At 48.6% G+C, this 115,343-nt stretch carries 93 protein-coding genes and 2 tRNA genes (1 of these 95 only partly in view); 61 read left to right on the top strand and 34 right to left on the bottom strand.

Translation table 11 applies throughout. The annotated features are described in order from the left end of the window. A protein-coding gene (gene dnaK, locus CLC93_RS02695) for a molecular chaperone DnaK (RefSeq protein WP_095504387.1) crosses the window boundary here: on the top strand, window positions 1-1,643 show its 3' portion. The gene continues 283 nt to the left of window position 1, outside the view; 1,643 of the gene's 1,926 nt are visible here — the last part of the coding sequence; the start codon falls outside the window, past its left edge; its stop codon occupies window positions 1,641-1,643. A 214-nt stretch (window positions 1,644-1,857) separates the two neighbouring features. After that, window positions 1,858-2,979 carry a molecular chaperone DnaJ gene (dnaJ, locus tag CLC93_RS02690; protein ID WP_095504386.1) on the top strand — a complete coding sequence of 374 codons (1,122 nt, stop codon included), beginning with the start codon at window positions 1,858-1,860 and terminating at the stop codon, window positions 2,977-2,979. Between the two features lie 132 nt (window positions 2,980-3,111). On the opposite strand, the gene CLC93_RS02685 is transcribed toward dnaJ, so the two are convergent. Then, a complete protein-coding gene (locus tag CLC93_RS02685) occupies window positions 3,112-3,291 on the bottom strand; it encodes a hypothetical protein (RefSeq protein WP_095504385.1) in 180 nt (59 codons plus the stop codon). A 276-nt stretch (window positions 3,292-3,567) separates the two neighbouring features. Here CLC93_RS02685 and pepT point away from each other — a divergent pair, with 276 nt between their 5' ends. The 8 genes from pepT to CLC93_RS02645 all read left to right on the top strand — a co-directional run bounded on the left by pepT (window position 3,568) and on the right by CLC93_RS02645 (window position 14,265). Further along, window positions 3,568-4,791: a peptidase T gene (pepT, locus tag CLC93_RS02680; RefSeq protein WP_095504384.1), complete on the top strand. Its 1,224-nt coding sequence runs from the start codon at window positions 3,568-3,570 to the stop codon at window positions 4,789-4,791. 188 nt (window positions 4,792-4,979) lie between these two features. After that, a complete protein-coding gene (locus CLC93_RS02675) occupies window positions 4,980-5,780 on the top strand; it encodes a M48 family metallopeptidase (RefSeq protein WP_095504383.1) in 801 nt (266 codons plus the stop codon). Window positions 5,781-5,891: 111 nt separating this feature from the next. Then, window positions 5,892-6,509 carry a BamJ family beta-barrel-assembly machinery protein gene (gene bamJ / locus CLC93_RS02670; protein WP_095504382.1) on the top strand — a complete coding sequence of 206 codons (618 nt, stop codon included), beginning with the start codon at window positions 5,892-5,894 and terminating at the stop codon, window positions 6,507-6,509. A gap of 75 nt (window positions 6,510-6,584) precedes the next feature. Beyond that, a complete protein-coding gene (gene dapB, locus CLC93_RS02665) occupies window positions 6,585-7,406 on the top strand; it encodes a 4-hydroxy-tetrahydrodipicolinate reductase (RefSeq protein ID WP_095504381.1) in 822 nt (273 codons plus the stop codon). Window positions 7,407-7,592: 186 nt separating this feature from the next. Next, entirely contained in the window at window positions 7,593-8,738 is a 1,146-nt protein-coding gene (carA, locus tag CLC93_RS02660; protein ID WP_095504380.1) for a glutamine-hydrolyzing carbamoyl-phosphate synthase small subunit, read from the top strand. 19 nt (window positions 8,739-8,757) lie between these two features. Continuing rightward, a complete protein-coding gene (gene carB, locus CLC93_RS02655) occupies window positions 8,758-11,970 on the top strand; it encodes a carbamoyl-phosphate synthase large subunit (protein WP_095504379.1) in 3,213 nt (1,070 codons plus the stop codon). A gap of 705 nt (window positions 11,971-12,675) precedes the next feature. Next, window positions 12,676-13,155, top strand: a complete 480-nt coding sequence (gene greA, locus CLC93_RS02650) for a transcription elongation factor GreA (protein ID WP_281254650.1) — start codon at window positions 12,676-12,678, stop codon at window positions 13,153-13,155. A gap of 84 nt (window positions 13,156-13,239) precedes the next feature. Next, window positions 13,240-14,265, top strand: a complete 1,026-nt coding sequence (locus CLC93_RS02645; RefSeq protein ID WP_095504377.1) for a TRM11 family SAM-dependent methyltransferase — start codon at window positions 13,240-13,242, stop codon at window positions 14,263-14,265. Between the two features lie 121 nt (window positions 14,266-14,386). Here CLC93_RS02645 and yhbY read toward each other — a convergent pair whose 3' ends face one another. Next, on the bottom strand, window positions 14,387-14,683 hold the full coding sequence (yhbY, locus tag CLC93_RS02640; RefSeq protein ID WP_095504376.1) for a ribosome assembly RNA-binding protein YhbY: 297 nt from the start codon (window positions 14,681-14,683) through the stop codon (window positions 14,387-14,389). A 92-nt stretch (window positions 14,684-14,775) separates the two neighbouring features. Between yhbY and rlmE the strand changes: the two genes are divergently transcribed. Together rlmE and ftsH are read left to right on the top strand one after the other, a co-directional pair. Then, the gene (gene rlmE / locus CLC93_RS02635) at window positions 14,776-15,408 is read left to right on the top strand and encodes a 23S rRNA (uridine(2552)-2'-O)-methyltransferase RlmE (RefSeq protein WP_095504375.1); all 633 of its coding nucleotides are present in this window, start codon (window positions 14,776-14,778) and stop codon (window positions 15,406-15,408) included. 48 nt (window positions 15,409-15,456) lie between these two features. After that, on the top strand, window positions 15,457-17,427 hold the full coding sequence (gene ftsH, locus CLC93_RS02630; protein WP_095504374.1) for an ATP-dependent zinc metalloprotease FtsH: 1,971 nt from the start codon (window positions 15,457-15,459) through the stop codon (window positions 17,425-17,427). Window positions 17,428-17,606: 179 nt separating this feature from the next. On the opposite strand, the gene CLC93_RS02625 is transcribed toward ftsH, so the two are convergent. Further along, a complete protein-coding gene (locus CLC93_RS02625; protein ID WP_095504373.1) occupies window positions 17,607-17,912 on the bottom strand; it encodes a DUF1330 domain-containing protein in 306 nt (101 codons plus the stop codon). Window positions 17,913-18,115: 203 nt separating this feature from the next. On the opposite strand from CLC93_RS02625, the gene CLC93_RS02620 reads away from it, so the two are divergent. Further along, entirely contained in the window at window positions 18,116-19,102 is a 987-nt protein-coding gene (locus CLC93_RS02620) for a lipid A deacylase LpxR family protein (RefSeq protein WP_095504372.1), read from the top strand. On the opposite strand, the gene CLC93_RS02615 is transcribed toward CLC93_RS02620, so the two are convergent. Further along, window positions 19,099-19,503, bottom strand: a complete 405-nt coding sequence (locus CLC93_RS02615; protein WP_095504371.1) for a DUF6515 family protein — start codon at window positions 19,501-19,503, stop codon at window positions 19,099-19,101. The two genes, CLC93_RS02620 and CLC93_RS02615, sit on opposite strands and share 4 nt — an antisense overlap. Window positions 19,504-19,688: 185 nt before the next feature. Here CLC93_RS02615 and folP point away from each other — a divergent pair, with 185 nt between their 5' ends. The 5 genes from folP to CLC93_RS02590 all read left to right on the top strand — a co-directional run bounded on the left by folP (window position 19,689) and on the right by CLC93_RS02590 (window position 23,221). After that, window positions 19,689-20,540 (top strand): dihydropteroate synthase, encoded by an 852-nt coding sequence (folP, locus tag CLC93_RS02610; protein ID WP_095504539.1) that lies wholly within the window; start codon window positions 19,689-19,691, stop codon window positions 20,538-20,540. Between the two features lie 19 nt (window positions 20,541-20,559). After that, entirely contained in the window at window positions 20,560-21,897 is a 1,338-nt protein-coding gene (gene glmM / locus CLC93_RS02605) for a phosphoglucosamine mutase (protein ID WP_095504370.1), read from the top strand. Window positions 21,898-22,000: 103 nt separating this feature from the next. Next, a complete protein-coding gene (tpiA, locus tag CLC93_RS02600; protein WP_095504369.1) occupies window positions 22,001-22,786 on the top strand; it encodes a triose-phosphate isomerase in 786 nt (261 codons plus the stop codon). A gap of 1 nt (window position 22,787) precedes the next feature. After that, window positions 22,788-23,120 (top strand): preprotein translocase subunit SecG, encoded by a 333-nt coding sequence (gene secG / locus CLC93_RS02595; RefSeq protein WP_095504368.1) that lies wholly within the window; start codon window positions 22,788-22,790, stop codon window positions 23,118-23,120. A gap of 15 nt (window positions 23,121-23,135) precedes the next feature. Further along, a tRNA-Leu gene (locus tag CLC93_RS02590) sits at window positions 23,136-23,221 on the top strand. Between the two features lie 99 nt (window positions 23,222-23,320). On the opposite strand, the gene CLC93_RS02585 is transcribed toward CLC93_RS02590, so the two are convergent. Then, entirely contained in the window at window positions 23,321-24,532 is a 1,212-nt protein-coding gene (locus tag CLC93_RS02585) for an alginate export family protein (RefSeq protein ID WP_095504367.1), read from the bottom strand. A 312-nt stretch (window positions 24,533-24,844) separates the two neighbouring features. Between CLC93_RS02585 and CLC93_RS02580 the strand changes: the two genes are divergently transcribed. The 7 genes from CLC93_RS02580 to CLC93_RS02550 all read left to right on the top strand — a co-directional run bounded on the left by CLC93_RS02580 (window position 24,845) and on the right by CLC93_RS02550 (window position 32,777). Further along, complete coding sequence (locus tag CLC93_RS02580; RefSeq protein ID WP_095504366.1) at window positions 24,845-25,207, top strand: group I truncated hemoglobin; 363 nt, start codon at window positions 24,845-24,847, stop codon at window positions 25,205-25,207. Between the two features lie 25 nt (window positions 25,208-25,232). After that, on the top strand, window positions 25,233-25,892 hold the full coding sequence (locus CLC93_RS02575; RefSeq protein ID WP_095504365.1) for a TorD/DmsD family molecular chaperone: 660 nt from the start codon (window positions 25,233-25,235) through the stop codon (window positions 25,890-25,892). 33 nt (window positions 25,893-25,925) lie between these two features. Beyond that, window positions 25,926-26,384, top strand: a complete 459-nt coding sequence (locus CLC93_RS02570) for a hypothetical protein (RefSeq protein WP_095504364.1) — start codon at window positions 25,926-25,928, stop codon at window positions 26,382-26,384. Between the two features lie 228 nt (window positions 26,385-26,612). Continuing rightward, window positions 26,613-27,557 (top strand): DmsE family decaheme c-type cytochrome, encoded by a 945-nt coding sequence (locus CLC93_RS02565; protein WP_425439833.1) that lies wholly within the window; start codon window positions 26,613-26,615, stop codon window positions 27,555-27,557. Between the two features lie 14 nt (window positions 27,558-27,571). Further along, the gene (locus CLC93_RS02560) at window positions 27,572-29,569 is read left to right on the top strand and encodes an MtrB/PioB family decaheme-associated outer membrane protein (protein ID WP_095504363.1); all 1,998 of its coding nucleotides are present in this window, start codon (window positions 27,572-27,574) and stop codon (window positions 29,567-29,569) included. A gap of 41 nt (window positions 29,570-29,610) precedes the next feature. Continuing rightward, window positions 29,611-32,130, top strand: coding sequence for a DMSO/selenate family reductase complex A subunit (locus tag CLC93_RS02555; protein WP_095504362.1), 2,520 nt, complete (start codon window positions 29,611-29,613; stop codon window positions 32,128-32,130). Between the two features lie 14 nt (window positions 32,131-32,144). Beyond that, on the top strand, window positions 32,145-32,777 hold the full coding sequence (locus CLC93_RS02550) for a DMSO/selenate family reductase complex B subunit (RefSeq protein ID WP_095504361.1): 633 nt from the start codon (window positions 32,145-32,147) through the stop codon (window positions 32,775-32,777). A gap of 87 nt (window positions 32,778-32,864) precedes the next feature. Here the strand turns inward: CLC93_RS02550 and CLC93_RS02545 are convergent, their stop codons facing one another. Then, on the bottom strand, window positions 32,865-33,251 hold the full coding sequence (locus CLC93_RS02545; protein WP_095504360.1) for a hypothetical protein: 387 nt from the start codon (window positions 33,249-33,251) through the stop codon (window positions 32,865-32,867). Between the two features lie 241 nt (window positions 33,252-33,492). Beyond that, window positions 33,493-34,086: a response regulator transcription factor gene (locus CLC93_RS02540; protein WP_095504537.1), complete on the bottom strand. Its 594-nt coding sequence runs from the start codon at window positions 34,084-34,086 to the stop codon at window positions 33,493-33,495. A 91-nt stretch (window positions 34,087-34,177) separates the two neighbouring features. On the opposite strand from CLC93_RS02540, the gene CLC93_RS02535 reads away from it, so the two are divergent. The 5 genes from CLC93_RS02535 to nrfD all read left to right on the top strand — a co-directional run bounded on the left by CLC93_RS02535 (window position 34,178) and on the right by nrfD (window position 39,907). Then, the gene (locus CLC93_RS02535; protein WP_169902769.1) at window positions 34,178-35,458 is read left to right on the top strand and encodes a phosphate/phosphite/phosphonate ABC transporter substrate-binding protein; all 1,281 of its coding nucleotides are present in this window, start codon (window positions 34,178-34,180) and stop codon (window positions 35,456-35,458) included. Further along, window positions 35,459-35,971: a sensor histidine kinase gene (locus tag CLC93_RS02530; protein ID WP_095504358.1), complete on the top strand. Its 513-nt coding sequence runs from the start codon at window positions 35,459-35,461 to the stop codon at window positions 35,969-35,971. A gap of 135 nt (window positions 35,972-36,106) precedes the next feature. Next, window positions 36,107-38,383 carry a thiosulfate reductase PhsA gene (phsA, locus tag CLC93_RS02525; protein ID WP_095504357.1) on the top strand — a complete coding sequence of 759 codons (2,277 nt, stop codon included), beginning with the start codon at window positions 36,107-36,109 and terminating at the stop codon, window positions 38,381-38,383. A gap of 10 nt (window positions 38,384-38,393) precedes the next feature. After that, window positions 38,394-38,966 (top strand): 4Fe-4S dicluster domain-containing protein, encoded by a 573-nt coding sequence (locus tag CLC93_RS02520; RefSeq protein WP_095504356.1) that lies wholly within the window; start codon window positions 38,394-38,396, stop codon window positions 38,964-38,966. Continuing rightward, the gene (nrfD, locus tag CLC93_RS02515) at window positions 38,963-39,907 is read left to right on the top strand and encodes an NrfD/PsrC family molybdoenzyme membrane anchor subunit (protein ID WP_095504355.1); all 945 of its coding nucleotides are present in this window, start codon (window positions 38,963-38,965) and stop codon (window positions 39,905-39,907) included. Before CLC93_RS02520 ends, nrfD begins: the two co-directional genes overlap by 4 nt. A 94-nt stretch (window positions 39,908-40,001) precedes the next feature. Here nrfD and CLC93_RS02510 read toward each other — a convergent pair whose 3' ends face one another. Further along, window positions 40,002-40,373, bottom strand: coding sequence for an ArsR/SmtB family transcription factor (locus tag CLC93_RS02510; protein ID WP_211286785.1), 372 nt, complete (start codon window positions 40,371-40,373; stop codon window positions 40,002-40,004). A 94-nt stretch (window positions 40,374-40,467) separates the two neighbouring features. After that, window positions 40,468-42,132: an FAD-dependent oxidoreductase gene (locus CLC93_RS02505; protein ID WP_095504354.1), complete on the bottom strand. Its 1,665-nt coding sequence runs from the start codon at window positions 42,130-42,132 to the stop codon at window positions 40,468-40,470. A gap of 434 nt (window positions 42,133-42,566) precedes the next feature. On the opposite strand from CLC93_RS02505, the gene CLC93_RS02500 reads away from it, so the two are divergent. The 6 genes from CLC93_RS02500 (at window position 42,567) to CLC93_RS02475 (ending at window position 47,630) form a co-directional block, all read left to right on the top strand. Then, window positions 42,567-43,553 carry a C-GCAxxG-C-C family (seleno)protein gene (locus CLC93_RS02500; RefSeq protein ID WP_095504353.1) on the top strand — a complete coding sequence of 329 codons (987 nt, stop codon included), beginning with the start codon at window positions 42,567-42,569 and terminating at the stop codon, window positions 43,551-43,553. Between the two features lie 15 nt (window positions 43,554-43,568). After that, entirely contained in the window at window positions 43,569-44,021 is a 453-nt protein-coding gene (locus tag CLC93_RS02495) for a hypothetical protein (RefSeq protein WP_095504352.1), read from the top strand. Between the two features lie 141 nt (window positions 44,022-44,162). Continuing rightward, window positions 44,163-44,930 carry a winged helix-turn-helix domain-containing protein gene (locus tag CLC93_RS02490; RefSeq protein WP_095504351.1) on the top strand — a complete coding sequence of 256 codons (768 nt, stop codon included), beginning with the start codon at window positions 44,163-44,165 and terminating at the stop codon, window positions 44,928-44,930. Between the two features lie 160 nt (window positions 44,931-45,090). Beyond that, window positions 45,091-45,438, top strand: coding sequence for a hypothetical protein (locus CLC93_RS02485; RefSeq protein ID WP_141237334.1), 348 nt, complete (start codon window positions 45,091-45,093; stop codon window positions 45,436-45,438). A gap of 152 nt (window positions 45,439-45,590) precedes the next feature. Beyond that, a complete protein-coding gene (locus CLC93_RS02480) occupies window positions 45,591-46,106 on the top strand; it encodes a hypothetical protein (protein ID WP_095504349.1) in 516 nt (171 codons plus the stop codon). A gap of 159 nt (window positions 46,107-46,265) precedes the next feature. Then, entirely contained in the window at window positions 46,266-47,630 is a 1,365-nt protein-coding gene (locus tag CLC93_RS02475) for a leucyl aminopeptidase family protein (protein WP_095504348.1), read from the top strand. 71 nt (window positions 47,631-47,701) lie between these two features. Here the strand turns inward: CLC93_RS02475 and CLC93_RS02470 are convergent, their stop codons facing one another. Continuing rightward, the gene (locus CLC93_RS02470; protein WP_095504347.1) at window positions 47,702-48,079 is read right to left on the bottom strand and encodes a hypothetical protein; all 378 of its coding nucleotides are present in this window, start codon (window positions 48,077-48,079) and stop codon (window positions 47,702-47,704) included. Window positions 48,080-49,591: 1,512 nt separating this feature from the next. Between CLC93_RS02470 and CLC93_RS02465 the strand changes: the two genes are divergently transcribed. Both CLC93_RS02465 and CLC93_RS02460 read left to right on the top strand, forming a co-directional pair. Further along, window positions 49,592-52,282 carry a PKD domain-containing protein gene (locus tag CLC93_RS02465; RefSeq protein ID WP_095504346.1) on the top strand — a complete coding sequence of 897 codons (2,691 nt, stop codon included), beginning with the start codon at window positions 49,592-49,594 and terminating at the stop codon, window positions 52,280-52,282. A 333-nt stretch (window positions 52,283-52,615) separates the two neighbouring features. Further along, window positions 52,616-53,035 (top strand): Sbal_3080 family lipoprotein, encoded by a 420-nt coding sequence (locus tag CLC93_RS02460; protein ID WP_095504345.1) that lies wholly within the window; start codon window positions 52,616-52,618, stop codon window positions 53,033-53,035. Window positions 53,036-53,097: 62 nt separating this feature from the next. Here CLC93_RS02460 and CLC93_RS02455 read toward each other — a convergent pair whose 3' ends face one another. Genes CLC93_RS02455 through CLC93_RS02375 form a run of 17 tightly spaced genes read right to left on the bottom strand, consistent with a single transcriptional unit; the run spans window position 53,098 to window position 68,033 of the window. Then, on the bottom strand, window positions 53,098-54,324 hold the full coding sequence (locus CLC93_RS02455; RefSeq protein ID WP_095504344.1) for a beta-ketoacyl-ACP synthase: 1,227 nt from the start codon (window positions 54,322-54,324) through the stop codon (window positions 53,098-53,100). After that, window positions 54,324-55,061 carry a 3-oxoacyl-ACP reductase FabG gene (fabG, locus tag CLC93_RS02450; RefSeq protein WP_095504535.1) on the bottom strand — a complete coding sequence of 246 codons (738 nt, stop codon included), beginning with the start codon at window positions 55,059-55,061 and terminating at the stop codon, window positions 54,324-54,326. Before fabG ends, CLC93_RS02455 begins: the two co-directional genes overlap by 1 nt. 5 nt (window positions 55,062-55,066) lie before the next feature. After that, the gene (locus tag CLC93_RS17575; protein ID WP_141237332.1) at window positions 55,067-55,525 is read right to left on the bottom strand and encodes a hotdog family protein; all 459 of its coding nucleotides are present in this window, start codon (window positions 55,523-55,525) and stop codon (window positions 55,067-55,069) included. Then, a complete protein-coding gene (locus CLC93_RS02440) occupies window positions 55,509-56,702 on the bottom strand; it encodes a beta-ketoacyl-ACP synthase (protein ID WP_095504342.1) in 1,194 nt (397 codons plus the stop codon). The genes CLC93_RS17575 and CLC93_RS02440 overlap by 17 nt, the downstream gene beginning before the upstream one ends. After that, on the bottom strand, window positions 56,699-57,265 hold the full coding sequence (locus CLC93_RS02435; RefSeq protein ID WP_095504341.1) for a DUF3261 domain-containing protein: 567 nt from the start codon (window positions 57,263-57,265) through the stop codon (window positions 56,699-56,701). Before CLC93_RS02435 ends, CLC93_RS02440 begins: the two co-directional genes overlap by 4 nt. Next, window positions 57,250-59,517, bottom strand: coding sequence for an MMPL family transporter (locus tag CLC93_RS02430; protein ID WP_169902767.1), 2,268 nt, complete (start codon window positions 59,515-59,517; stop codon window positions 57,250-57,252). Before CLC93_RS02430 ends, CLC93_RS02435 begins: the two co-directional genes overlap by 16 nt. Window positions 59,518-59,554: 37 nt before the next feature. After that, window positions 59,555-60,169: a LolA family protein gene (locus CLC93_RS02425; protein WP_095504339.1), complete on the bottom strand. Its 615-nt coding sequence runs from the start codon at window positions 60,167-60,169 to the stop codon at window positions 59,555-59,557. After that, window positions 60,166-60,582 (bottom strand): acyl-CoA thioesterase, encoded by a 417-nt coding sequence (locus CLC93_RS02420; protein WP_095504338.1) that lies wholly within the window; start codon window positions 60,580-60,582, stop codon window positions 60,166-60,168. Before CLC93_RS02420 ends, CLC93_RS02425 begins: the two co-directional genes overlap by 4 nt. Beyond that, entirely contained in the window at window positions 60,582-62,123 is a 1,542-nt protein-coding gene (locus tag CLC93_RS02415; RefSeq protein WP_211286783.1) for an HAL/PAL/TAL family ammonia-lyase, read from the bottom strand. The genes CLC93_RS02420 and CLC93_RS02415 overlap by 1 nt, the downstream gene beginning before the upstream one ends. Beyond that, window positions 62,113-63,777 carry a glycosyltransferase family 2 protein gene (locus CLC93_RS02410; protein WP_095504336.1) on the bottom strand — a complete coding sequence of 555 codons (1,665 nt, stop codon included), beginning with the start codon at window positions 63,775-63,777 and terminating at the stop codon, window positions 62,113-62,115. Before CLC93_RS02410 ends, CLC93_RS02415 begins: the two co-directional genes overlap by 11 nt. Beyond that, complete coding sequence (locus CLC93_RS02405) at window positions 63,774-64,151, bottom strand: ApeI family dehydratase (protein WP_095504335.1); 378 nt, start codon at window positions 64,149-64,151, stop codon at window positions 63,774-63,776. The genes CLC93_RS02410 and CLC93_RS02405 overlap by 4 nt, the downstream gene beginning before the upstream one ends. After that, window positions 64,148-65,488, bottom strand: a complete 1,341-nt coding sequence (locus tag CLC93_RS02400) for an AMP-binding protein (RefSeq protein WP_095504334.1) — start codon at window positions 65,486-65,488, stop codon at window positions 64,148-64,150. Before CLC93_RS02400 ends, CLC93_RS02405 begins: the two co-directional genes overlap by 4 nt. After that, complete coding sequence (locus tag CLC93_RS02395; protein ID WP_095504333.1) at window positions 65,485-66,033, bottom strand: COG4648 family protein; 549 nt, start codon at window positions 66,031-66,033, stop codon at window positions 65,485-65,487. Before CLC93_RS02395 ends, CLC93_RS02400 begins: the two co-directional genes overlap by 4 nt. Further along, window positions 66,030-66,278, bottom strand: coding sequence for an acyl carrier protein (locus tag CLC93_RS02390; protein WP_211286781.1), 249 nt, complete (start codon window positions 66,276-66,278; stop codon window positions 66,030-66,032). Before CLC93_RS02390 ends, CLC93_RS02395 begins: the two co-directional genes overlap by 4 nt. Window positions 66,279-66,293: 15 nt before the next feature. Then, window positions 66,294-66,554, bottom strand: coding sequence for a phosphopantetheine-binding protein (locus CLC93_RS02385; protein ID WP_245837051.1), 261 nt, complete (start codon window positions 66,552-66,554; stop codon window positions 66,294-66,296). Beyond that, window positions 66,529-67,344, bottom strand: coding sequence for a lysophospholipid acyltransferase family protein (locus CLC93_RS02380; RefSeq protein ID WP_095504330.1), 816 nt, complete (start codon window positions 67,342-67,344; stop codon window positions 66,529-66,531). The genes CLC93_RS02385 and CLC93_RS02380 overlap by 26 nt, the downstream gene beginning before the upstream one ends. Further along, entirely contained in the window at window positions 67,329-68,033 is a 705-nt protein-coding gene (locus CLC93_RS02375; RefSeq protein ID WP_095504329.1) for a beta-ketoacyl synthase chain length factor, read from the bottom strand. Before CLC93_RS02375 ends, CLC93_RS02380 begins: the two co-directional genes overlap by 16 nt. A 483-nt stretch (window positions 68,034-68,516) precedes the next feature. Here CLC93_RS02375 and CLC93_RS02370 point away from each other — a divergent pair, with 483 nt between their 5' ends. The 23 genes from CLC93_RS02370 (at window position 68,517) to CLC93_RS02260 (ending at window position 97,099) form a co-directional block, all read left to right on the top strand. Beyond that, window positions 68,517-69,581, top strand: a complete 1,065-nt coding sequence (locus CLC93_RS02370; protein ID WP_095504534.1) for a class I SAM-dependent methyltransferase — start codon at window positions 68,517-68,519, stop codon at window positions 69,579-69,581. Further along, the gene (locus CLC93_RS02365) at window positions 69,538-70,104 is read left to right on the top strand and encodes a 4'-phosphopantetheinyl transferase superfamily protein (protein ID WP_141237331.1); all 567 of its coding nucleotides are present in this window, start codon (window positions 69,538-69,540) and stop codon (window positions 70,102-70,104) included. The genes CLC93_RS02370 and CLC93_RS02365 overlap by 44 nt, the downstream gene beginning before the upstream one ends. Window positions 70,105-70,119: 15 nt before the next feature. Next, the gene (locus tag CLC93_RS02360) at window positions 70,120-70,668 is read left to right on the top strand and encodes an acyloxyacyl hydrolase (protein WP_095504327.1); all 549 of its coding nucleotides are present in this window, start codon (window positions 70,120-70,122) and stop codon (window positions 70,666-70,668) included. A gap of 171 nt (window positions 70,669-70,839) precedes the next feature. Next, a complete protein-coding gene (locus CLC93_RS02355) occupies window positions 70,840-71,244 on the top strand; it encodes a hypothetical protein (RefSeq protein ID WP_095504326.1) in 405 nt (134 codons plus the stop codon). Window positions 71,245-71,508: 264 nt separating this feature from the next. Then, window positions 71,509-72,885 carry a DUF1800 domain-containing protein gene (locus tag CLC93_RS02350; RefSeq protein WP_245837049.1) on the top strand — a complete coding sequence of 459 codons (1,377 nt, stop codon included), beginning with the start codon at window positions 71,509-71,511 and terminating at the stop codon, window positions 72,883-72,885. Window positions 72,886-72,887: 2 nt separating this feature from the next. Then, entirely contained in the window at window positions 72,888-74,069 is a 1,182-nt protein-coding gene (locus tag CLC93_RS02345; RefSeq protein WP_095504325.1) for a DUF1501 domain-containing protein, read from the top strand. Window positions 74,070-74,216: 147 nt separating this feature from the next. Beyond that, window positions 74,217-74,293 (top strand) — tRNA-Met (locus CLC93_RS02340). A 316-nt stretch (window positions 74,294-74,609) separates the two neighbouring features. Then, on the top strand, window positions 74,610-75,065 hold the full coding sequence (rimP, locus tag CLC93_RS02335) for a ribosome maturation factor RimP (protein WP_095504324.1): 456 nt from the start codon (window positions 74,610-74,612) through the stop codon (window positions 75,063-75,065). Window positions 75,066-75,091: 26 nt separating this feature from the next. After that, entirely contained in the window at window positions 75,092-76,591 is a 1,500-nt protein-coding gene (gene nusA / locus CLC93_RS02330; protein ID WP_095504323.1) for a transcription termination factor NusA, read from the top strand. A gap of 22 nt (window positions 76,592-76,613) precedes the next feature. Then, window positions 76,614-79,289 (top strand): translation initiation factor IF-2, encoded by a 2,676-nt coding sequence (gene infB / locus CLC93_RS02325; protein WP_095504322.1) that lies wholly within the window; start codon window positions 76,614-76,616, stop codon window positions 79,287-79,289. A 197-nt stretch (window positions 79,290-79,486) separates the two neighbouring features. Next, a complete protein-coding gene (rbfA, locus tag CLC93_RS02320) occupies window positions 79,487-79,915 on the top strand; it encodes a 30S ribosome-binding factor RbfA (protein WP_095504321.1) in 429 nt (142 codons plus the stop codon). Window positions 79,916-79,917: 2 nt separating this feature from the next. After that, window positions 79,918-80,871 (top strand): tRNA pseudouridine(55) synthase TruB, encoded by a 954-nt coding sequence (truB, locus tag CLC93_RS02315; protein WP_095504320.1) that lies wholly within the window; start codon window positions 79,918-79,920, stop codon window positions 80,869-80,871. A 275-nt stretch (window positions 80,872-81,146) separates the two neighbouring features. After that, the gene (rpsO, locus tag CLC93_RS02310) at window positions 81,147-81,416 is read left to right on the top strand and encodes a 30S ribosomal protein S15 (RefSeq protein WP_095504319.1); all 270 of its coding nucleotides are present in this window, start codon (window positions 81,147-81,149) and stop codon (window positions 81,414-81,416) included. Window positions 81,417-81,575: 159 nt separating this feature from the next. Beyond that, a complete protein-coding gene (locus tag CLC93_RS02305) occupies window positions 81,576-83,816 on the top strand; it encodes an Ig-like domain-containing domain (protein ID WP_095504318.1) in 2,241 nt (746 codons plus the stop codon). 367 nt (window positions 83,817-84,183) lie between these two features. Continuing rightward, complete coding sequence (locus tag CLC93_RS02300) at window positions 84,184-84,543, top strand: DUF6249 domain-containing protein (protein ID WP_095504317.1); 360 nt, start codon at window positions 84,184-84,186, stop codon at window positions 84,541-84,543. Window positions 84,544-84,552: 9 nt separating this feature from the next. After that, the gene (locus CLC93_RS02295) at window positions 84,553-85,134 is read left to right on the top strand and encodes an RNA polymerase sigma factor (protein ID WP_095504316.1); all 582 of its coding nucleotides are present in this window, start codon (window positions 84,553-84,555) and stop codon (window positions 85,132-85,134) included. A 242-nt stretch (window positions 85,135-85,376) separates the two neighbouring features. Further along, window positions 85,377-85,754, top strand: a complete 378-nt coding sequence (locus CLC93_RS02290; RefSeq protein ID WP_095504315.1) for a hypothetical protein — start codon at window positions 85,377-85,379, stop codon at window positions 85,752-85,754. A 145-nt stretch (window positions 85,755-85,899) separates the two neighbouring features. Continuing rightward, complete coding sequence (pnp, locus tag CLC93_RS02285) at window positions 85,900-87,990, top strand: polyribonucleotide nucleotidyltransferase (RefSeq protein ID WP_095504314.1); 2,091 nt, start codon at window positions 85,900-85,902, stop codon at window positions 87,988-87,990. Window positions 87,991-88,115: 125 nt separating this feature from the next. Beyond that, window positions 88,116-89,036 carry a lipoprotein NlpI gene (nlpI, locus tag CLC93_RS02280; RefSeq protein WP_095504313.1) on the top strand — a complete coding sequence of 307 codons (921 nt, stop codon included), beginning with the start codon at window positions 88,116-88,118 and terminating at the stop codon, window positions 89,034-89,036. Window positions 89,037-89,305: 269 nt separating this feature from the next. Further along, a complete protein-coding gene (locus tag CLC93_RS02275) occupies window positions 89,306-91,492 on the top strand; it encodes a S46 family peptidase (protein WP_095504312.1) in 2,187 nt (728 codons plus the stop codon). 447 nt (window positions 91,493-91,939) lie between these two features. Then, complete coding sequence (locus CLC93_RS02270) at window positions 91,940-92,887, top strand: DUF4007 family protein (protein WP_169902765.1); 948 nt, start codon at window positions 91,940-91,942, stop codon at window positions 92,885-92,887. 5 nt (window positions 92,888-92,892) lie between these two features. Then, the gene (locus CLC93_RS02265) at window positions 92,893-96,162 is read left to right on the top strand and encodes a hypothetical protein (RefSeq protein ID WP_141237330.1); all 3,270 of its coding nucleotides are present in this window, start codon (window positions 92,893-92,895) and stop codon (window positions 96,160-96,162) included. Continuing rightward, window positions 96,152-97,099: a phosphoadenosine phosphosulfate reductase domain-containing protein gene (locus tag CLC93_RS02260; protein WP_095504309.1), complete on the top strand. Its 948-nt coding sequence runs from the start codon at window positions 96,152-96,154 to the stop codon at window positions 97,097-97,099. The genes CLC93_RS02265 and CLC93_RS02260 overlap by 11 nt, the downstream gene beginning before the upstream one ends. Before the next feature lie 118 nt (window positions 97,100-97,217). Here CLC93_RS02260 and CLC93_RS02255 read toward each other — a convergent pair whose 3' ends face one another. The 7 genes from CLC93_RS02255 to CLC93_RS02225 form a co-directional block, all read right to left on the bottom strand. Next, complete coding sequence (locus CLC93_RS02255) at window positions 97,218-101,690, bottom strand: hypothetical protein (protein ID WP_095504308.1); 4,473 nt, start codon at window positions 101,688-101,690, stop codon at window positions 97,218-97,220. A 9-nt stretch (window positions 101,691-101,699) separates the two neighbouring features. Further along, window positions 101,700-102,584: a hypothetical protein gene (locus CLC93_RS02250; protein ID WP_095504307.1), complete on the bottom strand. Its 885-nt coding sequence runs from the start codon at window positions 102,582-102,584 to the stop codon at window positions 101,700-101,702. A 12-nt stretch (window positions 102,585-102,596) separates the two neighbouring features. Then, window positions 102,597-108,149, bottom strand: coding sequence for a type IV secretion system DNA-binding domain-containing protein (locus tag CLC93_RS02245; RefSeq protein WP_211286778.1), 5,553 nt, complete (start codon window positions 108,147-108,149; stop codon window positions 102,597-102,599). 1 nt (window position 108,150) lies between these two features. Continuing rightward, window positions 108,151-109,746 carry a hypothetical protein gene (locus CLC93_RS02240; protein ID WP_095504306.1) on the bottom strand — a complete coding sequence of 532 codons (1,596 nt, stop codon included), beginning with the start codon at window positions 109,744-109,746 and terminating at the stop codon, window positions 108,151-108,153. Next, window positions 109,743-111,548 carry a hypothetical protein gene (locus CLC93_RS02235; RefSeq protein WP_095504305.1) on the bottom strand — a complete coding sequence of 602 codons (1,806 nt, stop codon included), beginning with the start codon at window positions 111,546-111,548 and terminating at the stop codon, window positions 109,743-109,745. The genes CLC93_RS02240 and CLC93_RS02235 overlap by 4 nt, the downstream gene beginning before the upstream one ends. Before the next feature lie 349 nt (window positions 111,549-111,897). Beyond that, window positions 111,898-113,013 carry a cysteine desulfurase family protein gene (locus CLC93_RS02230; protein ID WP_095504304.1) on the bottom strand — a complete coding sequence of 372 codons (1,116 nt, stop codon included), beginning with the start codon at window positions 113,011-113,013 and terminating at the stop codon, window positions 111,898-111,900. A gap of 57 nt (window positions 113,014-113,070) precedes the next feature. Further along, window positions 113,071-115,104, bottom strand: a complete 2,034-nt coding sequence (locus CLC93_RS02225; protein ID WP_095504303.1) for a DNA phosphorothioation-associated putative methyltransferase — start codon at window positions 115,102-115,104, stop codon at window positions 113,071-113,073. Window positions 115,105-115,343 lie beyond the last annotated feature (239 nt).

Raw genomic sequence — 115,343 nt, 5'->3', positions numbered from 1 at the left:
CTGACAACGGCGACGCTTGGGTAGAAGCCCAAGGCAAGAAAATGGCGCCACCGCAAATTTCTGCCGAAATTCTGAAAAAGATGAAGAAAACCGCCGAAGACTACTTGGGCGAAGAAGTATCAGCAGCAGTTATTACTGTTCCTGCGTACTTTAACGATTCACAGCGTCAAGCAACCAAAGACGCTGGCCGCATCGCCGGTCTAGAAGTTAAGCGTATCATCAACGAGCCAACGGCTGCGGCACTGGCCTACGGTCTGGACAAGAAGACTGGTGAGAACATCGTTGCGGTATACGACCTAGGTGGTGGTACTTTCGATATCTCTATCATCGAGATGGACAACGTAGACGGCGAGCAAACTTTTGAAGTTCTAGCGACCAACGGCGACACTCACTTGGGTGGTGAAGACTTTGACAACCGTCTGATTAACTACCTGGTAGACGAGTTCAAGAAAGACCAAAGCATCGACCTGCGCAACGACCCGTTGGCTATGCAGCGTCTGAAAGAAGCGGCTGAGAAAGCGAAAATTGAACTGTCTTCAGCAGTTCAAACCGAAGTTAACCTGCCGTACATCACTGCAGACGCTACTGGTCCTAAGCACTTGGTAGTTAAAGTGACTCGCGCCAAGCTGGAATCTTTGGTTGAAGATTTGATTGTTCGCTCTCTAGAGCCGTTGAAAGTGGCTCTGGCCGACGCAGACCTGTCTGTATCTGACATCAACGACGTAATCTTGGTGGGCGGTCAAACCCGTATGCCTAAGGTTCAAGAAGCGGTTTCTGGCTTCTTTGGTAAAGAGCCTCGTAAAGACGTTAACCCTGACGAAGCAGTTGCCATGGGTGCTGCGGTTCAAGGTGGCGTACTGTCGGGTGATGTGAAAGACGTACTTCTACTGGACGTGACTCCTCTGTCTCTGGGTATTGAGACCATGGGTGGCGTGATGACCAAGGTTGTAGAGAAGAACACCACTATCCCAACTAAGGGTAGCCAAATCTTCTCAACTGCAGAAGACAACCAAAACGCAGTAACCATTCACGTACTGCAAGGTGAGCGTAAGCGCGCTGGCGAGAACAAGTCTCTAGGTCAATTCAACCTAGAAGGCATTCAGCCTGCACCACGCGGCATGCCACAAATCGAAGTGAGCTTCGACCTAGATGCCGACGGTATTCTGCACGTGTCTGCTAAAGACAAGAACACTGGTAAAGAGCAGAAGATCACCATTAAAGCGAACTCTGGTCTGTCGGACGAAGAGATCGAAGCAATGGTACGCGACGCCGAAGCCAACGCTGAGGAAGATGCCAAGTTTGAAGAGCTAGTACAGGCTCGCAACCAAGCTGACGGTCTGGTTCACGCCACTGCCAAGCAGGTTGAAGAAGCGGGTGACGAGCTACCAGCAGAAGACAAGGCTAAGATCGAAGAAGCTTCTAAAGCTGTTGAAGAAGCGGTTAAAGGCGACGACAAAGAAGCGATTGAAGCGGCTAGCCAGAAGCTAATCGAAGCCAGCGCCAAGCTGATGGAAATTGCTCAGGCGAAAGCACAACAAGCTCAAGGTGGTGCCGAAGGCCAGCCTCAGGGCGGTGCCCAGCAACAGCCTGCTGACGACGTTGTCGACGCTGAGTTCGAAGAAGTGAAAGACGACAAAAAATAATCGTAACTAACTGATTATTTTAGAAGGCGGGCGTATGAGGAAACTCATATGCCCGTTTGTACTCCTACCGTCATTCCCGCGAAAGCGGGAATCTAGCGAATTGCCGGTAGCGAAAGGGTAGATCCCCAGTCGAGCTGAGGATGACGCCTTGGGAATTAGCTGAGGATGACGCCTTGGGGATGACCCAAGGACGACAACTAAACAAGCGAAGAATATGTCGAAACGAGATTATTACGAAGTCCTAGGTGTTGGCCGCGATGCCAGCGAAAGGGAAATCAAGAAAGCCTACAAAAAGTTGGCGATGAAGTTTCACCCGGACCGCAATCCAGGTGACGAGTCTGCGGCTACCTCATTTAAGGAAGCCAAAGAAGCTTACGAGATCCTAACCGACGCTGATAAGAAAGCAGCGTACGACCAGTTTGGTCACGCCGGTGTAGATCCCAACCGCGGCCCAGGCGGCGGTGCTGGCGACTTTGGCGACATCTTTGGCGACGTGTTTGGCGATATCTTTGGCGGCGGTCGTCGCGGCGGTGGCCGTCAGGCACAGCGCGGTGCGGATCTTCGCTACAACCTTGAGTTAAGCCTTGAGCAAGCGGTTGCCGGTGTTACGCGCGAAATTCGCATTCCGACCCTGACCGAGTGTGAAGTGTGTGATGGTACTGGTGCCAAGAAAGGTACCGACGTCGAGACCTGTGGCACCTGTCATGGTAGCGGTCAGGTGCAGATGCGCCAGGGCTTCTTTGCGGTCCAGCAAACCTGTCCTACCTGTAACGGTCGCGGCAAGATCATCAAAGACCCATGCTCTAAGTGTCATGGCCATGGTCGCTACGAAAAATCTAAGACTCTGTCTGTGAAGATCCCAGCCGGTGTTGATACTGGCGATCGCGTTCGTCTATCTGGCGAAGGTGAAGCGGGTGAGTACGGAGCGCCAGCGGGCGACTTGTACGTACAAGTGCACGTGCAAGAGCATCCAATCTTTGAGCGTGACGGTAACAACTTGTACTGCGAAGTGCCAATTAGCTTCACCAACGCCGCCCTTGGCGGTGAGATTGAAGTACCGACTTTGGACGGCAAGGTTAAGCTTAAGATCCCAACCGAAACTCAGACCGGTCGTATGTTCCGCATGCGCGGTAAAGGGGTTAAGTCGGTTCGCAGCCACGCCGTGGGTGACTTGATCTGTAAGGTACTGATCGAGACTCCGGTGAAACTGACCGACAAGCAAAAAGAACTGCTCGAAGAGTTTGAAGCTAGCTTGAATGGCGGTAAGCACACCCATCGTCCAAAAGCTGAAGGCTTTTTCGATGGTGTGAAGAAGTTCTTTGAGGACTTGAAGTAGTCCTGCCGCTCGTGATTCCCACGAAAGTGGGAATCCAGCCAACAGCAAAAAGGCGCTCCCATTTTTGGTAAGCGCCTTTTTTGTGTCTGGAAATTAGGTCTACTGAGTATATGTGTCGGTTGCGACTAGCCATCACCAAGTATCAAACGGTGTCTTTTGATCAAACTTGCGCATTCGCATCGGGCACGCGCGACCTTCTCGTTGAGCTTTTTCGATCAAGCTCGCCTTGTAGTCAATCCATACAGCTATGCCAAAGCTGGCCGCAATAAAGATGCCGCCGATAGCCAATATGTAGTGCCATGGATGTTCCATTAGTTACCTCTAAAGTAATAGCTGGCCATAATGCGCGAAATTCACCCAAAAATCCAGAATTATTATTCCTTTCTAGTATCGTCATCCTCAGCTCGACTGGGGATCCACCTATTTCCACTAGCGATTAGTTGATTTCCAGTTACCCGTTTCCAACGGGATGACCGAGTTGTGCCACCAAGCTCCGACCAGCACACACCAAAGCTTTGATCTATCACCCAGTAAAGCCAACCTCAGTTCGCCATAATGCCCAGCACAAGCAATTAACCAAGGGCTAGCATGCGCCAACAACTATTAGAACGCTTACTTCGCTACGTATCTTTTGACACCCAAGCCGATGCCGCTATCGACACTTGTCCATCAACACCGGGCCAACTGGTTTTGGCCAAGCAGCTTAAACAAGAACTGATTGAACTGGGTTTGAGTGATGTATCCCTTGATGACAATGGCTATTTGATGGCCCGCTTACCGAGCAATGTCAGCCACACAGTGCCGGCGATTGGTTTCATCGCTCACATGGATACCGCCATGGATGCTTCCGGCGCCAACGTTAAACCGCAACTGGTTGAAGACTACGACGGCGGCGATATCGCACTTGGCGACAGCGGCGAGGTGTTGACCCCAAGCCAGTATCCAGAGCTAAGCCGCTTAATTGGCAACACGCTTATCACCACTGACGGCACCACACTGCTAGGTGCTGACAACAAAGCCGGTATTGCTGAGATCCTAACCGCTGTGGCCGAGCTGGTGGCTAACCCTGACATCCCACACGGTGACATTTGCATTGGCTTTACCCCTGATGAAGAGATTGGACGCGGTGCACACAAATTTGATGTGGATAAGTTTGGTGCTCAGTGGGCCTACACCATTGACGGCGGGCAACTTGGTGAACTTGAGTACGAGAACTTTAATGCATCCAGTGCTGTGGTGACTTGTCACGGTGTGTCGGTTCACCCCGGCACTGCGAAGAACAAACTGGTGAATTCGATGAACTTGGCGGCGCGCCTGCAAGCCATGATGCCAACCACAGAAACCCCAGAAACCACCGAAGGCTATGAAGGCTTTTATCACTTGGCGAGTATGAAACCGTCGATTGCCAAGACCGAGATGCACTACATTTTGCGCGACTTTGACTCGGATGGCATGGCCCGTCGCAAAGCCTTTATGAAAGAAAAGGTCGCTCAGCTTAATCAGCAATTGAGCGGCGGTTCGGTGTCGCTGGAGATCACCGACTCCTACTTCAACATGAAAGCCATGGTGGAACCGCATCAGCAGATCATCGACATCGCCAAGCGAGCCATGCAAAACCTAAACATTGAGCCGTTAATCAAGCCTATTCGCGGCGGTACCGATGGCGCTCAGCTGTCGTTCAAAGGTTTACCGTGCCCAAATATTTTCACCGGTGGTTACAACTTCCACGGTATTCACGAGTACGCCAGTTTGGACCAGATGGAGTTGGCGGCGAAGACAATTGTGGAGATTTGTCGTTTGACGGCGGAGTAGGGATAGCGGGCTTCTGTCATTCCCACACTTCTTCAGTCATTCCCACGAAAGTGGGAATCTAGCCAAGTGCTATTAGCCAGTGGTTAGATTCCCGTTTCCACGGGAATGACAAGCGCCACGCTTGAATTGCATCAGCCACAGTGCCAAAATTTGACTAGATGTAAACATTTAGTAAAAGGATTTTTGGCATGCGAATTAAGCTGTTAGCGCTAGCACTGGGAGCCAGCATGGCTCTGAGTAGTTGTGCCACTCACACATCGCCTACCGGGCGTGGTCAGATGTTGCTTTTTTCTGAGGCACAAATGAACCAAATGGGCGAGCAGTCCTTTGAGCAAATCAAGAAGCAAGAAAAAGTCAGTACCGACCCCAAAGCCACCGCTTACGTTAACTGTATCGCCAACGCCATCATTAAAGAGCTGCCGACTCAGCAGCAGTGGGAAACTGTCACTTTCGACTCAGAGCAGTTAAATGCCTTTGCGCTGCCAGGCGGCCATATTGGTGTTTACACCGGCTTGATGAAAGCGGCCACTAATCAACATCAGCTAGCGGCGGTTATTGGTCACGAGATTGGCCATGTACTGGCGCGCCACGGCAATGAGCAAGTCTCCCGCGGCCAACTGTCTAGTGCGGGCCTGCAAATCGCTAATATCGCCCTGCAAGGCCAAACACCGGTTGAGCGCGAAATGGCAATGACGGCCTTAGGCGCCGGTTTACAACTGGGCCTAATGCTGCCATTTAGCCGCGCCCAAGAAACCGAGTCCGATGAAATCGGTGCCGAGCTAATGGCGCGCGCGGGCTTTAACCCAGCAGAAGCCATTACTCTGTGGGAGAACATGGGCAAGCTAAGTGGCGGTGCGCCACCAGAACTGTTATCGACTCACCCATCGAGCTCGACCCGCATTCAAGACCTTCGTAATCTGCAAGCAAAAGTGCAGCCCATTTACGAAAGTGCGCGAGCCGCGGGTAAGCGTCCAAACTGCAAAATCTAGCTGAGCAAAAATCAATTCAGCAATGTGCAAATTAGTGTGTTCAAGGGGCAGATATTGGCCCCTTTTTCATGCTACAATCCGTCGGATTTTTCTAATAACTGAGTGACTCAAATGTCCGACACTTTCAACACTGTAGAAAAGCAGGCCAGCTACGGCATCGGTTTGCAACTAGGCGAGCAACTGGCCGCTAACTCTTTCGAAGGCATCTCTATCAGCGCAGTTCAGCAAGGTCTTGCTGACGCATTCCGCGGCGACGAAATGCAAGTAAGCGAAGACGACCTTCGCCAAGCATTCACCGTAATCGGCGAGCGCATCCAAAAAGTTAAAGCTGAAGAAGCTAAGCTAGCCGCTGCTGAAGGCGAAGCTTTCCTAGCCGAAAACGCAAAAGCTGAAGGCGTTGTGACTCTTGAGTCTGGTCTGCAGTACCAAATCATCACCGAAGGTACTGGCGACAAGCCAACCGTAGATTCAACCGTTAGCTGTCACTACCACGGCTCACTGACCAGCGGCGAAGTATTCGATTCTTCGGTACAGCGCGGCCAACCAGCTGAGTTCCCAGTAGGCGGCGTTATCGCTGGCTGGACTGAAGCTCTGCAGCTGATGTCAGTAGGTTCTAAGTGGAAGCTGTTTATTCCACACAACTTGGCATACGGCGAGCGCGGCGCGGGCGGTGCGATTCCTCCATATGCGGCGTTGGTATTCGAAGTCGAATTGCTAGACATCGTTTAAATAATTAAGGCGGGACACCCCGCCTTTTTGTTGCGCACAATAAAATAAACAAGACACAGGAACCGAAAAACAAAGATGACCCAGACAAACAGCATTAAGCTTGCAATCGCCGGTGCAACCGGTCGCATGGGCAAAGTGCTTATTGAAGCGGCCCATAACCACCCACAAATTCAGCTAATTGCTGCCAGCGTTCGTCCGGGCTCAAGCCTAACTGGCGCCGATGCCGGAGAGCTTGCTGGAATTGGAAAACTGGGTGTGACGCTGGTCGATGATTTGTCTCAGTCGGATTTCGATGTTCTCGTGGATTTCACCAGCCCAGAGTCTTGCTTAGAGCTGCTGAGTTGGTGTGCGGCGCACAACAAAGCCATGGTGATTGGCACCACGGGCTTTAGTGATGAGCAGCTGCAAGCACTTGAGCAACATGCACAAAATACCAAGGTGGTATTCGCGCCAAATATGTCGGTTGGGGTTAATCTAATGTGGAAACTGCTGGAGGTGGCCAGCGAGGTCATTGGCGAGCAGTGCGACATTGAAATTCAAGAAACCCATCACCGCTTCAAAAAGGACGCACCAAGCGGGACTGCGCTTAAAATGGGCGAAGTAATCGCTGCTAAACTTGGTCGTAATTTGGCGGACGTGGCGATATACGGCCGCGAAGGTATGACCGGCGAGCGCGACCCGAACACCATTGGGTTTGCGACCACTCGCGCGGGTGACGTCATTGGCGATCACACCGCATTATTTGCAGATATTGGCGAGCGACTGGAGATCACTCACAAGTCGTCGAGCCGAATGACCTATGCCAACGGCGCGATGCGCGCCTCTGTTTGGCTGGTCAATCAACCCAACGGCCTGTACGACATGCAGCAGGTATTGGGGTTAAACACAGAAAAATAGCCGTTTGAAAGTATTTTGTTGACCAAAGCCTAAATTTGGTTAGACAAGGTGACATTATACGGCTAGAATGCGCGGAATTTGCCTATGAAACGGGCACTGCTAACGCTTTGCAATAAAGCAAGTGCTTTGCAAATTGCGCGCAGATAATACGAAAAAATTTGGTGGCTTAATAATTCGGAGGTTGCGTTGAGTAACTCAGCAATTCTGGTCTTAGAAGACGGCACAGTATTTAAGGGCGTTTCCATTGGCGCTAACGGTACTGCAGTTGGTGAAGTGGTTTTCAATACATCCATGACTGGATACCAAGAAATCCTCACTGATCCTTCCTATTCTCGTCAAATGGTCACATTGACCTATCCCCACATTGGTAACACCGGCACCAACGCCGAAGACACCGAATCTGCTGATATTCATGCTTGTGGCCTAATCATTCGCGATTTACCACTTTTAGCCAGCAACTTCCGCAACCAACAATCCCTTGACCAGTACTTGTCTAGCAACGGCGTAGTTGGCATTGCCGACATCGATACCCGTAAGCTAACTCGCATTCTGCGCGAGAAGGGCGCCCAAGCCGGTTGCATCATCGCAGGTGTAGAACCTGACGCTGAACAGGCGCTAGAGCAAGCCAAAGCCTTCCCGGGCCTGAAGGGCATGGACTTGGCCAAAGAAGTCACCACCAAACAAACTCACCCATGGCGCCAAGGCAGCTGGGAACTCGTTGGCGGGCTGCCAGGCGATAAAGCTGAAGACGAGCTGAAGTTCAAAGTGGTTGCTTATGACTACGGCGTTAAACGCAACATTTTGCGCATGCTAGTTGACCGCGGTTGCGATGTGACAGTGGTTCCAGCGCAAACCCCAGCTAGCGAAGTGCTGGCGATGAACCCAGATGGCATCTTCCTATCAAACGGCCCAGGTGACCCAGAGCCGTGTGACTACGCCATCAAGGCCATCCAAGAAATTCTACAAACCGAAATTCCTGTATTCGGCATTTGCCTAGGCCACCAGTTACTGGCACTGGCCTCAGGCGCGCAAACCGAAAAAATGAAGTTCGGCCACCACGGTGCTAACCACCCAGTGTCTGACATGGACAAGGGTACCGTGATGATCACCAGCCAAAACCACGGTTTTGCAGTGAAAGAAGACAGCTTGCCAAGCACGCTGCGCGCCACCCACAAGTCACTGTTCGACGGTTCGCTACAAGGCATCCATCGCACTGACAAGCCGGCCTTTAGCTTCCAGGGGCACCCTGAAGCCAGCCCAGGTCCGCACGACGCCGCGCCGCTGTTCGATCATTTCATCGAACTGATTCAAGAATACAAAGCCGCTCAATAAGCTAGGAGAAGAAGCGACAATGCCAAAACGTAATGACATTAACACCATTCTTATCCTAGGCGCCGGTCCAATTGTGATTGGTCAGGCGTGTGAGTTTGACTACTCAGGTGCACAAGCGTGTAAAGCCCTTCGCGAAGAAGGCTACCGCGTGGTATTGGTGAACTCTAACCCAGCCACCATTATGACCGACCCAGAAATGGCCGATGCCACATACATCGAGCCAATCCACTGGGAAGTAGTGCGCAAGATCATCGAAAAAGAACGCCCAGATGCGATTCTGCCTACCATGGGTGGCCAAACCGCGCTGAACTGTGCGTTAGAGCTTGAGCAAAAAGGCGTACTAGAAGAGTTCAACGTTGAGATGATTGGTGCGACTGCTGACGCCATCGACAAAGCCGAAGACCGCGCCCGTTTTGACGTGGCCATGAAGAAAATCGGCCTTGAGTGTCCTCGCGCAGGCATCGCTCACTCAATGGAAGAAGCTTACGGCGTACTCGACCAAGTGGGCTTCCCATGTATCATCCGTCCTTCGTTCACCATGGGTGGCTCAGGCGGTGGTATCGCTTACAACAAAGAAGAATTTGAAGAGATTTGTTCTCGCGGTTTGGACTTATCACCAACCAACGAGCTATTGATTGACGAATCTCTAATTGGTTGGAAAGAGTACGAAATGGAAGTGGTTCGCGACCGTGCGGACAACTGCATCATAGTTTGTGCGATTGAGAACTTCGACCCTATGGGCGTTCACACCGGTGACTCTATCACAGTGGCTCCAGCACAAACCCTGACCGACAAAGAATACCAGCTGATGCGTAACGCCTCGATGGCGGTACTGCGCGAAATCGGCGTAGAAACTGGCGGTTCTAACGTACAGTTTGGTGTGAATCCGAAAGATGGCCGCATGGTTATCATCGAGATGAACCCACGTGTATCTCGCTCTTCAGCATTGGCCTCTAAAGCGACGGGTTTCCCAATCGCGAAAATCGCTGCCAAGCTCGCGGTAGGCTTTACCCTAGACGAGCTGATGAACGACATCACTGGCGGTCGCACTCCAGCGAGCTTCGAGCCCGCCATCGACTATGTAGTGACTAAGATCCCTCGCTTCAACTTTGAGAAGTTCGCCGGCTCTAACGACCGTCTGACCACTCAAATGAAGTCTGTAGGTGAGGTAATGGCCATTGGTCGTACCCTGCAAGAGTCTCTACAAAAAGCACTGCGCGGCCTAGAAGTAGGCATCGACGGTTTCGACCCAATTGTCGACCTTGAAGACGACGCTTCAATGGCGCGCATTCGCCACGAGCTAAAAGAGCCAGGTGCTGACCGTATCCTTTACATTGCTGATGCGTTCCGCTCAGGCATGTCAATGGAAGGCATCTTCAAGCTGACCAACATCGACCCTTGGTTCTTGGTGCAAATCGAAGACATCATTAAGAGCGAAGAAAACCTGAAAGAAGAAGGTTTTGCCGGTCTTAATGAAGATCTGCTGTACCGCTTGAAGCGCAAAGGCTTCTCTGACGCACGCATCTCAAAAGTACTGGGCACCTCAGAAGCCGAAGTACGCAAGTTACGTCAACGCTACGACATCTTCCCTGTGTACAAGCGCGTGGATACCTGTGCGGCCGAGTTCGCCACCGACACCGCCTACATGTACTCAACCTATGAAGAAGAGTGCGAAGCCAACCCATCAGACAAAGACAAGATCATTGTTCTAGGTGGCGGCCCGAACCGTATCGGCCAAGGCATCGAGTTCGATTACTGCTGCGTGCACGCCGCCCTTGCGCTACGCGAAGACGGTTACGAGACCATCATGGTTAACTGTAACCCAGAGACAGTATCCACCGACTACGATACTTCTGACCGCTTGTACTTCGAGCCAGTAACCCTAGAAGACGTGCTAGAGATTGTTCGCGTAGAACAGCCAAAAGGCGTGATTGTTCACTACGGTGGCCAAACCCCGCTGAAACTGGCGCGCGAACTAGAGCAAGCTGGCGTACCAATTATCGGTACCAGCCCTGACGCCATCGACCGTGCCGAAGACCGCGAGCGCTTCCAGCACGCCGTTGACCGCTTAGGCCTGAAACAGCCACAAAACGATACAGTAACCACCGCCGAAGGCGCGGTACTGTCTGCCGAGCGCATCGGTTACCCACTGGTGGTACGTCCTTCGTACGTACTCGGTGGTCGTGCAATGGAAATCGTATACGACGAGAAAGACCTGCGCCGTTACTTCAACGAAGCCGTGTCTGTATCTAACGAAGCGCCAGTATTGTTAGACCGTTTCCTAGATGACGCGATTGAAGTTGATATCGACGCCATCTGCGACGGTGAAGATGTGGTCATCGGCGGTATCATGGAGCACATCGAGCAAGCCGGTGTTCACTCAGGTGACTCAGGTTGTTCACTACCTCCGTACTCTCTGTCGGCTGACGTTCAAGACCGCATGCGCGAGCAAGTACGCAAGCTAGCCCTTGAACTAGGTGTACGCGGCCTAATGAACACTCAGTTCGCGATTAAGGACGACGAGATTTACTTGATTGAGGTTAACCCTCGCGCTGCTCGTACCGTGCCTTTCGTATCGAAAGCCACAGGTATGCCAGTTGCCAAGGTTGCCGCTCGTGTCATGGCTGGCCAAACACTAGCAGAGCAAGGATTCCAAAAGGAAATTATCCCTAGCTACTACTCAGTGAAAGAAGTGGTACTACCGTTTAACAAGTTCCCTGGTGTTGACCCACTGCTTGGGCCAGAAATGCGCTCAACCGGTGAAGTGATGGGGGTTGGCGATACTTTTGCTGAAGCCTACGCCAAAGCCCAGCTGGGTGCGATTAAGGACGTGCCAAAGAACGGCCGTGCCCTAATCTCTGTGCGTAACTCAGACAAGAAGCGCGTTGCCGCCCTTGCCGAACAGCTAATCAAGCTAGGCTACGAAATCGATGCCACCCACGGCACCGCAGTCGTACTTGGCGAAGCTGGCATCAACCCACGCCTAGTGAACAAGGTACACGAAGGTCGTCCTCACATTCTTGACCGCATCAAGAACGACGAGTACAGCTACATCGTAAACACCACCGAAGGCCGTCAAGCCATCGAAGATTCACGCCAACTGCGTCGCGGCGCCCTGCGTTACAAGGTGAACTACACCACCACCATGAACGCCGCCTTCGCCACCTGTTTGGCCCACGCCGAAGACGACCGCGCAGTGGTCACTTCGGTACAAGAGCTGCACCAACGCTAATCGGCAGTAGCTCGTCGTTCCCGCTGTCGCGGGAACATCCTCTAAGGCGCCCTGCGGGCGCCTTTTTTGCATCTGGCGGTTGGGCGAATCCGAGAAGGGGGTGGCCGTCCACGTCGGGACACTTAAAACATCCCTGTGCGTTCGACGTTTGTTCCCTACAAACGACGCCCTCCTTTGGACGGCCACCCCCTTCTCGTCACCCAACCGCCAGATGCAAATAAGCCTAAAACCCGCAGGTAGCAGCCAAAGCAATGGAACCGGATGGTAAGTGGAGAGGGTGTAGGTTCATTCGAAGGAGGGCTTCAGGTCGTCGGGAACGACCTGAGAGCGCACATGGATGTCTAGAGCGTCCCGACGTGAATGAAGCTGCGCCCTCTACGCACTATCCGGTTCCGAGCTGCCAGTTGCTACCTGCGGGTTGCCAACCGCGCTCTGCCAACAGCTAACTGCGCTCTGTTCCCAGCGGGTTGCTAGCCCCTAATGGCGAGTGGCCAACCGCTATTTTCAGGTTGCTGGCAGCCAGTTGCGAGTTCCTTGACCTACTTCCGATCTCTATGGTCTACACTGAATTCTGGTGGAGTTTCTAGTGGCTGGGTGTTAATCTGTTCCTCAGCTTTAGCATCGATTTATCCAACCCAAATTTTTCGTTTCCGCTTTACTTCTGGTCAGGCGGCGGAATCGTATTCTGTATGGAGAAAAGAAAGAGTGAATAACCAAGTCCCTATGACAGCTCGTGGCGCCGAGATTTTGCGTGAAGAGCTAGAAGTGCTTAAACATGAGCGTCGTCCGGCGATCTCTAATGCGATTGCAGAAGCTCGCGAGCTTGGCGATTTGAAAGAGAATGCGGAATATCACGCTGCTCGTGAAGAGCAGGGTCTTTGTGAAGCGCGCATTCGCGATATCGAAGGTAAACTGTCGAACGCTCAGATCATTGATGTAACCAAGATGCCGAACACGGGTCGTGTGATTTTTGGTACTACTGTGACCATTTTGAACTTGGACAGCGACGAAGAAGTGACTTATCGCATCGTGGGTGACGACGAGGCGGATATCAAAGCTAACCTGATTTCGGTTAACTCGCCTATCGCTCGTGGTTTGATTGGTAAGAATTTGGATGACGAAGTGACCATCAACACCCCTGGTGGTGAGACTGACTTTGAAATCACCGCGGTTGAGTATCTGTAACTCGGCGCTTGTGGGGAGCGGCTAGCTCCCCAGCAATTCTTCTGTTAACTCGTAATCAACCTAATTCGCATCGAATAATCGCTTATGCCTCGTTACGTTATGTTGGCCAACCCGGGCCACAATCGCATCTACTTTGAATCTTCCCAACTGATTGCTCAATCTGAGCTAAAAGCTTTGGCTCATGCTCACAGCGTTGAGTTGGAGTTTGAAGAAGACACTGTCGATGGTCTGCCACCGCATTTGTGCTTCATGGCAACTCAGCCATTAAGTGATGAACAAGCACAGGCCTTGGCGGCATCGTCGATGTTTTACGCTTTGTTCGAAGTAAAACAGGGCGACTTGTTGGCGCCTATGGCGGTGCAACCTGGGTTTACTTTCCCTGAGTCTATGGTGCAGATCCTGCGCTACACGGGTAAAACTAACGAGCAGTTCACTCGCATGATGGTCAATCTGGCGATTGCCGCGAGCAATACTGGCAGCGAGCGTCCGACTCTGCTGGACCCTATGTGCGGCAAAGGCACTAGCTTGTACGAAGGCCTGATTCGCGGCTTTAACGTCAACGGCGTTGAGATTAACAGTAAGTGGGTCGAAGAGACTCGCGCTTATCTGCTTAATTTCATGAAGAAAGGGCGCTACAAGCACAAGGGCCACAAAGAGCGTCGCAATATTAGCGGCAGCAAAAAAGCCGCTAGCGTATTTGTGCTCGATTGCGCCCACAGCAAAGAGGCGTTTAAGCAGCCGCAAAAACTGCAGCTGTTTGACGGTGACACCCGCTTATCCATGCACATGGTCAAAAAGCGCTCCTGCGACATGCTGGTCACGGACTTGCCCTATGGCGTGCAGCACGGTGCTAAGCAAGCGGCAGACACCAAGCTCGAGCGCAGCCCAGAGCGCTTGTTAGCCGACTCGCTACCGGCTTGGAAGCAATTGCTAAAAAGCGGTGCCTCCCTGGTTATCTCGTTTAACGAGTTCACTCTAAAGTGGCAAACGGCGGCTGAATGTTTGAAAGCTGAGGGCTTTGAGGTACTCGAAGAGCCGCCGTTTGTGGGTTATTCCCACCGAGTGGACCAGTCGATTAAGCGAGATTTAATTGTTGCTCGTAAGCCTTAAGCCATACTTAACTTCTAACCGTTAAAGAAGGGACCATCAGGTCCCTTCTTTAACGGTCGCTTCGGCTGTTGCTGTGCTTGAGGCTTTTGCTGCGCTAACGACAAAAACCAGTGCAAACAGCTTAAGCGCGAGGCAATTCGATCTTAGCGTCTTCGCTTTGACGGTACAGTACCAAAATATGGCCTATGGTCTGTACTTTAACTGCTGAAGTTTCGCGAACAATGGCATCGATTACCATTGCCTTCATTTCGCGGTCTTCGCTGGCGACTTTCACCTTGATTAGCTCGTGGTGGTCCAGTGCCAGATTGATTTCGGCCAATACGCCTTCGGTTAGGCCGTTGGCGCCTAGCAGTACGACAGGCTTAAGGCTGTGAGCCAAACCTTTTAGGTGCTGCTTTTGTTTATTGGATAGATTCATAATGTCCAACTTTAGCGGATTGGGGGTTGAAAGGGCGATAGTTTACCCCCATATCCTTTCCGGTAGAACTGTTATTTATAAAGTAGGGACCCATGTCGGGCAATAAAAACCGCAGCGTAAGCTCAAAACGTTGGCTCAAAGAGCATTTTGACGACAAATACGTGAAAGAAGCGCAAAAACAAGGGCTACGTTCTCGCGCGGTATTCAAGCTAGATGAAATTCAAGCCAAAGATAAGCTGATCCGAGACGGCATGACCGTCGTTGATCTAGGAGCGGCACCTGGTGGTTGGTCGCAACTGGCAACTAAGCTGGTTGGCGAGAGCGGTCAGGTCATCGCCTGTGACATTTTGCCAATGGACCCGATTGCCGGAGTGGATTTTCTGCAAGGGGACTTTCGCGAAGAGTCGGTGCTTAACGCACTGCTTGAGCGGGTTGGCGATGACAAGGTTGATGTGGTGCTGAGCGATATGGCGCCAAACATGAGTGGTAACGGCGCTGTGGATCAGCCGCGAGCCATGTATTTGGTGGAGTTGGCACTGGACATGTGTCACAGCGTACTGGCACCAAATGGAAGTTTTGCGGTCAAAGTATTTCAGGGAGAAGGCTTTGATCAGTACATGAAGGACATCCGTAAGGCTTTTAAAGTGGTGAAAACCCGCAAGCCCGACAGCTCAAGAGCGCGTTCACGCGAAGTGTTCGTAGTAGCTACCGGATATAAGTTGTAGTAACCTTTTAGGTTAGAGCCTTAAGGACTAAATAGAGGTCTGTAAATTTTGAGCGATATGGCGAAAAATCTCATTTTATGGGTAGTGATTGCGGTCGTGTTAATGTCTGTGTTTAACGGATATTCTCCAAACAACACGACAGGAACAAAGATGGATTACACCCAGTTCCTAGCCGCGGTTGAATCGGGTCAGGTGACTAGTGTGGTGGTCGAAGAAGATCAACGCACCATCACGGGTACCCGTCGCAGTGGTGAAAACTTCACCACAGTCATGCCTATTCCGGATCTGGACTTAATCAATGACCTCAAGCGCGCCAACGTGGCGGTGACAGGTAAAGTGCCAGAAGAGTCGGGTTTCCTAACTCAAATCTTCATCTCATGGTTCCCCATGCTGTTGCTTATCGGCGTGTGGATCTTCTTCATGCGTCAGATGCAAGGCGGTGGCGGCAAAGGCGCCATGTCCTTTGGTAAGTCCAAAGCGCGCCTGATGGGTGAAGACCAAATCAAAACTACGTTCGCTGACGTGGCTGGCTGTGATGAAGCCAAAGAAGAAGTTGGCGAACTGGTGGACTACCTGCGCGACCCCACCAAGTTCCAGAAACTGGGCGGACGCATTCCAACCGGTGTGTTGATGGTAGGTCCTCCGGGTACGGGTAAAACTTTGCTGGCAAAAGCGATTGCCGGTGAAGCCAAAGTACCTTTCTTTACCATTTCAGGTTCTGACTTTGTTGAAATGTTCGTGGGTGTGGGTGCATCGCGTGTGCGTGATATGTTCGAGCAAGCCAAAAAGTCAGCCCCTTGTATTATCTTCATCGATGAAATCGATGCGGTAGGTCGTCAGCGTGGTGCTGGTCTTGGCGGTGGTCACGACGAGCGCGAGCAAACCTTGAACCAAATGCTGGTTGAAATGGACGGCTTTGACGGCAACGAAGGTATCATCGTAATTGCGGCAACTAACCGTCCAGACGTACTCGACCCAGCGCTTCTGCGTCCTGGTCGTTTCGACCGTCAGGTTGTGGTTGGCTTGCCAGACGTTCGCGGTCGCGAGCAAATTCTTAAAGTACACATGCGCAAAGTGCCAATCGCTGATGATGTGAAGGCCAGCCTGATTGCTCGTGGTACTCCTGGTTTCTCTGGTGCTGACTTGGCCAACTTGGTCAACGAAGCTGCCTTGTTTGCCGCGCGTAACTCTAAGCGCCTAGTCGGCATGGAAGAGTTTGAGAAAGCCAAAGATAAAATCATGATGGGTGCTGAGCGCCGCTCTATGGTGATGAGCGAGTCCGAGAAAGAAATGACCGCCTATCACGAGGCGGGCCACGCGATCGTTGGTCGCATGGTGCCTGAGCACGACCCTGTCTACAAAGTGTCTATCATTCCACGTGGGCGCGCCTTGGGTGTGACCATGTACTTGCCAGAGCAAGACCGTGTTAGCCACTCTAAGCAGCACCTAGAGAGCATGATTTCTAGCTTGTTTGGTGGGCGTATCGCCGAAGAGATTATCTTTGGTCGCGAGAAAGTTACCACGGGTGCTTCTAACGACATTGAACGCGCAACTGATATTGCCCGAAAGATGGTAACCCAATGGGGTCTGTCTGAGAAACTAGGGCCTATGTTGTACGCCGAAGAAGACGGTGAAGTCTTCTTGGGTCGCTCTATGGCCAAAGCCTCGCACATGTCCGATGACACCGCGCGTTTGATTGACCAAGAAATCAAGCAGCTTATCGATGCCAACTACGATCGCGCCGAGCAGATCCTGAAAGACAACATGGACATTCTGCATTCGATGAAAGACGCGCTGATGAAGTACGAAACCATCGATGCCGCTCAGATTGACGACTTGATGGCCCGTAAAGAGCCGCGTCCGCCAGCAGATTGGACCGACGCCGATGACAGCAACGACAAGAACTCAGGCCAGCCAGAAGTGGTTGAAGAGGAAGTCAAAGCGGATATCAGCGCCGAAGGGCAAGCGGCGTCTAAGGGCGATGAGCCTGGCGAGCCGGACCAAGCGCCGGTGAAGTAGGCGCTCCGAAAGCTCTGTCATTCCCGCGGAGGCGGGAATCTAGCCACTAGCAAAAGCCTCGCATTAGCGAGGCTTTCTGGTATTTGCGGCTCGATGGATTCCCTTTTTCAAGGGAATGACAAGCGCGGGTGCTTGGGAATGACAAGCGTGGAAGGGGTGATTGACAAGCGGGCGAGCCCTTACGCATCCGCCTCTACACGCAACGGCATCATGTGCACACGACAAGTCGAGCCAGCGATACGAGCGGCTTTGTACGGCGAGTACTCTTGGCCGTTGTAGAAAGCGTAGGCTTGCTCTTTGCTTTCAAACTCAACAATCACGTAGGAATGAGGGGCTTCACCTTCGCCTTCCATAATTTCTGAGTGAGCTGTGCTTACCAAGTAGCGACCACCAAACTCTTCAAGCATGCCTGGCACATTTTCTAGGTAGGCTTCAATCCAGCCGGTGTCATGGGCTGTGGTTTCAACGGTCATCATGTATTTCATAGTCGTACTCTCTAAATCAGTCGGGGAACTGCGAGCATTATACTTCCGCTGCGCTGGACACAATCTGACCACCACTGCCAAAAGATAAGCAAAATCTAAATTAAGCTCACATTGACAAAAATCAAATGTAACCAAGTTGTTAAGTTTTGTCTGAGTCGTTATGGCGCTACCTTGGAGTTAATATCCGAGTAAAGAGGTAGGTTATGTCAGCAGACTTGAGAGGCATCGGATGGGCATTACTAGTTTGGTCAGTGTCGTTTGCTAATAATGCCAACGAGGCATCTACCTGGTATTTGAATACAGAAAACGACATCGTTTTTGGCGGCGATGGCGATTACACCTCCGGTATCAGCCTCGGCTGGACCAGCGCCGAGCAAACCGACCGCGCACAGCTGAGTAAAGCCAACGCTTGGCAAACCCACTTTTTAGTCCCTACCCAAGACTCAAACAACTGGCAAACCGGCTGGCGCTTGCACCAACTTATCTGGACTCCACCGGTTATCGAATACTCACGCCCACAACCCTATGCTCGACCTTATGCGGGCTGGCTAGGCATCGAATCTCATGCCGCTAACTATTCAGAACACTGGGTTCATAAGAATTGGGTAAGCGTAGGGGTTACTGGACCTATGTCTCAAGCCGACTCAGTGCAAAAGAAAGTACACAAGTGGACCGGCTCGGATACACCATTGGGTTGGCATCACCAAATCAAAAACCAAGGCACCTTACAGTTGGCCTACGAAGTGGATGGCCTGATAAAACGCGCTCCTATCGGTGGGCTTGAATGGGAGGCCTCAGGCTTTGGTTACCTGCAAGCGGGAACGCTTAGAAGCGAGTTACTCGGTGGGCTTAGCTTGCGTCTCGGTGAGCAACTGGCTACCAGCTTTGGCCGTCAGTCTCGCCATTACGGCCAGCACTCACGCATTGCACCTGCGCCAGAGTTTCGCTGGCATGCTTATCTTCGCTTGGACGGTGGTTATCGCTTCAATGACTTGAGCATTGAGGGCGAGGTAGACCATGACAATCGCACCTATGTGGAACACTGGCGCGCCCATGGCGTATTAGGGGTTCGCTTACAGTGGGGCGCGTGGAGTCTAGATACCGGAGTACACGGCTATCGACGCGACTACACGCCGGACAAGAAGCCGTTTCGTGGCTATGGCTCGCTGGTTATCAGTTACCGTGGCTAAACACCTACGATACCCTTGGGACGCGCAATCACCTTATAAGCGCCTTTGCGCGGCATGTAGCGATAAAAGTTACCGTTAGCCGAATAGTAGGTCTTACCGCGCACATTCCATTGAGTGTAGCCAATAGGCAAGGCGCGAATAGTCGCACCAATGGGCGCTTTTACTTCTTTGTAGCCAAAGGCGTCAGAATGATAAAAGATGCCATGGTGAATCCAGTAGTGATGGCCGCCATACATGTAGTGATAGTGGCCGTGGGGCAGATGAGAGACATAGCCCTTATAGGCGTGAAAGCTGCCGCTAATGCCAGCGGCTTTCACCGGTGCGGCCATTGAGCCCACCACTAAGGCTAGCGCCAACCACAAGCTCGTCATCCAAAGCCAACTTTTCTGTACTGCTGTCATACTACTCACTCCTTCGATTGACTTAAGGCCAGTGTATCAGGGCAAATGTAAACTTAAGTCAAGCCGAGTAAATCTCGAGTAAACCAAACTCAAAGGGCAATTTTGTCCACCTAGTTTACAATATAGAACATTGGCAGTAAGGTGCCGAGTCGGCACGCTAACCCTCTGAAAATGAGTCTGAAATGATGAAAACAAGCCTTGATTGCGACCGCGGAAGTCTGGATCTCACCCAAGTTCAGGTGATGGGTATTCTCAACACTACCCCTGATTCCTTCTCCGACGGCGGCCAGTTCAATCATCTGCAAAACGCGGTGGAACAAGCATTAGCCATGGTAGAGCAGGGTGCCAGCATTATCGATATCGGCGGTGAGTCGACTCGACCTGGCGCGGCTGAGGTCAGCGTGAAAGACGAGCTAGAGCGAGTGGTACCGGTCATCAGTGCCATACGCCAATACGACACCTCCACCCTAATTTCGGTGGATACCTCCAAGCCTGAGGTAATGACTGCCGCCATTGAAGCCGGTGGCGATATCATTAACGATGTGTACGCCTTGCGCCGTGAAGGCGCGCTTCGAGCGGCAGCTGCCACTGGAGCGCCTGTGTGCCTGATGCACATGCAAGGTCAGCCACGCACCATGCAAAGCGCACCGCATTACACCGACCTAATTGGCGATATTTCCGACTTTTTTGAAAAGCGGATCATCGCCTGTCTGGAAGCTGGGATCCCTAAAGAAAAGTTGGTTTTAGACCCAGGTTTTGGCTTTGGAAAAACGTTAGCGCACAATTATCAGTTGATGGCAGAATTGCAAAAATTGAGCAAATTTGGGCTGCCACTCTTGGTCGGTGCCTCGCGCAAGAGTATGATAGGCAACTTATTAGACCGGCCTGTCAGTCAACGTTTGGCCGGCAGTCTGGCAGCGGCACTGTTCGCCCTAGAGCGGGGCGCCAGCATACTTAGGGTTCACGATGTGCAAGCCACCGTGGACGCCGTCAAAGTCTGGCAAGCCTGCCGCCACCCTGAATCATTGCAAGATTAAATCTGGAAACGAGTACACAGTGACACAACGTAAATTTTTTGGAACCGATGGCATTCGCGGCAAGGTTGGCGAAGGTAAGCTGACCCCAGAATTGGTGTTAAAGCTAGGTTGGGCCGCCGGTCGCGTATTGGCGCGTCGAGGCACCAACAAGGTCATCGTCGGGAAGGACACCCGCATCTCTGGTTACTTGTTTGAAAGCGCCCTAGAAGCCGGCCTTTCAGCGGCAGGCCTAAACGTACGCCTGCTCGGTCCTATGCCAACCCCAGCGGTGGCCTATTTGACCCGTACCTTCCGCGCTGAAGCCGGTATTGTTATCAGTGCCTCGCACAACCCTTACTACGACAACGGTATTAAGTTCTTCTCAAGCGATGGCTCTAAACTGGGCGACGAAATAGAGCGGGCCATTGAAGCCGAGCTTGAAAAGCCGCTGCGCTGCGTTGAGTCAGCCAAGCTAGGTAAAGTAAAGCGTATCGACGATGCCGCTGGTCGCTACATCGAGCACTGCAAGAGCCACTTCCCGCTGAACATGACTCTAGACGGTCTAAAAATCGTGGTGGATTGTGCTCATGGCGCCACCTACCACATTGCCCCGCGCGTATTTAAAGAGCTGGGTGCCGAAGTGATTGCGATTGGTGCTGAGCCTGATGGCATCAACATCAACAATGGTTACGGCGCGACGAGCATGAAAAACATTTGCGAAGCCGTGGTGCGCGAGCAAGCCGACCTAGGTATCGCCCTAGATGGTGACGGCGATCGTCTAATGATGGTGGACCACTTTGGCAACGTCATCGATGGCGACCAAATCCTGTACATGCTGGCCAAAGACGGCCAAACCCACGGTACCCTGCGCGGTGGTGTTGTCGGTACTCAAATGAGTAACTTGGGACTTGAGTTGGCCTTTGAAGACATGGGGATTCCGTTTGAGCGAGCCAAAGTCGGCGATCGCTACGTGATGGAAAAGCTCAAAGCCAATGACTGGCACATCGGCGGTGAAAATTCCGGTCACATTCTTGACCTAGACCACGCTACTACCGGTGATGCAACGGTAGCCGCCGCCCTGGTACTCGCAGCAATACAGCGTAACAACACCTCGCTGCACGAATACGCCAAAGGCATGAAGATGCTGCCGCAGGTGCTGATCAACGTTCGCTACCAAGAGGGCGACGATCCACTGAAGAATCCGGCAGTGACTAAAGAGGCCGAATCGGTCGATGCAGAGCTTGGTAAGCGTGGTCGCGTATTATTGCGCAAATCCGGTACTGAGCCGCTGATCCGCGTAATGGTTGAAGGTGATGATCGCAGTCAGGTGCAAACCTGTGCCGAGCGCATCGCAGCCGCGGTTAACGAAGTTAGCTAAGCCCGTTTAAAAAAACGCCAGACTCCAACCCTTTACCTCCTGAACGCTTGTATCTGGCGTTCAGGTTGGTTATGATTCCCGCCGCTTAAATAGGAGAGGCCTTATGACGTCAAGACGTCCTGTTGTTGCCGGTAACTGGAAGATGAATGGCCATCTTGAGTTAGCCGATCAATTGGTTGAAAAATTTGCAACCGAACTGAACAGCGATGCAGTCGAAGTGGTGCTTTGCCCACCGGCCGTCTTCTTAAGTGACCTAAGCAAAAAGCTTGAGCAAAACCGCGAGCGATTGAGCGCTGTTGAGCTGGGCATTGGTGGTCAAAACGCCAGCGCACTTGAGAAAGGCGCGCACACCGGCGAGATTGCCGCTAGCATGCTAAAAGCCGCAGGCTGTGAGTATGTGATTTTGGGTCACTCTGAGCGTCGCGCTATGTATGGCGATACCCCTGAGCTAGTGGCTGAAAAGTTCGCTCAGGCAAAAGCCAACGGCCTGACTCCAATCCTGTGTACAGGTGAGTCAGAAGACGAGCGCGAAGCTGGTAAAACTTTCGAAGTCATTGCACAAGATCTGGAAAAAGTGATCGAATGCAATGGGAAGCAGGCGTTTGATAATGCTATCATCGCCTACGAGCCTTTGTGGGCTATCGGAACAGGTAAGAGTGCCACTCCGGAGCAAGCGCAAGAAGTGCACGCCTTTATTCGCGGCCATCTGGCCAAGATCGGCGACGTCGACGCCGATACCGTGCGAATTTTGTATGGCGGCAGCGTGACTCCAGACAACGCAGACGAGCTATTTGCTCAAGCGGATGTCGACGGTGGCCTAATTGGCGGCGCCAGCTTGGTAGCCGACAAGTTTATTAAATTATGCCAATTGGCAGTGAGTGCTAAATAAAATGTATGAAGTCCTGATTGTTTGTTATTTGTTGGTCGCCTTGGCTCTGATTGGCCTGGTTTTGATCCAGCAAGGTAAAGGCGCCGACATGGGCGCTTCTTTCGGCGCCGGCGCGTCGGGCACCCTATTTGGTTCAAGTGGTTCGGGTAACTTTTTGACCCGTGCAACTTCTATTATGGCGATTACCTTTTTCGTATTGAGCTTGCTGATTGGCCGCATGAGCGCCAACACCAAGTCTGACGACGAAGCTTGGCAAGACCTTAGCCAGCCTGGCACCGCAGTAGAAGAGCCAGTTGAGCCTGCTAAGCCTGCGGAAGAGACAATCCCAGAGTAAGCCTCGAACAAATTTGCGATTGTGGTGGAATTGGTAGACACGCCATCTTGAGGGGGTGGTGGCCTATGGCCGTGAGGGTTCAAGTCCCTCCAATCGCACCAATTAGAAAACGCAGCTCATTGAGCTGCGTTTTTTTTGTGCCTGTTTATTTTAAGCCTGCATCACTAGGGCTAGCGATATTTGACGCTGCAATTCAGGGGCTAGAAAGACACGCTGGTCCACACCCAAACCTTGTTGGTATTGACCTTGCCAGCGGCCGCGTCACCGGCGCGGTAGGCTGCGAACTTAATCCCTCCAGAGAAGATGTCGTTGAACTGTCGGGTGAGCTGTAAGTCGATCTCGTTACCTAGGTTCTTAACACCATCCGTGCTCTTGTCGGCGCTGAAGTTGTGATAAATCGCGGCCCAATTCAAGCCCACTATGTTGCCGCCTAAGCCGGCGTAAATATCGCGAAGGCCTTGCTTTGGAGTGGTCAAGAATTGGTCGGCCCAGCCGTTGAATTTGTGCAAAGTGGCGAGTGGGGTCGAGAATCCATATTCGCCTTTATCCGAGCCAAGCGATTCAAAACCCACATGAACAGCCACAGGTTTAAAGCTCACTTTCAACTCGGCCAGCATGTAGTTGGCGTTGAAGGTAGCAGTAGGGCTTACCGAGCGCTGGCGTGCATATTCAAGCTGGTAGCCCAGACCCACAGCGTTTACGTCGCGATTGCCGTCTAAGCGGATACCGTAGGAATCCAAACTGTTCTTAGTTCGGTTATCCACTTCCAACAGGTATCCATAACCAGAGATCTTACCGATAGGGCTGTTGTAGCCAAGGTTGAACAAGTGGTCTTTCGAGTCCACATCTCGTTCTTGGGCGAAAATGCGATTGCGCTTGCCCACGTAGGAATAACTGGCGCTCAAGTTTTCGATGGGCGTGAGTCCTACGCTAATGGCATCGAAGGTTTGGCGGTCTTGACGCCAGCCAACGTGACCGACAAAACGTTGGTTATCGATAGCAAGTACCTGACGACCCAGTTTGGCATTGAAAATCTTGTGGCGGTACTGCACAAAGGCCTGGTCGACCTCTGTGGTCTTAGGATCGGCAATAACCGAATAGTCTGGTCGACTGCCGAGGCCATCGTTGTACTTGTTGAGCCCGGCCACCGGGCGTGAGTCTTCGAGTTCGACCATGGCACTAAAGCCATAAAAGTCTGCTGTGGTATAGCCAAGCAAGGTGCGAACCGTTACGGCGTTGGCATCTTTGAGATCATTGTCTTGATTGACACCCTCGTAGCGAAGACGCACGTCTAGCGAGGCTTTGCCTTTGGATATGCTTTCGGTAAAGGTGTTGGCTTGTTCGGCTTGCGCTGGCGAGAAGGCGCCAAGGGACAACAGCACCCCAGCGGCCGTGAGATTGAGTTTAAACATTATGCCTTCCTTACTACTGAATTATCTTGTTATCGAGCGGCAGACAGCGCTTCTGACAGCGCTGGGACAAATACAGCCACTTATAAGGGTTTAGTTGCATAACTGCGCTGCGTCAAAGCAGCAGGAGCTCAAATCATGGAAATTGGTTGGCGCTTTGAGGTACTTCAGCGCTGTAGCATTTTTCCTGCCGAAACAGCATCTTTTTTAGTTGCTGTTTAGTAACAGTCTATTTTTAAAACCAAATATCAGATTGCCTTAGCGAGCTTTGTCCTACACTGATTATCGAAACCTTCTGCAGAAAGAGTGAAAACAATGATTACCGAGCCCTTGTTTGACCGACTTGGTGGCGAAGATGGAATGCGCAAAATAAGCAGCGATATTATCGACCTACACCTAGTCAACCCCAAGATCAAAGACCGATATGCAGGCTGTAAGCCAGAGAAGCTAAAAGAAGGCCTGTCGACCTTCTTAATGCAAGGAACAGGAGGGCCGCAAAACTATCATGGCAAGGACATGCGCAGTGCTCACGAAGCCATGAATATTGACGATATCGAATACATGTCGATGATTGACGACATGATGAAGGCTTTTGAAATGAACGGGGTTGAAGCGCGCGAGAGAGGAGAGTTTCTATACATACTCTATTGCTTACGTCCGCTTATTGTTGGCCAATAATTTAGTCACTTAATACGGAACGCAGATGACCGACTCGAACAATTTTGACTATTGCGCGGCGCAAGGCGCGGCGCGCGTGCTACACAATGTGTTTCTCTATTATCCTGAGCTGTCCTTTGTGGAGACCCTAAAACAAAACCAAGCGGCTCAGAACTGGCCAGATTTATCCGGTTCAAACGAGTACCAGCAGGGAGTTGCTTTACTTGGGAGCTTTCTTGAACAGTGGGATGAGAGTCAACTGCAGCAGCTGAAAATCGAATACGGCTATTCGTTTTTTACGCCAGGCGAGCCCAAGGTCATGCCGTGGGGCTCTTTGTACTTGGGTGAGCAACAAATGCTCAATGACACCTCAACGCTCGAACTTGAGTCCTTCTATCGTCAATACCAAGTGGAGTTCGACCTTAGCTTTAATCAGCCTGCGGACCACATTGCCTTATTCTTTGCTGTGATTGATCAGTTGCTCGGAGAGCTTGGTCGCGATCCGGAAAACAAGATGGCAGCAGACGCACTCACCATACTCTTGCAACAGCACCTGATGCCTTGGGTACACAGGTTTTTTGAGGGGATACAGGAACATTGCGACAGTGACTACTACAAGGGTATGGGCTTTTTGGGCAGTGACCTACTATCGACCTTATCCAATCACCTACAAGTGGTTCCTTGGAAAAAGCTGCTATATCGCTAATGTTCACATCGCTAACAAACTGAAGGGTGCCCCATGACGGTAGTGAATAGCGTCAAGCTACAAATGCTCAAAGCTGAATTCGCTGAAACTTGGACAGAGTACATGCAACAGTTTAGCTGCCTAGACTCCTTGTTTTCGGGAGGCACAGATAGGGCTACTACTAGCCATATCATTGCGGGCTTAGTCGGATTTCGCAGCGAATTACTGGTGGTTGGAGAAGGCCTGTCCACAGAGCAATCCGTAGAGGTCTTGTTTGAGTGCTTTCAGTTGCTTGCAGTTAAGTTCGCACAGAAAAAAGAGTTGTCGCACCCAGAGAAAATTATTCTCAAACTGTGCCAACTCTTGTGCCAGGAATTTCAACAGGATGCATACGCCAGTGAGCTTTCTCAAGCGGCTATCGACAAGCGAGACAAGTTGGTAGAGGTTGGTAAACACCTTTCAACGGTGGAACGTCGAGAGCAGGTTAAGGCCAGAAATATGGGCAAGTTTTAACTCCCTCAACAGCTCGTAAAGCTTGATCAAGTTCACAAAAATGCTCAATTAGCCACGAAAAATATCAACCCTCGCCAGTACAACTAAGCAATTGTTTGAAAAACGCTTTGACCAAAACTCGAAAAAATCACTCGTTTTTTTTGGGGGTTTTGTCACTACTCCATCTTGAGTATCCCCAGCTTTGAACTAGTTTTTAATACTATTCAAAAAATAAGCAATTCGATGATGATGATGACTAAGCGAATATTCCAGCTTCTCACGCTTTCTGTCACGCTCTGCCTGTCTCTCGCAAGTGTTGCCGCCTGGGATGAACTCTCCGAAGAAGAGCTCGAGCGTCAGCTCGTCGAAAAGTTTGAAAAGGGCGAGTACTCCAAAAAAGGGGCGGATAACTGCCTCACTTGCCATCGCAAAGACGCCAAAGTCATGGCCTTGTTTGACGGGGTCCACGGTCGTAGCAATCAGCCCGGCTCACCAATGGCTGGTTTACAGTGCGAAGCCTGTCACGGACCAATGGGCAAACACAATCGCGGTGGCAAAGAGCCTATGATTGCCTTTGGCCCCGACTCCAAATTATCCGCAGAGAGCCAAAATTCAGTGTGTCTGGGCTGTCATACCGACAGTCGCCAGCAATCATGGCACGCGAGCATTCACAACGTGGAAGAGGTCACCTGTGCTGAGTGCCATGAAGTACACGCCAAACACGACCCCACTCAAAACCAACTGACCATTAACGATACCTGCACCGGTTGCCACACCGAGCAGAAATCCATGATGAACATGCGCTCCTCACACCCGCTCAAGTGGAATCGCATGACTTGTATCGACTGCCACTCCCCCCATGGTTCGCCCAGCGAACACGCCTTGGTTAAGTCGGATGTCAATCAAACTTGTTACAGCTGCCATGCCGAGAAACGCGGACCATTTTTGTGGGAGCACGAACCGGTCACCGAGAGCTGTGTCAATTGTCACAACCCCCACGGCAGTGTTAACGAGAATATGGTTCACTACCGAGCGCCTCAGTTGTGTCAGCAATGTCACGCCGAGGACGGCCATGCTAATCGCGTAGTACAGAGAGCGGACCAGGATGCCTTTGGTGCAGGCCAAAGCTGTATGAATTGTCACAGTCAGGTTCACGGGTCAAACCATCCTGTCGGTGCCAAGCTGCAACGCTAGTAGGAGAGAGTCGTATGTCTAGTAAACTCTTAACCCGTTCACTTTCCCTTGGGGCAGTGATAGCGAGTACCAGTCTGGCGGCCGCAGATTTTGGGGTGGGCAAGGCCAATACCCAAAACTGGAACCCAGAAGCCTACGAGTGCAAGCGTTGTACCGTGGTGAAAGGTGCTCGTGGTGAAGTCGGTGTTGCTGTGGGTTACAACAACCCGGGAGAGCTACACGGTGCCAATGCACTGGGCGTCGAGCGCAAAGGGGCGGTAGCGCACTTAAACGCGGATGCCGATCACCTCAGCGAATCTGGCTTAGAAACCAAGGTGCAAGCCCACGAAATAGGCTTTGACAACAGTTTTGCCAAATTATCCATTGGCAAGCCAGGCAGGGCCAAGGTGGAACTGGATTATCGATTGTTGACTAAGTACGACAGCGGCAAAGCCACTTCCCAATTGTCTTACGCCAACGGCCAACTGACGCCTGTCGAGCAGCCCTACAACATTGAGCTATCGCAACAACGTCAAGCGGTGGGGCTAGCGGGCGAGTTCACCGGTAGGTTCTATCGAGTGTTTGGCGATATCAATGGAGAGCAAAAGCAGGGATACAAGCGCAACAGCTTAGTGTACCCAAGACCGGTTAATTTTGGTTTGCCAGTGGACCAGCGTCACACCAAAGGGCAGTTGGGCATCGATTTTTTTGGTCGCCAATGGTCGGCTGAACTCAAGTATTACGGTAGCCAGTTTAAGAACCGAATTAAAAGCCTAAGTCTTCCTTTCCTGCCTTACGTTCACGCACCAAGCCCAGATAACCGCGCTCATCATGTCAGTTTGAGTGGGCAGTATTTAGCGGGACGTACCCATCTGTCAGCACGAGCCAAAGTAGGCCGTATGCTTCAAGACGATGACCTGATGCCAACCCCAGGCAACCCCATTGTTAATTGGGACGGACGAGTCGATGTAATCGATGGTGGATTAACTGTCACCTCCATGTTGACCTCAAGGTTCAGACTCAGTGGCCGTTTTGACTACAAAGACCACAAAAACAAAAGTTCGGTGTTTGGCTTCCCACACCCTGTGACCGATGGCTCTGGCGGCCTATTGTTTAACATGCCCAGAGACATACGTCGGCAAAAGATAGCGCTCGACGGGGTATACCGTTTCACTCGCGGCTACAAGGCTCAAGTGGGCTACAAACGCTCAGACATCAAACGCAACTTTAGCGAGCGTGAGAAAAATGACGAGCAAACCTTGTGGGGTAAGTTCACCGCTCGCCCGGTTGACAAGTTTAAAGTGGAATTACTCGGTTCATACGCTCGCCGCAAAGGCTCACAGTTTTTGGAAGCCGAGCAAACGCTCATCGACGGCAACCTAGCCGCCACAAAATATCACTTAGCGGATCGCAATCGCACAGCGCTTGAACTTAAGTTCAATTTCATTCCTACCGATTGGGTCAATCTGGACCTGAAACTAAGAGGCGCCAAAGACGATTATCCGAATACCGCCATCGGCTTGAACGAAGCCAAGCACTTTGGAGCGGATGCCAACATTTCGTTTGTTATCCAGCCGAACTTCACCGTTTACGGACTAGCGACTCAACAACGCATCGACAGCCTGCAAAGTAGCTCGCAGAGCATTGGTCTTCCGCTGTGGCAAGCCAGCATCAAAGACAAGTTCCACAACTATGGCGCAGGGGCCAACTATACCGGTCTGATGGAAAACCGGTTATCGGTCGGAGTGGACTACTTATTTGGTGAGTCGATTAGCGATACCGAAGTTCAAACCGATGCTCGCACACCTTATGGCGATTACAACTCCCACAACCACAGCTTTAACGTGCGTGGCAAGTATCGAGTTTCTGAGTCGGTAGCGGTTGGGGTTAGGTATCGCTACGAGCGTTACTTCAGCACGGATGCGGCATTGGTGGACGTCAACCAAGTCGCAGGCTTGACCACTTTAGGACGACTGAATCGAAATTATAACGCGCATCAGATTATGTTCTCCGTTAGCTATTTATTGGACTAAAGGGGCGAACAGTTTATGCCGAATACAAGAGGGTTTTCTGTATGAAACGTAGAAGTTTTTTGAAAATGAGCGCGGCAATGGGCTGTGCCGCTACAGTGACAGCGTGTAGTCCTAGCTCCAAAGCTCCGCAGCCGGCGCCACCAGTCACGCCACCGCCATCGCCGGAGAACGTTAACTGGACGGCTTGCTTGGTGAACTGTGGTTCCAATTGTCCGATTAAGGTGATTACTCAAGACGGCAATGTGGTACGGATCGAGACGGATCTGGAAACCGAAGATGAGTACGGCGTTAGCCACCAAGCGCGAGCTTGTGCTCGTGGTCGTTCGCTCAAACAAAGAACTTACGCGCCGGATAGGCTAAAAACGCCATTGCGCCGTGTGGGTAAGCGCGGCGAAGCCAAGTTTGAACCCATTAGCTGGGACGAAGCGGCGGCGATTTTTGTCGAGAATTGGCAACGAATAAAGAACGAATATGGTCCCAAGAGTATTTTCCCACTCTACGGCACCGGCGCTTATTATGGTTTTGCGAGTCGTTCCGCTTGGTTGAGACTGCTCAATCTAGACGGCGGTTATTTGCGCTACTACGGCAACTACTCTTGGGCTCAGCAAAATGAGGCGGCGTCAGCGACTTGGGGCGGCGGCTCAACCAATGGCACGGCCCTGTCCAACCTCAAAGACAGTGACTTGATGCTAGCCATCGCCTATAACCCGAGTGAGATCCGTCAAAGTGGCTCGGGCGAAGGCTACGACTTCTTGAATCAACTGGAACAGAACAATGGCCTTGAGGTCATTATGGTGGATCCAAGGTACACGGATTCAATGTTAGGCAAGGAGAACAGCTGGTACCCAATTCGCCCCGGTACAGACGCGATATTCATCGAAGCCATCGCCCACGAAATGATTTCTTCCGGTTGGGTGGAGCAAAACTCCAAAGCTTTTATCGACAAGTGGACCGTTGGCTATGACAAGGCCTCGCTTGAGGCACTGAAAACTGAGTTCGAAAACAGCGGCGATGCCACCAAAGTGGATTACGTTAAGTACATAGACTCAGACAACAACTACCACGACTACATCATGGGTGTGGGTCGCTTCGCCGCCGATGGCCCTCGTACGGCCGCCAAGGCCGCACCGATATGTGGTATTCCCGAAACCAGTATTAAGAGCATTGCGCAGAAGGTGATGAACGCTCGAGCGCCGTACATTATTACCGGTGCTGGGGTAAACCGCCACGCCAATGGCGAGCAAGCCATGCGCGCCTGCTACATGCTACCGATTCTGACCGGTAAAATTGGCCAGGCTGGGGTCAACAATGGCGCTTTACCGTCGCAATTTCAGATGTTTAGAGCCGGATTACCCTCGGGGTCAAACCCAGTGACCGAGAGCATTTCTCACTACAATTGGATTGACGCGATTGAGCGCGGTACAGAGATGACGGGACGAGCCGATGGTGTGCGTGGAACGCCTGACATGGACACCAAACTGGGTGCCAACATAAAAATGCTGATGGGCATAAACGGCAACATTCTGATCAATCAGCACTCCGACTGTAATAAGACCCATGAGTTGCTTCAAGATGAGTCGAAAGTCGAATTCATCATGGTTTGCGACTGCTGGATGACACCGTCGGCAAGATACGCAGACCTGGTATTGCCGGATACTAGCTGGCTCGAGTCCAACGACCTTGCCAACGACAGCTATGCCTCGGGGTTGATGGGCAATCTGACCATGATGTCAGCGGCGATAGACCCTTTGTGGGAGTGTCGCTCTATGTTCGAAATGTGCCGCTTATTTGCCGCGAAAGCGGGCTTTGAGGGGCAGTATACCGAGGGCAAAGACGAGGCAGCTTGGCTAGAAGAGCTTTATCAGGCTACCAAATCGAATGCACGAAATGCGGGTACTCAACCGGCATTTCCCGACTCTTATGTCGAAGCTCAAAAAATTGGCTTGTTTAAGAAGTGGGGCGACTCCGGCACCATTGCCTTTGCTGACAACATCAACAATAACAAGCCCTTCGGTACTCTATCGGGCAAGTTAGAAATCTACTCCACTAAGTGGGCCAAATACGCGGCTGAGTGGACTTTGGATACCTCCATTCTGGGCAACACTATCGACCCAATTCCCAAATATCAGGTGACTTGGGATCATTACGAAGATACCGAGACCAGAGAAAAATATCCTCTGCTACTCGTTGGCTATCACACTAAAGGACGCACGCACTCCAGTTATCACAACGTCGGTTGGTTACGTGAGGCCGCCGAAGATGCGGTGTGGATGAATCCGGTGGATGCCGGTGCCAGAGGACTCTCGTCGGGTGACAAGGTTCATGTGTACAACGATAGGGGCACTATCGAAGTACCGGTACGGGTAACGCCTCGAATTGCACCTGGGGTAACAGCTCTAGGGCAAGGTGCTTGGTTCTTACGCAATGGCCCGGTAGATAGCCGCAACGGCAAACCCATCGACAAAGGTGGCGCAGTCAATACCATTACTCTGTATCGACCGACTCCAGTGGGTAAAGCAAATCCTCAACACACCAACTTAGTTGAGATAACCAGGGCTTAATGGAGTGATGAGTAATGATTAAAGACGAACAATACGGCTTCTATGTCGACGCCACTAAATGCACCGGCTGCAAAGCTTGTCACGTTGCCTGTAAAGACCGCAAAGACTTACCTCTTGGAGTCACTTGGCGTCGCGTGTACGAATACGGCGGCGGCTCGGTGACCGAGAGCAACGATGGCACCTTTGCTCAAAACGTTTTCGCTTACTATTCATCCATCGGTTGCAACCATTGTAGCGATCCGGTTTGCGTTAAGGCCTGTCCTACAGGGGCTATGTTTAAGCGCACTGGCGATGGCATTGTGCAGATAACCGAAAACTTGTGTATCGCCTGTGAGGCTTGTGCAAGGGCGTGCCCATATGACGCTCCGCAAATTGATAACGATCGTAAAGTGATGACTAAATGCGATGGCTGCTCAGACCGATTAGAGGAAGGCAAAAACACCATCTGTGTCGAAGCTTGTCCAATGCGAGTGTTGGACTTTGATACTATGACCGCCTTGGTAGAGAAGTACGGTGAAGGCGACTCACACATGGCACCGCTGCCACCTGAGAGTATTACGACACCAAACCTGATTGTTAAGGCACCAAGAGATGCTCAGCCCGCCGGCGGCGGCACGGGTCAGATTCTTAACGATAACGAGGTGTAATCACTCAACCTCAATTAATACTCAAAAAGCGACCCAATCGGTCGCTTTTTTACATCTACTACAGCTGGTACTGAGGCGATGCCACTTTTATCGAAACCGGCCTTTATCTTCGTCTCTTAAGCTTTCCCAGAATAAGATAACTTGGTCTAAAACCACTTTGTGTTGCTCTTCAAACGAAGCGCCAGTGCGCTCAACGATACCGGCAGTGGCTAGCAACTTATCCAAACTGGCTTCGGTGGCTAGTAGGGTCTCGGTAAAGAATCTAGGGATATCACGTAAGTTAGTGGCTGCAATTAACTCGTCACCGAAGCGTTTGCGCTTGTCGATATCGCTCAACCAACTGGGGTAGTGCTGTGTGCCACCTTCGCGCATGGCTTGGGCGACTTGTTGCTTTAAAGAGAATTTTTGACGCATGAGATAGGTTATGTAAGTTAAAACCGCTGCAATAATTAGTGCTTTGAACAAAACTTCCATGTGATCTCTCCGCGCTTTTTGCCACCTTTATCTTCAAGCTAACGCGCAGATTTTTGGCTGTCTAGTGCCTATTTTTGGGTGTCAGCGTGCCAATAAACCACAAATGATTTATGGGTTTATGATTAACCTACTGTTTTACTGGGTTTTATTTGGACTTTGGTGAAGTGCTCTAGAGCTAAATGAGAAAGCCTCAATCAACAAAAAAGTTTGTTGAGGCCTTATTACTCAATGCGAACTGGGGTTATTTGGTGCTTTGGTGAATCAAGGCGAACTCGACAAGCTCGGCCATGTTTTCAGCACCGAGCTTTTTCATTAGCTTGGCACGGTGGACTTCAACGGTGCGTGTCGACAAAAACAGCGCATCCGATATTTGTTTGTTCTTCAGACCTTGACCTATCAACTGAAGAATCTGTAGTTCTCGCTCACTCAAAGCGCTCAGCAAGCCTAAGCGTTCGCTAGTCTGGTGTCGTTTCAGGCTCAATTCAGAGGCTTTTTCGATTGCGGCCACTAAGGCTTCGGCGTCCACCGGCTTTTGAAAAAAGTCACTGGCACCGGCGCGAAAGGCTTGTACCGCCATGGGCAAGTCACCATGACCGGTTAAAAAAATAGTGCCTAAAGGCGAGTGGGCATCGACCAGATGCTGATGCAGTTGTTCTCCAGTCATTTTGGGCATACGGCTATCTAAAATGGCAACGCCGGCCTGCGTGAGATCGCAGTTTTCGATAAAGCTCGGTGCGTTATCGAAGTGAGTGGCTTTTAATCCATAGCTGTCTAGGACGAAAAGTAGCGAATCGGCGAAAGCGATGTCGTCGTCCACTAGGTATATTGGGACCATGTGCTTGACCAAAGTTTGAGAGCGGCTCAGGCTTTATTTAACCCTATCAGTGCTAAGGCTGACAAATTCACGCGGTAAAAATGGGATGCTAATGGGATTCAAAGGGCTGTACGCTAGCTTTGTCATTTGGGCAGGGCTGATGATGTTGGCGCCAATCAGCGCACAGGCTCAGGCGTCTGACGGTCAAACCCTCAAAGTGGCGGTGCTGGCCAACTGGGGTGAGGTTCGCGTGAAGCAACGCTGGCAACCGACCATGGACTACTTGAGCGAGCAGATCCCTGAATATCGCTTTGAGGTGGTGCCCCTGAGCTTCGAAGCCATGGCCAAGCAACTGCAAGCTAAGCAGGTTCAGTTTGTGGTGACCAATCCCGGCCAATATCTGCAAATCAGTAATCAAACGCCAGTCTCTTGGTTAGCGACCATGCTCAGTGCTCGCCACGGTGGTCAAAGTCTGGCGATCGGCTCGGCGATTTGGGTTAACAAAAGCAGTCAATACTATGCACTGGCGGATCTCAAGGGCACCAAGATTTTGGCCTCAGGCCCGCAAGCCTTGGGGGGCTACCAAGCGGCCATCGGTCTGATTGCCGCTGAGGGGTTTGACTCGGATAAGTTTTTCTCCAATGTGGAGTTTACCGGCTTTCCGCTGGACTCCTTGCTATTGCGCCTACAAAAAGGCGAGGTGGATGCGGCGGTCACGCCTTTGTGCACTCTGGAAGAGATGGTTGATCGCGGCGAGTTAGACCGCAACGAGTTTCGTCTCATTCACGACCAAACCCCCAGCGGCTATCAGTGCGGTGCCAGCTCAGAACTCTATCCCAACTGGTCGTTTGCCGCATCAAGCGAGGTGCCTTTGCAGGTGAGTAAAGCGGTGACCTCGGCTCTGCTCAGGCTCGATGGCGACGATCCTATTAGTCGCACCGCGCAAAATCGCGGCTGGACCTCGCCCTTAACTCAGTTTCAGGTGCGCGAGCTCTACCAAAAGCTCAATATTGCTAACACCACGCCTGTGCCTCTGTTACCCGTGGTTTGGGTTAAGCAGTATTCCCACTATCTGTGGTTCGCTTTTGGTTTTTGGCTGCTAGCCACCATTTATCACTTTGTGCTGCAGTACAGTTTCAATCGCAAAAGCGCGCGCTTAATTGCCTCAGAGCGCGAGCTCAAACGCCAAGCGGTAATGCTTGAAAAACTGCAAAGCACCGCGGTTATCGGTGAAGTTGGCGCGGGTTTGGCCCACGAGCTCAACCAGCCAATTGCCGCTATCGTCAATTACAGCTCGGGCTCGCTTAAGCAACTGGAGCAAGGCAAGTTAGAACCCGAGCAAGCCAACCATTCGCTGGAGAAAATTCGCGAGCAAGCCAAGCGTGCTTCATAGGTGGTGCATCGCATTCGCGGCTTGCTCAGACGCAAAGAAACGCCAGCGGAGTCGATAGTGCTTGGTGCGCTGGTGGCCAATGTTGAGCAGTTTCTGCAGCACGAACTGCTCACCTCGGGTGTGCAATTTAGCAAACATCAAATAGGCGAGCCAACACCGCTTTTGGTGGATAGAGTCGGTCTTGAACAAGTGTTAATCAACACCATCAAAAACAGCTTAGACGCGCTGAAAGATGTGGAAACTAACCAATCCAAACGCATCGAAATCACCCTTGAGTATCATGCAGACCACGCGGTGCTTAAGGTGCTCGATAACGGTTCGGGCCTGAGCTACGAGCCAGACTGGCATCTACAGAGCTTTCAAACCACTAAGGATGATGGCTTGGGGCTTGGCTTGGCCATTTGTCGCGAAATCGTCAGCCAGCACAAAGGCAGCCTGACTATCGCCAATCGTGACGACGGTGTTAGCGGTTGTTTGGTAACAGTGACTGTGTATGAGCTGGAAACCAGCTAATTAGCGACAGGCGTTTATGCAAGCGTGAGCTGAATCAAGCTTCCGCTTGCCATGTGGTTTTCCACAATATCCCCATTTCGCTTCTGTAGAGATACTCTCCCTGAATTTGATTACAAACACTTCGGGGAGAAAGCCATGGAGTTTTCTAGACGCTCGTTTTTACAGGGAGCTGGAGCCACTGCCGCCACGTGCGCCATGTACACAGCCATCCCAGGCTCGATAGCCAGCTTGTCGGCAGCACCGATCAAAGGCTCGGCCACCAATGTGAATTCAATCTGTGAGATGTGTTCCACTCGCTGTCCCATTTCAGCCAGAGTCATCAACGAAAAAAATGTCTCGATCTTGGGCAACGACAAAGCCACGCCGTTTGGCGGCAGCGTGTGTGCTCGCGGTGGTGCGGGACACAGCTTGCTCTACGATCCGCAGCGCATTGTAAAGCCGCTTAAGCGCGTCGGTGAGCGCGGCGAGGGCAAATGGCAAGAAATTAGCTGGGATGAGGCATACCAAACCATCGCCAGCAAGCTCAACCAGATCAAAAAGGACCACGGCGCAGAAGCGGTGGCCTTCTCCTCAAAATCAGGCTCGCTAAGTCATCACTTGTTTGACCTAGCCAAAGGCTATGGTTCGCCCAATACCTTTACTCACTTAACCACATGTCCTGGCGGTTACTCGATTGCCTCAACAGCCATGTTGGGCAGCAAAATTAAGCGTGATCTGGGCAACTCCAAGTACATAGTCAACTTTGGTCACAACCTCTACGAAGGCATCAACATGTCCGAGACTCGCGGCATGATGAAAGCTCAGGTAGAGAAGGGCGCCAAGCTGGTGGTATTTGAGCCGCGCTTCTCGATTGTGGCGGATAAGGCCGATGAGTGGCACCCAATCAAACCCGGCACCGACATCGCCATTGCGTTGGCCATGTGTCACGTATTAATCAAAGAAGACCTGTACGACAAAGCCTTTGTTGAGCGTTATGTCGAAGGCTTTGATGCGTTTGCCAAAGAAGTGGCCCAAAAAACGCCTGAGTGGGCAGAGCAAATCACCGATGTAAAAGCGTCAGACATCACTCGCATTACGCGCGAGATGGCGGCATTAGCACCGGCGGTATGCGTCGACTTTGGCCACCGTGCGACCTTTACCACCGAAGAGTTCGAACTGCGTCGCGCCTTGTTCGCGGCCAACGTGCTGCTTGGCAATATCGAGCGCAAAGGTGGTTTGTTCTTTGGCAAAAAAGCCAAGGGCTACAACAAGCTCGCCGGTGAAGAAGTGGCACCTGATCTGGCTAAGCCTGGGGTGAATTACCCGAAAATCACCGCACCGCGCATTGACCAAGTGGACGACCAATACTATTTGCTTTGGTCCAACGGCGGTATTTATCAAAGCATTCTCGACGCGACCTTGGACGCTAAGCCCTATGCGCTGAAAGGCTGGGTGATCTCTCGCTCTAACCCAATGCAAACTATGACCGACCGTGCGCGCATCGAAAAGGCGATGAAGCAACTGGACTTCATTGTTTGCTGTGATGTGTATATCAGCGAAACCGCGGCCTTTGCCGACATTATTCTGCCTGAGTCCACCTACCTAGAGCGCGACGAAGAGATTGCCGATAAATCTGGTAAGAACCCGCGTTACTACGTGCGCCAGCAAGTCGTCGATGTCATCGGCGATACTCGCCCGAGTTGGCAGATTTGGCGTGAGCTGGGGATTGCCATGGGACTGGAGCAGTTTTACCCCTGGACCAACATGGATACCTTGCGCATGGCGCAAGCCAAGGGCGACGCCAACTTCGTCAACACAGTGCTTGAGGAAGGCTGGGTTAGCTACGGCAAGCCGCTGATGTTGCGCGAGAAGGGTATGGTTGCCGAGTTTGCTGCAACTTACGCCAATGCGCGCAAGCCAGATGCCGATGGCACCTACGCCAGCGCGCTTAAGTTTAAAACCCCCACAGGCAAAATCGAGTTGTCTTCCGCCAAGGTCGAGTCCATGGCACCGGGCCGAGGCGTGATTCGCTATCGCGACGTCAAACTCAAAGACGATGACCAGCTGTTCTTTATTCAAGGCAAGGTGGCGATTCACACCAATGCGGCGACGCACAACATTCCAATGTTGAGCCAACTGATGAGCGATAACGGCGTGTGGATCCACCCGCTAACCGCCGGCAAGCTCGGTATTCGCAGCGGCGATGAGATCCGCGTATACAACCAAACCGGCTCTGAAGTGGGCACAGCGCTTGTGACTCCGGGGATCCGTCCCGACACAGTGTTCGCCTACATGGGCTTTGGCTCGAAGAACAAAGAGCTACAGCGCGCCTTCAACAAGGGGGTTCACTGCGGCAACTTGCTGCCCGATGTGACCTCGCCAGTGGTTGGAATGAATTTGCACACCACGGGTGTGAAAGTGGAAAAGGTTTAGGAGAAGAATCATGACCCAAAGATTAGTAATGATTCACGACGAGAACCGCTGCATTGGCTGTCAGGCCTGCAACGTGGCTTGTCGCAGCGAGAACCAGGTACCCGATGCAGTCACTCGCATTCAGGTGCGCATCGAAGGCCCGTACGGACAAGTGCCCAACCTGCATTTTGACTACCGTCGCGTCTCTTGTCAGCAGTGCGAAGACGCCCCTTGCGTCAAAGTCTGCCCAACTGGCGCGGCTTACGTGGGCGATGACGGTATTGTCAGCATTAAGGCCGACAAGTGCGTGGGTTGCCAATACTGTGTCGCCGCTTGCCCTTACAAAGTGCGCTTTATGGACCCAGAGTCCGGCGTGGCTGACAAGTGTAACTTCTGTAAAGACACTCGCTTGGCCCGTGGCGAGCAGCCGGCCTGTGTGGCGGTGTGCCCAACCGATGCTCTGGTGTTTGGCGATGCCAATGACTCAAGTTCTGCGGCCGCTCAGCTGTTGGCGAGCAACAACACCACCCAAGACAAGGTACACCTAGGCACTAAGCCGCGAGTGTATCGAATTCCAACTAAGCGCGGAGGTATCTCGAAATGAACAACATTTGGGGAGATATGAGTCAGTACGATCCGGTCACCTGGAATTGGATCATCGCGGTTTACTTGTTTTTAGCGGGTTTGTCGGCCGGTAGCTTGTTGGTAGGCCTTGTCGTCAACTGGCTGCGCGGTGGCGATTCCGACTACCAAGCTCAGCCACTACTTAAGGCCGCGGCCTTGATAGCGCCAATTGCGATTTGCTTGGGCATGCTGTGCCTGGTACTTGATTTGACCAAGCCATTCGATTTTTGGGTGATTTTGGTTAACTACAACCTGGAGTCGGTGATGTCGCTGGGTGTTATCGTGTTGCTGGTATACATTCCGCTGAGCTTTGTGTTTGCGCTAATGGTGTTTCATCGCGAAGTGGCTCAGTGGGTGCCGAGTTTGGCGGGGTTGACCAACAGCTTGCTTGGTTACAAAGCCTTGATTGAGCGCAGTTTGTTTGTGCTAGCGATTGCGGTGGCGGCCTACACCGGCTTCCTAATCTCAGCACTGACCGCATACCCGCTACTTAATACCGCGGCACTGCCAGCTCTGTTCCTGTTCTCGGCTTTATCGGCAGGCGCGGCGGCCAACAGCTTGGTGGGCATATTGTTCTTCGGCGCTCACACTACTCAGCCAGAAATGAAGACTACCCACGCTTTGGAATTGCCTGTGGTGTCTCTTGAGATACTGTTCTTAGTGATGCTGTTTGCTACCTTGTATCTCACCGGTGGTGCCTCTGCGCTGGCACTGGCCGCCTTGAGCGAAGGCGTTTGGGCGCAGGTGTTCTGGATTGGCGTGGTGGGCATTGGTTTTGGTGTGCCTTTGATGTCTGGCTTACTGCCATCTAAGACGCGCCACCTGAAAGCTACCGCGTTGACCGTGGCCTTTGCCAGCCTAGTTGGAGTACTAGCGCTGCGTCACTTCATCATCTATGCGGGGCAAACTTACACCCTATAACCCGCTTTAAATGAAAACAGCGGATGAGGGCTAGCCCTCATCCGCTGTTTTTTGTGGGTTGTTGGCCCAGTGCCTACTCGGTATTGAGACCTGGTTAAACCTCGCAATACACTTGGTGCAGGGTGGAAATCAATTGCTGCAGCTTGTCGTCTATGATGAAAAAGTACTTATTGCTGCCTTGGCTGCGCGATTTCACCAAGCCTTGTAGCGTCATCGACTTTAAGAATTGGGAAACTTGAGATTGAGACAGCCCGGTAAGCTCGGTGAGTTCACTGACGTTGCGCTCGCCTTGGGTTAGATGGCACAGCAACAACAAGCGTTTGGGGTGGGCTAAGGTTTTGAGCACGTTCGAAACCATTTCGCATTGGGCTTCCATCTTGTCCAAATCAACCGCTAGGTTTTCAGTCATCGCGTTTGCTTCTCTGTCATGGTTTTTGAAGCCGGGTTCACCGGTGGTTGTGGGCATTCGCTAAGCCCCCTAATGCCGAGCCTGATTTACTAACTCAGCTTTGGTCACCAACTCGGCTATGGCAACCAACTCAGCAATCCGAAGCTTTGGGTCAGGCTTTTGCCAATCGATAGCTGCGATAGCCGCCTATTAGGTTTTTCGCCTGATAACCCAAATTGGTCAGCATGCGATAGGCTACATGCCCGCGCAGACCGACTTGGCAATACACCAGTATCTCTTTGTCTTTCGGTAGCTCGCTGGCACGCTGTCTTAGCTCGTCAACCGGAATGTTGATAGCGCCTTCGATGCAGCCGGTATTCTTAAGCTCATTTGGGGTGCGAACATCCAGTATTAATTGGTTGTCGGCGGGTGCATCCATTTGATCAAAGTGCACCGGAGCCACCAAGCCTTTGATGATATTCGTGCCCACAAAGCCTGCCAAATTGACCAGGTCTTTGGCACTGCCGTATGGCGGCGCGTAGGACAACTCCAGGTGCTCAAGCTCATCGATAGTCATGCCGGCGCGAATGGCGACTGCCAGCACATCGATGCGCTTATCGACGCCATCTTTGGCTACCGCTTGAGCGCCAAGTAGTTTGCCGCTGCTCTTTTCGAATAGAACTTTGAGGCTGACGATTTCGGCTCCCGGGTAGTATCCCGCGTGACTGGCGGCGTGAACGAATACCTTTTCGTAATCGATTTCTAGTTGCTTAAGCTGCTTTTCGTTCTTGCCGGTAGAGCCCACCGCAAAATCAAACACCTTGCAGATGGCCGTGGCTTGAGTCGCTTGGTAGTGGGCCTCATGACCTAAGATGTTATCAGCGGCAATTCGTCCTTGGCGGTTGGCCGGGCCTGCTAACGGCACCAAGGTTTGCTCACCGGTAATTAGGTCTTTAGTTTGCACCGCATCGCCCACCGCATAAATTACTGGGTCATTGGTTTGCATTTGGCTGTTAACCAACACGCCACCAAACTCGCCGATCTCAAGGCCTGCATCGCGCGCCAAGCCAACCTCAGGACGGACACCAATCGCCATAATCAATAAGTCGACATCCAGCGACTCATTGTCGTTTAAACTCAGCGTGAGGGTTTGCTGAGCTGGGTTGTGGCTAATTTGGGTCAACTTGGTATTGAGTTTAAGGTCGACCCCTTTGCTGCGAATTTCTTGATGAACTATGCCCGCCATTTCTCGGTCCACTGAATTCATCACCTGCGGCAAGGCTTCTACCAGCGTGGTCTTAATGCCGCGATGAACAAAGGCTTCCATCATTTCCAAACCGATAAAACCACCGCCAATAACCGCCACCTGTTTAAGCTCACGGCTGTCTATTTGCTCGATGATTCGGTCCATGTCTGGAATATTGCGCAAAGTGAAGGTCAGCGGGTTATCGATACCGGCAATTGGCGGCACGATAGGCGCAGCACCTGGGCTATACACCAGCGCATCGTAGGATTCGAGGAACTCTTTACCGGTGGCGAGATCTTTAACCCGCACCTGTTTGTCGCTTCGGTGTATGGCAATCACCTCGTGCTGTACTCGCACATCCACATTGAAGCGATTGTTGAAGCTTTGCGGGGTTTGCAAAATCAGCTTACTGCGCTGCTCAATCTCGCCACCCACGTGATAGGGCAGGCCGCAATTGGCAAAAGAAACAAATGGGCCGCGTTCAAACATCACGATTTCTGCGTCTTCACTCAGGCGTCGGGCTCTGGCTGCGGCGGACGCGCCACCGGCGACACCGCCAATGATTACGATTTTGTTGTTAGTACTGCTCATATTCTTCACCCTATCGATTAACGCCATTATCAAGCTTTAAGCAAAAAACTTGTGTTATCGCGATATTATAATTTAATAATATAAAGTCAAGCTCAGCCCAATATAAGGCTATGCGGGTAAATTAGGGATTTCTTCTAAAGGTGTGTTTCATCTCTCAAAATATTCACTGTGACTCTCTAGTAAGACCTATTACCGGCCAGTAATCGGTGATTACTTGTACAGTTGAGGGTTGCGCATGTCTCAAAATGGCCTAAATTCGTGGTGTGCTTCGCATTGTCGAGCAGCGGTCGGACCAAGAAATACGAATCAATAGACGCTGGTTAGCTCACCAGCGATTACTTGGATTCTTCTCCCGTTTTGTCGTGATACTTCCTTTTATTGTCGTTCTCACTGAAACGTTTTCCCTGCAATTAAATCGACATAGTGAGAAACCAATGAAAAAACAACACAACGAATACCCTGTACAAGAGCGCCGCCGCGCTTTGGCTCAAATCATCGGTATCGCCTCGGTGGCAGCGGGCACTGCTGCAATTCCAACCAGCGCGTTTGCAAATACAAACTGCGCCGCTGAAATTGGTGTCGGCAACATGGGTGGTGCTGATTTAACTCGACTACCATACGTAAAACTCGACCCGAAGAAAGTGGCCAAAAGAGCCTACGAAGGATACGGCCGCGGTGGCTGTATGTATGGTGTGTTTGACGCTTTGTTCGCTGAATTGACAGAACAGCTAAAAGCACAAAATCACCCAGATGCGGCTCGAGTCGAAGCGCTACCAACTAATCTAAGCCTATATGGCGCTGGAGGTATTGCTGGCTGGGGCACTTTGTGCGGATGTCTAAACGCCACTGCTATGGGAATTAATATCCTGGATATTAAAGATCCGGACGGCAATTCCATGCAAAGCAAGATCATTAGCTCGGTATTCCATTACTACGAGACAGCAAATATGCCTGCCGGGAATGCCAGTTTGAGTAATGATGGAACGAAATTCGTAGATATGATTGGCGCCCCAACTCGAAACGATGATGCGGGACAGCCTTTGACGCCAGAAAAGATCAGCCAGTCGGTTGCTGGCACAGTGTTGTGCCACGCTTCGGTTACTAAGTGGTCTAAGGTCTCTAAATATGGCTCGAAGCATGCTGCCAAAGCAGAGCGCTGTGGCCAGCTCACCGCTGAAGTAGCCTATACCTTGGTGGAATTTGCCAATATGGCTATTGAAGGCAAGTTTACTGCAAGCCTGAAGTCTGAAGACAACGCCGAGTGCATGGCATGCCACTCGGGAAGTAAGGCTGAGCCAGTGACCTACAAAGTGTCGGATGTTAACTCCAATATGGAATGTCAGTCCTGCCACGCGCCGCACGATGTCAGCGCGAATATCTCGAATGCTCACGATGGTGCTACTTGTAGCACTTGTCACTAACCAAGGGGGCATATCATGTTGAAAAGTAAAGTCGCCCTCGCAACCCTATTGGGACTTGTTATTAGTGGTTGCAGTAGCGATGAACCTGGTATTGATATCGCGCAGGCGGATTCGATTAACATTGAAGCTATTGCTTTCGATGCAGAAAATAGCAGCGTAAATTTCAAACTGGTTGATGATCAGGGTGAGCTACTCAATGGTGCTGAAAAATCACAGTTTTTAGTGGCGTTTATGGGGTTGCCTGAAAAAACAGAAATGAAGGGGATGGCTTTTCCTTGGCACCAAACTGAGAGTTTTGGATGTGACGAAGAGGATTGCAATGTTCAGCTAACCGCAACGGGACCTGGTGAGTATCAGTTTGCTGCTCCACAAGGTATCGAGTGGCAACCGCAAGTGGTTTACCACAGGGTCGCATTGCAAGTGCGTACTGGGTCGGTTGAAAGTACTTTTGAGATTATCTCTGAGTAATCGCCTGTTAATTCCGTTGTGATCTCTAACTCAAAACAAGCGGCTGAAAAAGCCGCTTTTTTCTTTTTAGAACCAAGCTCACACTGAAAAATTGTTCCAAAAGTTATGCTGAAATCAATTCGTCTATTTATATGAGTGCAAATGAGCGACCACCCGAGCCTAGGGCACTATCGATTCGATGAGAGTAAAGGACTGCTCTACCACGACTCAAAGCCGATGTGCAAAGAGTTGCCCAGAGCAGAACGCCTTGTTTTGCATTGGCTATTTCAGTCCGAAGGCGAGGCGGTTAATTTTCAACAATTGCGTTGCGACGAATCAGGCGAGACTGTGATTTCTAAATCCGCTGTAGTGAAAGCTGTATTTAGTTTGCGTCAATTCATCGGGGATAAAGACCATAGCCACATTCAGGCGGTGCCAGGGACTGGTTATCGTCTGGTCCTTACCAGTGCTGGTGATCACTTGCCAGCTCAGTCACCCGACCAAAACGCTGAACTGCTATCACCAATAGTGTTTTGGGGAATAGCAATCGTTGGCTTGCTTGGTTTCTGGATAGCACTGCACTACCCGATATTTTTTGAGTCTCCTCATGCGACAACTACAATCCAGTTTGAGTCGGTTGCTCGGGCTCAATCGGGAACTGACGTATCCCTAATTCAAGTAGCGCGAACCGAACAACTGCTGAAAACTAGTGACCCATACGTGCAATCTTTAGCGACCCAGATTGGACAGTGTGCAGATATAAGCTGGAGTCACATTTATCTGTCTCTTTCTTTTGACGGCATGCTACTGGCAATTACCTTTGCCTCAGATGAAGGTGTGCCTCCGCGAAACTTCAAAATTAATGACTTTGGTTTGTCTCCGAGATTTATCGATGAAACATGGTTGAGAGAGGTGAAAGCTTGTGACTAAAGCTTCCTGTCGAGTGGTCAACCTTTTTATGCTGGCGGGCTTGCTCTTTACGGCTTGGCTTGCGTTTTCGCCTGGTAGATTGAGTGTTGATAAGCAACTTAGTTGTCGCAATGAGTTAATCGGGCACCAAACGGGAGGTGAGGAGGCAGAATCCCATTATATGCAAGTCGATTATGTGCTCAAAGGTGATAGAGTCACCATCAATTATCGCTATTTTAGCAACGTGGGTAAGGCCATTAGCGTGATTACCATGAAGGGTAAAATTATCGATAGCCTTCAAAACGGACATCAGTTCCATTTAGGCCTTAGCCAAGTTGATATTGCAACACTAGATTCGGAAGCATCTCAGCCTCAGCATATGAAGTACATGGCCAACGTTAGCCGCATGAATCTAGACAACCACGACATCCACAGTGAGACGATCAATATCCTTGCAGAGAGGAACGGCTACGCACACATATTATTTGAACCCTCCAACGTGGTTTGTGGCTGCAAAGTGATTAGCTAGCCGCTGACGCGACGACCTTCGCCTCTCTGGTTGCAGAAGATTTGTTCTAAATTTTGAGCTGTATAAAAGTATTTACTAATAAAAGCAGGCACAATCTAACCGGTAACTTAGATTGCAGACCGAACCCATTTAAGGCTCGGTTGGAGGCTGACATGATTTTCAATATTCGTAGCGGTAAAGCACCGACTCAACACCAAATTGATTCGCTTCGCCAAACCTTGAAGGCCCAAGAGGCACTGCAAGAGAAAAGTGATTTTGCGCTGTTCGCTATTCCCACCGCGGTCGCATCGGCCATGGTTTTGCTGCTGTGGGACTGGGCCAGTGCCATTGGTATTGAAGCAGTGTTTGGCTTGATAGGTATGACCGCAGCGGCAGCACTTTGTGTTGGGTTACCTTTGGCCAAACAGCAAACCAACAAGTTATCTGTGTTGCGCCACTATCAGCCAGTGGAAACCAGCTTGCCCGATGCCAGTCACGAACAGTGTGCACAGCTGATGGCCATCAAAGACCACCCAGCTTGCAAAGACTATATCGATTCGGCGTTGAGCCAAAACCGTCATATTTTAGCGTATGAGGCTGATTTGCTTATCAAAGCGGCCAAGCGCGAGAGTGAGGACACCAGTGCAATTCCTCTATACCAGATGAAACCCGGTAGCTCGCTCGGCTAGGACCTGCCTAGCAAGGGGTATTGCCCATTGAATTCAATGCTAAAGCGGCCTCATAGGTCGCTTTTTTGTTGCTTGGTCCGATTGGTAATTTGCCCTGCGAGTGCTTTACTATGTGGCATCGGCGAGCACGCCCCATAACCAATAACAACAGGAGTATTCATGTCGGCAGTACTGGCACAAGGTTCCCAAGGCATTCCATTAGTGGTTTTAGACAAGGCGAGCTTTGACGCTTGGCTTGAGCAACAAGAGCTGCGAATTGCTAATTGGCTAACCAACACAGGCTTCGCAGGCGTTGGCCTATCCCTAATTCCTGCTGCGGACGGCTCAGTGGAAACCGCATTGTTTGTGGCAGAAGACGCCCAAGAATACTTTGCCTGTGGAGACTTGATACACCTGCTCCCTGTTGGTGACTATCAATTGCAAACCCAAGCGCAAAACCAATTGGCAGTGGCCTTTGGCTGGGCGGTGGGCAGCTATCGCTTTGAGCGCTACCTCAAGCCTGGCAAGACCCTGCCACGCCTATCAATTGAGAACATGGCAGTGGTTGAAGAAGCCCAAAAGCTCACTCAAGCCACAGCTTTGGTGCGCGATTTGGTAAACACCCCTGCTGGCGACATGATGCCCGAACACTTAGCGAAGGCCAGTAAAGCTTTGGCCGAAGAGTTTGGTGCCGAGTTTTCAGAGGTCGTGGGCGACGAACTGCTTGAGCAAAACTTCCCAACCATTCACGCCGTTGGCCGTGCCAGCATTCATGCGCCGCGCTTAATTGATTTTCGCTGGGGTGATGCCAATGCGCCCAAACTGACGCTTGTCGGTAAGGGCGTTTGCTTTGACAGTGGCGGTTTGGACATCAAGCCCGCTGCCGGTATGCGCAATATGAAAAAAGACATGGGCGGTGCCGCGCACGTGCTCGGTCTGGCGCGGCTTATCATGGCGTCCAATTTGAAGGTAAATCTGCGGGTGCTAATCCCTGCGGTTGAGAACGCCATTGCTGGCAATGCCTACCGTCCGGGTGATGTGATAACTACCCGAAAAGGCCTCACCGTGGAGATCCACAACACCGACGCTGAAGGGCGCTTGGTCATGTGCGATGCGCTGGACTTGGCTGCCGAAGAGAGTCCTGAGCTGGTTATCGACTTCGCCACCCTAACCGGTGCAATGCGAGTGGCGCTCGGTACCGAGCTACCAGGCTTCTTTGCGACTAAGCCTGAGACTGCGCTGGGGCTAATTCAAGCCGGTGAGCCGGTGCAAGACCCTGTGTGGCAAATGCCACTGTACAAGGGCTATCACAGCCTGATGAAAAGCGATATCGCTGATATGACCAACTGTCCAAATGCACCGTTTGGCGGAGCGATTACCGCGGCCCTGTACTTACAAGAGTTTTTGCCAAAGGGTACTGACTGGGTGCACTTTGACATTATGGCCTTTAACGTACGCAAACTGCCGGGTCGTCCATTGGGTGGTGAGGCCTTTGGTGTGCGTGCGACCTTTGATTACTTGAAAGGGCGTTTCGGGGTTAGCTAAAGCGTCTCGAGGCGATAAAAAAGCGGCCATAATGGCCGCTTTCTCGTCATATCTAAGGGCCTAAACAGTTGCTAGTTCAACTGGATAGGCATAGATACGGATTGAACTTCTTCGTCCAAGCTAGTACCATCGGTTACATAGGTAGTCTCTTGGGTAATCAGGTACAAAGTGGTTGGAATCTGTTTTACAAGACTTGTAATGTTTTCACGCCCACCGATTAGTTGGCCATCCAGATTACAATCAATTTCGACGTAGCTTTCGTCAATTTGACATTCTCTCTCGTACGAGCCCCAGTTGTAGCCGTAAACTTCGAGACTATTGTCAGTCACTTCAGGAGTGGTAGATATGTACAACTCAGTGCGAGTTGTGGACTCCCAGCTAACGGTGAATGGTGAGCCAGTCACAACAAATGGGTTAGATACTGAATAGTCTGACCCGTTAAGTTTCATTACTGGTGGTGGTGTACTCTCAACTGAATCTTCTGATTCGGAGCCACATCCAGCTAAAAGTGTTGCAAGACACACTGCCATTCCAAGCTGCTTATACATTATAGTCTCTTAATCCTTTATTTAATGTTATATGTAAACCTAGGTTATAAAGGCTGGCGAATTATTCTACGTATCCTTGTTATTAATTTTATAGCTACACCTAATATGCGCATTAGTAATTTGCTTTAAACTTATGTTACATAACTTTGAATGGTAGATGATTGACCAGCTTATGGAAAGTAACATATAGCTGGGTCGGAATTGTTGCTATTGGTTTAATTTGTGGATCGAATCTAGGTTTGTGATTTGCGTGATATGCTTTTCTTGAGATGCTTAATGTTTTGCTGGTGCTAATATTATTTAGGTCCTTCCTGTTGCTTTAATCTAAATTAAAAGTTGGTGATTGAATGTTTAAAGTTTATTGGAACGCTGCTTTTTCTTTATTTATTAATTAGCCTCTTGATTGATTGGGTAGTAACATTTTGATTTCTGGTGTTGAATTGCAACAATATCGAGGAATACTCATGATGAAAGTCATTACTCCAATATTACTAGTGGTTTCTGGTCTGGCAGTCTTCTAAGCATACGCAGAAGAGACGCCGGCTAATAATAGTAGCGGATTCTACGCCGACATAGGCGCGCACCTACGGTAAGTGCTGACTTTAGCGACTGTGATACGCGTGGTTTAGGTTGTGAGTTAGGCTATGCTTTCAATAAGGTTGTAGGTATCGACTACAAGTTTACCGAAACTGGTTTGGGTGATAGTTATTACGCCAAAGGAAACTAACGACCAAGCTTGATAGCATTTTGACTACAGTGGCTAATTCTACAGTGTCGGCTGCATATGTTGGGGTTGGTTATAAATTCTTAGTGTTTACTTAGCGTTGCGCAAATGAATGTTTTCTGTCGTTTTATATTTCTTATACTTTGAAGTTATATACTGCTTAATTTAAAATTTTATTGCCTGTAAGGCTATCCAGCATTTCACTGCAAATACATAGAGTTTTGGCAATGTTATCCTTTCGCTTAACTAATTAAGGTATTAGCTAATTAGCGATCCTCTATTTGCCTTTTGTTTCTCTTTACTACCAAAAAGGTTCTCTGTTGAAGCTGATGATTTATTAGTTGATTCTTATGGTGTTTGTGTGTTTTCAGGGGCAGGTATACCTGATATTTAAGCAGTGGCGCTGGGCTTAGGTGTTTCTGATTATAAAGTTTATCAAGTTTCGCCCGTTTATAAAATTTTGACTAACTTCTCATTTTTATAATTTTTTATCTTTTGTGATTTTTTATGGTTTATTGTGTTAAAGATTTGATGGGTAGTCAAATATTTGACGCTAAATTAGTAAGGTGTTTTCTGTACTAGAACATGCATGGCAACTTATTTTTCGGGAAAGGTTCCCGAAATTGTTTCATGGATAGTTAGATTCTTAGAGCAATATTTTTAAATTGGAATTACAAAAAGGAATTATTGTGAAAAAATTTGTTGTTGGGTTATTAGCTTTATCGCTAGCAGCTTGTGGAGGCGAATCGAGTAATGAGCCGGAAAAGGAAGTCGACCCAGATAACGGCGGTGGACAAACTAACAATATACCAGTAGCAGCGTTATCAGGTCCTCTAAGTGTTGTACTTGGAGGAACTATCGAGCTTGATGGCTCAAGTAGTAATGATCCTGATGGCGATTCTTTAACATTTGTATGGAGTTTCAGCTCTCAACCAGAAGGATCGTTGTTGCCTAACACGCTTCTTGGAGATAATGCAAAAGTAGCGTTCAAACCAGAAGTTCTTGGAGATTATACTGTTCAGCTAATTGTTAACGACGGCGTGGCAGATAGTTCTCCTGCTCTCATTTCTTTCTCTGTCACTGCTCCCGATCCAGATGGTTCGGGTCCTGGTAAAGATGGCACTGATCCAGGCGACGGTGGTACTGACCCTGGCGACGGTGGTACTGATCCAGGCGATGGCGGCACTGACCCGGGTGATGGCGGCACTGATCCCGGTGATGGCGGAACTGATCCTGGCGACGGTGGTACTGACCCAGGTGACGGCGGTACTGATCCTAGTCCTACGCCGAATAACCCTCCAGTTGCGGTTGTGCCCTCTTCAATTGAAGTGGCTTTAGGTGAGCAAGCAACCATCGATGGTTCTCAAAGTTTTGACGTAGATGGTGATCGCTTAACGTATTTCTGGACTTTACTACAAACTCCAGAAGGTAGCGCAAACACGTCTTCCGATTTTGAATATAGTAGTTCGGGCGTTAGCTTTATTCCAGACCAAGCAGGCACGTATAGAGTGCAGCTTGTTGTATCCGATGGATTTATAGATAGCTCTCCAGTAATTATTGAGGTAGAGGTCGCTGCGGGTAACGAAGCTCCGGTAGCAAACGCTGGTTATGAAGTAACCGTTGAGGTGAACAACTCGATAGAATTTGATGGAAGTCGAAGCTACGACAATGATGGTGATATTGCCGAGTACAAATGGAGCTTGGTGAGTGGTCCATATGGAAGTGCTCTTGTATCACCTCAGTACACGCTTGTTACTAGCGAATCAAAAGTACAGGGGCCTACTTTTGACGTTGTCGGAACCTATGTTTTTGAGCTAGTGGTAAATGATGGGGAGCTCGATAGTGAAGCTTCGGAACTAACAGTCACTGTTAAACCACCTAATACGCCACCAACGGTATCAATCAAGGTGCCCGGCTATGGTCAAGACTATTATATGGGCGGCGAAGCTGTTTTTTACTCTGATGTTTATGACAAAGATGGCGATGATATTACCTACAGCTGGAGCTTTAGTTACGTTCCGACTGGCAGCAATTTGGCCAATAAAGTAAGTGAAAAGTCTTATTTTGCCTTTCACCCTGACAAAGCTGGGTTTTATACCGCTTCGCTATTCGTGAGCGATGGACGCGACTCAACTGAGGCAGTTGAAGTAAACCTAGAGGTTAAAGCAGCTCCGAAAATAGCACTAAAAGCGGTTGTTCAATCTGGTAGTAACAGACTAAGAGCACGAGTTGGTGAAGAGCTCATTCTGGATTTTTCTCAGAGTGTTTCGCCAGAAGGAAGGCCTTTAGAGTACGAATATAAAATGGTACGTTCTTCTTCAATGAACCTCGATGCTACAATCACTTCCTCACAAAGTGAAAAAGCAATTGCAAAATTCTTAGCAAATGAGTCCGGTTTTACCATCGTTACGGCTCGAGTATTCGATGGTGAGAACTACAGCGACTACTTAAACTTCTACATCGACGTTTATGCAGGACATGAAAAGGTTCCAACCTACATTAGTAGCGATAAGCAGCAACATGTCATGCTTGGAGACGAAGTAGTTCTAAGCGGCGCAGAGGCTATCAACGCGAGCGATAGTTTAATTGATTATTATTGGTCTCGGAAGGGAACCGTGCTGGAAACTGAAGATCACGGTCTGTTGGATATATATTATTATTCCACCCTCATTCGATACAATGCTGAGCTAATTGAGAATCCGACGTTGCCAGGGCGCTACGAATACAGCGTTGAAGTAGACGACTATTACAAGTACGGCCAAGTCCAGGAAGTAACATTATTTGTCTATGACACAGCGCCAGTAGTTGCTAAAACAGCTGGAAAAGTGAACACTACCATCGGTGCGGAAGTAGCTCTAGACGGGTCAGCTTCTCTGGGAATGGCTGAAGACGTATCTGCCAAATGGTACTTAATATCAGCTCCTGATGACTCAACAAGTGCAATTACGGATGAAAGCGAAATAACGGCATCATTTGGTGTGGATGTGGAGGGCTACTATGTTTTCCAGTTGAATCTGTCAAAAGGTGATGAAGTAGTTTCGGTTGAGCAGCTTTCTGTAGTTGCTTCAACTAATGGCAAGCCAACCGCAGTTATCGCGCCAGTGGACTCTAGTGTTGTGAATAATGTTATTCTGCTCGATGGAACTGCAAGTTCAGATCCGGATGGCGATAGTCTTACTTACGACTGGAAAATTGTTGGTACATCGTATCAATATGGTTTAAACCTTGTGTCACAAGTTGGTAGTTTTGATGATGCCTCTTCAGCCACGCCAACCCTTACGTTGAAAGATACGTTCACTGCTGACCAAGTAGTTATCGGCTTAACCGTTAGTGACGGCACTGATAGCAGTGAGCGGTCAACGATAGTGATTAATAGATAAGTTAAAAGCTTTTAATCAAGCATTAAACTTCATCAATTCAAAGCAAGGGAGCTTATTGGCTCCCTTCTTTCTCTCTCAATATAGCCATTGGCATAAATTTTCTTTAGATGACGATTTTCAGCTTTAGTTAAAACATGAGAATTAGTGGAAAGAAACAAGAAATGGGCGTTTTATTACTAATAAGTAACGGCGGAGCTTAATATGTCCAGCAGAACGTCGGTCTCTAAAATAGTCTGTTTTAAGCGATTGAATCGCTCTTAGTTTGACGGGGGATTCAATTCAAAATTTGGTTATCCCTGTTGTTCACGCAAATATTTAGATAAAGGATAAAAAATGAAAAGGAAAATAGTTGTTGGCACCTCACTTTTGCTTTTAACTGCCTGTTCCATTAATCAGCATGTAGAACCGGTTATGTTAGCCAATGGCGCTGATCTATGTGTTGTACGAAATCCAGAAGTACGGCAGGGATTTTTAGATCAATACGAGGCTGTACTTAGAAGTAAAAATATCAGCTATCGCATCGTTAGTGAGCAGGCGGTACCGCAGAGTTGCCAATGGACTTCTACCTACGAAGCCCATTGGAGATGGGACCTAGCGCTATACATGGCTTACGCTGAGATCAAGGTCTTCCAAAATGGCAGTCTTGAAGGGGTAGCTAAATACGACGCGACTCGCGGCAGTGGTAACTTTAGTAAGTTCATTGACGCCGAACCCAAAATCAGAGAATTGGTGAATCAACTTATCAATATTTAGACACTAAATTCCCTGCTATAGGAATATGCGACCAGCTCTTGAAAAAGTAGCTGGTCGTTTTTTTATAGCCGTTTGAAAATGAGTGAGGTGTTAATGCCGCCAAAGGCGAAGTTGTTACTCATCACATATTCGCAGTCCAACTCACGTCCACCAGACACTATGTAATCCAGGTCGCCGCAGCGAGAATCAATGTCGGTCAGATTTATAGTGGGAGCAAACCAACCCTGATTGAGCATTGCAATCGTCAGCCAAGCCTCGATAGCGCCGCAGGCCCCCAAGGTGTGACCTAAGTAGCTCTTTAGGCTAGATAGCGGCATCTGGCTGCCAAACAAACGGCTAGTTGCAGTGGTTTCTGCAATATCTCCAAGTTCAGTAGCCGTGCCATGCCCATTGACGTAGCCAATTTGCTCAGGAGCTAAATTAGCGTCTTCAAGGGCCATCTCCATGCATTTTTGCATGGTTTCAGCTTTGGGCTGAGTGACGTGTGCAGCGTCGCAATTGGTAGCAAATCCTACGATTTCTGCGATAGGTTGGGCGCCTCTCGCAAGGGCAAATTCGCGATCTTCTAGAATGAGAGAACCAGCCCCTTCTCCTATCACCAAACCGTCTCTAGCAAGATCGTAGGGACGGGGAGTGGCATTCGGTGTGTCGTTGGCTAAACTCGTGGCAAACAAGGTATCAAAGACCGCCGATTGGGTCGGACAAAGTTCCTCTGCGCCTCCTGCAATCATTGCTAATTGCTTGCCGTGCTTGATTGCCTCATACGCGAAACCAATACCTTGGCTGCCTGATGTACAGGCGGAAGAAGTAGGGATCACTCGCCCTTTTACCCCGAAAAACAGTCCGGTGTTTACCGGTGCGGTGTGCGACATCATTGCTACATAGGTGTTAGCGTTTAAATCTCGAGTGCTATGCTCTTTAAGCACAGTTGTGAATGCCGTGCCAGCGGACGTGCTTCCCGAGCAAGAGCCGTATGAAATACCCGTAGAGCCATCGGTCAGTGCCGGCTCATCGATTAAGCCGGACTCAATTAACGCTAACTCTGTGGCGCGAGTCGATAAATGAGATACTCGACTCATTGAGCGTGTTTTCTTGCGAGTGTAGTGGCTTGGTAGCTGAAAATCCTGGATTGGCGCCGCTAGCTGGGTATTTAGGCCTTGGTATTTGGACCAGTCATCCATTCGCGTGACTGCGTTTTTCTCAAGTCTCAAAGCGTTCATCACGCTTTCTAAATCTTGCCCTAAAGCGGTAATACCGGCCATGCCAGTAACGATAACTCGGCGACTCATCAGTGCAGACCTCCATTGACTCCTATGACTTGGCGATTGATGTAGGCTGCTGCTGGGCTCATTAGAAAAGCGACCAGTCCTGCGACCTCTTCAGGGGTTCCCATACGCTGTAAAGGTACTGCTGGTAGCACATGCTGTTTGACATGCTCTTCAACCATTCCGGTATCGATAAGTCCTGGAGCTACACAGTTGACCGTAATGGCGCGTCGCTTATTGCTAAGCTCAGTGGCCAGTGCTTTAGTAGCTCCAATGATGCCAGCCTTAGAGGCAGAGTAATTTACTTGGCCGCGATTTCCTATTTGACCTGAAAGTGATGACACAGTGACAATACGCCCTTGCTTCAGTGAGATCATTGGCATGATTAAAGGGTGTATTACGTTGTAAAAACTGTCCAAATTAGTGTGGATCACGCCATCCCAGTCTTCTCCGGTCATCGCCGGAAATGCGGTATCTCGAGTTACTCCAGCGTTTGCTACAACGCCGAAGTAGGCGCCATGCTGCTCAATGTCTTGCTCAAGTTGCTGTTTGGTTTGTTGGCGTTGAGACACGTCAAAGCTAATGGTGCGACAAGTTCCGCCCAAAGCTTCAATTTGGTCCGCAGTATTCTTGGCTCCATCGGCATCGCGGCCATAGTGGATAACCACGGTAAAGCCTTGCCGGGCTAGCTCTACGGCAATGGCTTGGCCAATTCCTTTACTAGCTCCTGTTACTAGTACTTGCTGGTTTTGAGGGTTCATTTGCTTCATTTTTTTGTTGTAAGTTCTAGTAGCTGCTCATTAGTTGGCACGTATGTATTGATTTGGCAACTGGCGAGCTGTTGCCCATTGAGCTCGATTCGACACTGGTATACACCCATGGCACCGTCGCGAATTAACTCTTCCGCGAAAATGTTTAGCTTGGTGCCAGCTGAAAAGCTTTGCCCATTGCTTTGGTATCGCCTTCCACCAAGTAGTAAGCCAATCGGAATTGGCTTTTTGGCGCGCCAGTATTCTACACCAGCTAATGCGGCAATACATTGCGCCATGTACTCAATCCCTATGTGGCAGGGAACCGCCGCTAAATCGGGCAGGAAAAAAGTACTTTGGGGACTAATATCGACTTCGCAGCAAATTGATTTTTCCTGTGCCCAAATTACTCGATTTAGCAATAGCATAGGCCCTCGATGGGGTACCAGTTCGACAATATCAGGTAGTTGGCTCATCGACTGCTCCTCGTCCAAAGACCAAACACACATTATTGCCACCAAATGCAAAAGAGTTTGACACTGCGACACTGCTCTTTAGGGCAACATTTTCAGTCGGCAGGTATATATTGGCTATGTCTTCGCCAGTTTGGCGAGGTTGTGGCAATTGGGCTGGTGCCTGATGGGTGTCTATACTCCAGCAACAGAATGCTGCCTCTATTGCTGCTGCGGCACCTAAGCAATGGCCCGTAAGTGCTTTGGTTGAACTCACTGGGATCTGGTTTCCAAACACCTCAGCGATGGCTTTGGACTCCATTGCATCGTTGAGAGGTGTGGAAGTACCATGAGCATTGATGTAGCCGACATCTCTCGCAGCAAGACCTGCGTTTTCAAGAGCGTCTTCCATCGCGGCTTTTGCACCTGAGCCACAGGGCATTGGTGCCGACATGTGGTGACCCTCAGCGGACTCTCCGTAACCGAGTAAGCGCCACGGACCGAGTTGTTTGCTAAGAACAAATAGGCCAGCAGCTTCTCCGATATTAATTCCATTGCGGTCTTTATCAAAAGGACGGCTCTGGTTTTCAGACACTTGCTCTAACGCGTCAAAGCCATTCAAGGTCAAGTCGCATAAGCTATCAACCCCACCACAGATAACGACGTCGACGGCATCTGCGTGGAGTAGCGCAGCTGCGCTAATAAAGGTACGGCCTGCCGATGAACAAGCGGTGGAGACGCTATAGGCCGGTCCTTTGGCGTCGCATAGTCGCGCGACAAAGTTTGCGGTGTCGCCAATAGTCAAATGGTCGAGGCGAAACCCATCTTCGAAGCAACCGTTTTGGACTCTTTGGCGCATAGACGCTTCTGTCGATTCGATACCAGAAGTACTAGTACCAATCACAACCCCGATTCGCAGATCCGTTTTGGCGCGTCTGAGCTTTTCAAGTTGCGGTTCAATTTGACGGAAGGCCAACTCAGCTAACCGGTTGTTTCGGTTGTCAAAGTCCTTTAGCTCAGAAGAGACTGGTGGCAACTCTCCGGGGATTTTAGCGATTGTGGCACGTCGACCTGAATACAGCGCCTGCTCTCGCTTTATTAAACCTGGCGAGACTCCTCGAAGTAAGTTTTGCTTTATTTGTTGTTGATCTTGGCCAAGGGCACAAACCGTGCCTATGGCCTGGATGTATATTGGAGTCATTGGCTTTCATCCCAATATATAGTGGTTAGTTTGAGGCGGTTTTGGTTAGCGTGATCGTCAATTTCGATATAGCCTTGAGGCGCTTGATAATCATTCCATCGTACGCTTAGCTTTGCTTCACCAGAGACGCTAAGCACCTCTCTCTGACTATTACTCTGTTGTAGCAGTAATCCCTGCTGGGAAAGGTATTCGGACAGGGCTGCTTGAGGCCAGATTGCAAGAAAGAAGGCGTCAAGAACACTCTGCTGATTGTCGAATTCTTCTGTGCTCAGGTGGTTTGTTTGAGTCAAACGAGAGCCGTCCCAATTCAAGGTAAATAGAGGAATACCCATGCCCGACAATGCCACAAGCTCCACTGAATCGGATGAGATATCCACAGCGACCAAAATCTGTTGAGTTTGCTGCTGATAAGTGACCTGCAGTACTTGTTGAGCTTGGACTTTATTTCCATAACTCGCAGGTGATGGCCAGGCTGGCTGAGGGGACAGAGCTTGCGGCGTTTGACAACCTAGCGCGAAAACAGTCCAAACGATTAGCAGTACCAGTTTTATGATGCGGGACATTGAATTACCTTACGAAAGTGCTTCCTGCCTGCTATCGCAGGCGCCAGTAGCCAAGATGCCAAAATTCCCACTGAAATCGTCATTCCAAAACTCGATACTGCAAAGTTGCTGGAGAGCCCCATCAGTCCGAAGGACAGCAAGGTGGTAATACCCGCCAGAAGTACCGCCATGGTTGAGTGCACCTGGTCGCCATGGAATCGTAAAAAGAGGCTGTAATCTAGGCTGATGCCTAGGATTAATAACAAGGCTACCACGTTGAATAGGTTGGCGCTGATGCCTAACAAACCAGGCACGGCCAATGCCAACAAGCAGGCGAACAGCGGTGGAGTTACGACTGCAAAAGCATCTTTGATAGTTAACTTGATAGTCAACAACCCGAACACTAAAGCACACGCAATTGCCACCAGTAAGAGTACTTGGTAGCGGTAGTGATGCATTAATGCGCTGACTTCTTGTGCACGAGCAACGAACAAAACTTGTACACCTGGGATATCAGTTTTCAAACCGTTTATTGTCGAGTCAGGATGCAAACCCTGCAGAGTGATGATGGAGTAGTGGGTTCCTTGCTCTAACTGACCGGCTAGATACGGCAACCCAGCTGCGGCTTGCTCGACCTGTTGCCATGTGACGGCCTGAAACTCCGGTAGCTGAACGATTCTATCAAGCCCTAAGCTAGCTTGAATATCAGCGCTCTGTTTTTCTATGAGCTGTTCACTTAGCAGATAGTTTTGCTGCTGTAAGGCGGTGCTTGGAACGAATTGGTGAACAGAGTTAAAGCCACTAATGGTGCCTTTTTTGATAAAGTCTTGCAGTTGGTTTTCGAGTTCTTGCTCCGCTTGGCGCAGATCTTCTTGTGTACTGCCAAGCAGGACTAGCCACTGCTGGCTTTGGTCGAATCCGGTTAGTGCAGTGACGGCTTGCTCATGCTTGATGAGCCTTTCGGAGGCTGACTGCAAATGGCGTACATCGTCGTTGAACTCAAGTCGCTGCAATCCAAAAGCGCTAACTATCAGCAATAGGCCTATTAGCCCAACATTGAAGCGGCTACTCCCGTAGCGTTCAACAATCTCGTGAATGGCTCGAGCGAAGTTAATAGGGTTGTGTTGCGCTGGCGATTGGGTTAATTGAGGATAAATCAATAACACAGCTAGTAGTGCCGCACTAAGGCCAACGCTTGAAAACAGTGCCAGTTGAATTAAAGCTGGAAACCCTGTGAGGCCAAGACCAGAGTACGCTAAACAGGACGAAACTAAGCCGAGCAGTAGAACAGGTTTTAGCTTTTGAATGGCAGAGTGAGGGCGCCAGGCGTTGATTGTGCACGCGCGCAGACTCAAATAATGAAAAGCGTAGTCTACGGATACGCCGATCAAACTCGCTCCTAGAACCAGAGTGAAACTGTGTACCGAACCAAAGACCACGACAGTGGCAAACAAAGCACTAAGCACACCGGTTCCTACCGAGAATAAACAAAGCGCTAGCGGTCGAACGCTGCGAAATACCGACAAAATCAGAATAACGACTGCTGCAAGCGAGCCGCCACCGATGATACTTATCTCGCTTTGGGCTGCGGCTGCCGCCTCTTCTACAAAAAAACCAACGCCTTGATAGTAAATATCAACGCCAGTCTCTCGTTGGAGGCGAGAAGCCTCACTCATCAAGTGTTGAATTTTCTCATGAGTTTCAAATTGATACGGGCTAGCGGCTAACTCGCCCTGAATAAAGAACTGAAAGCGTCCGTTCTGATTGGACAATAGCTGACCTTGCACCAAGCTAAAGCGGTTTTTTTCAGCTCCCTGATTGGAGAAGTTTCTGAATAATAACCAAGGGTCTTGGCTGAGCTCGTTGGCGGTCACTCCGCTAAAGGGCGAGTAGATGCTTTGTAATGCACGTTGAGTAACCTGCTGGTGCTGCTCAGCTTCAAGCCATTGTCGCGCGCTTGAGTCAAGCAGCTGATAACGAGCCGGAAACAGCAACTCAAACATTTGCATTTGTTGGCGTTGCGAGTCTATACGGGTGACAAATTCCCAGTTATCTAAATAGGCTTGCCATTGAACTGCTGCGGCTTTTGCTTGTTGTTCATCATCTGATTCTATGATGAATAACAAACGCCGTTCCATCTTTCTGGCGGCGTCTTCGACGGCTAGCTGAGCCAAGGGCGAGCGTTCACTATCCGGCAATAACGCCATAAAGTCAGTATCGATTACGCTCGCATGCCGCCCCATAGTGAGCATGCCGACAAGCATAGTCGCCATAGCAACTAGCCAAACTATAAAGCGTAAGCGTTTGTTATTAGAGGCTGGCATCGGTCAATATGGCTGGAACATTGGTGACGGGCTGAATGTCATGCAATTCAATTTCTGTGAAATCACCACTGACTTCGTGAAGAGCGATTGAAGTAAGCTGACTCAGGTGTCCCTCGATAGAGATTTCTCTGAAAATCTTGCTCAGCAACGCTTGTTCTGATTTTGGTGTGAGGCTTAGCTTCCAATGTTCTTGTTGTGACTCTAAGGCAATATGGAATCCTTGCTCTAATGTCTCTAGATCACCGCTAAAAATGGCTAACAACAAGCTGGTTAAGTTAGAGGGCAGGTTAGTATTGGTCGAACGTGAAACAGAACTACCTTGGCTAAACTGTTGTATCGATTCTTCTTTTAATAAGGTATCTAGCTGAAATGGCAGTAGCTGTTGCCACAATATCGCAACAGAGGGCACCACGTAAAAGCGCCCTTGAGATTGCAACGGTCGCGCCAGAATTGATAAGTGCTTTTGCTGCTGGAAGCTACCTTCAATTTGCTGGGTATGAGACATCCAACCCTGCACATCGCTCAGCGTTATTTCGGCAGTTTTGGTGTGCCCGATGAAACTAAGGCAGCTGAGAGTAGCAATCAACAGCAGCTTTTTCATAAGGAAACCTTAGCATTGACTCTGTTTATCAAGCACTGGGGTGAAGCGTATCGCATTTGTCCATCCGCTATTCCAACCGCACAATGGGTGGTATGGGCTTTAACGCAGGTCGTTCCATCGCGACTGTTGATGATTCGATAGCTGATTTTGAGACGGTTTTCCCATTCGTCCAATTTGGCATGAATGATTAGTTCGTCCTCGAATCGAGCGGAGCTAATGTACTTCATTCGAGTGTCTACGACAGGAAACATAAAGCCTTCCTGCTTCATCGTCATGTAGCCAAAATCAATAGTATCTAGCAAAGCCGTTCGACCTTCTTCTAGATACCTGAAGTAGTTACCGTGCCACACCACATTCATGGGATCGCAGTCTTGAAAGGGCACGACAACCCTTGCTTGCGCAGTGATTTCCATCAATATAAAGTCCAATGTCCGTTTGATAGCGCTTCTAAGCCCTTCCTAAGCTCCATTTCAAGTGGACGGTCCTGTTCGAGGAAAGGGCTAATTTCTCGAGTTTCAGAAATCGTATTAGTAATTGATTCCGTTAAGCTTTCTGGGTGAATTTCTCCCGAACTCTGACGTAATTCTATCGCTTGTGTTGCCGCAAACAAACAGGCGATTGCCACTTGGTCGGTGAGCTCAATCGTTCGACGGCAATCTCGGGCGCTGATGGTGCCCATACTCACTTTGTCTTGATTATGGCTCTCTGTCGAGCGACTAAATACCGACGCTGGCATAGTGTTCTTAAGCGCTTCAGCGGTCCAAGCCGAAACACCAATCTGCAAGGCTTTGAAACCGTGATTGATACAACTTACTTCGCCGCTAGCCCCGCTTAAGTTATATGGCAATCCGTTGTTAAACTTGTAATCACACAGCTGAGCCAACTGTCTATCAAGGAGGTCGGCGACGTTGGCCACCGCTGTTTTTAGTGCATCCATCACCATCGCGATGTGACCGCCGTAGAAGTGTCCTCCATGCAATACGCGCTCGTTTTCTCCATCGATAATCGGATTGTCATTGGCTGAGTTGAGTTCTATCTCAATAACTGAGCGAGCCCAGTTCAGAGTATCTTGCAATACACCAATCACATGAGGAGCGCAGCGAAGGGAATATCTATCCTGAAGACGATCAGAGTTTCTCGGAGCGGACTCGCCATTGAGATCCTCTCGTACCCGTTGCGCGCACAAAACCTGACCAGGATGAGGTTTTACCGCGTGTAGGGCCGAGTCGAAGTGAAACGCATTTCCTTTCATGCCTAGGCAAACCATAGAGGTGATCCGGGTTGCTAGCTGACAAAGGCGTTCTGCTCGCTGCCAATTTAAACAGGCGATGGCGGTCATCACAGCAGTACCATTCATCAATGCCAACCCTTCTTTCGGGCGCAATTGAATTGGCACCATATTGGCTTGAGCCAAGGCTTGATTGGCTGGCATTACTTCACCTTTGACTGATACTTGGCGCTCGCCAATTAAAGTCGCAGCGATATACGACAGTGGTGTTAAGTCGCCGGAAGCGCCCACTGAACCTTCTTCAGGGATCTGTGGAAGAATGTCTTTGTCCAGAATTCCAACTAGCTGATGAAGCAAGTCACCGCTTACGCCGGATACACCGCGGCACAGTGAAGCTAGCCGAGTGGCGATGATGGCACGGGTTTCGCGCTCTGAAAAATACTGGCCTAGACCGCATCCGTGAAAGCGGGTCAACTGTCGTGGCAATTGCTCCACCAACTGTTTGTCCACAGATACTGTGACGCTATCTCCATAGCCAGTAGTGACACCGTAAATGACTCCCTCGTTGGCAAGTAAGCTGTCTAAAAAAGCGGTGCCTTTTTCAATCTTGTCTACAAATTCAGGTGCTTTTGACAATTTAGGTTTAGCCTGCTGATCGGCAAGCTCACAGATTAGCTCTATTGTTAGTTGTTGTTCGCCAAACCAAACTGTGCTGTTATTTTTCATTGTTAATCTTCCAAAAATCGAAAAAATTGAACCACTGCAATGGATATCTCGTTGCAAAGTGTTCCAATCGGCTAGCATACCGGCTGACCATCCCTTCAAGTACTTTTTGACGGTCTTTGCGAGGCAGGCAAGGGTGCTCTTCAAACGGTTCTACAAAAACTTCGTATCGTCCCTTATTGGAAAAGCCAAACATTAAATAGACTGGGTGCTTTAACAACGCAGAAAGTACAAACGGCCCTTGAGGAAAAGGCGCTGGTTTTCCTAAAAAATCCTGCCAAACGACGCGATTGTGTTGGGTAATAGATGTCCTGTCGCCAACAATAACCACCCATTCTCCCCGTTCGAGTTTTTGTTGCAATAGAATCGCAATTTCGGGTCCTAATTCGGTGACTTGTATCAAGTTGAGCGAACTATTGGGATTTACTTGACGCATGACTGAGTTGAAATTTTCAGCGTGCTTGGTAAACACCAGAGCATTGATCACTCGATCGGTATATTGCTCACTCATGGCTCGACATAGCTCGAGATTTCCTAGATGACTCCCAATAATAACTCTACCTTTGTCGGCATCTTTGTCGATGCAGGCTTGAGTTTGTTCCATAAAATGCAATTGTTCATATCCGATATCGCCATGCCAGCCAGCCAATTTGTCCAGCATATTTTGGCCAAAACTGTAGAAGTGAGGGTAGCTAGAGCTTGGCACACAAGACGTCATCTTTTGCGCGGAGAGGTGCTGTTGCAATTGAGCGAGATATTGCCGAGATGCCTGTCGTGCTTTCCTGTCAGCTAAAAAATAGAAGGCGATAACAGGATGCAAAAGCATGGAAAATGCTTTGCGACCGAAGGTCCGGTAGCTCCAAAGTAAAAGCTTAATTCCTATGACACTGCCTCGTTCCTTTTCTTCGGCCCAGTGGGCAGTGGAGGAGCGCTTTATATTACGAAGCAATAACTTTGGAGCACGAGGGAGCATATTGGCTATCAAACGAGTATGAAGCCAAGAGATGCGCACATTATCGCGCAAACCTTGAAAGTGACTGATACCATCTTCTGGGTAGTGAACGGGCGTAGGCACTTGGTGTACGTTTAGCCCCTTCCAGTACAGGCGCACCAGTATCTCGATGTCGAAGTCCATTCGCTCACCGAGTTTAACTTGGTTGACCAGCTCGCACGTTGCGGCAAGCGGATAAACTCTAAATCCGCACATGGAGTCTTGGATTTGCAACGATAAGGTTTCAAGCCACACAGAAACGTGGGTAGCGTAGCGGCCATATAAACGCCCTTTGGGGACATCATCTCCATAGATTGGGCGTCCGGATATCACGTCATTGGGGTAGCGGCGGGCCATCGCTATTAGTTCATCGAGCTTGCCAAGGTCGTGTTGACCATCAGCATCCACTTGAACCGCATGGCTATAGCCTTGCTTGACCAAGTGTCTTAGTCCAGCGATAACAGCTCCACCTTTGCCGCGATTGGTTGGCAACTCGACTAAATCGACCCCATCGGTTTGAGCCAATTGTCGTAGTACCTCTCCGGTACTAGCTTTACTGCCGTCGTTGACAAGCAGAACGTCTAGACCGCGCTGGGTCAATTGAGCTGTGACAGTACCTACCGTTTTTCCGTGATTGTAGCAAGGGATTAGTGCTGCAATTTTCATGGATTTGGCCCCATCAACTTGAGCTTGCCGCTGGCATGTACTCCAACATCGGATAGGTATTTAAAGGTCAATTTACCCACCTTGGGTAACCACTGCAGCGTTAGTGTTACCCGAGCGTCAGGTAGAATTGGTTGTTGGTACTTAATGACATCGGCCCCGCCGAATTGCATCTCGCTTTGACTAAGTTTGTTGAAGTAATACAAAGCCCAGTCAAGTTGAACGACGCCCGGCAATATAGGGTTGGAGTCAAAGTGCCCCTCGAAATAGACGATTTTCGCTGGCACGTACAATTGTACGGTTATGACGTCGTCGTTAATTTCCGAGTCGATAAGCTGGGGGTACTTGTCGTTATCGATTTCGTTTCGAAGGGTCATTGAAGTAACTCCTCCAACTGCAAAAAGCAGCGTTTGGATTGTTGGTTCTTTGGAATATCGGTACAAACTACATAGCGTCTCGGAATCGCCACAGGCTCTATGTAGGGGCGTAAATGCTTGCGCAAATTACGCCAAAGCCAAGATTTTCCTTGGTGTTCGAACGCTTGCTGGGCATTTTGAGTGAGTACAATGGCCGCGGCTGTTCGTTGGGTTTGACTCGATGGAGCGACAATTACCGCAGCATCGGCAACCAGTTCACTGGTCAACAGTACTCGCTCAAGCTCGTCGAGCGACACACGTTTTTCTGCGATTTTTACAATTCGGTCGGCTCGGCCCTGTAAGGTAAAGGTTCCATCTGAGTGCAGGGCTACCTTGTCCTTTGTAGCGAATTGTCCCTCGTGGATAAACGGCGACTGTACTACTAAGTGATTTTGGATTTGATCAAGTCGAACTTGCTCAAAGGGACGCCAACGAGATTCCATGTCGTGCTGCTGACGCCATGCGATGCCGCCGGTTTCTGTACTTCCGTATATTTCTGTTGGGGCTTCGCCATACAGTGAGGCTGAGTGCTGTGCACCTTGGAACGTCAGTGGACCGCCCGAGCTAAATACCATCTGATTAGCTTTTTTCAAAGATGGCATCTGTTGCATTTGCTCAATGAACACTGGACTGGATACAAATACTGGCTTGAGCGCTTGTTTGTTTTGTAATGACTGCTCGGTTTGAATAAGGTCGCAGCAGAATATGGCTCCGCGATGCAATGGCCAAACGATCCTAAATAGGAAACCGTAAATGTGATTGTGAGACACCGAGCTAATAACAGGGCGTTTTCCCACTAAGTAGCCAAATTGACTTTGTAAACAATCAGCTTCGAGTTCTAGCTGTTTTAGGCTTTTGCGGATTTGCTGGGGGCGTCCAGAACTTCCGGAAGTGTACAAGTCGATGAGAGCGCTATCGCTTTTGATAGGGCGAAACTGGTCAGTTGATACTTCCGTTCGGCCACTATCTTGAACCAGCTCTACATGCTCACTCAGCTCTTCGCGGTCGCTGACCACAGACCATTGGGCCAGGTATTGTGTAACTTGACCAGCTTGAAGATTACCGGGGATGATCACTTTTCGTCCCAGTTGGTGGCATGCGAGGGTAGCTACCAGCAAATGCCAAGGATGATCGCACACCAGGCAATGACTATCGGTTTCGAGATTGCTGAGGCGGACTATTAGTGCGTGACAATGACGTTGCAGATCGCCGATTGTGAGTTGAGTCCCGTTGCTAATGGCAATGGTCTGCTGTTGATGTGGTGACAACAGTAGCTGGTGTAGGAATGAACTACTCATGCTCGTAGCACCAACTTGCGGTAACAGAACTCACCCCCCAGTAAAGCGCCGATCAAACAGTAGCTAATGGCACCATTGTACAGGGCCCAAGTGGCCAATGATTGCTGCGTAGTGATAGCAGCTATGGTTCCATTGATTGCAAAGAAAAACGTCCATCCGGCAGTCAGGCGCCGAGTGTAGAGCTGCGCCTGAATCGGTAAATCTGGATCTTTAATACGAGCGATTTCGGTGATAACAGGGGCGCCATTGCGCAAACTCATGGCAAACCAGAACAACAGGCACAGATTGACCGCCACCGGGTAATAGAGGAGCCAATCATGTTGTTGAAAGTAGGCGCTTGAAACTCCTAATATCAGCCCAATTACAGCGGTGGGTAAGGCAATTTTAGCCACCGCTGGATTGGTCTTTGCTAGGATAGCTCTCAACCCAAATGCTATCAGTATTACGGCTAGCACTGAGTTAGAAAACTGATATTGGACACCAAGGTAGACGAATGCTGGATAGGCCAATAGCAAAAGACCAACAATCGCTTGGACTAACTTCATACAGCAACTTCTAGCTCAGCCACCGCGTTTACAATGTCTTCCACAGTTTTTACCGACTTGAATGTCTCTGCCTCAAATGTTGCTCCTGTCTTATTTCGCAGAAATACAACAAGATCAACGGCATCAATGCTGTCTAAATCTAAATCTTCATTTAGTAACGATTCTGGCTGGACGTCGTCAGGTTCTAGTTCAAACAACTCCACCATAGCGTTTTTGATTAGGTCATACTCTGATTGATAGGACATAGTGTTCATCCCTTTTTATAGTTGTGTTGAGACGTAGTTTGCCAAGCTTTTTACATTGATAAAGTGCTCGCGAACCCCCGGATCATCTCCGTTGATCACTACGTTGAATTGTTTTTTGATGGCCAACCCTAACTCTAGAGCGTCAATTGAATCCAGATTCAAGCCTTCGCCATCGCCAAATAAGGGCTCATTTGAGTCGATTTCTTCAAGGCTGATGTCTTCTAAATTAAGACTCTCAATAATTAGTTGTTTAACTTGTTGTTCTAGGTTTTGCACAAAAGAATTCCTTGATTTCGATGTTCTTAGATATTGTTGGCTGCAGCGCCACGTCAAAGTAACGCGTTAACTTTCTCGCTGCAGTCGAAGGGGCTGGAGATGTTCGTAGCAACTCTGTGGTTTCCTGAGGCAGACCGACGTTAATATCGAACTGCATTGGTGACTTAGGCATCTGGTACCAACGGCTACCTTTGTACAGGGCCAAAGGATGACAGCCAATAGTCACCGGCTGTACTTGTGCCTGGCAGCGCACAGCAAGTTGGGCCGCGCCGCGTTTACATTGTACTGGCTGTCCAGGAAGGGTGCGCGTTCCTTCAGGAAAGACTAATAGCTTACGTCCCTGAGCTAGCTTATTTTGGCATTCTTCAATGAGGGACTCTGATTGATTTGGAATGTAGCCTGCCATGCTGACCACATGCCGCATGAAGGGGTTTTTCCATAGCTCGGCTTTTACAATACAGTCGCATTGACGCATATAACCAATCAAAATCACCACGTCGATTAGGGTTGGATGGTTGGCGACAACGATACAAGCCTGAGAATTCTGTAGTCGGTTCAGGTTACTGATATTGAGGTCTAATATTCTTAGAGCACGCATCATTTCAGTGAAAAAGCGAAAACAGCGACTAATGCTGGTTTGGCATGCAAGCTCCCGTTGAGACTTGTCTTGATAAACAATACGAATCAAGGGAAACCACAAATAGGACAGCAGTAGCCCTCCAATACCAAATAAGGTAAAGGATATTGCTGAACTGATTATTCTGAAAAAGCGGTTTACTTCGCCGAACATTTTGGCTTCCAACTCCAACGACTGCTGCTTAATTGAATTTGTGCTTGCTGCTGGTTGAAAGAGGCTTGCTGCAAGGCTTCAATCCATGTGTAATTTTTTGATGTGGGCTCTTTACCATCTAACGGTGGAAATTCTGCGGTTACAGTCCAGTCGTCTCCTTTGGAGATATACATCATTAGCAAACTAGCCGAGGCGCTTTCGCTATCGTACTCAGAAAACGTATCCGGCAGGCATTCGTCTGCTGCAATTAGAAGCACTGACTGCTCTGGATTCTGCTGAAACCGACACATACTTTCAATCAGGGAGCTTTCCACTGTATTTTCGCCAGCTGACAAAGTGCTAAACGGTATTCCTTGCTTTGTCGCGATGGTAAGTAAACCAGGTGCGGTACTTGCAACTGATTGAGCAAAGGCAGTTGGCGATAGCTCTTCTTGGTGTACTAGTGCGCTAAGTAAGGCTTGTGTCCGTTGGATTTCTCCATAACGAGTAGCAAAAACTAAATGGCCAACATCCAATTGCTTGAGCAACGACAGTCCGCTTTCCACCACCAACTTGCTAAGTTGGCTTGCGCGACGTTTTATACCTGACGGAATTTTGAGATCTGAGCCAATAGCCGGAGTGTTCGAAAGTATCGGTTTGACTTGAGCTCCTTTTAGTGCCCATGCCTGTAAGCAACAGTTGATACGCATTATATTTATTAAAGCCTGCTAAACTGGAATTATGTTACCACCCGGAAAAGCCAAAGAATGCAATGCTCATCAAGGATTTTAAATTTTTTTAGTTTTATTCTTAGCGGGTCTTCGCTCGTGGAATCCCCACTAAAAGCATCTCAAGTTCGCAGCGAGACGATGTTGGGCAAGCGTTAGGACTTTTTGAAGCACTGCTACGATGAGGCAGGAATGGCATCATCGTTTGCGGTCAAAATTACGATTGATGAACTGAATTGCAAATCAGTTCCATCCGTCCTTGGCGAGGTTAAAACTACTGGTCCAGCTGTGACCGAAAACACAGCAGGCAAAGTTACATCATTAATAATTTTGACTCAACCCAAACAACCGATAAGAATGGCAGCCCTTTTTTGAAGGTTCGCAATTCGATTCGACTAACTGGTGGCTAAACAGTGTTCTAGTTTTGAGTCTGACAACGAAAAAAATAAACAAGAAATCAATGAAATGAAGTTCTACAAAAATGACAGCCAAACAGCGGTGGCTGCAAAGGAATCCGCTCAACGCCTAGCATTTGCACCATTTGCCTTTCACACAGCCCGAACCTTAAGAGACCTTGGTATTCTAAAAGCGCTTCAAGATTTTGACGAAGCCGGTGCGGATTCGGCGTCGTTGGCGCAAATTACGGGGGTCTCTGAGTACGGCGTAGGCGTGCTTTTGGATATGGGGCTGTCTGCTGGGCTAGTGACTTGGGAAGAAAAGCGATACCGCTTGACCAAGTTAGGCTATTACGTTGATTTTGATGCCATGACTATCGCCAACATGAATTTCGTAGCCGACGTATGCTATCAGGGCTTGTCTGAACTAACAGAGTCCATTCGAGAGTCGAAACCGGCGGGCTTAAAGCACTTAGGAGATTGGGCAACGGTGTATGAGGGGCTGTCTCAGCTTCAACCAGAGGCAAAGCGGAGCTGGTTTGAGTTTGACCACTATTATTCTGACCGCAGTTTCCCTGTTCTGCTTGAAACCGTGTTCTCACAAAAAACTGAGACACTTTGTGACATTGGAGCCAACACTGGTAAGTGGACCTTGCAATGCTGTAAGCACAATTCCGATGTTGAGGTGACTATGGTTGATCTACCTCAGCAGCTGAAAGTTGCGCTAGAAAATACCTCAAAGGCGGGATTTCAGTCTCGGGTACAGGCAAAGGCCTGTGATCTGCTAGAGTCAAGCAACCGACTGCCCAAAGGCCTTGATGTGTATTGGATGAGTCAATTCCTGGATTGTTTTTCTAAACAGGAAATCGTCAGCATTTTAAGTCGAGTGCGACAGGCCATGAGGCCCGATTCCCGAGTATTTATCTTGGAGCTTTTCCCAGATTGCCAGGAGTTTGAGTCTTCAAGCTACGCGATGAACGCGACAAGTTTGTACTTTACAACTATAGCCAATGGCAATAGCCGCTTCTACATGAGTCATGAGTTTCTCCCTTTAATCGAGGCTGCTGGCCTTAAGGTGAAAAAGCAAAGCCATGGAATTGGACTGGGTCACTCCTTGCTCGAGTGTGGAATTTGAAAAGCAAGTTAGGGTTTGGTTTTGCGTCGTTCGATTGCCGGAGGGCGAGCGAAGTAGGCGTCAGCAGATCGGCAACTTAGCTTTAGCTAATTTGATTGGGCGGCACTCAGGTAAGACTGTTACAGCCGCTCAGATCCACCGCAATTATGTAGGCGCTCCTTACTGTGAGCGCTCTTCTTTATATCTGAGTTTGAGCCACAGTAAGGGATTACTGGCTGCTGCGGTTAGCAGCCATCCCTGCGGAATTGATATCGAGTTTGTGAGTTCAAGGCGTAATTATCAGGCGATTTGGGAATACATACGAAACCCGCTTGAGCCTTTGCGGGCCAATACAGTAGACGAGTTTTATCGCTGGTGGACAGTGAAAGAGGCCACTTGGAAGTTAACCCAGTGTCAATCACCTTCCTCATTGTCGCAGCTCCAGGTGTGTGACCAAACTGAAGCAGCCTTGTCACCCATCGCCTATCGCTGTATTGATGATTTGAAGAATTATCCTGTCTGCATCGCCATTTTAAACGAGTAAAAGGAAATTACCGTTATGCCCAATGTGAGTCGAGCCTTGATTAAAGCTTGCGTTGTTGTGGGGCTGGGTCTCGGCTCCGTCAATGTTAGTGCGGTAGAAGTCATTGCTGCAGCGGGAGGTAGCGCTCAACCAGGAGCGAATCAACACAATCGATTGGCCTCTGTCGATGTCTTGGCATGGGATTGGCAACGCTCACAGGTGCAGCGGTTAAGTATTGGTGGAAGTATCACCCGCTTACAGACTGATTCAGGCCTCGAAGCAAAGCATATGACGGCGATAAGTCTGTTTCCAGAGCTAAAACTGTTTACCGAAGTTCTTGGAAAGCCCGCTTTCATGCAAGTCAGGGCTTTAGGCCCTACCTGGCTAAGCCAACCTCAGCTGGGAGAGCGTCATCAAGCCTATCGCTTTGCGTTTCAGGCACAATTGGGATTCGGCGCTTACTTTGGCGAGCATAATCGCGGAATAGTCCAAGTATTTTATCGGCATTACAGCAATGCTAATTTACGTCAACCAAATGACGGTATTGATGTGTTGTTAAACCTAGGATTAGGTTATCGATTCTGACGAGTTTGGGGCGCGCTTTGGCGTTGATGTTCTGCTAGAATAGCGCCGGAAACCAAGCGAGCGGCTCAAAGCCATTCAAGACAGTGAACCTTGTTCAACCACTAGCTTTCTTTGAGAGTGGATGTGTCGAGTATGGAGTGTCCGAGCTGAAGAGTTTATTTAAGGAAGAAAATGAAGAATATAGTAATTGGTCTTTTATTCGCGGCCACTATTTTGCTGGCTCCACAAACTCAAGCTGCAACCGCAGATCCACTGACCAATCAATCCATCCCGAAACAAGTGGACAGTGATGAGCTGTTGACTTTGTTCAAGGCGGCTGGACTGAGGCGAGGCTGGATGGTTGAGCCTAATGGCGACGGTAGTTTTACTGCAGAAATATGGGTTCGTAGTCGTCACTTTGTTGCAGTGGATATTGTGGTTCGAGATGGCGTTTACGACATCTTGTACAAGGATAGCGAGAACATGAACTACAACCCAGACAATCAAAAAATTCATCGAAAATACAATGGTTGGGTAAGAAACTTGAATAAGGATATTCAGTCGGAGTTTGTTCGCCTCACCAAGCCTACAAAATAATCAAGGATTTTGGACCTTCTAGCCCTTTGATAAGAAATATAAGTTAGAACTAAGCACCAAAGGACTGTTGAAGGTGTTTTGGACGCCAAATGAACAAGGGTTCAGCGCGCTGGAAGCGACCTTTATCGGTCGCTTTTTTTGTGCCTTAGAATCCACCTCCCCTGTAAAAAAACGTAAATTGATTAGCGAGTTCTAACCAAATGGTTTTTTCTTAAGGATAAGAGTTTCCGCAAACACGTCGCGGGCACATCATAAGGAACCAGTATGCAGCCATCAGGGACATCCAGTTTTGCCATGAGCTTAGCCAGTATCGCGGTCAACCGCTTTGGCTACGGTGCGCGTGAGGGCGAGCTTGCTGCTGCCGCCAAGGACCCCAAAGCTTGGGTGATTGGCCAACTTAAGCCGGTGCGATTTGATAGCTCACTGCCAACCTCAGCTCAGGTGTTGTCAGACTTTAAAGCCTTTAATCAGGCCAGAAAGGCCAAGAAAACCGCCGAAGCTAAAGGTGAAAAGAGTTCGGCTAACCGCATGGCAACCGACACCACGGCCCCTCGTCATCACTACAAGGCCATGACCCTAGATAACCTCAATCGCTCGGTAAAATCAGACCAGAGCGTAAGTTGGCGCTTACTCGATTTCTTTTCCAATCACTTTAGTGTCAGTGGGCAGGGCCGTGCCATGGTGGGATTAGCCCCAACGCTAGAGCGTGAAGCCATTGCACCGCATATGCTAAGCGAGTTTGAAAATTTGCTGTTAGCGGTATCTCGCCACCCAGCGATGTTGGTGTATCTCAATAACGAACGCTCAATTGGACCTAACTCGCGCATCGGCAATCGTCGCAAAGTCGGCATTAACGAAAACCTGGCCCGCGAGATTTTAGAGCTGCATACGCTAGGTGTGGACGGTGGCTACAGTCAACAAGATGTCACCGAGTTGGCCAAAGGCATTTCTGGCTGGAGTATTAAAAGTAAGCGCGATGACGGCGAGGGTTTTATTTATCGCGACACGGCTCATGAGCCGGGCAGCCGCATGCTTCTTGGCAAGCGCTATTCAGATAATGGTCAGCGCCAAGGCGAAAACATGCTGCTCGACTTAGCCCGCCATCCAAGTACAGCTAACTACCTTTGTCGCAAAATAGCCACTCACTTTATCGCAGAGCAACCACCGGCCGAGCTGGTGGAGCTCATGGTTAGCCGTTGGCGCCAGACCAACGGACACATTGGGGCTGTGATGCGCGCCATGGTGCAATCGGATTTGGCCTGGCAGCCAGCCCCGCAAAAGCTAAAAACGCCAAGAGAGATGCTGATCTCTAGTCTGCGAGTGATGAACCAGAACAAGGTCAATCCAAGATTAACCCTGGCTTCCTTGAAAAACCTCGGGCAAGTGCCTCATCAAGCGGGCTCGCCCGCTGGCTACAGCGACTCGGCCAAGGACTGGCTTGGCGCGAGTGCACTGATGACTCGCATCGATTGGGCCAACACCATGGGCTCAGTGTTTCGAGGCCAAGAGCCTAAGGCCATGATGAAGCAAGCGCTGGGGGATAGTGTCAGTGGTATGACCTACAAAACCGTCGCACGCGCCGAGTCGCGTCAACAAGCCATGACCTTGTTGCTAATGAGCCCTGAGTTTCAACGGAGATGAGCATGACTAAAGGTATTGAGTCAATTGAGGTGAACCCTCAGCGACGTCGCTTACTAAAAGGCGCAGCGCTGGGCATGGCCAGTTTAACTTTGCCGGCGATGCCGGTGTTTGCCAGCTCACCGTCATCGCCCAAGTTGGTGTGGGTGTTGTTGCGCGGCGCACTAGATTCGCTGCACACAGTGATCCCGAGTTTCGATAAGGACTACGCCAGCTTACGTCCAACCCTTGCCAAGGCCTTTGATGCCGCCCCCAAACCAATCGACCGCGGTTTCTTTTTGCACCCATCCTTGGCCAACCTGCACAAATGGTATCTACAGGGTGATTTACTGCCTGTGGTGGCAACAAATTCGGGCTATACCGAGCGCTCCCATTTTGACGGCCAAGATTACATCGAGAGTGGACTTGCGCAAACCAACCATGACTCGGGCTGGTTAGCGCGAGCGATTGAGGCCAAACAAGCGCAAGCGCTAGCGGTTGCTCGAGCCACGCCCATTAGCTTGCGCGGAGTGGAGCAGGCGGGTGCGAGCGTGAATACTTGGTACCCCTCAAATCTCAAAGACTCGGACGAAGACATTTATCTACAACTGCAAAATCTGTATCAAAACGACCCGCAATTATTGAGTGCACTAGAGGATGGTATGGCGCTAAAGATGCAGCTTGGCAAACAGCCCAAAACTCAAAAGAGCGGTCAGTTTGTTGAGTTGGCGAAAGCTTGTGGCCGCTTGTTGAGCTCTCAGCAGCAAGGCGATTGCGCCATGCTTGAGCTTGGTGGCTGGGATACTCACAACAATCAATCAGGGCGTTTAAATCGCCAACTGGCGACATTGGATAAAGGCTTACAGGCGTTGCGCGACTCGCTCGGCCAAGAGTGGGATAACACTGTGGTGATTGTGGCTACTGAGTTTGGCCGCACTGCAAAAGAAAATGGTACCAAGGGGACGGATCACGGCAGCGCCAGCGCCATGTTCCTCGCCGGTGGCGCAGTGGCGGGTGGCAAGGTGGCAGGTGAGTGGCCAGGCCTGGCGTCATCAAAGCTGTACAAAAATCGCGATTTGGCGCCAACCTCAAATATGTACGGCTGGATCGGTGCCGTGCTCAAGCAACACTGGCAGCTAAGCGACGTGCAAATTGCCAAGGTCTTTCCCCAGCAAGCAGCGTACCCGCAGCGGCTTATCCAAAGCTAGTTGTTATATAGGGCTAGGCTGTTGCTGGAAAAATAGTGGGTGATCCAAACTCGACCAGAGGCGAGTATCTAATTCACATCAGGTACCTTATTTGAGAGCAGGCATTGCATCTGAATAGGGAAATCAATATACTTGCCCCCAAGTTGACGCGGGATGGAGCAGCCTGGTAGCTCGTCGGGCTCATAACCCGAAGGTCGTCGGTTCAAATCCGGCTCCCGCAACCAACTCTTTTCTAGGAATTCCCCAGAAAATGCCTTTATCACCCAAGCCCAGCTTGCCGGTGCTAAAGAAGAGAAACTCATGGTGCTAGTACCAGCTGGCCTATCGACCAACCCATGAGATTCTAAACCGTTAAAAATGCTGCTATCGCGCGACTTTTGGCGGTTCTCGACTAAGCTTGGTGATTGACCAACGTCTTAGCCGATACAGGGTCTGTCTACTTAAAACCCCGTACTTAAGGTCACGGGGTTTTTTTGTTGTTGGGCATTCTCGTTAGTAATTTGTGGGCGTTTGCCCATTTTTAGTTTTTGGAGGGTTACCTTGGCTGCAATCGAGCAAAAGCTGACGGATATGTTAGCACCTATTGTGGAAGCCGAAGGGTTTGAACTAGTGGGCATCGAATTCATTCGTGCCGGCAAGCATTCGACCTTGCGTATATACATTGACCATGAAGATGGTATTACCGTGGATAACTGCGCCACAGTCAGTTATCAAGCAAGCTCGATTCTAGATGTCGAGGACCCAATCTCGACCGAGTACACCTTAGAGGTGTCCTCTCCTGGTGTTGACCGTCCGTTGTTTAACGCGGCGCAATACCAAAAAGCCATTGGCGAAGAAGTCAAAATGCAACTGAATATGCCAGTTGAAGGCCAGCGCAACATGCGCGGCGAGTTGACTGCAGTTGACGGCGAAATGATCACAATTCAGCTAGCGGATAAGAGCGCGACTGTCGCGCTAGATAACATTCGCAAAGCGAACATCATAGGCAAGATTTAACGTTCAGGGTGGAATGAGGCAAGACAATGAGTAAAGAGATTCTGTTAGTCGCCGAGGCGGTGTCCAACGAGAAAGCGGTACCGCGCGATAAAATCTTCGAAGCAATCGAAGTCGCCCTGGCAACCGCAACTAAGAAAAAGCGCGAAGGCGAGATTGAAGTTCGCGTTGATATCGACCGTAAAACCGGTGACTTCGACACTTACCGTCGTTGGGAAGTGGTTGAATACGTTGATGGCATGCTGGAAAACCCAGCAGCCCAAATCGGTCTAGAAGCCGCGCAATTGGACGACCCAGAAATTCAACTGGGCGAGTTCGTTGAAGAGCAAATCGAATCTATCGATTTTGACCGCGTAGCGGCGCAAACCGTTAAGCAAGTCATTATCCAGAAAGTTCGTGAAGCCGAGCGCGCTCAAGTGATTGAGCAGTTCGAAGACAAAGTGGGCGAGCTGCTAACCGGTGTGGTTAAGAAAGCCAACCGCGAAAACGTGATTGTTGACCTTGGTGGCAACGCTGACGCAGTTCTGTTCCGCGAAGAGCTGCTTCCACGTGAAAGCTTCCGTCCTGGTGACCGCGTTCGTGCCCTATTGTGGGATGCACGCCCGGAAGCCCGTGGTGCTCAGCTGTTCCTAAGCCGCTCACGTCCAGAAGTGCTAATTGAGCTATTCCGCATCGAAGTGCCAGAAATTGGCGAAGAGATGATTGAAATCATGGGCGCGGCTCGTGACCCAGGTTCACGCGCTAAGATTGCGGTTAAGTCTAACGACCGTCGCATCGACCCAGTGGGTGCTTGTGTTGGTATGCGTGGTGCACGTGTTCAAGCCGTTTCTGGCGAGCTTGGCGGTGAGCGCATCGATATCGTGCTGTGGGACGACAACGTCGCTCAGTTCGTTATCAACGCAATGGCTCCAGCGGACGTAGCGTCAATCATCGTTGACGAAGATCGCAACACCATGGACATCGCGGTAGAAGCCGACAACTTGGCGCAAGCCATTGGCCGTAACGGTCAAAACATCCGTCTGGCCTCACAGCTTACTGGCTGGGAGCTAAACGTGATGACAGTTGAAGAGATGACTGCCAAGCACCAGGAAGAAAGCGCCAAGCTAATCAGCGTGTTCACCGAAGGCTTGGAAATCGACGAAGACTTCGCTCAGCTACTGGTTGACGAAGGCTTCACCAGCTTGCAAGAAATTGCCTACGTACCAGTAAACGAACTACTGGAAATCGAAGAGCTGGACGAAGATATGGTTGAAGAGTTGCGCAGCCGTGCCAAAGACGCGCTGACCACTCAAGCCCTGAAGAGCGAAGAAGCGCTTGACGGTGCCGAGCCATCTGAAGAATTACAAAACCTTGAAGGCATGACCCCGCACTTGGCCTATGTACTGGCGAGCCGCGGCGTGGTGTCTTTGGAAGATTTAGCCGAACAGGGCGTTGACGACCTGTCGGACATTGACGAGTTATCAGACGAGCAAGCTGGTGAGCTGATTATGGCCGCCCGTAACATTTGCTGGTTCAGCGACGAAGCCTGATAAGACGGAGGAATAAGTACCAATGGCAGTAAATACTGTAGAAAGCCTTGCCAAAGAAGTTGGCAAAACTGTAGATCGTCTTATCGAGCAATTCGACCAAGCAGGCATCAAGAAAAAGGCCACAGACACCGTGTCTGAGCCTGAAAAGCAACAGCTTTTGAAGTTTCTAACCGACCAACACGGCGGTGGTGAGACTGGTGCACCAAGCAAGATGACTCTAAAGCGCAAGACTCGCTCAACCCTATCGGTTGCCGGTTCTGGCGGTAAGCAAAAGAGCGTTCAGGTAGAAGTTCGCAAAAAGCGCACCTACGTGAAAGCCTCAGCGGTTGAAGCTCAGCAAAAAGCTGAAGAAGAAAAGCGTATAGCGGAAGAAGAAGCCGCTCGCGCCGCTGCTGAAGCCAAAGCGAAAGCCGAAGCAGAAGCCAAAGCGAAAGTAGAAGCTGAAGCTCGCGCCAAGGCGCAAGCCGAAGCCGATGCTAAAGCCAAAGCCGCAGCTAAGGCCAAAGCCGAAGCAGAAGCTGCAGCAGAAGCCGCTAAGAGCCCAGAGCAGCGTGCTGAAGAAGCCGCCAAGCGCGAAGAAGAAGAGCGCCTGCTAAAAGCTCAGGAAGAAGAACTCAAGCGCAAGGCCGAAGCCGAAGCGGCTGCCAAAGCCGAAGAAGCCAAGCGCCTTGCCGAAGAGAACGCCAAGCGTTGGGAAGAAGAAGAGAAGCGTCGTAAAGAAAGCGAAAAAGCTGACGTTCACTTGACCACTTCTTCATACGCTCGTGCCGCTGAAGACCAGCAAGACGCTGCCGAAGAAAAAGGCAATCGTCGCGGTCGCGGTCGTGGTGGTAAGAAAAAAGGCCAAGACAAGCGTCTGCAACGCGGTCGTGGTCGCGGTGCTAAGCAAGCCTCTGCCAACAACGCTCACGGCTTTAACAAGCCAGCAGCGCCAGTAACTCGTGACGTTCGCATCGGCGAAACCATCTCGGTTGCTGAACTTGCGCAGAAGATGGCAGTTAAAGCCACCGAAGTCATCAAAGCCATGATGAAAATGGGCTCTATGGTTACCATCAACCAGGTTCTGGACCAAGAAACTGCACAGCTAGTGGCAGAAGAAATGGGCCATAAAGTGGTTCTGACTCGTGAGAACGAGCTAGAAGAGCAAGTGTTGTCAGAGCGCGGCGAATCGAGTGCTGAGGGCGAGACTGAAAGCCGTGCACCGGTTGTGACCATCATGGGTCACGTTGACCACGGTAAGACCTCGCTACTGGATTACATCCGAGCGGCTAAGGTTGCCTCAGGTGAAGCCGGTGGTATTACCCAGCACATTGGTGCATACCACGTTGAAACCGACAACGGCATGATCACTTTCCTAGATACCCCGGGTCACGCCGCGTTTACCGCCATGCGTGCACGTGGTGCGAAAGCTACCGATATCGTTGTTCTGGTTGTTGCCGCAGACGATGGCGTAATGCCACAAACCATCGAAGCAATTCAGCACGCCAAGGCTGCTGAAGTACCGCTAATCATTGCGGTAAACAAGATGGATAAAGAAGAGGCGGATCCAGATCGCGTTAAAAACGAGCTGTCTCAGCACGAAGTTATCCCAGAAGATTGGGGCGGTGAGCACATGTTCGTTCACGTATCAGCCAAGTCTGGTATGGGTATCGACGAGCTGCTAGAGGGCATTTTGCTGCAATCTGAAGTTCTTGAGCTACAAGCGCCTAAGAACACCATGGCGGCCGGTGTAGTTATCGAATCTCGCCTAGATAAAGGTCGTGGTCCGGTAGCCTCTATTCTGGTTCAAGAAGGTACTCTGAAGCAGGGCGACATCGTTCTGTGCGGTCTAGAGTACGGCCGTGTTCGTGCGATGCGCGATGAAAACGGTAAGCAAATCACCGAAGCTGGCCCGTCTATCCCTGTGGAAATCTTGGGTCTGTCTGGCGTACCAAGCGCTGGTGACGAAGCCACTGTGGTTAAGGACGAGCGTAAAGCCCGTGAAGTTGCCCTGTATCGTCAAGGCAAGTTCCGCGACGTTAAGCTGGCCCGTCAGCAGAAAGCCAAGCTGGAGAACATGTTCTCTAACATGGCCGCTGGTGAGATTTCTGAGCTGAACGTAGTTCTGAAAGCCGACGTACAAGGCTCGCTAGAAGCGATTTCTGATAGCTTGACCAAACTGTCTACTGAAGAAGTTAAGGTCAACATCATTGGTCGTGGCGTAGGTGGTCTAACCGAGACCGACGCGACTCTGGCAGCAGCCTCTAACGCGATTCTGCTAGGCTTTAACGTACGTGCCGATGCACAGGCGCGTAAGGTTATCGACTCTGAGAACCTAGACCTTCGCTACTACTCAGTGATTTACGACTTGATTGACGAAGTTAAGCAAGCCATGAGCGGTATGCTAGCGCCTGAGTTCAAGCAAGAAATCATCGGTTTGGCTGAAGTACGTGACGTATTTAAGTCGCCTAAACTGGGAGCGATTGCCGGTTGTATGGTAGTTGAAGGCTTGGTTAAGCGTTCTGCACCAATCCGCGTACTGCGCGACAACGTGGTTATCTACGAAGGTGAGCTAGAATCACTTCGCCGCTTCAAAGACGACGTACAAGAAGTACGTAACGGTATGGAGTGTGGTATCGGCGTTAAGAACTACAATGACGTTAAAGTTGGCGACCAAATCGAAGTCTTCGAAACGGTTGAGGTGGCGCGTAGCCTGTAAGGGTTACACGCTGTCATTCCCGCGAAAGCGGGAATCCATCCGGTTGCTCGCTCGCAAACAGTGGGCGCCTCCGGAATAGCTTAACGAGCATCAAGCAGGGTGGCTTTACGCCACCCTTCATCCCCGTTTTCACGGGGATGACGTCTTTTTGGACGGTGGTCGTGTTGGTATACCGCCCATCGTGAATGAGGTTTCAAATGAGAGAATTCAGTCGTACTAAACGCGTAAACCAGCAGCTTCAACAAGAGCTGGCCATCGTATTACAGCGCGAAATCAAAGATCCGCGCGTGGGCATGGTGACCGTGAACGACGTCGAAGTATCTAAAGACTTAAACTACGCCAAGGTATTCGTAACCTTCTTCGAAGAAGATCAAAAGATCATCGACGAGAAGCTAGCCGCCTTGGAAAAAGCCTCTGGCTACATTCGTCGCCTAGTGGCAAGCCGCGTCAAAATGCGCGTCATGCCAGAACTGCGCTTCGAATACGACTCAACCTTGGTTGACGGTATGCGCATGTCGAACCTGGTCACCCAGATTGTTCGCCAGGACGAAGAAAAGCAGCAAGCCGCTGGTGGCAATGAAGACGCTGCTGATACTCAAGACCCGTCTGATGAGAAGGACGCGTAACTATGGGACGTCGTCGTAATCGCGGTCGTCTGGTCGACGGTATCGTTCTGCTAGACAAGCCTGTGGGCATTAGCTCTAACGATGCGCTGCAGCGTGTTAAACGCATTTACAACGCCAACAAGGCCGGCCACACCGGTGCTTTGGACCCGCTAGCCTCTGGCATGCTGCCACTGTGCTTGGGCGAAGCCACTAAATTTAGCCAGCACTTGCTCGATAGCGATAAGCGCTACGTAGTGACCGCCAAGCTTGGTGTGCGTACTACTACTTCTGACTCTGATGGTGAAGTGGTAAGCGAGCGTCCGGTGGAAGTATCTCAGGCGCAGCTCGATGAAGCGCTAGAGCAGTTTCGCGGTGACATTATGCAGGTGCCGTCGATGTACTCGGCGCTTAAGCACCAAGGACAGCCACTTTATAAGTACGCCCGCGAAGGCATCACCATTGACCGTCCAGCCCGTCCTATAACCGTGTTCGAATTGACCCTGCATCGCTTTGAAGGCGATGAAGTGGAAATGGAAGTACACTGCTCAAAGGGCACCTACATTCGCACTATCGTTGATGACTTGGGCGAAGCTTTGGGCTGTGGAGCCCACGTTACTGTGTTGCGTCGCACTCAGGTGGCCGGTTATCCGTACGAGCGTATGGTGACCATCGAGCAACTAGACGATTTGCTACAACAGGCACTGGCCGACGGCATTCCGCCAAAAGAGTTGCTGGACGACTTGTTGCTGCCAATGGATACCGCGGTCGCGGACCTCGAAGAGGTGAACCTTGACGAGATTTCTGGCAGTTACATCATGAATGGCAACCCAGTGCAGGCCAGCGGTGCGCCGATGGCGGGCAAAGTACGAATTACTGTAGGGGATGATCGCACCTTCGTTGGCATCGGTGAAATCGATGACGACGGCAATGTGGCCCCGCGTCGGCTGGTGGTTTTTCATGAGCAGCAGGGTGAATAGGCACGCCGCGAGCGTCATTGCCAAGCGGATGACCGTCATTCCCGTGAAAACGGGAATCCACCCAACCGCTAATTGCAACTGGCTAGATTCCCAATCAAGTTGGGAATGACAGACTTAAAAGCAAGGAATGACGCGCGTTAGGTAAGGCAATGACAGCCCTAAGGGAGAAATCCCAATTGCACCCTTGTGCCGTGAGCCGTTAGTCGCTAGAATACCGCCCTCTTCGAGCTGAGTTAGTGATTGGCCGAAGATTAATTGTTTTATTGGAGATTATTATGTCACTAAGTACTGAAGCGAAAGCGAAAATCTTGGCTGAGTTCGGCCGCGGCGAAAACGATTCTGGTTCTCCAGAAGTGCAAGTTGCCCTGCTGACTGCTCAAATCAACCACCTTCAAGGTCACTTCAAACAGCACATCCACGACTTCCACAGCCGTCGCGGTCTACTGCGCATGGTTTCTAGCCGTCGTAAGCTGCTTGACTACTTGAAGCGCAAAGACGTTGAGCGTTACCAAGCGCTGATCCAGAAGCTGGGTCTACGTCGCTAAGCGATACCAGTTTTATCGAGAAAGGCGCCTCTATGGCGCCTTTTTTGTTTTTTCCAACCCAGTTCACATTCTCTTATCTCTGTACAAAAGTTGGGCTAGATCATATTAGCCCTAGGTTATATAGTGCCGCGCAATATAACTCTCAAGTGGATCTGAACCATGCGTGCTCGCTCTTCAAACGCTTTTCAAAGCGTTTTTTTATTGTTGGTTGTTAGCCTTCTGACCTTGAATGGCTGTAGCAGTCCCAGTTCAAAGCCGGCACCATTAGTCGCCACCATTTCGGGTCCTTCGCAGGCCATCATCGGTCAGTTAAGCGAGTATCGCGTTGCGGTTCAAGGTGTGCCAGAAGACCAACTGCACAACTACAGCTTTCAATTGGTTCAAACTTCTGGCCCTCAAGTTAAGTTGTATCAGAACAACAATGTATTTGCTTTTGTCGGGCAGGACGACATGGACAACCAGCACATTACTTTGTCCGCGACTGTCTCTCGAGGGGGTAACACCAGCGCTCCGGTTCAGAAAAACGTTCGTATCTACAACCACATCAAAGCCACCCAAGACGGCGAGCGCGCTTCCTTTGCCAGTTGGGCGTTGATCAATGTGTTGTCGCGTGGAGCCACACTTGCTAGTGAATTGGTTATTGAAACTCATCAGCCTGAATATCAGGCCACGGTGAACTGTCGATACGGCGGTCAGCGCATTACCAGTATGCTCACTCCCGAGCGCAGTTTTCCAGCGACCGCAGGCGATAAGCTTCAAGTGGAGTTCCAGCAATGCGTAGAAGTGAACACTGGTATCGAAGGTGAGGTCAATGGTCGTATAGAGATCGACATCGAGCAGCTTGAGACCGGTGATACTGAACTGGTGAAAGCCAAGGTAACCGCGACCGAGTTTGAAAACGGCAGTCACAGCCGCGCGTTTGTCGATGGCACCTTTTCCTGGGAGTTTGAGCGTCAGTTTGAAGGGCTTTCTGTCACTACTTCCGTGCAACAGCTCAACATGACTCAAGACAAGACTGAGCTGTTTCAGGCGTCGGACTTCACGGTTGAGCAATCGCAGAACTATCGCAGCGCCAAGTTCCAGATCAACGCTCGCGGCACTATCAAGGATATGCGCAGTGGTGATGAGTTGAAGTACACCCAAGAAGTGCCGTGGGGCGGGCGTATGGGAATGTATCCACACACTGGACGAGCCTCATTAGAATCGCAAAATCTGTATCCACTAGTTTTGAAGGCCAATGCCGAGTCCAACACCAACGATATGACTTTAGAGCATGCGGGCCATGAATCCTCATTGTATTGGGGGCACCTTGCGAGTCCATCACTGTGGATGCTGGCTCGAAAAGGCTACTACCAAGTGGTTTCTTATCGCGCAAATGCGCTGTTTAGGGTAGGTGCGCACCCGACTGTAAATTTCGAAGACTTGTCGCCCGCGGATCCTATCGTGATTCTGTACTCGAGCCCATTGGCAAGCGCGAGTGCGCGCTCCAACGAATTCATTCCAGTAGCCAGTGGCGAGCCGCCTGTGCCTTTCACGACTCGAATCAATGGCGGCATGTTAGAGCTTGTACCAGAAACGCCGCTAACACCTGGGCTTGAGTATCAAGTGAATCGCCTAGAGGCGGTTGCCGCAGACATAGATGCAAGTAATACCGTCACTCGTCACTTCATAGTACGAGATACTGTGGTGGCTAGACCTTTGGCCTCGAGTTTAGTGTACAAAGCGGGTGACAAGATCACTTTGAACGCTAGTCGTTCCTCTGCCAAGCGCGGTCGCCAAATGAACTTCGAATGGTCACACGTTAAAGGCCCTAAAGTTGCGATTGCTCAACCGAATTCGGCGACTACTGAAGTGGAATTTGGCGAGGATGCCAGCGAATCAGTATTCGTTCGACTTGCTGCGAGTAACGAATTTAAAGACCAAGCATTCGCCGAAGTCGAGTTCTTTCCTCAGCCGGTGACACCGAGCTATCTGGCATTTCGCAGTGAGCCAAATGAGCCGATTATTCGAAATCACAATGGGATCCGCACCAATCACACCTCGCATTTTGACCCTGGACTAGGTGGAGAAAACAGAAACGGCGCGTCGATTCGAGTATTTGCTGGTAGCGAGAGTTTCCGCGTTTCGATTGGAGCACCGACTGGTGAAGAGTTACAGGTTAAGCATTACCCCAATGCCAACAACAGCGGCGCAGTAGTGAAAGAGCAGCCTTTTCTTGAGTTTTCTGGTCTGGGTAATAGCTGCAGTAAAACCACCGGTGATTTTGAAGTGAAGGAAATAGCCTTTGGCGAAGGCAATCAGCTGGAACGCTTGTCGGTTCACTTTACTCAATACTGCACGTCTTATCCTGATAGCGCGTTGCAAGGGCAGTTGTACTTTAATACCAACCAAGGCAACTAAAGTTACTTTGTTTGAGGCGGTCTTTAAGGCCGCTTTTTTGTGGTTGTTGTACGCAATTTGCTACTGCTGTCATCCTCAGTTTGCTACTGCTGTCATCCTCAGCTTGACTGGGGATCTACCCAACAGCGAGTAGCAACTGGCTAGATTCCCAATCAAGTTGGGAATGACAAGCTGGGAGTTTGGAATGACAAGGTGGGAGTTGGGAATGACAAGGGAGGAGTTGGGAATGACAAGCGGGGCGTGAAGTGGGGAACGACGGCGTCGGGGAGCTAGAATCGCCCACCCAAAACTTTTTTGCCTGCTAGTGCATCCAAATGGCAAGCTTACTGTGTCTAGGTAAGTAAGTTGCTAAAAAGGAAAACAACGGATGCAAATCGAACTCGTACCTATCATCTTATTTATCTGTATCACCACAGTGATTTGGGGATACTTTCACTTCTCTGCTAAGGCCAAAGCGGAGCAGCATAAGACCATTCAAAAGCTGATTGAAGCGGGGCAGGCGTTATCGCCGGAACTGCTAGAGCAGCTAGCCACTACCAAAAAGAACGACGGCATGGGCGATTTGTTTCGCGGTCTGTTGTCCGTATTCATGGCGGTAGCACTGTACATCTTCGGTATGTATGGCGCTGAGGCCAAAGAGCTGGCCATGATTGCCATGTTCCCTCTAGCGATTGGTCTGGCTTATCTGATTTTGTACTGGCTGCGCTCTCGTAAAGCACAGGACTAGTTATCGACAATGGCTGTTACGCCACTGGACAACGAAGCGCAATGGATTGCCTTGGCCGCTAATGGACGCGATGCCAAGGCCTTTGGCGTACTGGCCAAACACTATCAGCAGGCGTTGCGCCAATACTGTCGGCGTTTGTGTAAAAACCAATGGGCCGATGCCGATGACCTGGCCCAAGACACTCTGATAAAGGCCTTCGACAAGTTAGCCAGCTTTCGAGGCGAGGGCAGTTTGCAAGACTGGCTGTTTAAGATTGCCTACTTTGAGTACTTGAACAAGCTGCGACAGCAAAAGCCGTTGCAACCTTTTGACGAGCAGAGTGTGTCTAATACTCAAGACAGCCCAAGTAGCGATGGTGGCATGGCGGGCGCTGAGGCCACACGAGATCTCGAGCGAGCCATGACCCAGTTATCTACGGAACAGCGCGCCTGTTTGACCTTGCACTTCGCCTTTGGCTATAGCCATAGCGAAATCAGCAATCAGTTAGAGATGCCTCTGGGCAGTGTAAAGAGTCACATCACTCGAGCAAAAACTCGATTGACTGAACTGTTGCAGCAAAAGGTGCGTATAGCAGTGGACAGTGTTGCTTGAAACAGCCCAGAGGCTAGTCGAAAGGGCCATTAACACGGCGAAAACCTGGCAGGTAACATGACCTGTAACTCGGTGAGAAACCTAGCAGCTAGAAAGGCCTGCACAAAGCCGATATGACATGAGATAAGGCCAGCAATACGGCAACGAACCGAACACCAGATAGGGCTTGTGACAGCCCTAAACTCCGCGCCCAAACCGGTGCGAAACGAGAGCGTTAAGAGAGAGCGTTAAGAGAGAGCGTTATGAAAGAGCTAGACCAGTTACTCAGCCAAGAGCTAGCGCCGATTGAAGACCACGGCTTTAGCCAACGTGTGGTGACCCGCATTCAAGTGCGCCAGCAAACCACCCGCTGGGGTATGGCGACAATTGCGCTAATTAGCTGTTTTTCTGCGCTATTTTGGCTGCCGTTAGGGCAGTGGGCGACATTGCTAAGCGGCAGCTTGAGCCGTCTGAGCGAAGCGCTAACCCTAGCCATGCCTAAATACCTAGGCGTTTCACAAACTGGCGTAGCCGAAAGCTTGACCAGCTCAATGAGCGTCAGTTGGTTGAGCTGGCTGGTGGCTATTTTGGCCGTAGCGGCGTGTTTTGCTCTGAAAACCAGCGACGAATCTAGCCTCTAACTACCGATTTCCCATAGGTATCTAACCAGTTGCGCCTCGTCTAATAAGCGAGGCGCTTTTTTTGGCTGTCACTATCTTTTCAAGGTGGTTAGCGTATACTATGCCACGAATTTTTAAGAAATAAGTTGATGAAGGAATTGGTAAAGTGAATCCAATCGTAAAAAGTTTTGAGTACGGCTCGCATACAGTAACCCTAGAAACCGGCGTGATGGCACGCCAAGCCGATGCAGCAGTACTTGCAAGTATGGGAGACACTACAGTGTTGGTCACTGTAGTGGGCAAAAAGGAAGCCGATCCGACTAAAGGTTTCTTCCCGCTAACCGTTAACTATCAAGAGAAGGCCTACGCGGCCGGTAAAATCCCAGGTGGTTTCTTCAAGCGTGAAGGCCGTCCGGGTGAAGAAGAAACTCTGATCGCTCGTCTGATCGACCGTCCTATCCGTCCTCTATTCCCTGACGGTTTCAAAAACGAAGTTCAAGTGGTTATCACCGTGGTATCGGTTGACCCACAAATCCAGCCTGACATCGTATCTATGATTGGTACTTCTGCAGCGCTGTCTATCTCTGGTATCCCATTCAATGGTCCAATCGGCGCCGCTCGCGTTGGTTATGACAACGGCGAATACGTCCTAAACCCGTCGGCTGACGCCTTAGCAGTTTCTAAGCTGGATCTAGTGGTTGCTGGTACCGACAGTGCGGTATTGATGGTTGAGTCAGAAGCTGAGCGTCTGCCTGAAGACGTGATGCTAGGTGCGGTTGTTTACGGTCACGAGCAAGGGCGCAAAGTAATCAATGCTATCAGCGAGTTTGCTGCTGAAGCTGGTAAGCCACGTTGGGACTGGACTGCTCCTGCTAAGAACGAAGACCTAGCTGCCAAGGTTAAAGCACAAGCCGAGCAAGGCCTGAAAGACGCTTACACCATTAGCACCAAGTCTGAGCGCTACGAGCGTGTTGGCGAAGTAAAAGCCGCTGCTATCGAAGCGTTGACCGCTGCTGACGAGACTCTGGACGCTGGCGAAATCTCTGGCGCGCTAAGCTCGCTAGAAAAACAAGTGGTACGTACCCGCGTTGTTGCTGGTGAGCCACGCATCGACGGTCGCTCGCCTGACATGGTTCGCGCTCTGTCTGTATTGGCTGGCGTTCTACCACGTACTCACGGTTCAGCACTGTTCACCCGCGGTGAAACTCAGGCGCTAGTAACTGCGACTCTAGGTACCGAGCGTGACGCACAGATGATTGACTCAATCACTGGCGAGCGCACTTCTCGCTTCATGCTGCACTACAACTTCCCTCCATATTGTGTGGGTGAAACTGGCATGATGGGCTCACCTAAGCGTCGTGAAATCGGCCACGGTAAGCTAGCTAAGCGCGGTATCCAAGCGGTTATGCCAAGCATCGAAGAATTCCCGTACACAGTACGTCTGGTATCGGAAATCACCGAATCTAACGGTTCTTCTTCTATGGCTTCTGTGTGTGGCTCTTCACTGGCTCTGATGGACGCTGGTGTGCCAATTAAGGCTTCTGTAGCGGGTATCGCTATGGGTCTGGTTAAAGAAGGCGACGATTTCGTTGTTCTTTCTGACATCCTAGGCGACGAAGACCACTTGGGCGACATGGACTTTAAAGTAGCCGGTACCCGTGACGGTATCACCGCGCTACAGATGGACATCAAGATCGAAGGTATTACTCAGGAGATCATGCAGATCGCTCTGAACCAAGCCTACGGTGCGCGTATCCACATCCTAAACGTTATGGATAGCGCAATTGACGGTGCTCGTGAAGAATTGTCTGACCACGCACCTCGCATCACCACCATCAAGATCAACCCTGACAAGATCCGTGACGTTATCGGTAAAGGCGGCGCCAACATCCGTGCTCTGACCGAAGAGACCGGCACCACCATCGAAATCGATGACGACGGTACTGTTAAGATTGCTTCTACCGACGGCGACGCGTCTCGCTTGGCGGTATCTAAGATCGAAGCCATCACTGCCGACGTAGAAGTGGGTAACATCTACAAAGGTAAAGTGGCTCGTATCGTAGACTTCGGTGCGTTTGTGAACATCCTGCCGGGTAAAGACGGTCTGGTACACATCTCGCAAATCGCTGAAGAGCGCGTATCGGCAGTATCTGATCACCTAGAAGTGGGTCAGGAAGTCGACGTGAAAGTGATGGAAGTTGACCGTCAAGGCCGCATCCGTCTATCTATGAAAGAAGTGGCTGCTAAAGCCGAGTAATTTCATGGAACTCGCGACTAAAGCGACTGTCTGAAAAAAAGGGGAGCCCATGGGCTTCCCTTTTTGCTACTATCAGACTTTGCACCTGAGTTTCCTTCGGTCCTTGGCGACAATTGAGAACAAATATGAGCTTTTACAAAGGCTTGAGCGCTGCTCTTGTAGCGCTGGCTATTAGCGGCTGCGCCGCCACCTCTTCGACAACGCAAAACGATGAAGATCGTCTGCTGCCTTTAGTGGTTCCCGCTAGCATCAATTACAAAAACGAGCTGCAGCTGGCTCGCCTCAACGAAATGCTGCACTCCGACGAACTGGACCAAAACCAGCGTGTGCGCTTTATGTACGAGCGCGGCGTGCTGTATGACCGTTTAGGCCTGCGTACCATGGCGCGCCTGGACTTCCACCAAGTGGTCAAAATTGCCCCTGACTTGGCGGACGCTTATAACTTTATCGGCATCTACTTCACTCAAGACCGTGAATTTAGCTCGGCCTTTGAAGCCTTTGATGCGGTATTGGAGTTGGCGCCTGAGTACGACTACGCCTATCTCAATCGAGGCATAGCGCTGTACTACGCCGACCGTGTCGACCTGTCGGTTGAAGACATGACCAAGTTCTTAGAATTCCAACCGGCCGATGGTTATCGCGCGCTGTGGTTGTACCTCGCAGAGTCGAAGAAAGACGAAGCGGCGGCGATGGCGAATCTTATCGAGAACCGCAAAGCGCTAGATACTAACAAGTGGGATGCAGCAATTGTGGATCGGGTGCTGGGTAAAATTAACACCGACGAGCTGTTTACCTTGGCCAAGAAAGACCTAACTTACCCCAATCAGTTTGCCGAGCGCATGTGCGAGGCCTATTTCTACTTGGGTAAACTCGAGCAAGCCAAGGGCAACTACAAAAACGCAGTTAACCTGTTCAAGCTAACCCTGGGTACCAATGTGCACGACTTCGTCGAGTACCGTTACGCTCGCATCGAGCTTGAGAATATCCGCAACGAGCTGGCCGAGAAATTCGCCAAGCTACGCGCAGAACGCGCCGAACAAATCTAGTCTCACCCTTTAGAACCAGTATCCACAGGTATTTTCGCCTGTGGATACAATTCCCTATAAATCCCAACCACTTAGCGCAACCCCAAAAATAGGGGACAGTCCCCTGTGTGCAGTTTTGTTAAATCTGGGGGTAAGTGGTCAATTTATGAGTCATATCAACGCCTTTTTGGTGGCGTAATACCCTGAAACATTCCCAGTTTTACACTTTATTAAAATTCACGCATACTGCCTGCACTAAAAAAACAATCCAATTGAAAAGGCAGATTTCAATGAAAAAACCTTCCGTACTTGCTCTTGCCCTAGGTGCAGGACTTGCGCTTAGTGGCACAATCAGTGGAGAGGTACAAGCCGACGAAGGCATGTGGCAACCGCATCAACTGCCGGGTATTGCCGACAAGCTAAAAGACGCTGGTCTTAAACTAGACCCGAAAGACCTGACCGATCTGACCGGCTTCCCAATGGGCGCCATCGTTTCTCTTGGTGGCTGTACCGCGTCTTTCTTGTCCGACAAAGGTTTGGTGGCGTCCAACCACCACTGTGTTTATGGCTCGATTTCCTACAACTCGACCGAAGACAACAACCTGCTGAAAAACGGCTTCTTGGCTAAAAACTACAGCGAAGAGTTGCCAGCGGCACCGGGTAGCCGCATTTACGTCACCGAAGAAATCACCGAAGTAACCGACAAAGTCACTGCCGGCATCGTTGATGGCATGAGCGGCTCTGAGCGCTACGACGCGGTCGACAAGAACTCGAAAGCCTTGGTAGCCGAGTGTGAAAGCGATGACCGCTACCGTTGCTCTGTGGTTAACTTCCACGGTGGCCTTGAGTACTTCCTATTCAAACAACTGACCATTCGCGACGTGCGTTTGGTACACGCGCCAGCTTCAAGCATTGGTAAGTTCGGTGGTGATACCGATAACTGGATGTGGCCTCGTCACACCGGTGACTACGGCTTCTATCGCGCCTACGTAGGCAAAGACGGCCAACCAGCGGACTACTCAGAAGACAACGTGCCATACGAGCCTAAGCATCACTTGAAAGTAAGCAAAGCCTCGGTAAAAGACGGCGACTTCTTAATGGTTCTAGGCTACCCAGGTCGCACCAACCGCTATCGCACCGGCCTTGAAGTGGACAACACCTTTAACTGGTCGTATCCAAACGCCAAGGTGCTGCGCGAAGACCTGATTAACATCATCGACACTCGCACCGAGCCTGGCTCAGACGAAGCGCTAGCCTACGCCTCAACTCGCGCTGGCTTGGCCAACTACGCCAAGAACTTTGGCTCGATGATTGAAAGCTACAACAAGGGCAACCTACAAGCTAAGAAAACCGAGCTAGAAGCTAACTTGGCGAAGTGGATTAGTGCGGATGAAGATCGCTTGGCTCGCTACGGCAATGCGCTGAATGGGCTTAACGACCTGATTAAGCAAGACATGGCCACCCAAGAGCGCGATTTGTACCTGAGCTACATGGGTTACTTGTCGCTAAAATCAGCCGCTGAGCGTCTGTATCGCTTGTCGATTGAAAAAACTAAGGCCGATGCGGATCGTAAGCGCGGTTACCAAGAGCGCGACATGGCTCGCTTCGAGCAAGGTCTTAAGCGCGTTGAGCGTCGCTACGTGGCGGACATCGACAAGGCGTTCTTCAAGCACTTGCTGACCCAATACGCAGCATTGCCACAAGACCAACGCCTAGCGTCTATGGACAAGTTCTTTGGCCTAAACAAAGGTCTGAACGAAGCCAAGCTAGACAAGCAATTGGACAAGATGTACGCCAAGAGCGAGCTAGGTAGCTTTGAAGCACGCAAAGCCTGGATGGAGAAATCCACTGCAGACTTTGAGAAGAGCAAAGACCCATTCATCCAGCTAGCCGTAGCCACTTACGCCGAGCGCAAAGCCATGGAAGAAGCGGGTGAAGAGCTGTCGGGTAACATTCAGGCCTACCGTCCTAAGTTCATGGAAGCCCTGATTGCTTACTACAAAGACAACAATCTGCCGGTATACGCAGATGCGAACTCAACGCTTCGTGTGACCTACGGTAACGTGAAAGGCTACAGCCCGCACGATGGTGCGACCATGCTGCCGTTCACTACCCTAAACGGCATCATCCAAAAGTACACCGGCGAAGGTGAGTTTGACTCGCCACAAAAGCAACTGGACCTGATTAAAGCCAAGCAATACGGCCCGTACGTCAGCAAAGAGCTGAACTCAGTGCCGGTTAACTATCTGGGTACGTTGGACATCACTGGTGGTAACTCAGGTTCGCCAACCCTGAATGACAAGGCGGAGTTTGTTGGCCTGGCGTTTGATGGCGTGTACGAGTCAATCATTGGCGATTGGGATTACGACCCTGAGCTTAACCGCTCAATCCACGTGGACGTGAAGTACATGCTGTGGGTGATGGAGTACGTTGACGGTGCGACTAACCTGATTGAAGAGATGGATATTGTTGAGTAGGGAGTTTGGCGGGCTGCACCGTCATCCAACGAAATCTCAGGCAGTTGTTCCCACGACACTCTTAGGTGTCATTCTCACGGAAGAGGGAATCTAGCTACTAGCGAATTGAAAAGCCGAAGCATTTTTGCTTCGGTTTTTTGCTATACGAAGAGCTGGGCTTGCTTGGTGCGAGAACATGGAGTTCCTTTCTAGCGCAGTCCAAAGAATGAAATAGCGAGTGATACAATCTAGCCTAAGCTATGAGTGACTGGATACTATCGCATGTGATATGTGGACGAGATTAAAGCCGCCCTGGAAGGCGACTACCTCTATCTAAATTGGAGGAGTAGGCGGATGTGTTTATGTCGAATTCATATTACAATGTCTGATTATTTTGATTCTAAGTAGTCTTTGAGAGCCTAACATGTAGGGCTCAATGAGGCTGCATCGCAAGGCAGGCGCTAAATTTTGGAAGAGTTTAAAGGTCGATTTTCAGGACATCAGACGTTTCCGCTCAGATACGGTTGGCTTTATAAGTATGTTGATACTGCAGAGACGCTGCCTCTCGAAGGCGATGAAGCCTGTTCAAAAACGAGTACTAAAGCTTCGCGGGAAGATCTTATGGTTCGATGGGGGGTCGGTAAAAATATGGTCGACGCCATCAAATATTGGGCGAAGCAGGCTAATGCCAATGTTGTAAATTCGAATTACAAACAAATTCATGACGTAGATCCTTATTTAGAATCTTTGTCATCTATTTGGCTTTTACATTGGGAGTTGTGCAAAAATTATACTGAGCTAAATTCTTTTAGGGTTTTCTTTAGCTATTACAATGGCTTGCAGGTTTCTAAAGAGTCGTATCTGGAGTTTATGAAACAACTCTGGGACAAAGAACACTTTTTGGAGAACGCTGAAAAAGGTTCTCTTGTTAAACTTCCGAGCGATGGGTCGTTGAAAAAAGACATTGCAGTATTGTTTCAGACTTTCTCAAAGCCGCTTCAAAGAAAAGCTTCAGAAGATTCATTTTTATCTCCTCTTACTGAACTTGGCCTAATCAAGCCTCTGGATCGCAGTACTTTCATATGTGAGCTCGAGTATCGGCATAGTCTTAGTGACGACGTGTTTTTGTTTGCCACTTTGGAATACTTGTCCAAAGTCTTTAGTGAACCTGAAGCCGCTTCAACGATTTCATTTGACCACTTTCTTACCAGCCCAGGGAGCCCAGCCAGGGTATTCAGATTGTCTCAGTCTGAGCTCGAGCAGCGTCTCTCCATGGTCGAAGAACGCACAGCACATGGAGTTGGCTGGACGGATACGCAAGGTCTCCGACAAATACAGGTTGCTGATAAAGAAGCTTTTTCTCCTGTAAAAATTCAGATGGTATTAGATAAAATTCTTTCCAAGGCTCGTAAGTAACTACTATGACTGCATTATCCAATCTGATTTCAGTTAACGTTCGCTATCAGCGTTCCACTCGAATAGACTCAGACCTTGACCAAGAGGGAAAGTTTTTTAACGGCTTAGTATTTCACGGTACAGCTGAACATTGCTTAAATACTTTGATCGACAACTATTCTCAGGCAAGCCGTCGAGCATTTACAGTTACTGGTCCTTACGGCTCAGGTAAATCAACAATAGCGTTGCTTCTAGCTGGCTTATTGTCCAGTCAGGAAAAGGTATCAAGCACCGCAAAAAGGATAGTTGGAAAGAACTTCTGGGAAAGGTTTAATTCCGCGCTTCCTGTTGGTCGTGGATGGTTTGTTGTTAAATGTGTATGCGATTTCGAAGACCCTATATCTGCGATATGGCGGGCTGTCGCGGAAGATGCGAAAAGAGAGCATATCGTACTTTCTGACATTTCGACTCCGAATTCAACAAAAGAGCTGTTAAAAGCGATAAAGCTTTTAAATTCGTTGGTTGAGAAAAGTGGCTATAGCGGCACTTTAATACTCTTGGATGAGATGGGTAAATCGCTAGACTTCCTTAACACCAAGAACTTCGATCTTCAACTGTTTCAAGAAATTGCTGAGTGTGTCGAACGTCTACCGTTTCCAACCATGATCGTTGGCTTTTTGCATCAGGCATTTAGTGAATATGCACAAGGGCAAACACAAAAGGTTAGAGACAGCTGGGCAAAAGTTCAAGGTAGATACACAGACCTGCTATTTAATGTATCTGAGGACGAAACGGTTACGCTACTTGGAAATAGCATCGTAAAATCAGAGGCGTACAAAGCTCAAAACTCTGTGGTGAAAAGTGTCTTAGATTGTTGCGAGCGCGTAGCTTTGACCTCTAACTTGAAAATCGCTGAGAAGCTCTTCCATTGCTTGCCTTTGCATCCATTATCAGCATTACTTTTAGGGCCTATATCCAAAAGAAGGTTTAGCCAGAACGAGCGCAGTACATTCAGCTTTTTGAGCTCTTCTGAGTCGAAGGGCTTTCAGGACTTTTTAAAGCACACGAGCTCTGAAGAGCAGCACCTTTATTTGCTATCTGATCTTTTCGATTATTTATCTAGCAATTTAGATCATTTAATTATGTCTTCTCCTGATGCAAGAGTCTGGGCAGAAGCTAAAGATGCAGTTGAAAGAGCAGAATTACGCTTCGGATACTCTGCTGTGAGGTTAGTCAAAACAATAGCTTTATTGAATGTATTTGGGCGACGCTCAGGACTCTATCCTTCTAAGAGCCTGTTAATTCATTCATTTGACAAACCAATCGAAGAACAAGATTTAGATTTAGAACTAAAAGCACTGGTTGATGCGAAAATTTTGATCTTTAGAGGGCATGTTAATTCGTATGCGGTATTTGAAGGTAGCGATGTAGATATAGATGAGGAACTTGAGTTGTTCCGCAATAAACACTTAGATAGTGAAGGGTGGAAAGCATACCTCAAGGAACATCATGAGCAAGTTATTGCGAAACGACACTACCATGAAACCGGATCGTTAAGGTGGGTGGCTAGGATCATCGAGACAGATATTTTTGACGAAAGAACGTTCAACAAGTCATACAGCCTCAACTCATCTCAGTTTTCCGCATTTGTGCTGCTAACAAAAGGTTGTGCAAGGAAACACTCTATCAGCAATACAGGACTGGTCTTTGGTTCTTGTGAAGTATTGCTAGAAGAGCTGATTCATTGCATAAACGAATTGCTTGGACTCAAGTTTATTTCTGAGCAAAACGCTAACGTTCAGCATGATAGAATTGCTCGAAGAGAAATAGAAACACGCTCGGGAGTGTTGAAATTAGAGTTGGATAAACTCGTTGAACGAATGTTCGAAGAAGCTAGCTGGTTTTGCAGAGGAGAATTGTTTAGCGCTGCTTCTTTGTCAAGACTTGCAAGTGATCTTGCAAGTGAGAAGTATAAACACTCTCCGATTCTTAGGAATGAACTTATTAACCGAGTGAAACCTTCGGGTACGGCAATAGCGGCTAGAAACAAGCTCATGCACCGTATGGTTGGTTCCTATAAATGCTCTGATAAAGATAACACAACTTATCTAAAATATGCGACGAAAGATAGGCTGGGAATTGATAAAACCCCTCCTGAATACTCGATGTACCAGACCTGTCTTAAGCAGATGGGGCTACACAATAAACTCGACGGTGGGAGTGACTTTGGTTTTCAAGTTCCTCCGAAAGGCAGTCCACTGTCATATGCGTGGAAATCGGCCCTTAATTTGGTTGTCTCCCAAAAGGAAAGAGTTGTTACTCTCAAGGAGATTAAAAACCTTTGGGGCTCAGCTCCATTTGGAATTTCGGCAGGCGTTACTCCTATTTGGTTGTTAGCATTTGCTATTTCTAATGTAGATTGTCTTGCTTTCTATGATAAGGACGTAACTGGGGAATTCGTTTTCATAACGGAACCGGATGAAGAATTCGCAGTTAAAGTCGCTCGTTCTCCTGAGCAGGTAGCTGTTCGATATTTTGAATCAAACCCAGAATTAAGTATTTATTTCAATGCCTTGGATAGACTCATCGAAAGCGATAGTCAAGAGAATAATCCACTTACAGTTGCACAAAACTATGTAAGATTTTTGTCTATGCTATCGCCTTACACGAAACATACCGTAACACTTACAGACAATGCTAAAAGTTTTAGAGCCCTAGCTTCGAGAGCAAGTGATCCGAATAAGTTTTTGTTGGAAGATTTACCGGATATTTTCGAAGTTGAAGCAAGAGAGCAAGTTGTCGAAGAAGTCAGGGAAATAGTTGGTGAGCTAAGGAGGACACACAAACAATTGTTACAAAGGTTCTTAAAAGAGGTAGAAGATTCTCTCGGTAGTCTTGACGAACAACAGATCGAAAACGCTCAAAAGGTTGAGAACTATACTGCGGACTCGTCGCTAAAAACTTTCGCTCGAAGGCTAACTGAGTGGAAGAAAAGTAATGAGTTGGAGTGGGTTTCGTCAATAATATCCTTTTTATCTGGTAAAGCAGAAAGAAATTGGACAGATTCCTCAGTAGAAAAGGCAAACTCTGAACTAGTAAAATATGCAGAGCGATTCAGGCAGGCAAGCTATTTTGCCAATCGAACCAGTTTTGATAGTTCGAAGTTTGAAGGTAAAAATCACTCTATAGTAAATCAGCAGATAGGCAATCTACTATCTAAGTATACGGAAGAAGAACAGACAGTAATTCTGCAAAAACAGTTTGATCTTATTTGGGGAGTAAAGAATGACAGCTAACGGCAAACAACTTCATGTTCTTGGTCTGTCGGGTGGGAAAGATAGCGCTGCATTAGCTATTTATATGCGTGATAAACACCCAGAAATAGATATGACATACTACTTTACTGATACTGGTAAAGAACTTCCTGAGGTCATAGAGTTTGTTAACAGACTCGAGGGATATATAGGTAAAAAGATCATAGACCCTTACGAGGAAATTAGTCGTTCGAACAGAGAGAAGAAAGATTTCGACTACTGGTTGAAACAACATAATAATTTTCTTCCTTCACCTCAAAGCCGCTGGTGCACTATTCAAATGAAGCTGGTTCCATTTGAGAAATGGGTGCAGTCCTATTTAGATGATGGGTATGAAGTGATTACCTACGTAGGTATCCGCTCCGATGAGCCTTACCGAGAGGGCTATCAAGTCACTGCAAACAAGAAAATAAAGGTTCGTATGCCGTTTCGAGAAGATAGTATTGACTTACAAGGCGTAAAAGAAATTCTTCAGCAGGCTGATTTGTTTTCGGATACTGAAGAAGCAAAAAGTAATCCTAATTCAGCCCAGGCCAAAGGGCTACCCGGTTATTATGAGTGGCGTTCGAGAAGCGGATGCACTTTCTGCTTTTATCAAAGAAAGATTGAGTGGGTAAGACTCAAAGAGCGATATCCAGAAGCTTTTGAAGAGGCGAAGAGATACGAGAAGACTGCTGAAGATGGTCGGGATGATGGAGTTTTCTATTGGCTCGGAAAAGATACACCGCTTTCTTCTTTAGAAGCACCTGAGCGTGTTGAGCAAATCAAGAAAGAACATCAAAGAAAGAAAGAGCGGTTTCTCAAAAGAAAACGAATTAACGTGCTCCAAGTAAATACACTGGATATCGATAGAGATCACATGGACGAAATTTATGACCAACAGGAAGGCGGGGGGGCTTGTATCACTTGTTATAAATAAACACTACTGGTTACTGGTCTTTAACAGCCGGACGATATTGAAGCTTACCTGTCAGTTCTGAGATAGCGAACTGTGTTAGTCAGGTAAGCTTAAATTAAAATCAAAAGCGTTACTACAACTAAGTGTTTTGAAAAGATCTTTCTAGAGTGTTTAGTATCTCTTTTCTCTTTTCGATTGGTAATTTATTAATCCTTTCTAGAATATCGTCTAGAGACACCTGATCTAGATAGCTTTGCAGAGTACTTTCCATAGCTTCGATCGTCTGCATTTCTTCAGCATTTAAGGGGAATGGAGGCGAAGCTAGTTTAGCCAAAATGCCTTTTGCTTCATGAGGGGTTAGTCTATCAATATCAATTGACTTGCTTGCAGACTCAACCCACTCCTTAACTTTTAGTCTCATTAAAGCATTTTTTAGATTCGTTGCCCTAGAGCTTACCTGTGTGAGACAGTCATCTATTTTGCTCTTATCCTCTTCTGAAATAAATACAGGAACGCTACTAAACTCCTCGATTAATTCCTCACACTTACTCAACGGAAGACTCGCTATCTTGTCGCTATCGATTATTCGGGTGTTGGTCCAAGAGTGCGACTGCTGAAAAGCAGATTCTATTCGCTGACTAGCTACAATTTCATATATATTTTCTAGCCATAAGGCTTCAATATCTTTTTCGTCAAGTAATTCTAAATAGGCTTTTGCTTGCTGAGCACTCTGGTTTAATAGTAGCTCTGCTAAACGCGTTGCGCTTACACCCTCTACTGGCCAAGAAGCGAAATCATTGATCATGTACTCTAGTTGAAATACGATCTCACTAATTTCTTGCTCGTCACGAGTATCCAAGAATACTTGTCGCAAGTGCTTGGCTTTGAGCAGTGCCTCTCTCACACCTTGTTCACTTGATGGAATTGTGTAGAGCTCACCAAGTGACTTCCTTCTTTCTGCATCCTCTTTTCTTAGCAGTTCTTGCCGGGCACTAATTGCTTTAACGTGTGCATCTATTTCAGCTTCTGTTAATGCGTCGGTTGCGGCTTTAATGGCCTCAATTAATTCGTCACCTTTCGAGACCTCGTCTCGAAGCTCTCGAACCGGAGTGCTGGTGCTAGGTTTTGGTTGGCGAGGGTAGTCTTCAGCTTCGTCTAAAGTCAGCTTGTGCTTTTGCAGTTTTTCGATTCTATGAATCGAGCTTGTCATTTGGCCCTTTAAAATCGCAGCCTGTTTCTCGTAGCCTAACGACTTCAGAGCCGATATGTAGGATTCGGTTTCGCGGCGGTACTTGCTTAAATTCGCATAGCTATGGCATGTTTGCGTAGGAATCCAGTCGGCCAGCTTATCTGAGAACAATGTAACTGCAAATCTCATAAGCTCGTTACATTCGTCTAAGTATTCAGAAGGCCAGACCTCACTATCTTCAAACTGTCTACTCAGTTTTAAAAGGCTCGATGCAATAGACAATGAGTGAGAAACACTTTGAGTGCGAGCTGCCTTTTCTAAGGAACGTTCATACTTGTCGATATTCGCTCGCTGAGTTGTCAATTCTGAACTGGCATTTAGGCTACGATCGGACAAATACCTATACATACCCTCAAGGTGTTCTGGAACCGGCTCAGATTTGTCCAATGAGTCTGCGTCTTTCTTAAAGCTTACTAGTTCGGTATATTTTTCGCTGGAGTCCCACCTTTCAAGAAGTCCGCTCCAGATAGTTTCGCTATTCTCTGAAAGAAACCTGATTTTTGTGCGGGCCAATACAGACTCTTGAAGTTCGTTAGATTTCCCTTTGAATACTGTATTTACCCAATCAGCGGAAGAAATTAGTTCGCCATCAAATTCGATACGTCTAGGAGGTAAATCTAGCGATATAAGTAATGAAATTAGTACACCCGCAGAAGCGGAAGTCATCCCATAGGGCGGATGTATTAGTTTTCTGTAGCTAGCTTTTAAAGTGGTTTGAGGCTCGTTTTTATGCTCCTCAACTAACTCTGTAAATACAGCTTTTGTTAAAGTCTCTCTAGGAGGCACGACTTTTCCGCTGCTAAGGAGGCTTCCCCAGGCCAAAGCTAACAAGTTATTAACTCGATTATGCAATGACTTGCGTTGCGCTTGCACCCAGCTTCCGTCTACTTGCCGGGTTATTAAGCCGCGCATAAGCTGAGCACAGTCCGCTTTTGCCGTATTGTTTTTGGTAGCAAATCCATCGAAAGGAAATGCTAGTGGACTAGTGTAGATGTGCCCAAATACTTCCGTTCCTACCTTCTTGAGTCGCTTCTCTTTTAGATCTTCTACTCCTGCCACCCAGTAGAGCCGTTCTTTTAGAGCTTGCTTGAGAGAAGCATCTAGACCATCGTTACATCGTCTAAGTTCATCCGGAATGAATCGTCGGTATCGCTCCTTGTCCGCCTCCGAAATTTGCTCTTCAAAAATATGTAACTTTACTAAGTGCTCCATTATCGTCGACTGCGCGTCGCTAATTCCAATTACCCAAATGGGGGCTTTAGCAACGCCATACTTAACCAGTTGTTTGGCAAAATACTCTCTGATTCGTTGTTCTAGTGTTTCTAAATCACAACCGGAATCAATGTAAAGGTAGATTGCTTTTCCCTTTGGATCCGTTGGAAGATGAGCCTCTGACCACTCTTTAAATGCTTGCTCAATGCTATTCTTCAGATTGTCTAAATGCGCGCTTGATGCTTCGAACACCCAATCAGGAGTAGAAATCTGATTCATTAGGGCAAATTCAGTTTCTATACTTGCTAACGCAGTTTCCCTAGTCGCTCGACGCATAAACAATCTTCGAGTTTCAGAAGAGTCGAAGCTGTGTTGGAGCTTTCTCAGCCACTGCTGAAACTGCCCTCTACTGGCACCCTCAGTTAGGAGCTCGTACTGCCCCAAATCTCTATTCCATTCTAAAGCTCCGAGCTCTGAAAGTACCTCTAAGCTACTATTTACTGCCGTTTCATCGAGGGCAGATGCCTCACAAATCATTGCGTTTGCGATAGACTCTTCCTGCTTGCCGATACGCATTTTTTCTAACGCTGCTACCGAAGCTAGAACAAGTTGCTGAGATTCGTCTAAATGTCCTTTAAATTTTTCGATTAGGCTTTGTAAGGTTTCCGCGACTGAACCACCAACTTGTCTTTCGGCCGCAACAAGTTCTGAAAGCATACTTCTGAGAACAAGGTCTGCAGTGCTTATTTGCTTTATTCGGCCGTTATTTTGAGCAGGTTGCTCAGCAATTCTCGCAATAGTTTCTTTGATAAAGGTTAGTGCGGATCTTGACTGGACAACATCCTTTTGCCTGGTAAGAAACCACACTGCTAAGGGATGGAGCGGCCAGCAACCCCGGCCGATGACCTCAATAAAGCTTGAAGAGTTCTCCCACATTGGAAATCTAGAGAAACTGGGTAAGCAAAGGGACAATCGAGTGTGGGACTGCTCGTATTGTCTGGCGGCATTTGTATTGAGCCAAGTATCCTCTAATGCTCGCTCATCTTTTAAGATCATATGAGCGAAAATAGTTTCTAGATTTGTCGAAAGATAGTATTTTTCGGCAGCGTCAAATCGAGTTATGTACCGCTGTAATTGACGGAGACCTGTTCCAGAAAAACGTTTGAGATAGGTCTTTAGCTCGTACTGAATAAAGCCAATAAAGCGTATTTTGTCACTATTATCTTGGATACCTTGGAATATTTGCTGTAACGCAGCATCCCCGGCTAAGTGAGGCTTATCGGCGGCATGTTCTAAGTATCGCCCAAACTCATCGAACAAAATTACAACATTTGAAAAAGGACCGTCATCGCCACAATATACACTACACAATGTATCTATTAATTCCTGGGCTGACTCTTGTCCTTCAATTGGAATCGACTGGCCATTTGCTTCAGAGTATATCAAGTCAACTGCTTCATAAGTCGCCTCGTCGTGTTCCTCTAATTTTTGGCAAATGTAGTCTTGGTCTCTATCGTTGAATACCTTGTCAAAGCTATCTTGGCGAATGGAGTAATTTCGTTCGACGAATTGGCTAGCGGTTTTGAAACGTGGAGATAGACTTCGAATGTGTTCGGCGTCAACTCCAAGGGCACGGAACTGATTGAAAATGGACTTGCTAAGCGCATTGCCTAAATGAAATCCAGCCATACCATCTAGTGGTAGTACTAAAACAGGTTTAGGTAGTTCACAAAGCTTTTCTTTTATTCTCTCGCCTATAGCCTCGTCTGCATTACTTATTTGAGTAATGATTTTTTTTGACGTATCGCTCTGTGGCGCGGATAGAATAGAGGCACAAGTTACAGCTAAATGAGATTTTCCCGAGCCATATCCGGCTACTACCAAAGAGTAGGGCACTGCGTCGTAACCTCGTTGGCTCTTTATCAGAGAGCTTAGTAAGTCATTAACGAAGCTAGAAGTGTCTTTAAGTTGGTAATTTCCATCGATACCTTCAGACTCAGCAGCGTTGGCACTATGATATTTTGGACCATGAAAAACAAAAGACTCAGCGGCTTTTTGGGCTTGTTCAGGCCTTTTCTCTAACCAACTTAGTTGAACTGCACCTTCAAAGAAAAGTTCGTTGTTAAAGCGGACAATGTTTTCAACTTTCATATCTTCTTCTTAGATTAGTTCACTGTAAATATTCTTCAATACCTTTGAAGTACTCGTCGTCCGAAGTACTAAAGTATCTCCAGTTTGCCGGTCTAGCTGCACTACGCCATGATCTGCTAACCAGTCAAGCCATCGGCTTGATTGCTCTTTGGTCCAATTTAATGTTGAGAATAAGTATGTAGTCTTAATTAATTCTTCAAGATGCAGTTGCTCCGTAGAATCAAAAAACTCATCCCACAGTAATATGAAATAGGCGGCAAGTGCTGGGTAAAGTTCCTCGTTATCAGGTGCAGCTGCTAGAGTATAATGAGATTGAGTAATGTCAGTGCTCTTTTCCAAAGCCTTCACCAAACCCAGGCAACTCTCCTCTTCATAGCTTCTTAAGATTAAATTGGCCATACTCACGCGATCTGACCCACTTCCAAGTCTCTCCGATAAGAATTCAGCGTATTCACCAGAGCTGAAACAATTACCTAGCCTTAATTTTCCTAGTGCAAATAGTGCGAACCATTGGTCGGCAATCCCTTGACTTGGTTCATTAGCCTTGGAAGACTTATACGGCCTGCATAACATTAAGTGCATCAACCATAAAGTGACACTCTCTGTTAAGTAAGGATCCTCTTCGAGCACAGTTTTACCCAACGGAGTTAACCTAAGTTCCCATTTGTCCAGATGCTTAGAAGAATAGACCAACCCCATCCCCGAAGCGTAGTGTATTGTTGGTTCAACTTTTCCCGAGCTCACTCCCGTTGGAATACCAGTCTTTTCGCTAATTTCATGTTTATCGCCAGAATTTTCGGAAAGAGCGTACTTCAGTAAGTTTGAGATTAGTCTTCTTTCAGGTTTAAAGTCTTTCGCGAAGCTAGTTGGTAGCTGTTTTCCCAGTTTTTGCATCTCCTACAGACCTCAGAAATTGCGTTGCTCAAGGCTGGTTATGGACACCAATACGGGCTCCTCTACCATGGTGCCATTCGATTTTTCGACAGGTCCCAAAGACCAACATTGCCCTTTTTCCAATTTGTTTAAACGCTGCATCCATTCAGACTTGCTTGTGCCTGGTGTTGATTGCGATAGTATCTGCGCAAATCGATCCACTTCGGTCGATGCGGGCTTAAAGAATAGCTTGTGTCCAGCCTGGAACAGTCGGTCCCTTTGTTCTTGGTTGAATTGGCTGGTAGTTTGAGTCGCTAATATTAATGACAAACCAAACTTTCGACCTTCCCTTAGCATTTTATCTATTGGAGAATCACTTGAATGGTCTAGGTTTTGAATCTCGTCTAGCACAATGGGGATGGGGCGATCTTTGTTTCCCGTATTTTGTGCGAAATCCCATAAATCCCACAGAGCAAATTCTGTAATGATTTTTTGGATATCACGATTTAGAGTCGCAAGTTGAAGAACATGAACCCAATGATTAGGTGTGGCTAGCATCTGCTCCCACGCCTGGTCTGACTGATCACTAAACGGCTTGGTATCTACGAAAGGTTGCAACTTGTTTGCCAAGGATTCTCCCTGTTTGCTAGCTTCTCTCAATGGTGCAAGCAGCTTTTCAAAATTGAAACCTGCATCTGAGTCTAAACCTTCCTGAAGAGTTCTTATCAAAGCAGCAGATTGTTGATCTCCTATGTTCGGGAAAACGCTTGTAAAAATACTCGTAATCCGACTTGCTACATCGAAGCTAGTCTCTTCGATTGGGGGTAAACTCGGATCTACAAATTGTTGCTGTTTTCTAAATGGATTGAGCGGAAGCTTGTCGGTCCGAACGAAATGGTCCTTTGGGTTGCTTACCATCTTAAATTCCGATTCAACCTGGTTGGGCAAAAATCCGTTGGTGTAGTCAACTATGAATGAACGAACTTGTGCAATGGCAAGTTCTGCTAGTAGACATTGGATTCCATAGGTTTTGCCAGAACCAGAAGAACCAAAAATTAGCAAATGCCTATTCGCTAGCTTGGGGTGACCAAAATACCAATAAACCGAGTCTCCATTTCGCCGTTGCCCGATGAGAATCTTATTCGGGACGTTGAATTCGAGTTGCTGAGAAGGAGCTTCCTTGACATCCTCAGTATGAGACGTTTCTTTGAGGTGCGTTTGTTCATCGCTCTCAGACGCTCTGGAAACACTTACCTCGGGTACAGAAGTGTCTTTATTAAGGTCCTGTACGGTTGCCTCTGTGCCATGAGAGATCGCAGATTCGGTTGGCGTAGTCGCTTGAGCATGGGGGGCTCCTTGTTCGTTGCTTCTACATTGTATGTTCTCGGATTGTTCCGAGATATTGTTAGCTCCAGGCTCTGGCGTCGACTGGGACAGCTCTCCACTAACAATTGACTCTTCTTCATCACCTTCTGATTCGACGATGCCTCCTACCTGATTACTCAGGTCATCTTTATGGCTGGTTGAAGCTATGTCAGAGTCATTAGTATGAGTTTGAATAGTTGTTGTTTCCCCTTCACAGAAGGTTGGCAATCTCTGCTGTTCTGGGCGTAATCCGATTTTCCCATCGTTACCAGAAATGGAGAGTGAAACATTTTGATCGGAGAGCAGAGCTTTCAGCGGAGTGTAGCCCATAGCGACATGCTGGATAGTAAAATTATCGTCGACTGTAAATGGGTGTCTTACTACATCAGGAGACAGTAGTATTTGTGATACGTCTACTGAATTGCCTTCTCTGTTAGTCCAAAACGTGAAAATTGTACTTCTCCAATGGATTTCGAATTTTCCCTCCGCGATATTTTCGAAAGCATAATCAAGTTCACGCCACTCTCTATCTGGAAGATTAACTTCCGAGCGGGAACTTAGAGCTCTGTGTAACTGTGCCCACCAGTATCGCCGGTCGAAATCGGTACTATTCAAATCTCTTCGATGCGGAGCAAGGAGCTTGGTTAAGTGACTCATGCCCGCTTCAATTTGAGTTATCGCTTTGGATAGATGCTCGGGATTTTCAAGTGCTAGTTTACACTCAATAAGATGCGCGTGAATTAGGGGCATCTCGTTTTCACGAAGCTCTAGGGTTAGTTGCAGGAGATCCGGTCGGTTGTTTGATTCAGCATCTGAAAACCAATGCATCATGTCGTCTAATGGGATGAGTTGAGTCATTTGTCCCTTAGGAATTCGCAAAGCCTTTCTAATTGCAGAAAAGCCAATCACTTCTCGAATTCTCTCGTCTTCCCCAACTACTGCGCGAATTGAGGAAAGTCCGACAATTTGCTCTGCTTCATCTACCACTCTGACAGATACGAATTCGAGATCGTCCGAGCTATCTACTCGAATCAGACCTTTGAGCTTTTGAGAAACCGCATTAGCAAGCTGCTTTAAAGTGTCTTTCTGTGTCGAGATGGTTAGATTGAGTTCTCCATAGCCACCCAACCCTGAAGCGAAACCAACCATCTTTCTTTGATTGCCGTCTTTATCTGCGAGTAGAGCTTTGTCAACGTATGGATCGATACATGCAACCCAGTAACCTTTGTCGTGTAGAGCGTCTAGAGTTTTTTTCCATGGCTTTATGTCCACCTTTCCAAAAACCACATAGTCACTCCCCTCATGGCCGCTAAAGCAAAGTCTAGCTGACATGTCAGAGTGTCTGGTTTGAACTCTTAATCGCCGGTTGCTTATTAAGTTTTGACGAACACTTTTGTCACCAATACTTGTCGGGCGAGGATACTCAGCTATGGGGAAAAATGAGCAGTTATCAAACTGAAATTCGAAAGGTTTAGCCGGATCGGCACGTCCCACTAGCCCCTCTTTGAGAAAGTGGAAGAGAAACGCCAGATCATACTCGTTTTCTTCAAGTTTTAACTGTTCTGCAAGGCGCTGTTGAGTTGTGTATTGGTGCCCGAGTGTAACTTGAAGCCCTCTATCTAGGTCGCCAAAGTTCTCGAGTAACTGTTCTCGCCAAACACTTAATCTGTTTTCCATAGCCATCGGCGAAGCGGCAGATGTATAAACCATCACTGAGAGATGAAAAGGAGGGAGTTTTGAAGCGGCGCTATACTCTTTTAGGTAGTTGGATAAGAAATAGTTAATACCGGATAAAATGGTTTGAAGGTCTTTGACATTTACAGCAAGAATCCGGATACCGTCGTTAGCATGCGGATGTAACTTAAGATAGTCTTCTATGACACGAGAAACAATTTTAGTTTCTTGACAAGGGCGTATGCTTTCGGCAACTGCCACTTCGTCGTCATCTTCGGTTTCGCGAAGCATAGTTTGCACCGCCAGGCTCATTTCCGATTTTGGCTCTGGCCCAAGATAATGTAGCAATCCATATGATTTCATATCAGCAGAAAGCTGATTCTCTTCGTTGACCAAAGCCGAAATTGGTCGGCGTACTTTTGACAAGTCTAACAATCGTTCGAAGAGTCTCTGATGTTCTCCATCTAACGATATTTCTGCAATTACCTCTGGAAAGCCATCAGCTAAAAATCGATGCTTAGCTTTCAATTGCTCTAGTACACTTGGTGAAAGGCCCCATGCTATAGCAGCATTCACGTACGAGTCAGCAGCATTGCAGCTCTGATCTATGATGAAGAATGCTTTGTATAGACGTCTCAATAATTCTGGCCCGCCAAGCTCCTCTTTAGACAACGCTAGTTCAGCAAGTGAAACATAGGAGCTTAATAACGCTCCCACTTCCCTATCCGCAGCGGAATAGTAGCCTTTTGACGTAGCTTTAGATAACCATTCAATGTAATTAGAAATGAAGCGTGTTATCGAAGCATTGAGTTCTTCTGAAATATTGTTTGTAGGTAAATCAACTAAAAGATTGTAAACCTGAATATCAGTTAGTGCTTGAGATATCAGTCGGTTAGCTTCTTCTTCGTCAGCTGCATAGTATAAAGCTGTCATTAATACTGAAGGAATCTTAAATGCTGGTAGCAATCTGTACGTATTCTTTTGGCTATGCCAGAGATTTAGCACTCGACGCGCGTATTCAACAAACACGCGTTCGGGTTGAGTCGGAGGAACTTGCCAAAAGTACTCCTGACTAATTGTCAGTTCAGGTTCGTGTGATGCTACCGTTACTCTAAACTTTACTCTAGGGCGGGAGCGGCTAGCTTTGTAACCTATCTCTTCGGGCTCGAAGATCAAACTTATAGGTAGTGTATTGTTCCAATCTTGTCTTTCTGCTGAAGCTTCTTCATCATCTACTGGAACTCGGCAATCCAGACTTTCAACTATGGTATCTAGGCCCCCTAAGCAACCAATTAAAGAAACATGAGCTAGCTCGTGAGCGTTGGCTCCAGTCTCCTCATCCGCAACAAAGTCATGCTCGAAACTAATGATTTCTATTTGCACCTTTGATAGTTGTTCTGCCATCAAGGAGCCGCAGCCTTTCTTGAAGCTTATCAATGCATCATATGTTCCTTGAAGAATCGACTCGAACGCTAACCCGCTGTACGACTTTATCGTTTTTCTTGCTGTTCGGGATTTAGTTTCTTTGGCTCCTAATGTGTTAAGCAGAGGGACAAAATCGACAGACAATAGAGTTACCTTGGCATCTGAATCTGCGTTAAAAATAAATCTATGTAGCGCATCTCGATAATCGGATACCGTAAACTCTCCTTTGGCATGCTCTAAAGATTGTGGTAACTCAAAGTTGTCACTCAAAAACCAGTTTTCTATTTTCGCCCAGTCCTTTTTTTTACCAGCATCAGATTTGTAGCGAGAGTGAGATATAAAGATCTCAGCATTTTTTAGTGCTCTACGCCCGTTTTTTCCGACGAGGATTGTTGGGTCGCTATCGATCAAGAAAGGGGGAAGGCCCCAATAGGGCAACTCTCTGAAAAAGGTTTCAGCAACATCGTTGAACGAGTAAAACTCGTTACCTTTGGTTAAGGATGTCTCTATAAATTGAGCGAGTTTGGCAAGCTGTAAAGGTCTTAACTCAAACAGTTGAACTAATACTTCATTAAAATTAGATATTTGCTGTTCGCTGGCATTAATATCTAGCTGAGTGAAAAGGTCGCTCAACCACGGAGTAAACTTTCTTTCCATATCTAGCCATAGTCGCCGTTCGTCGACTTGGTGGAAGTCAGATAGTCCTCCTTGATCTGTTGCATGATTCAATCCCACTAGTACGACTATCAAGCAATCGGTTTTTTCGTCTGCTAAAGTTCTATTTCTGTACCAAGTTAGTTTGTCTTCCTCATCAATCCAGTTTCTTTTCCCTGAAGGGCCTAGGCCACCAAAACTACCCATTTTGTTGTCGAGCGTTTGTGCTGATTCTGATTCACACCAATCATTCCAGAGTCCTGAGGCTACCTTGAAATAGTATTTAACCGATTGATGCTTCTGCTGCTCTAGCATCGCAGCCTCTAATGATGCGAATAATTGAAATACCTCATTCGGGCCCATACTTTGAATAATGAAGCGCGCTTCTTTGGACTCTCTATTTTGCTCTAGAGTTGAGGCCCACTCCATTTTCAAGTATTCATCGAGAGATTTGACAAATAGGTTCACTTTAGACTTCCTTACTACCCGGATTCTGGACGATAGAGACGGCATCGGATAACTCCACTAAAAATCCGCCTTGTTTAAGTGCTTCCTCTATCCATTGGGATTCTGAGGATAGAGCGTAGTTTTTATCTCCAGACTCTGATGAAATCCATTCAAGGGCCGATGACAACTGTTGCCCTGCTAAGGCTATTCCAAAGTGAGCAAATACTCGGTTGTAAAACTCAGTAAGTCGTACACGCTCTCCAGGAGAGAGAGTTGCCGCAACCAATACTTTGAGGAGATGTGGAGGCATCACAAATCTTTGACCCTGACCCGTTTTGGGGATGACAAGTCCGATTTCCTTACCTATTTTTCGAAAGATCTTAAAACCGTGGTCATCCGCCTGTCTTAAAGATCTTGAATCAGAGGTTTGTCCTAACTCTGCATGTACATTTCTGAGGACACGGTAGAGCTTTTCCTCAATCTTTTCTAACGAAGACTGAGACAACTTTCTTGTGGCAGAATATCGAGATGATTCGGGATTCGAAGCAACCCATACATAATTTCCGGCGAAACCTTTGGTCGAAGAATATTCATTATCGACTCGTTGAGATTGGAACGATAAGCTTCTTAACACTTGAAGGCAGCACAATTGCTGCATCACGTCGAGCTTGTCTAATTCACTCAAAGATGAAGAGCAAATATTCTGTAATTCGACGGCGAACAAAAAAGCCTCTGGTACAGTAGATTTAGGCACCCAGCCTAATGTGGCACGCTTTTCCGTTGAAAAAGGTGTCGTATCGCCTAAGTTGTGCTCTATGAAAGAAGTTAGGCTTTCCATTCCTTGCATTGATTTGTTTAGTAGCTCAGTTAGGTTTTCTTCTAATGAGCATTTAAGTGCAGTTACGTCGAATTTGCTGAGATGTTTGTACTCAGATCGCTGGAGAAGATCATTTATTGTCTTATGAACCTGTGCATCGCCAGAAAACATATTGGCGAGCTGCAGAAACAAAGACTCTCCTCCTCGCGCCATAAAAAGATGTCCGTCATGAGAGAAGTATTGCTTAGAGTCCTCCCAGTCTCTTAAATCTTGTTTGCGAGCCTTAGTATGTTGCCAGGCAAGTTCTCTAGAAATTAATGAAGTTGAAGCTGGTAAAAAACTGTGGGTTACCCATGTGCGATTCTTAGCCACTCCAGTAAAACCTGCCAATAAACTCTGAACGACCCTCACTCCATCATCTTTTTCAGTCGCAGAACCTTCGATATTGTCCTTTATAGACTCAACCGCTTCTATATATTTTTCTTGATGAACCGCATGTCTAGTTTCTAGCTTAGAGGAGGGGAAAAAAGAGAATAGTTTTAACCCTAAGCCGTCTTTAGGCCAATATTGAGCTTGTCCGTCGTCCTCTAAGGTGAACGAATTCTCGTTTATTCGACCATCCCCTTTTTTCGATATGAAAACTAATAGTAGCTCTGCTAAGTACTCTACAGGCGTTTGATCCTTGTAAAACCTTCTTCCATAAATCCTGATTGCAGAATTAGTCGTTTCTTCGCTTGAACCTCCAATCGACGTGTCCGAAGGAAACCTCTCATTGAGTATCGATTTTAAGTCTGGGTTCATTTTTCTACCTCTAACACGTGCTTATCCGCATCATAAATAAAATTGTGCAAAGTTATCTCACCACTTATACCGGATTTGATAACTGTCACTTCGTCATCGTTATTATCACCATTCTCTGCACGATAGGCTTTTAACAACTCACCATGAAACCAATCTATTTTTGACTGATGAATTGGAGTTAGAGCTGAACCAATTTTTCCTTTACTTCTTGATAGTATGTAGTCAAAAAGCGGCATAGGAATATCGAGATTCGCCTTATTTTTTTGGTAAGAAAGCACAGGAAGACTTAACTCAACATTATACGTGAGGTCGAAGTCTCGAAAATTTAGTGAACATATGACTAGTTGGGTGGGTTGAACGATATTTTTGTCTTTTCGACGCATCGTTAAGTAGAGTCTGTCGGCTGATTCATATTGATTTGCACTGAACCCTGTAAACAGCTCAAGCAATACCTTGAGACACAAATCTGTCAGTTTTCGCCTTTGTGACTTTCTTAGTCCAAGGTCACCATTAGTTTTCCACTTATCGTATAAACGTAGGCTGGGCGACTGAAGAAATTCGTCAATGAATAATTGATATTCGCCTTCTAATTCAGAATGGTGAGACGCCATAATGTAATTCAATCTTCTATGCGCTCCTCTCAATCGTATTCCTTGTTTTCCATTTAGCTTAGTCCGCCAATGAGAATCGATGTGTGAACAAGATTGTGGGACTACGGCCCACTTCATCCCCTCAGAGCGAGATAAAGAACTGTCGAAATGAACTCCTAAAGGGGCTCCAAAATAGCTTTTGGAAAGTAGAGAGACGGCTTGTAGGTTCTGAGCATCGTGACACTTTGACCCAGAGCTCATCCCAAAAAAACTTTCGCTAAAAAGAACAGATTGTTGAAACTCTGGCTCAGCTAATTTTTCTGAGGGGTATTGAAGTATTTCGCTACAACTCTTTCCTGCAGTCAAGCTAAACGCTAGATGTGCAACAATTTGTCGAAGGGTCAGTCTTTGTTCATATGAACAAACTCTAGTGTAAATCCACCTTACACGCTCCTCAACAGTCTCTAAAGAGTTCGCAATACCCTCTTTATTTTTCCAAATCGGGCATTCTGATTGTGAGGTGCAAGCATTACAGTCACTCCATGACTCGTGGTTTACAAGCTTAGCCAAAAGGCTTGAGCCCAGTCTGACGTTATCCAGGCGAGTTAAATTTAAAATTACTAGTTCTTTGCTAAAACCAGCTATTCGGTGAGTGGCGTTTGAAACATCTTCCAGCGGGGAATCTAACACATCGAGGATAACACTCTCGATACCTTCACTGCCTTCGAGCTTTATTTGTTGAGTATCCGAATACTGCACCAAGCTGTTTAACAGAGGCCCGGTGTTACTGACAATGAGCCAACTACCTTGTTCTTGGAAAGCTTCCGTCAACCACTCTAGCCTCGTATCAGAACTGAGTTCACTCATATCTTTTACAATTGTGGCATTCGATTCAAGAATGTCTTCTCGCTCTTTGATTGGGTGGTTGAGCGGAGAGTTGAGGGGGTAGCCCTTTAATTGTTTGAACACGTCTGTCGCGACTGTGGATTTTCCATCGCCGGCATGCCCTGTGAGAATTACAACTTTGTCGTTGCCGCTAGATAGAAGTTCCGTAACGTGGTCGACTATCGGAAAAGGCACGTAGATTCCCGGAAAATACTCATTCATAGCTTGTGATTCAGCAAGAGCATTTGCAGTGTTGGCAGAAACGTTGTGTAAAGAATTTAGGTAGGCTACGTAGCCATTTGTGTAAAGCTGTGTCTTGGAAGTCATCTTCAATAGTCGGCCGCTAACGAAATAGTTACTATAGACTTAATGTTTAAACATGAAAAACACTTAATAATCATAGTGTTCTATAAGTTAAGGAATTATCTCAGCTTTTAGTGGATTACAACAGAAAAAAGCTTTCGATAGCTCTAGCTAAGAAATTCTAGCTTAACCATTGGATGTGGCTTTGTGATCTTGCGCAGGTTATCGATGTGTTGTTATTAAATATAAGCTACGCGGCACTTCATAGAATTAAGATACCTGTGCTTTGGATCCGGAAAAAGGGAGAGCTGAATCGTAAAACCCTCGATGGTATTGGTTAAGGCTCTGTCGATGTGACAGCGCAGTTCAACGGCTAAGTGGTGTAGGCGGCGTTAACATAGGTGTCTTTAAGCTCAAAATCTTTGAATAGGTTAATCACGCTTTCGTCTGAAAACGAGAGTCGAATGCAGTTTCTTGCTTCCGGAGCATTTAGTCCTATTGCCTGAAGCACATGAGAGGGAGTGATTTCTTTTGACGAACATGCAGAGCCTTGAGAAACGCAGTATTTTTGACTGCTAAGAATATCGTTCACCATTTTTGAGTCGAAAAAACGAAGGTTCATAACGTTTGGTAGGGCATTGATGCCATTGATTTTAAAGCAAGTGCCAGACGACTGTAGTTGCTTGATTAGGTCGACTTTGATCACTTTGTAAAGAGCTTCATCGTACTGGTAATTTTGAACAGCGCTGTTTAGCCCTACAATCAAAGGTGTAGCTACCGTACCACCTCTAAGACCCATCTGCTGCCCAGCCCCATGAATCAAAGGCTCAACTGTCGTGGTTTTTGCATCTCTAAGAAAGCAAAAACCTATCCCCTTAGGCCCACCAAATTTGTGTGCAGATACAGACATTGCATGCAGATTCATATCCAAAACATCAATCGGCAATTTCTTAAAACTCTGCGCTGCATCTGTATGGAAAGCAATATCCTTTTCTAAGCACAGCTCACCTATCTCCTGAATCGGGTTGATTGTGCCCAATTCGTTATTCACATGCATGATCGAAACTAAAATAGTGTCAGGACGAATAGCTGCTGCAACCGCTTCGGTAGTGACAATGCCATCAGCAGTTGGTTTTACGTAAGTAACCTCGAACCCTTGAGTTTCAAGAAAACTGCATATCTCAAGAACACACTTGTGCTCAATAGCCGAAGTGACGATGTGTTTGTTAGTTTTACCTAACGCGAACGCCAAACCTTTGATCGCAAAGTTGTTGGCTTCGGTCGCCCCACTAGTAAAGATGATTTCACTTGGGTAAGCCCCAATTTCGTCAGCAATGGTCTCTTTACACTGGTCGATTAGCTCAGCAGCCTTCAGACCACATGTATGGTTCGAAGAAGGGTTGGCATATGTTTCTTCCCAAGCTTTCTGCATATCTTTCTGGACTTGAGGAAGTAAAGGGGTACTAGCTAGGTAATCAAGATAGAGCATAAGTGACCGCTACGACCGAGGAAAACCATATTCTAATACTCACGATCTACGCAGTCACTAGCTTTCAGCCATTTTGTAGAATCTATAGCCCTTTATGGTCATGCCTTGCTGTTTGAGCCTCAACTGCAGTTCGTCCAGATCTGGACCGTATTCTGAATTGCTTGCCAAAACATCTAGTTTCTCCAGCTTCTTATCGAATGTCCGCTGTTTGGAGTAGTCGTCAAATGAGTCGTCTAGAAATCTGGATTTTTGGTACAAAGGTTGTGGCGAGTAATCATCGACATAGTCAAAGAAATCAACGTCCTGCTCTCTAAGCTTAACTTTGATGCGCTCTTTGAGCATTGGGATGGGTTTCGACTCAAAATCTTCGTAAACCATAAAAGTGACTTTACCCGAACGGATATGGATCTTGATCAGAGATACATCGTCGAGTTCGCCATAAAGCTGTGCTGCGCAACCTACGTATACTCGAAGTATCTTGGGTAAAGCCTCCAAAAATTTTTCGTGAAAAGTAAGAGAGTGGCTTTCGTCCAAATAACTCGCAGGTAGTTCCGCATGTGCTTTGCGACAAGCCTCATTAATTTGAACCTCATCAGCAATCGAAAATAACAGTTCTTTTGCTTCTTCCATTACCAGTTTATAGGAACCAAAAAACACCTTAGTATCTCTTTTCAGCTGCTCTGGTAAGCGGGCGTAGGCCTTCCTTTTGTTAAACATCGACAGAGCAAAGTAGACCAGCCGATCGTCTCTCTTATAATCTGCAGCTATCTGCAGTTCTGATGTCTCAGCGACATGCTCGAGGATTCTCAATGCTTTGTTATGAGAGCCTACAGCGGTTCGCAACTTCTCTGACTGTTCGAACTCATCGTTGGCGGGAATTCGTCCTAATTGCAGGCAACGGATCCAGAAGCTTTCCAACAGCGGACCATGCTGTATGAATAAGTGCTTCATCTTCTCTTCTGACAACGAGCTGCGCGTCGTTAGTTGATTCCACTGAACATTACGCTCACTTCTTTTCGAGAGAAACTGCTGTTCTTCATCTTTGTCCTTAAAGACATAGAAAATTCCTGGGGCAACAGCGATCGCATTCTCATCAAGTGTCCTTTCGATGAAGCCTTGTAGTTCCGCTTGGCTATAGTACTTTTGAAAAGTATTTCGAGAGGTGATTACACCGTCTTTGTAGGGCTTGAATTGTGCCAAGTAGTTTTCGTTCGCTAGCATTGCAGATACGACTAGCAACTTATCTGAGAGCGAGAAGGCAGTCGCTAACGCCTCGACTCGTTCGTCAATGTCTTCGATAACATTAAGGACAAAGCCTATGTTAACCAAATCAGATTGGGTTAGTTCGGCATCAGGTAAATAGGCAGGATCCCAGCCCGAAGCATCTATTCCGTGAGCACCAAGCTCCGTGAGGTCGTCGCCTCTACCGCAGCCGTAATCAAATAGGGTGTAGTTGCCATCCAAATATCCATGCTTTGCTAAGGATTTCATTGGGGCTGATAGCTGGTGTCTTACTATCGCGGTTTTATGGCGGTCAATGCCATTTGAAGTTTGCACGGTGCTAGATGCCGAATTATCTTTTACAAGACGGCCGTCTTGAAGCATGAGCCCTGCGGCTTCAATTCGTCTCGCCCAAGAGTTCTTAAAACCAATCGAGTGAGGGTTATCGTACAGTCCCGCAGCCTCTCCCTCGGCTGTGATCTCTCTGAACAGCTCCGAATAGGAATGACCCGGTGAGATCATTGTTTCCTTTCTATGCAATATAGGAGGGTTTGTAGAATCTCCGTAGTCGGTCACGCGGTGGGTGAGGTTAGCTAGATCGACTAATGTACTCTTGCGTAGGCTAGGGTATGAATCCTCGAAAAAGTCTGGGTAGCTCAACAGGGCTAATCTAAAACTTTTTCTGAATAGTTTGACGATATCCCACTCAGAATTTTCTATTTTAAGCGCGACAGCTACTCGAGAGATAAAGGTTTCGAACTGAGTACCGACCGATTCTTTCAGTGACGACTTGTGAATGTATATGGCGTCAGGAAGTTTTTTACCAATTTTTGCTGCTTTTACATAAGAACAAAATGACTCTTGGTCCATTGAGGTCTAGTCTCTATTTCTAGGTTTAATTCGATAATAAAACGTTTTTAGTCGATGTTGTAGGGGCCTGAAAGTCATTAACACGCTTATCGGAAACTGTTTTTTGTCGTCTGGTTTTGCGACGACAGCTTGAAAACTAGGCTGCAAAAAAGCATGCACATACTGATGATTGTTGCAGATAGCTATAAATGGAAGTGACTACAAGCCTTTCGAACCAATAAACTCGGCTTCAACTTGGT

Origin of the sequence: Paraferrimonas sedimenticola (assembly GCF_002282855.1) — a bacterium.
Taxonomy (GTDB): domain Bacteria; phylum Pseudomonadota; class Gammaproteobacteria; order Enterobacterales; family Shewanellaceae; genus Paraferrimonas; species Paraferrimonas sedimenticola.
This window is presented reverse-complemented; position numbering and strand designations above follow the sequence as displayed.

Coding starts and splice junctions, on each gene's coding strand:
- dnaJ (WP_095504386.1), top strand. CDS start 1,858: ATGTCGAAACGAGATTATTACGAAGTCCTAGGTGTTGGCCGCGATGCC.
- CLC93_RS02685 (WP_095504385.1), bottom strand. CDS start 3,291: ATGGAACATCCATGGCACTACATATTGGCTATCGGCGGCATCTTTATT.
- pepT (WP_095504384.1), top strand. CDS start 3,568: ATGCGCCAACAACTATTAGAACGCTTACTTCGCTACGTATCTTTTGAC.
- CLC93_RS02675 (WP_095504383.1), top strand. CDS start 4,980: ATGCGAATTAAGCTGTTAGCGCTAGCACTGGGAGCCAGCATGGCTCTG.
- bamJ (WP_095504382.1), top strand. CDS start 5,892: ATGTCCGACACTTTCAACACTGTAGAAAAGCAGGCCAGCTACGGCATC.
- dapB (WP_095504381.1), top strand. CDS start 6,585: ATGACCCAGACAAACAGCATTAAGCTTGCAATCGCCGGTGCAACCGGT.
- carB (WP_095504379.1), top strand. CDS start 8,758: ATGCCAAAACGTAATGACATTAACACCATTCTTATCCTAGGCGCCGGT.
- CLC93_RS02645 (WP_095504377.1), top strand. CDS start 13,240: ATGCCTCGTTACGTTATGTTGGCCAACCCGGGCCACAATCGCATCTAC.
- yhbY (WP_095504376.1), bottom strand. CDS start 14,683: ATGAATCTATCCAATAAACAAAAGCAGCACCTAAAAGGTTTGGCTCAC.
- rlmE (WP_095504375.1), top strand. CDS start 14,776: ATGTCGGGCAATAAAAACCGCAGCGTAAGCTCAAAACGTTGGCTCAAA.
- CLC93_RS02625 (WP_095504373.1), bottom strand. CDS start 17,912: ATGAAATACATGATGACCGTTGAAACCACAGCCCATGACACCGGCTGG.
- CLC93_RS02620 (WP_095504372.1), top strand. CDS start 18,116: ATGTCAGCAGACTTGAGAGGCATCGGATGGGCATTACTAGTTTGGTCA.
- CLC93_RS02615 (WP_095504371.1), bottom strand. CDS start 19,503: ATGACAGCAGTACAGAAAAGTTGGCTTTGGATGACGAGCTTGTGGTTG.
- folP (WP_095504539.1), top strand. CDS start 19,689: ATGAAAACAAGCCTTGATTGCGACCGCGGAAGTCTGGATCTCACCCAA.
- tpiA (WP_095504369.1), top strand. CDS start 22,001: ATGACGTCAAGACGTCCTGTTGTTGCCGGTAACTGGAAGATGAATGGC.
- secG (WP_095504368.1), top strand. CDS start 22,788: ATGTATGAAGTCCTGATTGTTTGTTATTTGTTGGTCGCCTTGGCTCTG.
- CLC93_RS02585 (WP_095504367.1), bottom strand. CDS start 24,532: ATGTTTAAACTCAATCTCACGGCCGCTGGGGTGCTGTTGTCCCTTGGC.
- CLC93_RS02580 (WP_095504366.1), top strand. CDS start 24,845: ATGATTACCGAGCCCTTGTTTGACCGACTTGGTGGCGAAGATGGAATG.
- CLC93_RS02575 (WP_095504365.1), top strand. CDS start 25,233: ATGACCGACTCGAACAATTTTGACTATTGCGCGGCGCAAGGCGCGGCG.
- CLC93_RS02570 (WP_095504364.1), top strand. CDS start 25,926: ATGACGGTAGTGAATAGCGTCAAGCTACAAATGCTCAAAGCTGAATTC.
- CLC93_RS02565 (WP_425439833.1), top strand. CDS start 26,613: ATGATGACTAAGCGAATATTCCAGCTTCTCACGCTTTCTGTCACGCTC.
- CLC93_RS02560 (WP_095504363.1), top strand. CDS start 27,572: ATGTCTAGTAAACTCTTAACCCGTTCACTTTCCCTTGGGGCAGTGATA.
- CLC93_RS02555 (WP_095504362.1), top strand. CDS start 29,611: ATGAAACGTAGAAGTTTTTTGAAAATGAGCGCGGCAATGGGCTGTGCC.
- CLC93_RS02550 (WP_095504361.1), top strand. CDS start 32,145: ATGATTAAAGACGAACAATACGGCTTCTATGTCGACGCCACTAAATGC.
- CLC93_RS02545 (WP_095504360.1), bottom strand. CDS start 33,251: ATGGAAGTTTTGTTCAAAGCACTAATTATTGCAGCGGTTTTAACTTAC.
- CLC93_RS02540 (WP_095504537.1), bottom strand. CDS start 34,086: ATGGTCCCAATATACCTAGTGGACGACGACATCGCTTTCGCCGATTCG.
- CLC93_RS02535 (WP_169902769.1), top strand. CDS start 34,178: ATGGGATTCAAAGGGCTGTACGCTAGCTTTGTCATTTGGGCAGGGCTG.
- phsA (WP_095504357.1), top strand. CDS start 36,107: ATGGAGTTTTCTAGACGCTCGTTTTTACAGGGAGCTGGAGCCACTGCC.
- CLC93_RS02520 (WP_095504356.1), top strand. CDS start 38,394: ATGACCCAAAGATTAGTAATGATTCACGACGAGAACCGCTGCATTGGC.
- nrfD (WP_095504355.1), top strand. CDS start 38,963: ATGAACAACATTTGGGGAGATATGAGTCAGTACGATCCGGTCACCTGG.
- CLC93_RS02510 (WP_211286785.1), bottom strand. CDS start 40,373: ATGCCCACAACCACCGGTGAACCCGGCTTCAAAAACCATGACAGAGAA.
- CLC93_RS02505 (WP_095504354.1), bottom strand. CDS start 42,132: ATGAGCAGTACTAACAACAAAATCGTAATCATTGGCGGTGTCGCCGGT.
- CLC93_RS02500 (WP_095504353.1), top strand. CDS start 42,567: ATGAAAAAACAACACAACGAATACCCTGTACAAGAGCGCCGCCGCGCT.
- CLC93_RS02495 (WP_095504352.1), top strand. CDS start 43,569: ATGTTGAAAAGTAAAGTCGCCCTCGCAACCCTATTGGGACTTGTTATT.
- CLC93_RS02490 (WP_095504351.1), top strand. CDS start 44,163: ATGAGCGACCACCCGAGCCTAGGGCACTATCGATTCGATGAGAGTAAA.
- CLC93_RS02485 (WP_141237334.1), top strand. CDS start 45,091: ATGCAAGTCGATTATGTGCTCAAAGGTGATAGAGTCACCATCAATTAT.
- CLC93_RS02480 (WP_095504349.1), top strand. CDS start 45,591: ATGATTTTCAATATTCGTAGCGGTAAAGCACCGACTCAACACCAAATT.
- CLC93_RS02475 (WP_095504348.1), top strand. CDS start 46,266: ATGTCGGCAGTACTGGCACAAGGTTCCCAAGGCATTCCATTAGTGGTT.
- CLC93_RS02470 (WP_095504347.1), bottom strand. CDS start 48,079: ATGAAACTTAACGGGTCAGACTATTCAGTATCTAACCCATTTGTTGTG.
- CLC93_RS02460 (WP_095504345.1), top strand. CDS start 52,616: ATGAAAAGGAAAATAGTTGTTGGCACCTCACTTTTGCTTTTAACTGCC.
- CLC93_RS02455 (WP_095504344.1), bottom strand. CDS start 54,324: ATGAGTCGCCGAGTTATCGTTACTGGCATGGCCGGTATTACCGCTTTA.
- fabG (WP_095504535.1), bottom strand. CDS start 55,061: ATGAACCCTCAAAACCAGCAAGTACTAGTAACAGGAGCTAGTAAAGGA.
- CLC93_RS17575 (WP_141237332.1), bottom strand. CDS start 55,525: ATGAGCCAACTACCTGATATTGTCGAACTGGTACCCCATCGAGGGCCT.
- CLC93_RS02440 (WP_095504342.1), bottom strand. CDS start 56,702: ATGACTCCAATATACATCCAGGCCATAGGCACGGTTTGTGCCCTTGGC.
- CLC93_RS02435 (WP_095504341.1), bottom strand. CDS start 57,265: ATGTCCCGCATCATAAAACTGGTACTGCTAATCGTTTGGACTGTTTTC.
- CLC93_RS02430 (WP_169902767.1), bottom strand. CDS start 59,517: ATGGCGACTATGCTTGTCGGCATGCTCACTATGGGGCGGCATGCGAGC.
- CLC93_RS02425 (WP_095504339.1), bottom strand. CDS start 60,169: ATGAAAAAGCTGCTGTTGATTGCTACTCTCAGCTGCCTTAGTTTCATC.
- CLC93_RS02420 (WP_095504338.1), bottom strand. CDS start 60,582: ATGGAAATCACTGCGCAAGCAAGGGTTGTCGTGCCCTTTCAAGACTGC.
- CLC93_RS02415 (WP_211286783.1), bottom strand. CDS start 62,123: ATGAAAAATAACAGCACAGTTTGGTTTGGCGAACAACAACTAACAATA.
- CLC93_RS02410 (WP_095504336.1), bottom strand. CDS start 63,777: ATGAAAATTGCAGCACTAATCCCTTGCTACAATCACGGAAAAACGGTA.
- CLC93_RS02405 (WP_095504335.1), bottom strand. CDS start 64,151: ATGACCCTTCGAAACGAAATCGATAACGACAAGTACCCCCAGCTTATC.
- CLC93_RS02400 (WP_095504334.1), bottom strand. CDS start 65,488: ATGAGTAGTTCATTCCTACACCAGCTACTGTTGTCACCACATCAACAG.
- CLC93_RS02395 (WP_095504333.1), bottom strand. CDS start 66,033: ATGAAGTTAGTCCAAGCGATTGTTGGTCTTTTGCTATTGGCCTATCCA.
- CLC93_RS02390 (WP_211286781.1), bottom strand. CDS start 66,278: ATGTCCTATCAATCAGAGTATGACCTAATCAAAAACGCTATGGTGGAG.
- CLC93_RS02380 (WP_095504330.1), bottom strand. CDS start 67,344: ATGTTCGGCGAAGTAAACCGCTTTTTCAGAATAATCAGTTCAGCAATA.
- CLC93_RS02375 (WP_095504329.1), bottom strand. CDS start 68,033: ATGCGTATCAACTGTTGCTTACAGGCATGGGCACTAAAAGGAGCTCAA.
- CLC93_RS02370 (WP_095504534.1), top strand. CDS start 68,517: ATGAAGTTCTACAAAAATGACAGCCAAACAGCGGTGGCTGCAAAGGAA.
- CLC93_RS02365 (WP_141237331.1), top strand. CDS start 69,538: ATGGAATTGGACTGGGTCACTCCTTGCTCGAGTGTGGAATTTGAAAAG.
- CLC93_RS02360 (WP_095504327.1), top strand. CDS start 70,120: ATGCCCAATGTGAGTCGAGCCTTGATTAAAGCTTGCGTTGTTGTGGGG.
- CLC93_RS02355 (WP_095504326.1), top strand. CDS start 70,840: ATGAAGAATATAGTAATTGGTCTTTTATTCGCGGCCACTATTTTGCTG.
- CLC93_RS02350 (WP_245837049.1), top strand. CDS start 71,509: ATGCAGCCATCAGGGACATCCAGTTTTGCCATGAGCTTAGCCAGTATC.
- CLC93_RS02345 (WP_095504325.1), top strand. CDS start 72,888: ATGACTAAAGGTATTGAGTCAATTGAGGTGAACCCTCAGCGACGTCGC.
- nusA (WP_095504323.1), top strand. CDS start 75,092: ATGAGTAAAGAGATTCTGTTAGTCGCCGAGGCGGTGTCCAACGAGAAA.
- infB (WP_095504322.1), top strand. CDS start 76,614: ATGGCAGTAAATACTGTAGAAAGCCTTGCCAAAGAAGTTGGCAAAACT.
- rbfA (WP_095504321.1), top strand. CDS start 79,487: ATGAGAGAATTCAGTCGTACTAAACGCGTAAACCAGCAGCTTCAACAA.
- truB (WP_095504320.1), top strand. CDS start 79,918: ATGGGACGTCGTCGTAATCGCGGTCGTCTGGTCGACGGTATCGTTCTG.
- rpsO (WP_095504319.1), top strand. CDS start 81,147: ATGTCACTAAGTACTGAAGCGAAAGCGAAAATCTTGGCTGAGTTCGGC.
- CLC93_RS02305 (WP_095504318.1), top strand. CDS start 81,576: ATGCGTGCTCGCTCTTCAAACGCTTTTCAAAGCGTTTTTTTATTGTTG.
- CLC93_RS02300 (WP_095504317.1), top strand. CDS start 84,184: ATGCAAATCGAACTCGTACCTATCATCTTATTTATCTGTATCACCACA.
- CLC93_RS02295 (WP_095504316.1), top strand. CDS start 84,553: ATGGCTGTTACGCCACTGGACAACGAAGCGCAATGGATTGCCTTGGCC.
- CLC93_RS02290 (WP_095504315.1), top strand. CDS start 85,377: ATGAAAGAGCTAGACCAGTTACTCAGCCAAGAGCTAGCGCCGATTGAA.
- nlpI (WP_095504313.1), top strand. CDS start 88,116: ATGAGCTTTTACAAAGGCTTGAGCGCTGCTCTTGTAGCGCTGGCTATT.
- CLC93_RS02275 (WP_095504312.1), top strand. CDS start 89,306: ATGAAAAAACCTTCCGTACTTGCTCTTGCCCTAGGTGCAGGACTTGCG.
- CLC93_RS02265 (WP_141237330.1), top strand. CDS start 92,893: ATGACTGCATTATCCAATCTGATTTCAGTTAACGTTCGCTATCAGCGT.
- CLC93_RS02260 (WP_095504309.1), top strand. CDS start 96,152: ATGACAGCTAACGGCAAACAACTTCATGTTCTTGGTCTGTCGGGTGGG.
- CLC93_RS02255 (WP_095504308.1), bottom strand. CDS start 101,690: ATGAAAGTTGAAAACATTGTCCGCTTTAACAACGAACTTTTCTTTGAA.
- CLC93_RS02250 (WP_095504307.1), bottom strand. CDS start 102,584: ATGCAAAAACTGGGAAAACAGCTACCAACTAGCTTCGCGAAAGACTTT.
- CLC93_RS02240 (WP_095504306.1), bottom strand. CDS start 109,746: ATGAACCCAGACTTAAAATCGATACTCAATGAGAGGTTTCCTTCGGAC.
- CLC93_RS02235 (WP_095504305.1), bottom strand. CDS start 111,548: ATGACTTCCAAGACACAGCTTTACACAAATGGCTACGTAGCCTACCTA.
- CLC93_RS02230 (WP_095504304.1), bottom strand. CDS start 113,013: ATGCTCTATCTTGATTACCTAGCTAGTACCCCTTTACTTCCTCAAGTC.
- CLC93_RS02225 (WP_095504303.1), bottom strand. CDS start 115,104: ATGGACCAAGAGTCATTTTGTTCTTATGTAAAAGCAGCAAAAATTGGT.